The 115,343-nt window shown below is 35.1% G+C and carries 102 protein-coding genes, 1 tRNA gene and 2 pseudogenes (2 of these 105 cut by a window edge); 18 read left to right on the top strand and 87 right to left on the bottom strand.

The features are described 5' to 3' along the window. The 4 genes from LDM92_RS01105 to LDM92_RS01090 all read right to left on the bottom strand — a co-directional run. Nucleotides 1-1,129, bottom strand: partial view of a cation:proton antiporter gene (locus LDM92_RS01105; protein ID WP_223901665.1) — the 5' portion only. It extends 35 nt beyond the left edge of the window; 1,129 of the gene's 1,164 nt are visible here — the first part of the coding sequence; its start codon is at nucleotides 1,127-1,129; its stop codon lies beyond the left edge, outside the window. A 223-nt stretch (nucleotides 1,130-1,352) separates the two neighbouring features. Next, on the bottom strand, nucleotides 1,353-1,679 hold the full coding sequence (locus tag LDM92_RS01100) for an AzlD domain-containing protein (RefSeq protein WP_223901664.1): 327 nt from the start codon (nucleotides 1,677-1,679) through the stop codon (nucleotides 1,353-1,355). After that, nucleotides 1,666-2,373 carry an AzlC family ABC transporter permease gene (locus LDM92_RS01095; protein ID WP_223901663.1) on the bottom strand — a complete coding sequence of 236 codons (708 nt, stop codon included), beginning with the start codon at nucleotides 2,371-2,373 and terminating at the stop codon, nucleotides 1,666-1,668. The genes LDM92_RS01100 and LDM92_RS01095 overlap by 14 nt, the downstream gene beginning before the upstream one ends. 139 nt (nucleotides 2,374-2,512) lie before the next feature. Further along, nucleotides 2,513-2,920 (bottom strand): carboxymuconolactone decarboxylase family protein, encoded by a 408-nt coding sequence (locus tag LDM92_RS01090; protein WP_223901662.1) that lies wholly within the window; start codon nucleotides 2,918-2,920, stop codon nucleotides 2,513-2,515. A gap of 157 nt (nucleotides 2,921-3,077) precedes the next feature. Here LDM92_RS01090 and LDM92_RS01085 point away from each other — a divergent pair, with 157 nt between their 5' ends. The 4 genes from LDM92_RS01085 (at nucleotide 3,078) to LDM92_RS01070 (ending at nucleotide 5,071) form a co-directional block, all read left to right on the top strand. Beyond that, nucleotides 3,078-3,446: a MerR family transcriptional regulator gene (locus LDM92_RS01085; RefSeq protein ID WP_223901661.1), complete on the top strand. Its 369-nt coding sequence runs from the start codon at nucleotides 3,078-3,080 to the stop codon at nucleotides 3,444-3,446. A gap of 143 nt (nucleotides 3,447-3,589) precedes the next feature. Next, nucleotides 3,590-3,679: transfer RNA gene (locus LDM92_RS01080), tRNA-Ser, on the top strand. Nucleotides 3,680-3,976: 297 nt separating this feature from the next. Further along, a complete protein-coding gene (locus tag LDM92_RS01075; RefSeq protein WP_223901660.1) occupies nucleotides 3,977-4,147 on the top strand; it encodes a S24 family peptidase in 171 nt (56 codons plus the stop codon). A gap of 93 nt (nucleotides 4,148-4,240) precedes the next feature. Next, entirely contained in the window at nucleotides 4,241-5,071 is an 831-nt protein-coding gene (locus LDM92_RS01070) for a hypothetical protein (protein ID WP_223901659.1), read from the top strand. A 544-nt stretch (nucleotides 5,072-5,615) separates the two neighbouring features. Here LDM92_RS01070 and LDM92_RS01065 read toward each other — a convergent pair. The 4 genes from LDM92_RS01065 to LDM92_RS01050 form a co-directional block, all read right to left on the bottom strand. Then, the gene (locus LDM92_RS01065; RefSeq protein WP_034979597.1) at nucleotides 5,616-5,939 is read right to left on the bottom strand and encodes an AzlD domain-containing protein; all 324 of its coding nucleotides are present in this window, start codon (nucleotides 5,937-5,939) and stop codon (nucleotides 5,616-5,618) included. After that, entirely contained in the window at nucleotides 5,926-6,633 is a 708-nt protein-coding gene (locus tag LDM92_RS01060; protein ID WP_223901658.1) for an AzlC family ABC transporter permease, read from the bottom strand. Before LDM92_RS01060 ends, LDM92_RS01065 begins: the two co-directional genes overlap by 14 nt. Nucleotides 6,634-7,241: 608 nt before the next feature. Further along, nucleotides 7,242-7,475, bottom strand: a complete 234-nt coding sequence (locus tag LDM92_RS01055; protein ID WP_223901657.1) for a hypothetical protein — start codon at nucleotides 7,473-7,475, stop codon at nucleotides 7,242-7,244. Nucleotides 7,476-7,811: 336 nt separating this feature from the next. After that, nucleotides 7,812-8,732: a hypothetical protein gene (locus tag LDM92_RS01050; RefSeq protein ID WP_223901656.1), complete on the bottom strand. Its 921-nt coding sequence runs from the start codon at nucleotides 8,730-8,732 to the stop codon at nucleotides 7,812-7,814. Nucleotides 8,733-8,978: 246 nt separating this feature from the next. On the opposite strand from LDM92_RS01050, the gene LDM92_RS01045 reads away from it, so the two are divergent. After that, nucleotides 8,979-9,554, top strand: coding sequence for a phosphatase PAP2 family protein (locus LDM92_RS01045; protein WP_373868639.1), 576 nt, complete (start codon nucleotides 8,979-8,981; stop codon nucleotides 9,552-9,554). A gap of 71 nt (nucleotides 9,555-9,625) precedes the next feature. Here LDM92_RS01045 and LDM92_RS01040 read toward each other — a convergent pair whose 3' ends face one another. Then, nucleotides 9,626-11,179, bottom strand: coding sequence for an L-lactate permease (locus LDM92_RS01040; protein ID WP_223901654.1), 1,554 nt, complete (start codon nucleotides 11,177-11,179; stop codon nucleotides 9,626-9,628). Between the two features lie 312 nt (nucleotides 11,180-11,491). Then, nucleotides 11,492-12,322, bottom strand: a complete 831-nt coding sequence (locus LDM92_RS01035) for a DegV family protein (protein ID WP_045928190.1) — start codon at nucleotides 12,320-12,322, stop codon at nucleotides 11,492-11,494. Nucleotides 12,323-12,566: 244 nt separating this feature from the next. Between LDM92_RS01035 and eno the strand changes: the two genes are divergently transcribed. Continuing rightward, nucleotides 12,567-13,853, top strand: coding sequence for a phosphopyruvate hydratase (eno, locus tag LDM92_RS01030; RefSeq protein ID WP_034979575.1), 1,287 nt, complete (start codon nucleotides 12,567-12,569; stop codon nucleotides 13,851-13,853). Nucleotides 13,854-13,910: 57 nt separating this feature from the next. On the opposite strand, the gene LDM92_RS01025 is transcribed toward eno, so the two are convergent. Together LDM92_RS01025 and LDM92_RS01020 are read right to left on the bottom strand one after the other, a co-directional pair. Then, entirely contained in the window at nucleotides 13,911-14,246 is a 336-nt protein-coding gene (locus tag LDM92_RS01025; RefSeq protein ID WP_223901653.1) for a YxeA family protein, read from the bottom strand. Nucleotides 14,247-14,268: 22 nt separating this feature from the next. Beyond that, nucleotides 14,269-14,598: a YxeA family protein gene (locus LDM92_RS01020; protein ID WP_223901652.1), complete on the bottom strand. Its 330-nt coding sequence runs from the start codon at nucleotides 14,596-14,598 to the stop codon at nucleotides 14,269-14,271. 223 nt (nucleotides 14,599-14,821) lie between these two features. On the opposite strand from LDM92_RS01020, the gene LDM92_RS01015 reads away from it, so the two are divergent. Next, entirely contained in the window at nucleotides 14,822-17,095 is a 2,274-nt protein-coding gene (locus LDM92_RS01015; protein WP_223901651.1) for an HAD-IC family P-type ATPase, read from the top strand. Between the two features lie 398 nt (nucleotides 17,096-17,493). On the opposite strand, the gene LDM92_RS01010 is transcribed toward LDM92_RS01015, so the two are convergent. From LDM92_RS01010 to vprA, 27 genes and pseudogenes are all read right to left on the bottom strand, one after another. Beyond that, nucleotides 17,494-18,012 (bottom strand): GNAT family N-acetyltransferase, encoded by a 519-nt coding sequence (locus LDM92_RS01010; RefSeq protein ID WP_223901650.1) that lies wholly within the window; start codon nucleotides 18,010-18,012, stop codon nucleotides 17,494-17,496. A gap of 280 nt (nucleotides 18,013-18,292) precedes the next feature. Next, nucleotides 18,293-18,820: an adenine phosphoribosyltransferase gene (locus tag LDM92_RS01005; RefSeq protein WP_223901649.1), complete on the bottom strand. Its 528-nt coding sequence runs from the start codon at nucleotides 18,818-18,820 to the stop codon at nucleotides 18,293-18,295. 100 nt (nucleotides 18,821-18,920) lie between these two features. Beyond that, complete coding sequence (gene recJ, locus LDM92_RS01000; RefSeq protein WP_223901870.1) at nucleotides 18,921-21,197, bottom strand: single-stranded-DNA-specific exonuclease RecJ; 2,277 nt, start codon at nucleotides 21,195-21,197, stop codon at nucleotides 18,921-18,923. Between the two features lie 34 nt (nucleotides 21,198-21,231). Beyond that, complete coding sequence (gene lepA, locus LDM92_RS00995; RefSeq protein ID WP_223901648.1) at nucleotides 21,232-23,070, bottom strand: translation elongation factor 4; 1,839 nt, start codon at nucleotides 23,068-23,070, stop codon at nucleotides 21,232-21,234. A 173-nt stretch (nucleotides 23,071-23,243) separates the two neighbouring features. Further along, nucleotides 23,244-24,791, bottom strand: a pseudogene (locus tag LDM92_RS00990) (ATP-binding cassette domain-containing protein). Nucleotides 24,792-24,819: 28 nt separating this feature from the next. Further along, a complete protein-coding gene (locus tag LDM92_RS00985; protein WP_223901647.1) occupies nucleotides 24,820-26,421 on the bottom strand; it encodes an ATP-binding cassette domain-containing protein in 1,602 nt (533 codons plus the stop codon). A gap of 573 nt (nucleotides 26,422-26,994) precedes the next feature. Next, complete coding sequence (dnaJ, locus tag LDM92_RS00980; protein WP_223901646.1) at nucleotides 26,995-28,137, bottom strand: molecular chaperone DnaJ; 1,143 nt, start codon at nucleotides 28,135-28,137, stop codon at nucleotides 26,995-26,997. A 78-nt stretch (nucleotides 28,138-28,215) separates the two neighbouring features. After that, a complete protein-coding gene (gene dnaK, locus LDM92_RS00975; RefSeq protein WP_109586389.1) occupies nucleotides 28,216-30,078 on the bottom strand; it encodes a molecular chaperone DnaK in 1,863 nt (620 codons plus the stop codon). An 18-nt stretch (nucleotides 30,079-30,096) separates the two neighbouring features. Beyond that, a complete protein-coding gene (gene grpE, locus LDM92_RS00970; RefSeq protein ID WP_223901645.1) occupies nucleotides 30,097-30,684 on the bottom strand; it encodes a nucleotide exchange factor GrpE in 588 nt (195 codons plus the stop codon). Nucleotides 30,685-30,696: 12 nt separating this feature from the next. Continuing rightward, nucleotides 30,697-31,746 carry a heat-inducible transcriptional repressor HrcA gene (gene hrcA / locus LDM92_RS00965; protein WP_223901644.1) on the bottom strand — a complete coding sequence of 350 codons (1,050 nt, stop codon included), beginning with the start codon at nucleotides 31,744-31,746 and terminating at the stop codon, nucleotides 30,697-30,699. A gap of 133 nt (nucleotides 31,747-31,879) precedes the next feature. Then, nucleotides 31,880-32,812, bottom strand: a complete 933-nt coding sequence (ribF, locus tag LDM92_RS00960; protein WP_223901643.1) for a riboflavin biosynthesis protein RibF — start codon at nucleotides 32,810-32,812, stop codon at nucleotides 31,880-31,882. A gap of 18 nt (nucleotides 32,813-32,830) precedes the next feature. After that, on the bottom strand, nucleotides 32,831-33,724 hold the full coding sequence (gene truB, locus LDM92_RS00955) for a tRNA pseudouridine(55) synthase TruB (protein ID WP_223901642.1): 894 nt from the start codon (nucleotides 33,722-33,724) through the stop codon (nucleotides 32,831-32,833). A 49-nt stretch (nucleotides 33,725-33,773) separates the two neighbouring features. Further along, complete coding sequence (locus LDM92_RS00950) at nucleotides 33,774-34,136, bottom strand: ribosome-binding factor A (RefSeq protein WP_223901641.1); 363 nt, start codon at nucleotides 34,134-34,136, stop codon at nucleotides 33,774-33,776. Between the two features lie 18 nt (nucleotides 34,137-34,154). Beyond that, nucleotides 34,155-36,794: a translation initiation factor IF-2 gene (infB, locus tag LDM92_RS00945; protein ID WP_223901640.1), complete on the bottom strand. Its 2,640-nt coding sequence runs from the start codon at nucleotides 36,792-36,794 to the stop codon at nucleotides 34,155-34,157. Between the two features lie 4 nt (nucleotides 36,795-36,798). Further along, nucleotides 36,799-37,110, bottom strand: a complete 312-nt coding sequence (locus tag LDM92_RS00940) for a L7Ae/L30e/S12e/Gadd45 family ribosomal protein (RefSeq protein WP_223901639.1) — start codon at nucleotides 37,108-37,110, stop codon at nucleotides 36,799-36,801. Nucleotides 37,111-37,112: 2 nt separating this feature from the next. After that, nucleotides 37,113-37,409 carry an RNase P modulator RnpM gene (gene rnpM / locus LDM92_RS00935; RefSeq protein ID WP_141639320.1) on the bottom strand — a complete coding sequence of 99 codons (297 nt, stop codon included), beginning with the start codon at nucleotides 37,407-37,409 and terminating at the stop codon, nucleotides 37,113-37,115. Nucleotides 37,410-37,426: 17 nt separating this feature from the next. After that, nucleotides 37,427-38,686 carry a transcription termination factor NusA gene (gene nusA, locus LDM92_RS00930; protein ID WP_223901638.1) on the bottom strand — a complete coding sequence of 420 codons (1,260 nt, stop codon included), beginning with the start codon at nucleotides 38,684-38,686 and terminating at the stop codon, nucleotides 37,427-37,429. An 18-nt stretch (nucleotides 38,687-38,704) separates the two neighbouring features. After that, complete coding sequence (gene rimP / locus LDM92_RS00925; RefSeq protein WP_223901637.1) at nucleotides 38,705-39,178, bottom strand: ribosome maturation factor RimP; 474 nt, start codon at nucleotides 39,176-39,178, stop codon at nucleotides 38,705-38,707. Between the two features lie 105 nt (nucleotides 39,179-39,283). Then, a complete protein-coding gene (locus LDM92_RS00920; protein ID WP_223901636.1) occupies nucleotides 39,284-43,591 on the bottom strand; it encodes a PolC-type DNA polymerase III in 4,308 nt (1,435 codons plus the stop codon). Nucleotides 43,592-43,596: 5 nt separating this feature from the next. Then, nucleotides 43,597-45,297 carry a proline--tRNA ligase gene (locus LDM92_RS00915; protein WP_223901635.1) on the bottom strand — a complete coding sequence of 567 codons (1,701 nt, stop codon included), beginning with the start codon at nucleotides 45,295-45,297 and terminating at the stop codon, nucleotides 43,597-43,599. Between the two features lie 25 nt (nucleotides 45,298-45,322). Continuing rightward, a complete protein-coding gene (rseP, locus tag LDM92_RS00910) occupies nucleotides 45,323-46,579 on the bottom strand; it encodes an RIP metalloprotease RseP (protein WP_223901634.1) in 1,257 nt (418 codons plus the stop codon). 10 nt (nucleotides 46,580-46,589) lie between these two features. Further along, nucleotides 46,590-47,387 carry a phosphatidate cytidylyltransferase gene (locus LDM92_RS00905; RefSeq protein ID WP_223901633.1) on the bottom strand — a complete coding sequence of 266 codons (798 nt, stop codon included), beginning with the start codon at nucleotides 47,385-47,387 and terminating at the stop codon, nucleotides 46,590-46,592. Between the two features lie 8 nt (nucleotides 47,388-47,395). After that, the gene (uppS, locus tag LDM92_RS00900) at nucleotides 47,396-48,130 is read right to left on the bottom strand and encodes an undecaprenyl pyrophosphate synthase (RefSeq protein ID WP_223901632.1); all 735 of its coding nucleotides are present in this window, start codon (nucleotides 48,128-48,130) and stop codon (nucleotides 47,396-47,398) included. Nucleotides 48,131-48,134: 4 nt separating this feature from the next. Further along, a complete protein-coding gene (gene frr / locus LDM92_RS00895; protein WP_045928214.1) occupies nucleotides 48,135-48,692 on the bottom strand; it encodes a ribosome recycling factor in 558 nt (185 codons plus the stop codon). Next, nucleotides 48,685-49,416 carry a UMP kinase gene (gene pyrH, locus LDM92_RS00890; RefSeq protein WP_045928215.1) on the bottom strand — a complete coding sequence of 244 codons (732 nt, stop codon included), beginning with the start codon at nucleotides 49,414-49,416 and terminating at the stop codon, nucleotides 48,685-48,687. Before pyrH ends, frr begins: the two co-directional genes overlap by 8 nt. Before the next feature lie 159 nt (nucleotides 49,417-49,575). After that, nucleotides 49,576-50,487, bottom strand: a complete 912-nt coding sequence (locus tag LDM92_RS00885) for an ROK family protein (RefSeq protein ID WP_223901631.1) — start codon at nucleotides 50,485-50,487, stop codon at nucleotides 49,576-49,578. A 379-nt stretch (nucleotides 50,488-50,866) separates the two neighbouring features. Next, on the bottom strand, nucleotides 50,867-52,324 hold the full coding sequence (gene vprA / locus LDM92_RS00880) for a vinyl phenol reductase (protein WP_223901630.1): 1,458 nt from the start codon (nucleotides 52,322-52,324) through the stop codon (nucleotides 50,867-50,869). Nucleotides 52,325-52,541: 217 nt separating this feature from the next. Between vprA and LDM92_RS00875 the strand changes: the two genes are divergently transcribed. Continuing rightward, entirely contained in the window at nucleotides 52,542-53,663 is a 1,122-nt protein-coding gene (locus LDM92_RS00875) for an acyltransferase family protein (protein WP_223901629.1), read from the top strand. 49 nt (nucleotides 53,664-53,712) lie between these two features. On the opposite strand, the gene LDM92_RS00870 is transcribed toward LDM92_RS00875, so the two are convergent. Then, entirely contained in the window at nucleotides 53,713-54,450 is a 738-nt protein-coding gene (locus LDM92_RS00870; protein ID WP_223901628.1) for a MurR/RpiR family transcriptional regulator, read from the bottom strand. Nucleotides 54,451-54,597: 147 nt separating this feature from the next. On the opposite strand from LDM92_RS00870, the gene LDM92_RS00865 reads away from it, so the two are divergent. Beyond that, nucleotides 54,598-56,469, top strand: coding sequence for a glucose PTS transporter subunit IIA (locus tag LDM92_RS00865; protein ID WP_223901627.1), 1,872 nt, complete (start codon nucleotides 54,598-54,600; stop codon nucleotides 56,467-56,469). Nucleotides 56,470-56,481: 12 nt separating this feature from the next. Further along, nucleotides 56,482-57,963 (top strand): glycoside hydrolase family 1 protein, encoded by a 1,482-nt coding sequence (locus LDM92_RS00860; protein WP_223901626.1) that lies wholly within the window; start codon nucleotides 56,482-56,484, stop codon nucleotides 57,961-57,963. Nucleotides 57,964-58,134: 171 nt separating this feature from the next. Here LDM92_RS00860 and LDM92_RS00855 read toward each other — a convergent pair whose 3' ends face one another. From LDM92_RS00855 to LDM92_RS00830, 6 genes are all read right to left on the bottom strand, one after another. Beyond that, nucleotides 58,135-58,761, bottom strand: a complete 627-nt coding sequence (locus LDM92_RS00855) for a nucleoside/nucleotide kinase family protein (protein WP_223901625.1) — start codon at nucleotides 58,759-58,761, stop codon at nucleotides 58,135-58,137. A 103-nt stretch (nucleotides 58,762-58,864) separates the two neighbouring features. Next, complete coding sequence (locus LDM92_RS00850) at nucleotides 58,865-59,047, bottom strand: hypothetical protein (RefSeq protein WP_223901624.1); 183 nt, start codon at nucleotides 59,045-59,047, stop codon at nucleotides 58,865-58,867. A 107-nt stretch (nucleotides 59,048-59,154) separates the two neighbouring features. Further along, nucleotides 59,155-60,411: a protein NO VEIN domain-containing protein gene (locus LDM92_RS00845; RefSeq protein WP_223901623.1), complete on the bottom strand. Its 1,257-nt coding sequence runs from the start codon at nucleotides 60,409-60,411 to the stop codon at nucleotides 59,155-59,157. 167 nt (nucleotides 60,412-60,578) lie between these two features. Continuing rightward, entirely contained in the window at nucleotides 60,579-61,454 is an 876-nt protein-coding gene (gene tsf / locus LDM92_RS00840) for a translation elongation factor Ts (protein WP_223901622.1), read from the bottom strand. 39 nt (nucleotides 61,455-61,493) lie between these two features. After that, nucleotides 61,494-62,297, bottom strand: a complete 804-nt coding sequence (gene rpsB, locus LDM92_RS00835; RefSeq protein ID WP_109586409.1) for a 30S ribosomal protein S2 — start codon at nucleotides 62,295-62,297, stop codon at nucleotides 61,494-61,496. 156 nt (nucleotides 62,298-62,453) lie between these two features. Further along, entirely contained in the window at nucleotides 62,454-63,485 is a 1,032-nt protein-coding gene (locus LDM92_RS00830; protein WP_223901621.1) for a GIY-YIG nuclease family protein, read from the bottom strand. 58 nt (nucleotides 63,486-63,543) lie between these two features. On the opposite strand from LDM92_RS00830, the gene LDM92_RS00825 reads away from it, so the two are divergent. Continuing rightward, a complete protein-coding gene (locus LDM92_RS00825) occupies nucleotides 63,544-64,158 on the top strand; it encodes a lysophospholipid acyltransferase family protein (RefSeq protein WP_223901620.1) in 615 nt (204 codons plus the stop codon). A 79-nt stretch (nucleotides 64,159-64,237) separates the two neighbouring features. Beyond that, nucleotides 64,238-65,413 carry an SAM-dependent methyltransferase gene (locus LDM92_RS00820; RefSeq protein ID WP_223901619.1) on the top strand — a complete coding sequence of 392 codons (1,176 nt, stop codon included), beginning with the start codon at nucleotides 64,238-64,240 and terminating at the stop codon, nucleotides 65,411-65,413. A gap of 96 nt (nucleotides 65,414-65,509) precedes the next feature. Here the strand turns inward: LDM92_RS00820 and LDM92_RS00815 are convergent, their stop codons facing one another. The 5 genes from LDM92_RS00815 to LDM92_RS00795 all read right to left on the bottom strand — a co-directional run bounded on the left by LDM92_RS00815 (nucleotide 65,510) and on the right by LDM92_RS00795 (nucleotide 71,187). Further along, on the bottom strand, nucleotides 65,510-66,910 hold the full coding sequence (locus LDM92_RS00815; protein WP_198179029.1) for an FAD-binding oxidoreductase: 1,401 nt from the start codon (nucleotides 66,908-66,910) through the stop codon (nucleotides 65,510-65,512). 124 nt (nucleotides 66,911-67,034) lie between these two features. Further along, the gene (locus tag LDM92_RS00810; protein ID WP_223901618.1) at nucleotides 67,035-68,825 is read right to left on the bottom strand and encodes an ABC transporter ATP-binding protein; all 1,791 of its coding nucleotides are present in this window, start codon (nucleotides 68,823-68,825) and stop codon (nucleotides 67,035-67,037) included. Then, nucleotides 68,818-70,581 (bottom strand): ABC transporter ATP-binding protein, encoded by a 1,764-nt coding sequence (locus LDM92_RS00805; RefSeq protein ID WP_223901617.1) that lies wholly within the window; start codon nucleotides 70,579-70,581, stop codon nucleotides 68,818-68,820. Before LDM92_RS00805 ends, LDM92_RS00810 begins: the two co-directional genes overlap by 8 nt. 72 nt (nucleotides 70,582-70,653) lie before the next feature. After that, nucleotides 70,654-70,869 carry a YneF family protein gene (locus LDM92_RS00800; protein WP_046332244.1) on the bottom strand — a complete coding sequence of 72 codons (216 nt, stop codon included), beginning with the start codon at nucleotides 70,867-70,869 and terminating at the stop codon, nucleotides 70,654-70,656. 69 nt (nucleotides 70,870-70,938) lie between these two features. After that, complete coding sequence (locus LDM92_RS00795) at nucleotides 70,939-71,187, bottom strand: DUF896 domain-containing protein (protein ID WP_046332245.1); 249 nt, start codon at nucleotides 71,185-71,187, stop codon at nucleotides 70,939-70,941. Between the two features lie 143 nt (nucleotides 71,188-71,330). Here LDM92_RS00795 and lexA point away from each other — a divergent pair, with 143 nt between their 5' ends. Beyond that, on the top strand, nucleotides 71,331-71,954 hold the full coding sequence (lexA, locus tag LDM92_RS00790; RefSeq protein ID WP_223901616.1) for a transcriptional repressor LexA: 624 nt from the start codon (nucleotides 71,331-71,333) through the stop codon (nucleotides 71,952-71,954). Between the two features lie 27 nt (nucleotides 71,955-71,981). Here the strand turns inward: lexA and LDM92_RS00785 are convergent, their stop codons facing one another. Next, nucleotides 71,982-72,365 carry a MerR family transcriptional regulator gene (locus LDM92_RS00785; RefSeq protein WP_223901615.1) on the bottom strand — a complete coding sequence of 128 codons (384 nt, stop codon included), beginning with the start codon at nucleotides 72,363-72,365 and terminating at the stop codon, nucleotides 71,982-71,984. A gap of 59 nt (nucleotides 72,366-72,424) precedes the next feature. On the opposite strand from LDM92_RS00785, the gene LDM92_RS00780 reads away from it, so the two are divergent. Further along, nucleotides 72,425-72,724: a hypothetical protein gene (locus LDM92_RS00780; protein WP_223901614.1), complete on the top strand. Its 300-nt coding sequence runs from the start codon at nucleotides 72,425-72,427 to the stop codon at nucleotides 72,722-72,724. A 226-nt stretch (nucleotides 72,725-72,950) separates the two neighbouring features. On the opposite strand, the gene LDM92_RS00775 is transcribed toward LDM92_RS00780, so the two are convergent. From LDM92_RS00775 to ylxM, 7 genes are all read right to left on the bottom strand, one after another. Further along, nucleotides 72,951-73,718: a nucleoside phosphorylase gene (locus tag LDM92_RS00775; protein ID WP_223901869.1), complete on the bottom strand. Its 768-nt coding sequence runs from the start codon at nucleotides 73,716-73,718 to the stop codon at nucleotides 72,951-72,953. Between the two features lie 97 nt (nucleotides 73,719-73,815). Next, nucleotides 73,816-74,163, bottom strand: coding sequence for a 50S ribosomal protein L19 (gene rplS / locus LDM92_RS00770; RefSeq protein ID WP_034981588.1), 348 nt, complete (start codon nucleotides 74,161-74,163; stop codon nucleotides 73,816-73,818). Between the two features lie 117 nt (nucleotides 74,164-74,280). Beyond that, nucleotides 74,281-75,006, bottom strand: a complete 726-nt coding sequence (gene trmD, locus LDM92_RS00765) for a tRNA (guanosine(37)-N1)-methyltransferase TrmD (RefSeq protein WP_223901613.1) — start codon at nucleotides 75,004-75,006, stop codon at nucleotides 74,281-74,283. Beyond that, a complete protein-coding gene (gene rimM / locus LDM92_RS00760; protein WP_223901612.1) occupies nucleotides 74,996-75,511 on the bottom strand; it encodes a ribosome maturation factor RimM in 516 nt (171 codons plus the stop codon). Before rimM ends, trmD begins: the two co-directional genes overlap by 11 nt. Nucleotides 75,512-75,575: 64 nt before the next feature. Next, nucleotides 75,576-75,848, bottom strand: coding sequence for a 30S ribosomal protein S16 (gene rpsP, locus LDM92_RS00755; RefSeq protein WP_038523039.1), 273 nt, complete (start codon nucleotides 75,846-75,848; stop codon nucleotides 75,576-75,578). Between the two features lie 86 nt (nucleotides 75,849-75,934). After that, entirely contained in the window at nucleotides 75,935-77,362 is a 1,428-nt protein-coding gene (gene ffh / locus LDM92_RS00750; protein WP_223901611.1) for a signal recognition particle protein, read from the bottom strand. A gap of 4 nt (nucleotides 77,363-77,366) precedes the next feature. After that, nucleotides 77,367-77,708 carry a YlxM family DNA-binding protein gene (gene ylxM, locus LDM92_RS00745; protein WP_223901610.1) on the bottom strand — a complete coding sequence of 114 codons (342 nt, stop codon included), beginning with the start codon at nucleotides 77,706-77,708 and terminating at the stop codon, nucleotides 77,367-77,369. A gap of 399 nt (nucleotides 77,709-78,107) precedes the next feature. On the opposite strand from ylxM, the gene LDM92_RS00740 reads away from it, so the two are divergent. Beyond that, a complete protein-coding gene (locus LDM92_RS00740; protein ID WP_223901609.1) occupies nucleotides 78,108-79,541 on the top strand; it encodes an APC family permease in 1,434 nt (477 codons plus the stop codon). 59 nt (nucleotides 79,542-79,600) lie between these two features. On the opposite strand, the gene LDM92_RS00735 is transcribed toward LDM92_RS00740, so the two are convergent. The 5 genes from LDM92_RS00735 to LDM92_RS00715 all read right to left on the bottom strand — a co-directional run bounded on the left by LDM92_RS00735 (nucleotide 79,601) and on the right by LDM92_RS00715 (nucleotide 88,386). Beyond that, complete coding sequence (locus tag LDM92_RS00735; protein WP_223901608.1) at nucleotides 79,601-81,025, bottom strand: C69 family dipeptidase; 1,425 nt, start codon at nucleotides 81,023-81,025, stop codon at nucleotides 79,601-79,603. Between the two features lie 34 nt (nucleotides 81,026-81,059). Next, nucleotides 81,060-82,241 (bottom strand): signal recognition particle-docking protein FtsY, encoded by a 1,182-nt coding sequence (gene ftsY, locus LDM92_RS00730; RefSeq protein WP_223901607.1) that lies wholly within the window; start codon nucleotides 82,239-82,241, stop codon nucleotides 81,060-81,062. Between the two features lie 2 nt (nucleotides 82,242-82,243). Beyond that, nucleotides 82,244-85,807, bottom strand: a complete 3,564-nt coding sequence (gene smc / locus LDM92_RS00725; protein WP_223901606.1) for a chromosome segregation protein SMC — start codon at nucleotides 85,805-85,807, stop codon at nucleotides 82,244-82,246. Between the two features lie 12 nt (nucleotides 85,808-85,819). Then, on the bottom strand, nucleotides 85,820-86,506 hold the full coding sequence (gene rnc / locus LDM92_RS00720; protein WP_046332255.1) for a ribonuclease III: 687 nt from the start codon (nucleotides 86,504-86,506) through the stop codon (nucleotides 85,820-85,822). A 107-nt stretch (nucleotides 86,507-86,613) separates the two neighbouring features. Next, entirely contained in the window at nucleotides 86,614-88,386 is a 1,773-nt protein-coding gene (locus tag LDM92_RS00715) for an oligopeptide ABC transporter substrate-binding protein (protein ID WP_223901868.1), read from the bottom strand. Nucleotides 88,387-88,750: 364 nt separating this feature from the next. Between LDM92_RS00715 and LDM92_RS00710 the strand changes: the two are divergent. Further along, a pseudogene (locus LDM92_RS00710) lies at nucleotides 88,751-88,972 on the top strand (transposase); the annotation flags it as partial. 74 nt (nucleotides 88,973-89,046) lie between these two features. Here LDM92_RS00710 and LDM92_RS00705 read toward each other — a convergent pair. The 11 genes from LDM92_RS00705 to LDM92_RS00655 all read right to left on the bottom strand — a co-directional run bounded on the left by LDM92_RS00705 (nucleotide 89,047) and on the right by LDM92_RS00655 (nucleotide 102,491). Then, nucleotides 89,047-90,816 (bottom strand): oligopeptide ABC transporter substrate-binding protein, encoded by a 1,770-nt coding sequence (locus LDM92_RS00705; RefSeq protein ID WP_223901605.1) that lies wholly within the window; start codon nucleotides 90,814-90,816, stop codon nucleotides 89,047-89,049. 254 nt (nucleotides 90,817-91,070) lie between these two features. Continuing rightward, on the bottom strand, nucleotides 91,071-92,834 hold the full coding sequence (locus tag LDM92_RS00700) for an oligopeptide ABC transporter substrate-binding protein (RefSeq protein ID WP_223901604.1): 1,764 nt from the start codon (nucleotides 92,832-92,834) through the stop codon (nucleotides 91,071-91,073). A 299-nt stretch (nucleotides 92,835-93,133) separates the two neighbouring features. Continuing rightward, nucleotides 93,134-94,054 (bottom strand): ABC transporter permease, encoded by a 921-nt coding sequence (locus LDM92_RS00695; protein WP_122052575.1) that lies wholly within the window; start codon nucleotides 94,052-94,054, stop codon nucleotides 93,134-93,136. Nucleotides 94,055-94,067: 13 nt separating this feature from the next. Then, nucleotides 94,068-95,027: an oligopeptide ABC transporter permease gene (opp4B, locus tag LDM92_RS00690; protein WP_045928247.1), complete on the bottom strand. Its 960-nt coding sequence runs from the start codon at nucleotides 95,025-95,027 to the stop codon at nucleotides 94,068-94,070. Nucleotides 95,028-95,029: 2 nt separating this feature from the next. Then, the gene (locus LDM92_RS00685; RefSeq protein ID WP_045928248.1) at nucleotides 95,030-96,007 is read right to left on the bottom strand and encodes an ATP-binding cassette domain-containing protein; all 978 of its coding nucleotides are present in this window, start codon (nucleotides 96,005-96,007) and stop codon (nucleotides 95,030-95,032) included. Nucleotides 96,008-96,010: 3 nt separating this feature from the next. Then, on the bottom strand, nucleotides 96,011-97,021 hold the full coding sequence (locus tag LDM92_RS00680; RefSeq protein ID WP_045928249.1) for an ABC transporter ATP-binding protein: 1,011 nt from the start codon (nucleotides 97,019-97,021) through the stop codon (nucleotides 96,011-96,013). A gap of 119 nt (nucleotides 97,022-97,140) precedes the next feature. After that, complete coding sequence (acpP, locus tag LDM92_RS00675) at nucleotides 97,141-97,383, bottom strand: acyl carrier protein (RefSeq protein ID WP_109586427.1); 243 nt, start codon at nucleotides 97,381-97,383, stop codon at nucleotides 97,141-97,143. Nucleotides 97,384-97,387: 4 nt separating this feature from the next. After that, the gene (plsX, locus tag LDM92_RS00670) at nucleotides 97,388-98,392 is read right to left on the bottom strand and encodes a phosphate acyltransferase PlsX (RefSeq protein ID WP_045928251.1); all 1,005 of its coding nucleotides are present in this window, start codon (nucleotides 98,390-98,392) and stop codon (nucleotides 97,388-97,390) included. 17 nt (nucleotides 98,393-98,409) lie between these two features. Then, nucleotides 98,410-100,446 (bottom strand): ATP-dependent DNA helicase RecG, encoded by a 2,037-nt coding sequence (gene recG / locus LDM92_RS00665; protein ID WP_045928252.1) that lies wholly within the window; start codon nucleotides 100,444-100,446, stop codon nucleotides 98,410-98,412. Nucleotides 100,447-100,448: 2 nt separating this feature from the next. Next, on the bottom strand, nucleotides 100,449-102,107 hold the full coding sequence (gene fakA / locus LDM92_RS00660) for a DAK2 domain-containing protein (protein WP_122052578.1): 1,659 nt from the start codon (nucleotides 102,105-102,107) through the stop codon (nucleotides 100,449-100,451). A 21-nt stretch (nucleotides 102,108-102,128) separates the two neighbouring features. Continuing rightward, on the bottom strand, nucleotides 102,129-102,491 hold the full coding sequence (locus tag LDM92_RS00655; RefSeq protein ID WP_034981534.1) for an Asp23/Gls24 family envelope stress response protein: 363 nt from the start codon (nucleotides 102,489-102,491) through the stop codon (nucleotides 102,129-102,131). A 163-nt stretch (nucleotides 102,492-102,654) separates the two neighbouring features. On the opposite strand from LDM92_RS00655, the gene rpmB reads away from it, so the two are divergent. Continuing rightward, complete coding sequence (gene rpmB / locus LDM92_RS00650; protein WP_034981532.1) at nucleotides 102,655-102,840, top strand: 50S ribosomal protein L28; 186 nt, start codon at nucleotides 102,655-102,657, stop codon at nucleotides 102,838-102,840. A gap of 537 nt (nucleotides 102,841-103,377) precedes the next feature. On the opposite strand, the gene LDM92_RS00645 is transcribed toward rpmB, so the two are convergent. The 10 genes from LDM92_RS00645 to gmk all read right to left on the bottom strand — a co-directional run bounded on the left by LDM92_RS00645 (nucleotide 103,378) and on the right by gmk (nucleotide 113,911). Further along, a complete protein-coding gene (locus LDM92_RS00645) occupies nucleotides 103,378-104,067 on the bottom strand; it encodes a thiamine diphosphokinase (RefSeq protein ID WP_223901603.1) in 690 nt (229 codons plus the stop codon). Beyond that, on the bottom strand, nucleotides 104,064-104,711 hold the full coding sequence (gene rpe, locus LDM92_RS00640; protein WP_223901602.1) for a ribulose-phosphate 3-epimerase: 648 nt from the start codon (nucleotides 104,709-104,711) through the stop codon (nucleotides 104,064-104,066). The genes LDM92_RS00645 and rpe overlap by 4 nt, the downstream gene beginning before the upstream one ends. Before the next feature lie 10 nt (nucleotides 104,712-104,721). Then, the gene (gene rsgA / locus LDM92_RS00635; RefSeq protein ID WP_373868638.1) at nucleotides 104,722-105,612 is read right to left on the bottom strand and encodes a ribosome small subunit-dependent GTPase A; all 891 of its coding nucleotides are present in this window, start codon (nucleotides 105,610-105,612) and stop codon (nucleotides 104,722-104,724) included. Further along, complete coding sequence (gene pknB / locus LDM92_RS00630) at nucleotides 105,608-107,593, bottom strand: Stk1 family PASTA domain-containing Ser/Thr kinase (protein ID WP_223901600.1); 1,986 nt, start codon at nucleotides 107,591-107,593, stop codon at nucleotides 105,608-105,610. Before pknB ends, rsgA begins: the two co-directional genes overlap by 5 nt. Beyond that, the gene (locus tag LDM92_RS00625) at nucleotides 107,590-108,339 is read right to left on the bottom strand and encodes a Stp1/IreP family PP2C-type Ser/Thr phosphatase (RefSeq protein WP_045928960.1); all 750 of its coding nucleotides are present in this window, start codon (nucleotides 108,337-108,339) and stop codon (nucleotides 107,590-107,592) included. The genes pknB and LDM92_RS00625 overlap by 4 nt, the downstream gene beginning before the upstream one ends. A gap of 4 nt (nucleotides 108,340-108,343) precedes the next feature. Further along, nucleotides 108,344-109,669 (bottom strand): 16S rRNA (cytosine(967)-C(5))-methyltransferase RsmB, encoded by a 1,326-nt coding sequence (gene rsmB, locus LDM92_RS00620; RefSeq protein ID WP_223901599.1) that lies wholly within the window; start codon nucleotides 109,667-109,669, stop codon nucleotides 108,344-108,346. Beyond that, nucleotides 109,656-110,600, bottom strand: coding sequence for a methionyl-tRNA formyltransferase (gene fmt / locus LDM92_RS00615; protein WP_223901598.1), 945 nt, complete (start codon nucleotides 110,598-110,600; stop codon nucleotides 109,656-109,658). The genes rsmB and fmt overlap by 14 nt, the downstream gene beginning before the upstream one ends. Nucleotides 110,601-110,614: 14 nt before the next feature. Then, the gene (gene priA / locus LDM92_RS00610; RefSeq protein WP_223901597.1) at nucleotides 110,615-113,014 is read right to left on the bottom strand and encodes a primosomal protein N'; all 2,400 of its coding nucleotides are present in this window, start codon (nucleotides 113,012-113,014) and stop codon (nucleotides 110,615-110,617) included. A gap of 62 nt (nucleotides 113,015-113,076) precedes the next feature. Then, nucleotides 113,077-113,295: a DNA-directed RNA polymerase subunit omega gene (gene rpoZ, locus LDM92_RS00605; RefSeq protein WP_046332276.1), complete on the bottom strand. Its 219-nt coding sequence runs from the start codon at nucleotides 113,293-113,295 to the stop codon at nucleotides 113,077-113,079. Between the two features lies 1 nt (nucleotide 113,296). After that, nucleotides 113,297-113,911 (bottom strand): guanylate kinase, encoded by a 615-nt coding sequence (gene gmk, locus LDM92_RS00600; RefSeq protein WP_046332277.1) that lies wholly within the window; start codon nucleotides 113,909-113,911, stop codon nucleotides 113,297-113,299. 188 nt (nucleotides 113,912-114,099) lie between these two features. Between gmk and LDM92_RS00595 the strand changes: the two genes are divergently transcribed. Further along, nucleotides 114,100-114,375 (top strand): hypothetical protein, encoded by a 276-nt coding sequence (locus LDM92_RS00595; protein ID WP_223901596.1) that lies wholly within the window; start codon nucleotides 114,100-114,102, stop codon nucleotides 114,373-114,375. A gap of 35 nt (nucleotides 114,376-114,410) precedes the next feature. Here LDM92_RS00595 and LDM92_RS00590 read toward each other — a convergent pair whose 3' ends face one another. Beyond that, nucleotides 114,411-115,295 carry a GNAT family N-acetyltransferase gene (locus LDM92_RS00590; RefSeq protein ID WP_223901595.1) on the bottom strand — a complete coding sequence of 295 codons (885 nt, stop codon included), beginning with the start codon at nucleotides 115,293-115,295 and terminating at the stop codon, nucleotides 114,411-114,413. Further along, nucleotides 115,292-115,343: the final stretch of a DNA repair protein RecN gene (gene recN / locus LDM92_RS00585; RefSeq protein ID WP_223901594.1), read on the bottom strand. Its footprint extends 1,637 nt past the window's final position; only the last 52 of its 1,689 coding nucleotides appear in the window; its start codon lies beyond the right edge, outside the window; it ends in the stop codon at nucleotides 115,292-115,294. The genes LDM92_RS00590 and recN overlap by 4 nt, the downstream gene beginning before the upstream one ends.

Below are 115,343 nucleotides of genomic sequence, written 5' to 3'. Positions count from 1 at the left end.
TGAGCAGAAATGGCGAAATCACAGTTGTCATAATGATCGCACCAATGACAGTTGAATATGCCGCTGGCGCAAGTAGATGATTTGTCAAACCTATTTGTGCAACCACTAGCGCCATTTCACCGCGCGAAACCATTCCGGTTCCGACTAACAGTGCACTGGAATTGCTAAAACCCGCAATTTTTGCTCCCAAACTTGCTCCAACCAATTTTGAAATAACACCGCCAATTATCAAAATGATAAATAAGATAAAATCGTGTAGTACTCCCTTAATGCTCATATCTAAACCAATGCTGACAAAAAAGATAGGAATAAAACTGCTGTAACCAATTACTGTAAAATTCTTTTTGAGAATTTTCTTTGCTGAGGTACGATTGAGGGCCAAACCAGCGCAAAAAGCGCCAATCACGTTACTAAGCCCCACCTCTTCGGCACCCCAAGAAGCTAAAACCACAATAATCATTGCCACCAAGGTTTCTGGAACGGGCAAGGTCAGGCGCTGACTTAGGCTGATTAACCGAGGTATAACATAAACGCTAAGAATGACTAATAATATAAGAAATGCTGCCTGAATAAGCAAGTTCAAAGCTAGATCTTTTCCCATATTTGAGCCTGGTTCAGAAACACCTGTCAGTCCACTAACAATGCTCAAAAGCAGTATTGATAGCAGGTCATCTGCTACTGCGGCTCCTAAAATTGTCATGCCTTCTTTTCCATCTAGACGTCCCATCTCCTGCAAAACAGCAACTGAAATCGAAACTGAGGTGGCTGAAAAAGTTAAGCCTAAAAATAAACTTTCGACCTGTGTAAATTTAAAAAGAATACCTGTCATATAAGCAATGATAATTGGTACTATCATACCAAGGGCAGCTACCAGTATACTGGGACGTAAAAGCTTTTTTAGTGTTTTAATATCACTGTCAAGACCAGCCAAAAACATCAAAAAAATCACACCGATGTCTGAGAAAACTTTGATGATTCCGCTATGTTGTACCAAATTAAAAACAGCTGGCCCTATTATTATCCCAGCTAGTAATTCACCGACAACAGCCGGCAATTTTAGTCTTGCGCTAAATTGTCCGCCAATTAGGGTAGCAAACAAAATAACAACTAATATTCCTAAAAATTGCATTTACATTCCCGCTTTCTACAGCAAAAAAGACTTTCAAAACTGCCCAGGCAACCCAAACCTGAGAACAATTCTTGAAAGTCTTTCACTCCAACCAAAATATTTATTTGATTTTTAATAACAAATTTGCTTAATTGTTAAAAATTAACAACTTTTATTAGTATAACTCACAATTTTTTTAATTCAAATTTACAGAAATAGAAAATAATTATTAATTAATCTTTTACTAAATAAATAATCGTAATAAAGCTAAAGAAACTACCCCAACTATAACAATTACTAAAAGTGATTTGCTAGCAATGGCTGCTATAAAAGTTGGCACTGAAGCAACAAGATATTCAAGGTTAGCTTTTGGCAATTGACCTGGTTGAGCGGTGAATAAATTGCAAAACCACATAGTAGACATTATAACTATCGGTACAAAAGATAGAAATTTAACCACTGCTTTAGGTAAAGTGAATTTTTTTAATAAAACAAAGGGAAGTATCCGCGATAGCCAAGTTGCAAGTCCACATCCGATAATAGTCAAAAACAAATAGTTAGAAGAAGACACGTTTTATTACCATCCCCAATGCACATCCAATAAGAGTTACAACAATAATAACCAGACTGGGTGGCAAAATCATTGTCAAAATATAGGTCAACAACATTGTCAGTAAAATTACTATTACTTGTAACAGCTTATTTAAAGACTTATCATCGTTTACTTGCAAATATAACAAACCAATAAACATTGCCACATTTGCAAAATCAAGACCTAATTGTTTTGGATCTTTAATAAAGTTGCCAAGTATGGCACCAATCGCTGTAGCAAATACCCAAGTTTTATATGAAATCATATTTTCAGTATTGAACCAACTGAAATTCATTTTGCCATTTGTAAAATTAAGTTTATTCATTGCTAGAGCAAAGCTTTCATCAGTTAAAAGCGTGCCAATTAAAATACCTTTGCCCAGTTTATCTTTCTTAAAATACGGTGCCACCGTCGTACTCATTAGAATCATCCTTGAATTGACCATAAATGTAGTAAAAATAATTGAAGCAATCGGACTACCTGCTACTAGCATACTAACAGTGGTAAATTGTGCTGATCCAGCATAGATTATGATTGACATCATGATTACTGTAATAGTCGAAAAACCTGTTGAGCGAGCAATCACACCAAAAGCGGACGCAATTCCTAAATAGCCAAAAACTGTTGGAATTGTGTCAGTCACAGCTGCACGCTTAGATAATGAACTTTCCATATTTCACTTCTTTAACACAAAAATTAACTTACAATTAAATTCATGCATGCTTGTTTTATAGTCATAAAAATACGAACTATATCAGCCTCAGATAAAAAAACTAGTTTACTTATAACAGTAACTAGTTTTGGTCATGACTTTATTCACTTTTATTCGATTGCGTGAAATCTATTCCACGATCTTTGAATACCTTTTTAGCAACATTAATCGCGTTTAGCACTTTCGGAAATCCCACGTAAGGAATAGTTTGAATAAATGTCTCGATTACTTCCTTTGGCGTTAAGCCGACATTTAAAGCGCCATTGATATGAACATTCAGTTGCGGTTCAGTGTCTCCTTGTGTAAGCAAAGTCGTAATGGTAATCATTTCCCTTTGCTTTAGATCTAGGACACCACGATCGTATACGTCACCAAATGCAAATTCAATAATGTAGCGCCCTACATCTTCAGATAAACCAGCTAGTGAATCAATAACTGATTTGCCGCCCTTTTGATCAACTTTTTCTAAATTTACTAAACCTTTTTGATAACGTTCATCATTTTTCATAGTTTTTCTCCTTTTTGTTTTGTATACTTTTTTAACATTTTATAGAATAGTTGCTGGAGTATAGTCCATGTCAACTACTATTTCAAAATTTTTTGGTAGTGGTAAAATATGACGATGTATCATTTACTTTGCTGGAATTTTTTAGAAAGGAACTACAATGAAATATTCAATTGGTCAATTTTCGAAACTTAGTGGCTTTTCAATTGACACACTGCGTTATTATGAAAAGCAAAGATTACTTTTCCCAAATCGTGATGAAAATAATCGTCGCATCTATACTGAAAAAGATGTAGCATGGATTAGTTTCATTTCTCGCTTAAAAAAAACTGGCATGAGTATTAAAGAAATGCAAAAATACACCAAATTACGCTATGAGGGTGACCAAACTATACCTGACAGACTTGTTTTACTGTTTAAGCAGCTTGATAATTTACATGAACAGGAAAAGAAAATTGACGATAATATCAAGTTTGTAGAACAAAAAATTAAAACCTATCTCAAGACAATCGGTAATTTAAAAGAATAAAGTTGCTATCTAGTGTGTAGCTGATTTAATTGCTTTTTTCGATATTACATCAAGCAAATACATAACAAACACGCACTCGTTCAATTTAGAAGAAAATGGCAAGTTGAAAAAAATTTCAGTTAAGGTATAATGTTATTCGTTATGGAGAGTTGGCAGAGTGGTAATGCACCGGACTCGAAATCCGGCGAACCAAGTTTTTCCTTGGCGCGCAGGTTCAAATCCTGTACTCTCCTTAAATTATGTTAAAAAGCTTGTAATATCGAATATTACAGGCTTTTATTATGCATTCGCACGGTATAGAACTAATAATGAGCAGTTTTTTAACTGCTCTTATACTTTTTTGAGTTTTGAATTTTACCAGTTTATAATTTTTTGGACTATTTTAGCCGAGCAAAATGTTTTAGGAAATCATGACCTAACTTTTGACCATGTGCCTTCTAATAAGCTGTTTATGCTATATTGCAAAGGCAATTTCATGAAGCTTCTAATTCCATACGGATCATTAATAACGCTTGTAAGAAAATCAACTTTTGAAAGCTGTTTTAATAGATGATGAGGCTACGAATAAACGTGTAAAGCTCGCTGGAAATAAAGTTATCTTAATTCCTGAAAATAATGACTATGATTCGATTTTTTTAAAGAGAGGTAAGCCGGAAATAATTTTAAGAAAAGTTGTTCATGTAGAATACGATATTCAATAGCACTAAAAAATATATGTAAATTTATTCTTTTAAGACATTTATAAAAATGGTAAATTATAAATGTACTGATACAAGTATAATGGGAGAAGGGAAATGAAATTTTTATGGGTAATTGCACTAATAATATTTATTATTTACATGATTATTAGTGAAAGAAAATTAAAAAATAGAAAAGATTATAAAGAAGCACCAACACCAAGTAAAAATCCATCAAATGAGCCATTAGTGAAACGCTGGTGGATATGGGGACTAATTCTAGTTTTAATTTGTGGTTTCTTTGTCTCAACTTCAAATAAAGCCGAGAGTCATGATGAAACATACAAAACTACCGCACCTCAGTCAATAAAACCATCTCCTGTAAAAAAGAGGAAAAAGCTTTCAGACTATGCTTCAAAAAAGGTTTCCAAATTTATACCAGTGAAGAACACAGCTAAAGCAGTTACTTTAGGCGCTGGTAAGTATAAGGTCGGTAGAGATATAAAGCCAGGCAGGTACGTTATTAAAGCTGTTAAGGGCAGTGGGAATTTATCTAACAGCGATTTTACTATTAACGTTATTTTAGGAAACGATGATAAAGGAGATCAGTTAACTTCTTTTACTACCAACTTAGTAAAAAATGACAAAATCAAGTTAGACTGGATAGAGTCTACAAGCTTCACGCCAACACCAGATAAATATACATATAAAACAAAAATAAGTGCTGGAATATGGCTAGTAGGACTTGATATTAAACCCGGAAGGTATGTCATACGGCCAATAAAAGGCAGAGGTAACTTGATATCAGAAGATGGGACTGATAATAATTTAAACGAAATATTAGGCAAAGATACTGAAAAAGGTCAAGTCAGCAAAGTAACGGCTAATTTGACTGCTGGAGAAGTTATATTTTCTACTATAGAATTAATTAGCTTAAGTAAAAAATAAGATTTAAATATTTAAAAACAAAAAACTTTTAAGAGATCACAGTTCGAATTTAGCTTTCTTAGAAGTAACACAAATACAACACTTTTATGACCTTTTGCATTCTCTATCATAGCAGTAAAGTAATTGATTTATATGCCATTTCAAAACGTTTAGGAAACTCACACATGACAATAACTGGAAAAAATTATGCCTACATCCTTGATGAGTATAAAACACGGCAGATGATAATATCGAAAAAATTGTCAATAGCTTATAAAGATGTTCGCCAACTTTAAAATTAATTATTAATTACTAAATTTCATTTTCTATTATTTTTATAAAAATAAGCTGCACCCTTCTTTTATCATTACTATGAAAATAATCTTATATATTTTTTGTTTTACAAGACAATCATACGAGGAAGAGATTCCTTTTTTCAATAGTCATTTACACAAGATTATTTAAACACCCTATTATAAATAAACAACAAAGCTACTTATAAAGCATAAAAATTGTTAACAAGATAAAAGACTTCATTATTTGATTTACAAATAACATTCATTTCTTAAATTAAACGAAGAACTGCTAATGAAATCATACCAACTATCACAATGATTAAGAGAGACTTACTAATAATTGCGGAAATAAAAGTTGGCAGTGAAGCCAAAGCGTACTGCATGTTAAGTTGAGGCAAATGACCTGGTTTTGCTATTAATAAGTTACTAAACCAAAGAGCAGCCATGATCACTATGGGAACAAAAGACAGAAATTCAACTAATTTTGGCGGCAAGGTGAATTTTTTCAACAAGACAAATGGTATCACTCTAGATAACAAGGTGGTGATTCCACAGAAAATGATTGTCGTTAAAATGTATTCAGAAGAAGACATGCTTTATTACCATTCCTAAACTACAACCAATTAAGGTTACGACTATTACCACTAAGTTGGCAGGTAAAATAATTGTCAGTAAATATGTCAGCGCAAAAGAAATCAATATCACAATTATTTGGAGTACTTTATTTAGTTTTTTGTCCCCCATCACCTGCAAATAAAGCAAACCAATAAACATTGCTACAATAGCAAAGTCAAGCCCTAATTTTTTGGGATCAGTTATAAAACTGCCCAATACTGCTCCTAAAAGTGTTCCAACTTGCCATGTTAAGTAAGAAACAATATTTACTGTATTAAACCAGGTAAAATTTAACTTGTCATTTGTATAATTGATTTTATTCATACTTAGAGCAAAACTCTCATCTGTGAGAAATGTTCCTATTAAAATATTCCTTTTTAAATTTTCCTGCTTTAAGTAACCTGCTACAGTCGTGCTCATAAGTATTACTCGGGAGTTGACTAAGAAAGCTGCTAAAACAATTGAAGCTATAGGACTACCGGCAACTAGCATATTAAGTGTGGTTAATTGAACGGATCCGGCATAAATCAGAATAGACATCAAGCAAACTTCCAAAGTAGAAAAACCACTGGCTTTGCCAATAATTCCAAAAGCCGTACTTATGCCAATATAGCCGAAAATTGTTGGAAGTGCTTCTTTAATTGCAGATATCTTTGTTAAATTAGTATCCATTCTTTCACCCTTTTCTATGAACGTTCATTAAATAATGTGGTTAGTTAGACTATGAATAAATATAGTTAAAAATATTTAAATTATTTCGTAGCTTACCATTTGTTTTTAATTTTTACAATATTATATTTTAAATGGAAATAAATTTTATGTTGCGTGCAAAATATATAAGCTATAAAATAATTGTATAAAGTCATCAAAACATAAGCATTATGTTATTGGTATAATATTTGTACACAAATTTTATTTAGAAAAGGAATATCATGGATTTTAGCACATATGATAAAGAAAGACTGACTAATCAGATAGATTGATACGATAAAAAAAGCCAAAAAAAGAGCCAAAAAAAAAGTACTACTGCGCATGTAAAGTGCTCGCACTACTTTTTTCTGCTTCTATACCTGTTCTGGCTTCCTTTGTATTAAAATTTCATTATATTTTAGTTAAATACTATTGTTCTGTCCGATGAAAAACCATCTATCTTGTGTTCTAGTTAATTGTGCAGAATTACTTTTTGCACTACAAAAAATAGAACGCTTTAATAATTGCAAGTTTAGACCCAATAGAAAAATAGTTTAAGTTTAGAATTAGATGGCAAGTTTAATTTCTAGTTATAGATTCTCATCTTCTGGCAAACCGTATTTTTTGTTTGCTGCTTTTATTTGTTCTCTCAATTTTCTGTTGCGCTCATTATCAAAAGCTGATTTAGGAAGGCTCTTAGCAAACTTAATTAGTTCTTCTGTCTGCCTTCTTTCTTCCTCGGTTTCTGGATAATCTCGTCCAGTTACTTTGCCACCGGTAGGTAAGTACCAGCGCAAGTCTGAATATGGCTCTTTCTTAGTCAATTTCATTAGCTCCCAATATTATCTGTTTAAACATGGTATATTCCATATTTAAACTAGAAAACTAACCTTAAAATTTTACACTATTCAGCACACAAATTATTACTGGTAAACCCAGATCTGTTCTTATATCGAAAAAATCATGCCGCGATATCACAATCCATCTAATACCGATTGTAATAATGGCTGTTCCTTTTATTAGCATGATAATTTCAACAAATGTAACACATTTTTTTGGTATTGGTGACAAAAATAGCTACAATTACAGTAATAATAGTAAATCCGACTATCAATATTCTTGCTTTTTATGTGAATCATTTGCCCTCAAACTAGTTTTATTTAAAAAACTCCAACTTTTGCTAAATATCTGTATTGCAAACCCAAACTAACTAGGGCAACAAATGCACCAATAAGATTTATAGCAAGCCAATTAATTGCACTACCCGTGAACAGACACATTGCAACCCATGGTGCAATGGGTATCAAATAGCCGCGCGCAGCCGTCATTAATAAAGTACCCCACTTAAAGCCTTTACTTATATTATTTGTAACAACTTTATTGTGTAAAAACCTTTGAAATAGAACTGTACCCAATACTATTAAAATAGTAATTAAAACAAATTGCCAAGCTTCAAATTTAACTAAGATGAATTCTTTATAAGAAAAATGATTTGCCAAAAGGGCAAAACCACACGCAATATCAAAGAAAAAGCCTTGGTTGACATAACCCTTTTTGCAACTTTTAATACTAAAATCAAAAGCTTTTTTGCAGGTCTTGCTTGGTGATTCCTTTTGCCTGTCAATGACTTGATGATTAGTTAGGTAATGATACTGACAGGTTAATCCAATCAAAGCTACAACTAGACCAACCAGCAAAGAAATGGAGAAGTTAAATTTTCCCTGAGTATGCATACTAAGAGCTAGTAATGGTGCGTTTCCTATTACAAAACACCTCACCCCAGTTGAAATCAAACTAGTATTTACGAAAAACGAAGTCATTTTTTGGGAATTAACCTTGTGTCGCAAGAAGTTTTGATAACGGATTACGCTAATAATTGCAACAACAGCTAACAATACAAACAGCCAGTCAAACCAAATATCAGAAAATAAAAGTGTAAAAAGATAAAGGGTGCCATAAATAACGAGATCACCAAGATGGTTAGTAGAATTATCAGCTAAAGCAAAGTTATGTTCATGGTGAGCAATATCACGTATAGCTTCACCCACAGTCTCTTGCTTAGAAGTGTGATTATTATTCATTTTTTCCTCCTAAATTACGCCCTAACTTGATAAGAATAATTTTAAGTTGGTTTTAATTAAAGTCAAGCTTTATTTTAAAAATAATTACCTTGCTAGAACTTATCTTAGCGAAAGTTATAATTCTGAATCTCCTTTAAATTACAATTCTTAAGTTTTACTCAAGAGTAGATTTTAATTTTTATGCTTTGCCCCGTTGCTGTTAAAATACAAGCGAATATAAACTATAGGTAGGGATGTGTTTTGAATATTAATTTTTGGATATCTTTATTATCTGCTCTAATACTAATACTACTTATCTTTAATGTCAGAAATTCACGACGTTTCAATTTATTTGATCACTGGCTGCACCACAAACTGATTAGAAGGCGTGATGGCATTGGTTGGCAGATCATTGCATTTATAAACGATCCTAAACTATTAGTTGTTTTGGATGTATTTTTAGCAAGTTTTTTAATTAGTAATAATGAAAATTTACTTGCTTTCTGGGCATTATTTACCTTAGGCTTTACAGATTTAATAGGGTTATTTTTAAAAAAATGGATGCGCAGAAAACGTCCAATCCTCCATTCAGATTTAGAAGAAGGCTATAGCTTTCCAAGTGGTCATGTCTTAGGAAGTACTGTTATGGCTTTAATTATCTGGCGACTTTTTGCAGGTCAATTAGGTAATAGACTTTTATGGATTTTACTTGCAATTTGGCTAATGGTTGTCATTTCTCGTATCAGTCTTAAAGCCCACTTTCCATCAGATATTATCGGCGCCACTTCTCTAGCTGTCTTTTGTTTTAGTATTTCTCAACAATTACTTTTAATGGTTATTTAAAAACAAAACAGCCCCAAACTTTTGGTTTGAGGTTGTTTTTTGCTTATCAACAATTATTTTATACAATTAAATTATAGGAAACTAAGCATCTTTCCTAACACAAACACGATCACACACAATAATGCAGTGTACCATGCACAATGCGGCAAAGCTTTCTTAAGAATAACTCCTTCTTTACCCTCAAGACCAGTAGCTCCTGTAGCAATTGCGATGTTCTGTGGTGAAAGCATCTTACCGGCGGTAGCACCAACCATGTTAGCAGCTGCCAGCCAGTATGGACTTACTTTCAGTGCGTGGGCAGCTTGTACTTGCAATTCACCAAAGAGAACGTTAGCTGAAGTATCACTACCAGTGATAAAGATACCTAGAACACCGATGATTGGTGAAATTACTGGGTAAAATGCACCAGTTAAAGTTACGAGGCTAACCGCAATGACATCAATCATTCCGCTGTAACCCATTACTTTGGACAAGCCCACAATAGAACAAACAGTAATAATTGTTTTAACCAATTGCTTGATCGTACTTGTCAAAACGGAAAACATTTCCTTAAATGACAAACCTTGAATAGCACCACCAATGATACTCGACAGTAAAATTAAAGTACCCGGTGATGACAACCAGTCAATGTCAACTGGCTTGGCATTTGCACCATTATAGAAGTGGAAACTAGTTTTAACGCTTGCTAGTGCATTATGAATTGCTGGGAACATTGATGAAGTGAAAATGATAAAGCAAAATACCAAAATAAATGGTACCCAAGCCTTGATTTTATCAGCAGTGGAAATAGGAGCTTTATCGTCCTTTTCAGCACTAGCGGATGCAACTTCATCTTTGCTGCTATATTTCTTAATAATAATTACTAAACATAGTAAACAAACTATTGAACCTACAATTGATGGTAGTTCAGGACCTAAATATTTAGTAATGAAAATTTCTGGAACCGCAAATGTTAAACCAGCTACCAAGGTGCAAACCAAAACACCTTTTCCTTTAAATGACTTAAGTCCCTTACCTTCAGTCATCATGACCAAAACGAATGGAACTATCATCATTAAAACAAATAATTGTATAGCAATTAAATAACCTAACTCAGTAACTCCTAGACCTGTTACTTTAGCCAGAGTTGTTACTGGCAAACCAACGGCACCAAAAGCAGTAGGAGCAGTATTTGCTACCAAACAAACCACAGCTGCTTTAATAGGACTCATGCCCAACATAATTAGAATACTTGCAGGGATCGCTACCGCAGTACCGAAACCGGCAATGGCTTCCAAAAATCCGCCTAATCCCCATGCTAAGATCAATACTAAGAATCTCATATCCTTAGTAATTGAAGTTAACATAGACATTATTGTATCCATTCCCCCTGATTTTCTACTAATATTGTAGATAAACAGAGCGGAAATAATAACATAAATTATTGGCCATAAAGCCATAATTATGCCATCAATTCCGGCAGTAATACTGTTTGAAAACGAAAAGTGGAAACCGACAATACTAAGAATTATTGATAAAGCAAAGCCGATTAAGCACGACAAATCTCCTCGAATGCGAAAAACACCCAAGGAAAGTATCAGCCAAACGATAGGGATGATCGCAAGAACTGTTTTAAGTATATCCATTTTTATTCCTCCGACGAAATCAATTTAACAAGTGCTAAATTAATTTCTCTCACTTTCTAACATAGAACTTGATAAAACTTATTAGACAACACTATATGAGTTTGTGATGTAAGCGCTATCTAATTTCATTATAGCACTATGTAATGCGCTTTTGAAGATGAATTTAACTTCACAATCTTTTATATTTAAGCGCTTTCATTAATTAACAAAAAAATAGTCCTAGCTTTATTAAGCTAGGACTAAATCACCTTTTTTTATATTCTGTTAGATAGAGAACAAGTGTAAAAAAGGAATTTTTTCTTTGCCAAAAAATTACAAATCGTCAAAACCAACCATCAAACTGCCTTCTTCGGCATAAAACGTGCAAAGTCCCCTCATTGAGCGAATTTTGATCTCTGCTTCTGGATAAAGTGCTAAAATTTTTGCTTTTAAACTTTCAGCATCTTTTTCATTTTTACAATGATCAATAATTAAATTACCACCCTTGTATTTCATTTCACTCATTAATTTCAGAACTTCTTTAAAGGCACGCTTTATTCCACGTACTTTTGCTAAAGGCTCTAGCTTACCCTCTTCACTGGCAGTACCTACTACATCAATATTTAAAACTTTAGCGACTTTAGCCACGGCCATATTAACTCGCCCATTGAGTGCTAAATTATGCAGTGATTTTAATACGAACAACAAATGAGTGTGTGTCTTATAATCAGATATTTTTTGTTCCAAATCTACAAAACGAGTTTTGCTATTAACCAATTTCCGAATTTCTTGTAGAATAACTGAAATCTCTGGGCCAGCAGTCCTTGAGTCAATCACAATTACATGGCTATCAGGATGATCTTTTTCATATATTTGCTTAGCTTGAAAAGCAGATGAAAAGCTGCCACTAAGTCCACTAGTAATTGTCATCATTATTGCAAATTCAGATCCTTTTAAGGCCTCAAGCCACTCATTAATGCTGGGACAGGAAGTTTTGCCCTCCTCCGTGTTTTTCTCCATGCTGCTAATGAATTCATTGATATCAAGATTTTCGTCATCGACAAAATCTTTTCCTGCAATTGTCATAGTTAATGGCACAACAGTCAGATTTTCATTTGCTCTGTCATTTGCGCCAGAGTCTATTATTAACTTTACTTTATCCATATTTATGTATCCTTATATAAATAAACTATATATTCAAAAAAATATATAGCTAAATAATAAATCAAATACCAGAAAAAAGCGATAAAAATTTTTTTAATATTTTTTAACATTAGAAATCGGTTACAAATGTTTACATAATCACAAAGTTAAGCTAAAATTTGTGATGTAGATATGGAGCGTGTGCTCCACTAATGTATGTACTTATAAAAATTTGTACAGCATTTATTATTTAGGAGGTTTTTAGATGTTAAAATCAGTCATTGAAAATGTTCATGCACTGGAAATCTATGATTCACGTGGTAATCCAACTGTTGAGGCTTTTGTAACCTTATCAAACGGTGTTGTTGGTAAAGCTGAAGTTCCATCAGGCGCTTCAACTGGTGAAAATGAAGCAGTTGAATTACGTGATGGTGGCAGTCGTGTAGGCGGTAAAGGTGTTTCCAAAGCCGTTGAAAACGTAAATACTAAAATTGCTAAGGCATTAAAAGGTCTGGATCCACATGATCAAGCAAACATTGACCGTGTAATGATCGAATTAGATGGCACCCCTAACAAGGCTGAGCTTGGTGCTAACGCTATTTTAGGCGTATCAATGGCTACTGCAGCTGCTGCAGCAAAAGACAGCCACCAACCTTTATATAGATACCTTGGCGGCACTGATCTTGAAATGCCACAAACTTTCCACAACGTTATTAACGGTGGTGAGCACGCTGACAATGGTATCGACGTGCAAGAATTCATGATCACTCCAGTTAAGAAGACTTCTTTCCGCGATGGTTTTGAAAAGATCGTTAACACTTACCATACTTTGAAGAAAGTTCTTGAAGACATGGGCTACGAAACTGGCCTTGGTGATGAAGGTGGTTTCGCACCTAATATGAAGAACTCTGAAGAAGCTTTGCAAGCTTTACACGACGCTATCGTTAAGGCTGGCTACAAGCCTGGTGAAGATATTGCCATTGCTTGTGACTGTGCTGCTTCCTACTTCTACAACAAAGAAGACGGCAAGTACCACTTTGAAGGTAAAGTATTTAACGATGAAGAATTAGCTCAATATTACGACAAGTTACTTGACGAATTCCCAGAATTAATTTCAATTGAAGACCCATACGATGAAAATGATGTTGACGGCATGATTAAGTTTACTCAAAGCCACAAAGACAGAATTCAAATTGTTTTGGATGACTTCATTTGTACTAACCCTAAGCTTTTGACTAAAGCTATTAAGGAAGGTGCTGGTAACGCTTCATTAATCAAGTTAAACCAAATTGGTACTGTTACTGAAACTTTGGAAACTATTCGTCTTTCACGTAAGAATGGCTACAACACTATGATTTCTCACCGTTCAGGTGAAACTGGTGATACATTCATCGCTGACTTTGCCGTTGCTGTTAACGGTGGTCAATTAAAGACTGGTGCTCCAGCTCGTTCAGAACGTGTTGAAAAGTACAACCGTTTACTTGAAATTGAAGAAGAACTTGGCGAAGGCGAGCGTTTAGCTACCTTCCCAGACAGTGTTGATAAAGATTAATTTATCAATTCAAAAAGTCTGCAATAATTGCAGACTTTTTTTGTGCTATTTTTATGGCTAGTCGTCTTTTTGACTAATTGCTTTTAAGTAAGTACTTTCGGAGATATAGTCAATTTTTCTCACGTACTGTCCCTTGTGGTCGATCTTAATATATTGTCTACTTGGATCAAAACCACCTACTCTTTCAATTTTATATGGTAATTTCTTACCAGTATCAGGATTGTAAGCCTGAACGTTTAGATAATTTTGAGTATTTTTTTTGACTTTAGCATAACTAATTTCTTCCGGAATAGCAGGATCAGCTCTATCAATCCAAGAATTATGATCTAATGGAATTTGGTTAGTTATAATCAGAAAAAAGACATAAACTGGAACCAAAAATTTTTCGAACATGGTATCTCCTTCTATCTAACTTTTAGGAATGAACTTTCTTTTGAAATTCTTTTTTGGAAACATATTTAATTTCTTTCACATACTGGCCTTTATGGTCAATTTTAATATATTGCTTGCTTGGATCATAGCCTCCTACTTTTTTTATTTTGTATGGAAGCTTTCTGCCGGTTTTAGAATCATAGGCTTGAACATTAAAATACTTTTGCGTATTTTTTGGGACCTTAGCATAACTATATGTTTCAGGAATTGCAACGTTGAAATAATCTATAATCTCATTGTGAACAAAGAAGGGTAAGCAAAATAGAGCTGTGAGTGTTAATAGTGCAGTCACAATAAATTTTTTAACTGACATGAATTCCACCTCCTAGATTAAAAGCGAATAAATTCGATTTTTTAAAAAGATATATTTAAATTTAGGTGTACTAATACACTACTATACCTATTTTACACTTTTCTATAATTATTTTAAATACAAAATTAAAACAAACTTGCAAATGATAATATTTAATTTGCTAGCAAAAGTCTTATTTTTATGCTACTTTAAATTAAGTATTTATAACTAAGGAAGTAAAATTATGGCTGAAAAAATTACTGGCTTAAGTCAAGCCGAAGCAGATAAACTTCTGCAGAAAAATGGATTAAACGAGGTTCCTGAACCTCAATTCAACTTTTTTAAAGAATTTTTATCCAAGTTATGGAATTTGTCAGCATGGATTCTTGAAGCTGCTCTACTTTTAGAGTGTATCTTAGGAAAATGGATACAATCATTATTTGTGCTTTTAATGCTCCTTTTTGCTGCTTGGAATGGAGCCTCTAAGAAAAAGCAATCAAGGCGAGTGCTGAATAATATTTCACACAAATTAACTCCTACTATTTCGGTTCAAAGAGATGGGGAGTGGCAGAATATCGATTCAAAATATTTAGTTCCTGGTGACTTAATCAGTATGCAAGCTGGTGATGTTTTGGCCGCCGATGTGAAACTGATTGATGGACAAATTTCTACTGATGAGAGTTCAATTACAGGCGAAGCAAGGACGGTACGGAAAAATCCCCAAGATACAGCCTTTGCTGGTACGACTGTAACAGAAGGCAATGGTTTAGCCGTTGTTACTGCCACAGGTGCTGATTCTCGTTCCGGTAAGACAATCAACTTAATTAATAATTCCGCAGCTCCTGGTCACTTGCAACAACTATTAACTAAAATTATTTACTATTTATGCATTCTTGATGGAATTCTAACTTTAGTAATTGTCATTGCTTCTTTCTTTAAGGGTGGTGACCTGAATAATTTGATTAACATGCTGCCATTTTTAGCAATGATGTTTATTGCTTCAATACCAGTTGCAATGCCCTCAACATTTGCGCTTTCTAACTCCTTTGAAGCTACCCGTTTGAGTAAAGAAGGAGTATTAACTTCTGATTTAACCGGTATTCAAGATGCAGCCAACCTTAATTTGATTTTGCTAGACAAAACAGGAACAATTACCGAAAATAAAACAGCAGTTGGCCAATGGACTAATTTCAGTTCAATGAATAATAATGATGTTCTACAATTAGCGTCAGCTGCTACGGATCAGAGAAACAAAAAACTCATTGATACTGCAATTGATGAATATGTTAAAAAACAAGGATTAAGCATTAAGTCAGCTTCCGACTTCACGCCTTTTACTTCAAGCACTGGCTATTCTATGGCAACCTGTGATGGCCATAATATTAAACTAGGTTCCTTTAAACAACTTTCTTTAATTGATCAAGATGCTAACGAAAAGGCAAAAGAAATTGATTTCAGTGCTGGACGTTCGGTAGCCTTGCTAATTGATGACAAGTTGGCCGGAGTTTTCATTTTGCAAGATATGGTGAGATCAGATTCTAAGGCTGCCCTCGAAGAGCTCAGAAAACGGGGAGTAAAGCCGATTATGCTGACTGGAGATAACCAAAAAACTGCTATTGCTGTCGCAAAGCAGGTTGACTTGCAAGGTGATGTAATTTCTATCCGTGATTTTACTGATCAAACAGATACTAGCAAGCTAGCCGGTATTGCAGACGTTTTACCAGAAGATAAATTGCGCATGGTTAAATTTTTCCAGAAAAAAGGTTATATAGTAGGTATGACTGGAGATGGCGTGAATGATTCCCCTGCTCTAAAGCAAGCTGAAGTTGGTATAGCGGTCTCTAATGCCGCCGATGTAGCTAAACGTTCTGGTAAAATGGTGCTTTTAAATGATGGCTTGTCTTCAATAGTAAAAATACTTGATGCTGGACACAGAGTGTACCAAAGAATGACTACCTGGTCCTTAACAAAGTTAGCCAGAACTGCGCAGTTGACAATGCTTTTAACATTTGGCTACCTTTTCTTTAACTATATTCCAATGGCCTTAAACGCAATGGTTATTTACACAATTATGAATAATATGGTGACAATGATGATTGGTACTGATAGAACCCACATCACCTATAAACCAGAAAACTGGAATATGGCTAAATTAGCTAAAATCGCTTTTTCATTAGCTTTCGGTTGGACAGCTATTGGTATTGCTGCTATTGCCTATCTTAACACGCACGGCTGGGGGCATGGCACTGTTTCAACGATGGTTTATGTTTACCTGGTTTTGAGTGCTATGTTCATAGTTTTAATTACCAGAACCAAGAAATACTTCTGGCAGGATTATCCGTCTAAAGCAGTTGGCTTGACGCAATTAGGAGACGTCCTTCTAACGGTCATCCTAGCACTGTTTGGTATAGCTATGACAAAAATAAACTGGACGAATTTATTGCTTACTTTTGCTATTGCTTTGATAGCCGCAATCGTGATTGATTTATTCTATCAGCCAATAATGAAGAATCGGTAATTTTAAATTCAAATAAAGAAAAACCTGATTGCGGAAATTTTCCGTAATCAGGTTTTTTAAGGTTTACCGATGAGTTCCTGACTTTTCCATCACACCGGTAAAAAGGTTTTGTATATGCTATTTGGTATAATAATTTAGAATAGGAAAAAATAGTTAAATTAATCAGGAAAGTTAATTATTTATTAAGAGGCGAGCCAATAGCAAAGATAGATAGTTATTTTGCTAATTGACCCTTGAATCCCCCCTTTCACTGGTTGTACGTTTATAACAAATGCTTTAAATTACATTCGTTATATTTATATTAATACATAAAATAACCAAAGTAAACAATTTTATCCAACTTTTTTACTTTTAAATCAATATTTTATTATGTTTAAATAACGATTAATCTTTTGATTTTACTTTTTTAATTCATATACATATGATGTTTCGTTTGGACGATAAACACCATGTAAAAGGCCAACTTTTGTAAAACCCATTTTTGCAATCAAATGCTGCATTGCTTTATTGTCTTCGTGAGTATCAATTCGAATTGAATCAATATCATCACGATTAACTTTTATATCATTAATTACAGCTTGTAATAGTTTAGTAGCATAACCTTTACCAGAATGCTGAGAATGAATTGCTACACGATGAATAACAACATATCGATCTGTATTGCTCAGCCATTTACCGTCCAAGTGATCGTAAACATGGTCAGGTCCATCTACTATAGCAATTGCACCAACAGTTTCTTTATCCTCAGAAACTGCTAAAAAGGCCCAACCATTTTCAATGTCTTCTTTAATTTGACCCTTTGAGGGATAGTCACCTTGCCATTGATTGACTCCATGTTCAGCTAATTGATTAGCTCCATCTTTTAAAATAGCGATAATTTGGTCAAAATCGGCCATTGTTGCTCTTCTTAATTGCAAATTACTCTATTCTCCTTTTTTGAAATACTGTATCATTATATATACCTGACCTGAGCTTGTAAAAAATTTAGACTCAAAATTCAAAGTTTTTTTCATATTTTTGCAAGCGCTTTTATTGATTTAAAATATTTGAATTTTGCTAACCAGAACCAATTACCCCTTTTATAGCTGGCAGACAAAAAATGCTCTTAATAGCTGATTTCAAATACAACTACTAAAGAGCACATTTCATGTATATTTATTTTTAAAATTTAATACTTAAAAATCCAGTCAATAAAAATTAAGCACCATGATATTTGACTAGAGAATATACGTCAAGTCCTGGTAATTTTTCTTTTCCCTTTAGATCTGGTAATTCAATATAAAAACAAGAACCTACTAACTCTCCACCTAGGTTTTCAATTAATTGCTTGCAGGCTCTTAGAGTTCCTGCTGTAGCAAGTAAATCATCACAAACCACAACACGCTGACCGGGTTTAATGGCGTCTTTATGAATTTCCAAACTATTTGAACCATATTCCAGGTCATAAGAAGCACGCTCGACCTCCCGCGGCAATTTATGTGGCTTTCTAGCTGGCACAAAACCAATACCTAATTCTGTTGCCACTGGACAACCAACAATAAATCCACGAGCTTCGGGACCGACAATTATATCGGCATTTTTACTTTTAACGTATTCAGCTAACTTGTGTGTAGCTGCTTGAAACAATTTGCCATCCTGTAGCACAGGAGTGATATCCCGAAAGATTATACCTTTGTTCGGAAAATTCTTGACACTTGCAATATGTTTCTCAAAATCGTTTGCCATAAGAAGAAAAACCTCCAAAAACTTAACTTTCTTGCTAAAGCTTATTCGACCTTTATATTCTAACAAATTTTGGGCTTAAAAGCATTAAAAGCAAGAAAAATTAATGTTGCTTTAATTGCCCATTCACGTACATTAGTAATTTTTGACTCGGCATTTGCCGTAATTCGTTTACAAAAGAAATCTGTGACTTGGTAGCTTGAAAATATTTCGAATTTGTTAGTTTATTTTTGACAGGATTATTAACGCCAAATATTTTATTATCTTCTAACCGAATAAAGTTCAGTTCAAAGAATACTCGCAAAATAAAGAGAATGTTATTGTAACTTAGTTTTATAAATTTACCGACCTTGCGGTAATCTTGCAGTGTCAGACCAGGGTGAGAGTATATATATTTTAATAAAATTTCAAAATCAGATTTTAGCGGCAAATGTTGTACTGGCAATTGATCCATAAGAAAGTGTAAATAAAGTTGTTCGTAACTATTGTTCAATGCAAAATTCAATTCTTTTTGATTGTGAGGGACATCTAGAAAGACTGCTACTTCACCTTCATTGTCATAATCATTTACCAATGTAATTTTTGCAGGATCAATATCAAATAAACTAGAAGCAGCGATCTTATTTCTTTTATCAAATAATAAATATCTGTCCGCAAATCCCATCACATATTTTTCATTGCGCAAATCAACAACTGGTTCAGGAACTGCTAATTTTGGTGCAGCAAAAATGATCCCCTTTATAATGCCTTGTAATTTTATTTGATTACGAAAACAATTTTCCTGTAGCTCTATGAATAGCTGATCTATGTAAGGCAAAAGAATTTTTGTAAGGAACTTCTTATTAAATCCTACAACATCAACTTTATTATGGTCTTTACTAATGCTTAATTTGATATGATTTTTCTCTTTACCCATGTAAAAGCAACTGTTAATTTTCGGATGAGTAATACTAAAAATGGGTTTAACATTATCAGTGCCAAAAGGACCGACTTGTTTGATATCAGCTATAATTTTCAAATCCAGATGAGAAAAAGTTAGTTCGCAATCATAATAACGAATGTTTTGATTAAAAGCACCTGTAAAACTGTCTTCAAATGATTTGCGTAACGAGGAAATTTTGCTTTCAGTCATAGACAAGCCACACGCAAAATCGTGACCACCGAATTTAAGAAAAAGTCTATCCTTTAAAGGTTCTAAGGCATTAAAAAGGTTAAAGCCATCTACAGACCTTCCCGAGCCCTTGATAATTCCCTCTTCATTCTTGGTCAGGACTATGGTTGGCTTATGAGTTTTCTCAACTAATTTATTTGCAACTAATCCCAAAACCCCTTCATTGAATTTTGGATTATATAAAACTAAAGTCTTAGCTCTTTGCCAACCATTATTTTTAATCTGATTAATACAAGATTGATAAACTTCAGCCGTTAAATTCTTACGTTCATCGTTTAGACCTTCAATCTTATCTGCTATTTTTTCAGTTTCTTCGTCAGTCTCACATAAAAGTAAGTCAACGGCTAAACTCGCATTAGCAAGTCTACCAACAGCATTTAATCTTGGTGCAATGTTAAAGCCAACATCGGTTTCATCAATGTGCCCCATCTGTAAACCAGCATTTTTTATAAGAGCCCTTAAGCCTGGCCGCTGAGTTTCGTTAAGCATTTTTAAACCGCGTTTAACGATAATATGACCTTCTCCGGAAACCTTAACCATATCTCCAATGGTTCCAATCATTGCCAGTTCCAATAATTCTGGCATAGAATCTTGCATTAGAGCTCGGCAAATAGTATAGGCCACTCCAGCACCACAATAATCATCAAACGGATATTTTTGGCCAGGGTAGTTGCAATGAACTAACGCATAGCTTTCAGGAATTTTATCTTGAAATTTATGGTGATCTGTAATTATTGTATCTACACCTTTACTTTTAGCAAAAGCAACCTCGTCAACTCCAGTAATACCGTTATCTACAGTAATAATCAGCTTAGTCCCATCTGCTACAATTTTCTTGTAGGATTCAAGATTTGGTCCATAACCATCTTTAAAACGATCGGGAATGAAAAAATGAACATCGGCACCTAAAATGCCCAGTGTTTCCACCATAATAGTGGTGGCAGTAATACCATCAGCATCGTAATCACCATAAATGGTAATTTTTTCGCCCGCATCAATTGCCTGGTTAATCCTGTCAACAGCTTTTTTCATATCGTGCATTAAATAGGGATCTGCTAAATCATCTTCAGTGGCATTAAACCAAAATTCAATTTTTGCTGCAGTATTTATTCCGCGCAAAGAAAGCAGCTTAGCCGTAATCGGGCTAAGCTGATACTTTTCAATCAATTCCGGAGCTAATTCTTTACCTTTTCGCTCACGCCATTCAATCATATGTTTAATTCAGCCTTTTTATATTTATTTTCTATTTTGAATTTAAGTCATCATCATTCATTTTTAAAACAGCCATAAAAGCATCTTGGGGAATTTCTACATGACCCACTGCCTTCATCCGTTTTTTACCCCGCTTTTGCTTTTCAAGCAGCTTTGCCCTTCTATCAGGATCACCCGTATGAATTTTCCAAGTAACATCCTTGCGGTATGGCTTAACGGTGGCACGAGAAATAATTTTTGCTCCAATTGCCCCTTGAATATCAACTTCAAAGTTCTGCCGGGGAATAAGTTTCTTGAGCATTGATGTCATTTGTCGTGCTCTATTTTGAGCTTCATCCCGGTGAGCAATGAAACTAAGAGCATCGACTACTTGTTTATTCAACAGGATATCAATTTTAACTAAGTCAGTTGCCCGATAACCCGTAATTTCATAATCAAGTGAGGCATAACCTTTAGTGGAAGATTTTAAATCATCAAAAAAATCATAAATAATTTCGGCTAGCGGCATATTGTAAATCACGTTAACCCGATATTTGTCTAAATAATCCATAGTCACAAACTCACCACGTTTACGCTGGCATAGTTCCATCACTGGACCGACAAAATCATTAGGGACCATCACTTCTGCTTTAACAAAAGGTTCCTGCACTTCCTTATATTCACCTGCAGACGGTAAATCAGAAGGATTATCAATTACTTTGGTTGTGCCGTCATTCATTATGGCATGATAATCTACAGAAGGAGCGGTCATAATTAAGTCCAAATTAAATTCCTGTTCTAGTCTTTCCTGGACCACATCCATATGAAGCAAGCCTAAAAAACCGCAACGAAATCCAAACCCAAGAGCGGTCGAAGTTTCGGGTTCAAACTCTAGAGCAGCATCATTTAGCTGCAGTTTTTGCAAAGCTTCTTTAAGATCATCGTATTTAGAATTATCAACGGGATACATACCTGAATAAACCATCGGTGGTATCTGACGATAACCGGGAAGTGCTTCAGCAGTTGGGTGCTCAGCCGAAGTAATAGTATCACCAACACGAGTTTCACGAACAGATTTGATATTTGCTGTCAGATAGCCAACATCCCCAGCAATCAAAATATCTTTTTTAACTGGATGTGGACTAGAAACCCCAACTTCAGTAACTTCATATTCCTTACCCGTATTCATAATTTTTATTTTATCGCCGGGTTTAACCGTACCTTCTTCAATCCGTACAGATAGGACAACACCGCGATAGTCATCATATTTTGAATCAAAAATCAACGCTTTTAACGGTGCTTGGAGATCTCCATTAGGAGCTGGGATATCTTTAACTATCCGTTCAAGCAACTCCTTAATTCCTTGCCCAGTTTTACCGGAAACTTCAACAGCGTCGGAAGCATCTAATCCCAACATTTCTGTGATTTCCTCTTTAGCCTGCTCCGGATTAGCTGAAGGCAGATCAATTTTATTTATAACAGGCAAAATCTCCAAGTCATCATCAATTGCTAAGTATGTATTTGCCAAAGTTTGGGCTTGCACACCTTGCGAAGCATCGACTACTAAAAGTGCACCTTCACAAGCCGCTAAGGAACGGGAAACCTCATAAGAAAAATCTACGTGTCCTGGGGTATCAATTAGATGAAAAATGTAGTCTCCGCCATCTTGAGCATGATATTTAATTTCTACTGAGTTCATCTTGATGGTGATGCCCCGTTGGCGTTCCAGCGGCATATCGTCTAACATCTGATTTTTTAATTGGCGTTCAGATACCGTATCAGTCAATTCTAAAATGCGATCGGCAATCGTAGATTTACCATGATCAATATGAGCTACAATTGAAAAATTGCGAATATGTTTTTGGTAATCTTGTAATTTTGTTATGTCCATAAATAATTTGCACCCTTTACTCTATCTTTACTATTATAACAAAGTAAATGAAACAGTTAAAAGCAATTAAGTAAAAAGTAGAGGTAGTCAAAACTATTTTATTAATTAGATTTGTTTTTCTATTTGATAAAAAATTTGGGGATTTTTGTACTAATTTTATTTGTAAATTATATTTAAAACCTATCTCCTTTATTTAAATAAATCGTTTTATCAAACTTATTTTGAATTTTCTGTGACAAATTGTGCGCTATCATAAATACCGTAACAGGACTATTAAGAATATTGTTAATTATTACCGCACTATTTTCTTCATCTATTGCCGAAGTACCTTCGTCAATTAACAAAAATTGATTTCCGTGAATCTCTGACCGAGCTAAAACTATTTTTTGCCTTTGTCCCCCAGACACATTCAAATTATTTAAGTTAATAATTGTCTCTTCTTTTGCAGCAAATTTATTAAGGTCCTGATTAAAACAGGTATTTTTAATTACTCGTTTTAGATTTTCTTCTAGATCTTTATTAAACATTGTTATATTGTCCTTGATACTAACGGGAAACAAAACAGGTAATTGAGGAATGTAGCCTAACCTTAAGTTTTACGGATTAAGTTTGTTTTTATTCTGATCAAAAAAATCAACTACACCAGTTGTAGGTTTCAATTCACCTAAAAGCAATTTAAAAAGAGTAGTCTTACCACTACCAGAATCACCAATTAATAAAACTTTTTCGTGTGGTTTAATAGTGATATCTGGAAAAGTTAGTTTTTGACCGTTAGAAAAAATATAGCTTAAGTTGTGGGTCTGCAAACTTATAGGCTCTATACCCTCTGTTACATCAGTCACTGGAACACGATCTTTGGCAATTTTCTGATTTAATTGACCAGCAGAAGAAATTTGTCCAACTTCATTTGTAAGACTCTGTAATGCTTCTAATAAATTTGCACTAAAATTTTCAACGGTAACGATCACGCCAAAAGGAATAATTTTCTGTGTAATTAACAGAGCAGTGCCAATCAATAGAAAGAAATTTAACAAAACTGAACTTGCTTTATTCAAAACTGATAAGAATTGTATAGTCTTTGTGCGGTTAATATTTGCTTTTTCCAGTTTTTTCGAGGCTTTTGCCATTACAATTGAAAGTTTTTTTCCAGCCATAAAATTTTGCAAGTCAGTTAATCCATCCAACCAATTTTCTGCAGTTTTTAAATATGACGCGTTAGCTGAAGATAAATTTCGAACAGCTTTTCGCAAGGGTTTTCGTAAAAGGCGCGGGAGCAACAAATTTAAGCTGCCTAAAAATAATACTATTATTAACAAGCTCCAATGAAATGACCAGAGGGCTAAGATAACAAAAAGAATTTGCGCGGCATAATAGGGAATATCGGTATAAATGCTCAAAGAAGAGGATTTAATTAAGTTAAGATCATTTGTGAGTATGTTTTGTACTTTATTTGGACTGTGGTGAGCGTAATCATTAAAAAAATGGGCAATAATTTCTGCTCTTACTTGATGATTATATTGTTGAATTTGTTTTTCAATTAAATACTGACACAAATTCATGCCTAAATAACTAGCAAAATATAAAAGTAACACGATTAGGCAAAACAAAAGAAACTCATTTATCATTCTTTTGCGAATGAAAGAAAAGATATACGTACTAATATAACTTGTACCAATAACTAAGCCGGAAGTAATAAATTCTAGTAGTAAAATGACTATCATTCTAACTTTATTAGTTGAATACAATCCTTTAAACGTCATAATTAGCTTCACCTCGATTAGGGTCAATATTTATCACTCTATCAAACAATTTTTTAGTATCTTTAGTAAGATTATGAGCAATAACTATAATAGTTTGACCACTATTCAAAAGATTACTAATTATTTTGTTTGTTGCATTCTCATCAATGGCACTAGTAGACTCATCGGCTAAAATTACGGGCTTGTTTTGGATCTCGTTACGTGCTAAAACAATCTTTTGTCTTTGACCACCAGAAAGATTATCTTTGTCAACATCAACCAGCGTTTCTAGGCCAGACGGAAAGCCAGCCAAATTTGACTCCAGTTGAACTGATTTTACATATCTTTCAACAGCTTTATCTAATTTACTATTGAACATGGTAATATTATCTTTGATAGATGCTGGAAATAGAAAATTGTCTTGCGCCAGATAACTTATTTGACTGCGGTCAACTTTAACCTTGTTCCCTTTCTTATCACAAAAATATATTTGTCCACTGGTAGGCTTTAATTCCGCCAAAAGCAGTTTGAATAAAGTTGATTTACCAGAACCACTTCTACCCTGCAATAGAATCTTCTCGCCCTTCTTGATAGTCATGTCAGGATAGGAAATTTCTCTATTATTTGGATATTTATACTTTAAACTTCTAGTTTTTATTACAGAAAAATTTGCTTCATTTGAATATGTGCTTGGAATTTCTCTTTGCAGTTCATTTAGTTGTTGATTTATATTCTTGGTTGACTGCATTCTTGTTAATGCGGTAGTGATAGTCAAAGCTGAATTAAAGATACTAGATGCCAAAGTTCCTGCAGCAATAATAGTACCGAAAGAAACAATTTTAGCGAAAAATAAAATTGTTGCTAGAAATGTCACAGCTACTTGAGAAAAAGAATTTGCACACCCATTAATAAATTGAGCAAGTCCCATGACTTTTTGCCTGTCAACATAAGATTGCTCCAAATCTGTCCCCTTTTTTGTCAAATAATGACTAAAGGCATCAAATGCTAGGTACCTTCTTAATTCTGCCAGACCGTTAAACCACTGAAATATGGTATTTAAATATTTTTTATTTTGTTCAGAAATTTTTTTGGTTGCTTTCGTTAGAGCTTTATGCGTTAGTTTTGGCACTAATAAAGTGATAATGACCAAAGTAACTACTAAAACAGCTATCGACCAATGAAACATGACTAAAGCAATTGTCGAAGTAATCATTACAAAAAGGGAACTAAGTATACGCAAAACTTGATTACCATATTGGTCAGTTAATAGCTGCAAATTATTATTTAAATTATTTACCATTGCTGCTGTAGAAACAGATTTACTGCGGTAATAATGCTTAACGAGATTATCTCTGATCAAGCCAATATATTGTTGCAGCTGTCTACTATAAAGCCACGTTGCCACAGAATTAATTATAAAGGCAACTAATCCTGTAATTAGACTAACCAAAATAAAGTACAAAAATTGAAAGAAATGACTTTTACTCAGGCTATTATAAGCGAACTTAATAACGTATGAGCTGAAGGCAGAACCACAGCCATAAATTAACACTAAAAATACGATCAAAATTGAATTTAAAACATTTGCTTTTATTAAGTTACTTAATTTCATTTTTATTGCCCATATTATTAACAAATTATTAAATATTTATTACATTATAGCGCGTAAAAATTTAAAATCAATTAAATCAGAAAAAACTATTTCTAGACCAAGAAAAAAAGGCATTGAGCTATACTGTGATGTGACCCCCAAATTTGTCCTAAATTTGGGAGTCATATCACTGCTCAGTGTCTTTTCATATACATTTTCTTCTTTGTCTTGGTATTATTTATTCTTTATAACTAGACTTTGGTAATTGATGACACTAAATATTCAATTAGTCCCACAAAAAATCATTTTTCCGAAATTAAAGGACTAATCCCACCAAATTTGAAGAATTAGTCCTTTAGTTAAACTTTCAATTAATACTAATAATATCTTATAATGCCATTTTTATCTGGCTTGCCATTCTCTTTAAAAAGCCTCATATAATCTTTGAATTCTTTTTTGGCCCAACAAGGTGCGTCAGGTTTAATAGTCAAGTCAGATCCATTTTTACACCAGTATTTATAACCTTTTGGGCAACTCAACATCATAATTCTCCATTTTTGCAGACCAACATTCACAGTAATAATAGCATATTTTTTATTGCAATTTTTCCTTTAATCTTTCAAAAAAGCCTTTTTCCTGAGGGGTAATTGAGCCTCCTCCAGCTTTAACAAATTCAACTAAAGCCTGCTTTTGTTTTTCGTTAATTGATTTTGGTATTTGTACCTGAACAGTAGTAATTTGATCGCCATTACCACTGCCACGCAAATATGGAACACCTTCGCCCCGCAAAGTAAATTCTTTATTAGGCTGTGTACCAGCAGGAATTTTTAATTTCTTTTCTCCATGCACGGTTTTAACATTAATTTCATCGCCTAAAGTTGCCTGGGCAAACGAGATTGGAACAGTAGTATAAATAGTAGTACCTTTGCGTTCGAAATCTTTTGATGGCTTAATACGATAACTGATATAAAGGTCTCCATAAGGACCACCATTTTTACCTGCTTCGCCCTGACCTTCATAACGTAATTGCTGTCCATTATCTATTCCGGCTGGAATATTAACTTCAATAGTGTTTTTGCCATCAATTACGCCTTTGCCGTGACAAGTTTGGCAAGGATGCTCGATAATTACGCCTTTGCCATGACATTTATCACAAACTGTCTGCCGACGAATAACTCCCAACATAGATTTTTGGGTTATTGTCATGTAACCAGTACCATTACATTTATCACAGGTTATCGGATGCGTTCCTTTTTCAGCACCATTACCTTTACATGTAGGACATGTTTCACTCCGAGTGTATGAAACCTGAGTCTTCTTGCCCGTGATTGCATCCATAAAATCAATTGACAAAGTATAGTCTAGATCTTCACCACGAGTTGGTGCTGTTGGGTTGGCGCGACGCTGATTTGCTCCTGTTGCACCACCGAAGAAATCATTAAAAATATCACCAAAATCACCAAAGCCGCCAAAATCACTATATCCTTGACCTGCACCGCCAAAGCCTCCCTGACCATTGACTCCGGCCGAACCAAATTGGTCATATTGTGCTCGTTTTTGCTGGTCATGTAAAACTTCATAGGCTTCATTAACCTTCTTATACTTTTCTTCAGCACCCGGTTCATGGTTTAAATCAGGGTGGTATTTTTTGGCAAGTTTACGATAAGCAGAGGTAATTTCCTTATCACTGGCATTGCGATCAACACCCAGAACGCTATAGTAATCTTCTTGTGCCATCTATAAGCTCCTTAACTTTACAAAAGAAAAGAACTACTTTTTGGCAGTTCTTTTCTAATTTATTCAATTATAAACCCTTTACTTATCTGGGTCTACCTTATGAAACTCGCCTTCACCTGCGGAACCACTACCTGAATTGCCATCTTGGGAACCAGGATTTTGTGGTCCAGCTTGAGGTCCAGCCTGTCCTTGTGCACCTTGAGCCCCACCATTAGCTTGGTACAATTTGACTGCTAAGTCTTGGGCAACTTTAGACAATTCATCCTTCTTGGACTTCATCTCATCCAAGTTGTTGTCCTTTTGAGCCTTCTTCAAAGCATCAAGTGCATCTTGAACTTTCTTAGTATCATCATCTGATACCTTGCCTTTGACATCCTTCAAAGTCTTTTCAGTTGAGAAGATTAATTGATCGACTTCATTACGAAGATCAACTTCTTCTTTCTTCTTCTTATCCTCTTCAGCATGTTCTTCAGCTTCTTTTTGCATCTTCTTGATTTCTTCGTCAGATAAACCGGATGAACTCTTGATGGTAATCTTTTGTTCTTTACCGGTTCCCATATCTTTAGCAGAAACATTAACGATGCCGTTTTTGTCAATATCGAATGTAACTTGAATTTGAGGAACACCACGTGGAGCGGCAGGAATGTCTGTTAGTTCAAAACGACCTAATGTTTTATCGTCAGCAGCCATTGGGCGCTCACCTTGCAAAACGTGAACATCAACAGCCGGTTGATTGTCAGCAGCAGTAGAGAAAATTTGACTCTTTGAAGTTGGAATTGTCGTATTCTTTTCAATTAACTTAGTAAATACGCCACCCATGGTCTCAATACCTAAGGAAAGAGGAGTGACATCAAGTAAAACTACGTCCTTAACATCACCAGAAATAACTCCACCTTGAATTGCCGCACCTAAAGCAACAGCTTCATCTGGGTTAATTGAGTGATCAGGCTCTTTACCAGCCCACTTCTTAACTGCATCCTGAACAGCAGGAATACGAGTTGACCCACCATTTAAAATAACTTTATCAATGTCATTAACTGTTAATTCAGCATCTTTCAATGCATTGTCAAATGGAATCTTTGTCTTATCAACTAAATCAGCAGTTAATTCGTCAAATTTCGCTCTAGTTAAATCAGCTTCCAAATGTAATGGTCCAGATTCACCAGCAGAAATAAATGGTAATGAGATATGAGTTGAAGATACGCCAGACAAATCTTTCTTAGCTTTTTCAGCGGCATCCTTTAGCCTTTGTAAAGCCATTTTATCTTTAGAAAGGTCGACTCCATTTTCATCTTTAAAATTCTTGATCAGCCAATCAATAATTTTATTATCGAAGTCATCGCCACCAAGGTGAGTATCACCGTTAGTTGAAAGTACCTGGAAGACTCCGTCACCTAATTGCAAAACAGAAACATCAAAGGTACCACCACCAAGGTCATAAACCAGAACTTTTTCATCTTCAGCATCTTTATCAAGGCCATAAGCAAGTGAAGATGCAGTAGGCTCGTTAATTATTCTCTTAACATCAAGGCCAGCAATTTTACCAGCATCCTTAGTAGCTTGACGCTGAGCATCATTAAAGTATGCAGGAACGGTAATGACTGCTTCGGTAACCTTCTCACCAAGATAATCTTCAGAGAATTTCTTGATATATTGCAAAATCATAGCGGAAATTTCTTGAGGTGTGTATGCTTTATCACCAATCTTGACCTTATAATCAGCTTCACCCATGTGACGCTTAATTGAAGAAATAGTATTAGGATTAGTAATTGCTTGTCTCTTAGCAACTTCTCCGACTTGAATTTCTCCATCTTTGAAAGCGACTACTGATGGAGTAGTACGATTTCCTTCTGGATTGGTAATAATTTTTGGTTCCTTACCCTCAAGAACAGCAACTGCTGAGTTGGTAGTTCCGAGGTCAATTCCGATAACTTTTGACATTGATATGCTTCCTTTCAATTATTGTGCTACAACAACCATCGCTGGTCTTAAAGTACGATCTTTGTATAAGTATCCTTTTTGCAAAACCCGCACAACATGATCTTTTTGATCATCATTTTCAGCTTCAACTGTTTGAACAGCTTGGTGCAAATTGGGATCAAACTTCACACCTTCAGCAGTGATTTCACTGATTCCGTGATCTTTCATGGCTTTAACCAGAGAATCAAGTGTCATTTGCACTCCCTTTTTAAGCTGCTTTGAAGCTTCATCATCAACCTTTGTTGCCAAAGCTCTTTCTAAATTATCCATCGCTGGTAAAACATCTTTAGCTAAAGATTGTGATTCATATTTAATAAGCTGCGCTCTTTCATTATTATACCGATTTTGCATATTTTGCATTTCTGCTTGACTGCGCAAGTACTTATCTTCCAAGTCGTCTTTATCTTTTTGCAACTGAGTCAAATTGTGTTGCAATTTACTTTCTAAAGACTCAGGTTTCTTTTTTGCGTTAGCCTTAGCTTGAGAATCCTTTTTAACTTCTTTTGATTCAGTTGTTTCTTTTTGCTCTTTTTTTGAATTTTTACTATGAATTTCTTCCTTACTCACGGCTAACCTCCTTTATTTGAATCTACCATAATAATCAAGCAACTTTTTAGACAACTCGTTTCTAAAATATTCAAGTAATCCTATAACTTGAGAATACGGCATATTATCAGGGCCAAGTAAAGCAATTATCCCTTTTCCGTGGGTACCAACACTATACTCTGCCGTAAGCAGACTATAATCCTTTAATAGATCATTGGACAGTTCAGATCCTAGGCTAACCCGAACAGGATAGCGGTCACTTTTAGAATTTTGCTCGCGATCCAAAAGACTGGACATCAAATCATTATGCTCAATCATTTCATATAATGATCGCAAATTAGAAACATCGCTTAAAGAAATGTTATTGAGTAAATTAATCTGACCATCGACATACATTTGCTCGCTGGCAGCATCACTAATCACATCTTCAACTAAGTCTATTAATTCAGAAACATGAGCAGCTTTTAGCTTTTTACCTAGGGCCTTTTTGAGAAAACCTGGTGTAACTTGATCTAGCGTTTTTCCAACTAATTCATCGTTAATCATACGTACGGCCCGTTCAATGTCATCACCATGAATATTGTTTGGTAAGTTATAAACTTGGTCATGAACATCACCATCACTAGTACCTAGAATGGCCATAATTTGTCTGCTAAACAAAGGCACAATACGAAAGCCAGTAATAGTTAAATCACTATTCTCAGGCCCTTCCGCGAATGCAGTGTAATTTGTTAAGTCAGACAAAATTTTAACCGCTTCCTGTACGATGTCATTTACTTGATGGAACGGCTGATCAAGCTGATTAATGATTTTCTTGTAAACAGAAGATGAAATTTGCAACGGCTCAACTAAATTGTCAAGATAGTAACGGTAGCCCTCTGTTGAAGGTACTCGACCACTTGACAAATGAGTTTTTTCAATCAAACCCTTATCTTCTAAAATCGCCATTTCATTACGAATAGTTGCACTCGAAACTTTGATAGGCAATTGATTCATCACTGTTTTAGAGCCAACAGGATCATGTGTCTGCGTAAAATCATTGATAATAGTTTTTAAAATTAATTCTTGACGTTCGGTCAACATAAATATCGCCCTCACTTTTAGCACTCAATCCTATCAGGTGCTAACAATTAATATGATACTAGCTTTTAGCAGAATGTCAAGTTGAGTGCTAACTTTTTTACCAAAAACTCTCGTCTCTTTAAAAGCAATCAATCTAATCAATATTTGCAAAATAAGTCTTAATTTCTGACTCGTCAGCGCTCATTTGTTTTTTTAGATCCTTCAAGTTATTAAATTTAATTTCGCCACGAGTATACTTATACCATTTAATTATTATTTCTTCATCATAGGCTTCTTGATCAAATCCAAATAAATTCGATTCAATATATAGCTTTTTACCTTCATTAATCGTGACATTGTAGCCCACACTTGTCATAGACTCATACCACTTGCCTTTAATCTTGGTTTTAGTAGCATATACTCCAATTTTAGGAACAACCTTGTCCTTAGGCCAAACTAGATTTGCAGTAGGAAAACCAAGCTTATGGCCATTACGTAAACCATGGCCAACATAACCGGACATAACATACGGAAAACCTAATAACTTTGCGGCCAATTCCATATCTCCATTGGTGATGGCCCTTTTGATTTCGGTAGAGCCTATTTTTTGGCCATCACACGACTGTTTTGGAACATCAATAATAGCAAATCTTCCCTTAGCAAATTTGGGGAAGTTTTTCATATTGGCAATCTGTTTGGGACCATAAGTATAGTCAAAGCCAGCTACCACTGTATCCGCATGTAGTCTAACAATAATCTTATCTACAAATTCTTGTGCAGTCAGTTTACTAAATGCTTCATTGAAATGCATCACCAGCAAAAAATCAACTTTTAGTTCCTGCATTTTATAAGCTTTTTCAGCTAAAGTATCAATATAGCTAACTTCTTTATTCTGATAAATTTCTTTAGGATGCCGATCAAATGTCATTACTACTAATGGTAAATGCTTTTGAATTGATTTTTCCTTAGCGATTTTGATTAATTCCTGATGACCACGATGAACACCATCAAAGAACCCTAAAGCAAGAATTATTTTATTAGAAATAATATTTTCCTTAAACGGGTAAGTTAAATGGATAACTTCCATAATAAGACCTTCATTCACTTATTCATTTTGTAAAAGCATTAAATAAGGGCGATACATGGTACCATCTTTTTGATAAATTGCCTTAACTCTATTATTGTATCGTAATGCCACTTTTTTTGCATTCGTTTTCAGAGAAATCGTGGCACCATTTTTAACTTTGCCCCACAGATTTGTATCAATGTCTTCATGGGCATAGTTAGAAAAAAAAGAGTCAATTGGTTGAAGCAATTCATTTACCATATTTGGATTTTCTGTAATTTCAGTCAAACTAACAGCTTGATCTATATCAAAACCTGAACTAGAAGTACGGCGCAAATTTTTCATTACTGCTGGCACACCAAGCTTTGTTCCCAAATCATTTACTAAAGAACGAACATAGGTCCCTTTGCTGCATTCAATTTCAAAATCAAAAAGCTCTTGACCATTTACTTTATCAAAAACAGGTTCATTTACAAGATCATAGGAAAAAATTTCAACCTGTCTTTTAGGCCTTTCTACTTTAATACCTGCTCTTGCATATTCATATAAGTGCTTACCCTTCACTCTGACGGCCGAATAAATAGGTGGTACCTGTTCTATATTGCCCACAAACTCTTGCATAGCTTTTTGAACTTGATGCCCTTTAATTTCAGTAGTAATTTTTTTGGATTCTATTTTTGTCCCACTAATATCGTAACTATCAGTGGCAAAGCCAAGAATTCCCTGTCCTACATATTTTTTATTTTCCTTGTGCATCAACTCAATCAATTTTGTGGCCTGACCAATTGCAATTGGTAGGACTCCAGTAACGTCAGGGTCAAGGGTACCTGCATGACCCATTTTTTTAATATGCAGCACTTTGCGTAAATGATAGACAACGTCGGCACTTGTCATGCCCTTATCCTTATCTATCACTAAAATACCATTCAACATTTTATTTAACTAACCTTATCCATGAAAAAAGCGCCTCACAGCGCTTTTCTTAATTATTGCGATTTGCATCCTGCTTTTTTACTTCAGCGATTAACTGATCTATTTTACTACCATATTTAACTGAATTATCTCGTTTAAAAATCAACTCAGGAACTTTATAAACAGTTAGGACCTGTCCTAACAAATGTCTCATCAGTCCCTTAGCTTTATTTAAGCCAGCAGCTGCTTCTTCTTCTTTTTTAGAATCTTCAGAAAGAATGCTGTAGTAAACAGTAGCATATGATAAGTCATTTGTACATTCAACCGCTGTGACTGTAACATCATTAACTCGTGGATCACGAATATTTTTTCGTAAAATTTTCGTTAATTCACGGAGGATTTCTCCTTCAACACGCCCTATTCTGTGTTTCATGCTTTCCTCCCAGTTAATTTATTCAGGCTTAACTTCCTGCTTTTCAACGGCTTCCATTTCGTCACCAATCTTGATGTCATTATAGCCCTCAATTGTTAAACCGCAATCGAATCCTTGCTTAACAATTTTAGCATCATCTTTAAACCGTTTGAGTGACGCAACTTTTCCGGTATAGATCACAACCCCATCACGAATCAAATTGATTTCAGAATCTTTTGATACGTATCCGGAATCAACAAAGGCTCCTGCAATTGTTCCAACTTTAGAAACTTTCCAAGTTTCACGTACAGTTAAGTTGCCAACAACTTTATCTTCATAAGTTGGTTCGAGCATACCTTTCATGGCAGCTTTAACATCATCAATTGCCTTATAAATAATACTATATAGTCGAATATCTACTCCATCTGCTTCAGCTTGAGATTTTGCCGTGGCTGTTGGACGAACATTAAAGCCGATAATAAAGGCATTAGAAGCACCAGCTAAAGTAACATCTGATTCATTTACTGCACCTACACCTGCATGAATAATATTAACACGAACGCCCTCGACTTCTATCTTTTCAAGCGATTGTTGTAAAGCTTCTACTGAACCTTGGACATCTGCTTTCAAGACAACGTCTACTTCTTTCATGTTTTCTTTTTTCATCGTGTCAAACAAGTTATCAAGAGTAACATGTTGGACATTTTCACGAGATTGTTGTAAAGCCTGTTGTGCTCTTTGTTCACCAACGCTTCTTGCAGTCTTTTCATCATCAAAGACAACTATCTTATCGGCTGACTCGGGCACATCATTCAATCCAGTAATTTCAACTGGCATAGATGGAGTCGCTTTTTCTACTTGACGACCGCGGTCATTCGTCATAACACGAACCCTACCAAAGCGATTTCCAACAACAATTGGATCACCGACTTTTAATGTACCCTGTTGAACTAGAAGGTCAGCAACTGGGCCACGGCCACGGGAAAGGCGAGCTTCAATAACGGTGCCAATAGCCTTTTGCGTAGGATCTGCTTGCAGTTCCATGACGTCTGCTTGCAGAAGAATCATTTGTAAAAGTTCATCAACATTTTCACCAGTTTTGGCAGAAATGTTTACAAAAATAGTGTCACCACCATAATTCTCCGGAATCAAATTGTACTTCATTAACTGTTCAGTAACATGCTCAGGGTTTGCACCAGGAACATCCATTTTGTTAATTGCGACAATGATTGGTACCTTAGCACTTTTAGCATGGTCAATTGCTTCAACAGTTTGTGGCATAACCCCATCGTCTGCAGCTACAACCAGTACAACAATGTCAGTGATTTCAGCACCACGTTCACGCATATTAGAAAATGCTGCATGTCCAGGCGTATCTAAAAATGTGATTGGTTTATTATCAACTCTTACCTGATAGGCACCGATTTTCTGCGTAATGCCACCAGCTTCATGAGCAGACACGTGAGTATGACGCAAACGATCAAGTAAAGTAGTCTTACCATGATCAACGTGTCCCATAATCGTAACTACAGGTGGACGTTTGGTCTGGTGTTTGGATTTCTTAGAAGCAGCCATTCTCTTATCATAGAGAGTATCAATGTCAGATATATCTTCATGAACTTTTTCTTTGGCATTGATATTATATTCAGCAGCAACTAACTCAATTGCATCTTTATCAAGTGATTGATTTTGATTAGTCATCACACCTAACATAAAGAGTTTTTTAACTATTTCAGCTGGTTCACGGTGCAGCAACTTGCCCAAATCTTGAGCATTCATACCAACTTCGTACACCAGTGTTTCTGGTAATGGACGTTCTTTTCTCTGAGTTGGTTGTTTCTTTGGTACTTGTTCAAATTGCTTTTTCTTATTCTTACGTTTGCGTTTTTCTTGATGCCTTGAATAATTATTAGCACCAAAAGATTGATTTTTGCCTTTTCTGCCAGGTTTACCAGAATTACGACCATGACCATTACCACGACGTTTTTCTTCTTTCGCAGGTTCAGGTGCAGCATTTGTATCCAAAGCTTTAGGTTTATTAACTGGACTAGCCTTTTGTGTATTCTTCATTCTGGCAGGTGAAGGCTTAATTATTTTAGGTCCAGTTACTTTAGGAGCTGTAGTCTCGACTTTGACAACTTTATTTTCGGATTTAGAAACTACTTTGCTATCCTCAGCAGAAGATTTTTTAGCCTTTGTTTGGTCTTCATTATAAGACTTCTGGACTCTCTCACTTTGACGGTTTAATTTCTTTTCATCCACACGTTGTTTTTGTTTCAACTGTTTTAACAAGTCCTGTGCTACTGGCTTTGAAGACTTTTGGCTTGGGTTAGTACCTTGCTTATTACGATCTTGAGCCTGTCTTGATCTATTGTTAGATCTGTGAAAATTGTTGGTTCTTTTGTTGTTCTTGTTACCTTTATTTTCCTCATGTTTTTTTTCATTTTTGCGAATTGAGGTAACGGAAATTTTGATTTTACTGCTCTTTTTCGCAGGTTTCTCTTGCTTTTGCGCGGGAGCGGAGCTACGAAAACTATCTTTTAATTGATTTACTTGTGAATCTTCAAGTGATGACATATGATTTTTAACATCAAGGCCCAGGTCCTTAGCCTTATTGACCACAATTTTATTATCGATGCCTAATTCTTTTGCCAATTCATAAATTCTTGTTTTAGCCATCAAATCACACTCCTTCATCTATTTTTTGTAACAATGCTTTGCAGAAACCAGTATCAGTAATTCCTAAAACTTTTCGCTTTTTTCCAATCGCTTGGGAAATTTCATTACTATTAAATTCGTTAATAACAAGAACGTTATTTTGTTTCCCAACTTTGAATATTTTTGCAGTAGTATCTGCATGACAATCTTGAGCTAAAATAATTAGTTTTACCTTTTTGGCTTTTGCACCTATCGTAACAATTTCAGAGCCTGAAACTAATTTTCCAGCTTTTTGACTTAGTCCCAACAAATTTAGTGCTTTTTGTCTATTTTGCAAATCTATTTATCACCAAACAATTCTTTTCTCGCCTTTTGATGGTCAACATATGAGTATAGCTCTTGGTAAAATTCTTTAGGCACTTTAGTTCCTAAACTGCGTTCAATTAAGCCTTTCTCTTGAGCATTTTTGATCTGACTTGGATCAAGCGAAACATATGCTCCTCTACCAGGTTTTTTACCAGTAGGGTCAACTGAAATATTCTTTTCTTTGTCGACTACAATACGCACCAATTCTTTTTTAGGCTGCATAGTATTAGTTAACAAATCTTTTCGCATTGGAATCTTTCTTTTCTTCAAAAGTTTCACCTCTTGCTTTAATTTTCAGTAGAATCTACTGTTTCACCATCAGTTACTTTATCTTGTAGCTTATCTTCTGATTCAGTCTCTTCAGAAGTGGTTGACTCTCCATCAGATTCATCGCCCTCAGCAAAGTCACTATTTATTTTTGAAGCAGAATTTGAACTATTTTCGACTGAATCAGTCGTTTCAGCTTGTTCATTCTCTTTTTCAGCCTGTTCACTGCTTTCATCAACAAATTCTACTTCAGATTCTGGTCTAATATCTATCTTATAGCCAGTCAATCTGGCAGCTAAACGAACATTCTGTCCTTTTTTACCAATTGCAAGTGACAGCTGGTAATCTGGAACAATTACTAAAGCACTTTTTTCATTGTCTTCATCTCCAAATTGAACAGCAATTACTTCAGCAGGATTCAAGGCATTAGCAATGTAGTCCGATGGATCTTCCTCGTATTTAACTACATCTATATTTTCACCGTCAAGTTCATTAACTACATTTTGTACCCTGGCTCCTCTTTGACCAACGCATGTACCTACTGGATCAATATTAGGATCATTAGATTTTACAGCAATCTTGGTCCTGTCTCCTGCTTCACGAGCAATTGAGACCACTTCAACAGTTCCATCATATATTTCAGGTACTTCCTGCTCAAATAATCTCTTTACCATATCAGGGGCAGTGCGTGAAACCGTAATTTGAGCACCTTTTGAATCTGAACCAACATGAGTCACTAAAACTCGAATTTGATCTTGTGGATTATAGCTTTCACCTGGCATTTGATCGTTACGTGGCATTACTGCTTCAACATTACCAATTTTAACATAAACGAAACGATTATCACGTCTTTCAACAGTGCCTGTTATTAATTCATCTTCGTACTGAGAATACTCGTCAATGATATGATTTCTCTCTGCCTCACGCAAATGTTGCATAATAACTTGTTTAGCCGTTTGTGCCGCAATTCTACCAAAATTCTTAGGTGCAACTTCGAAACGAATTTTATCACCAAGTTCATATGCCCGATTAATTGTTAAAGCATCCTTTAAACTGATTTCCAACCGTTCATCATGAACTTCTTCGACAACAGTCTTTTCAGTCATCAGCTTAAAGTCGCCTTTACGTTCATCAAATTCAACTATGACATTTGTTGCCTGATTATAATTTTTCTTGTATGCTGCAACCAGCGCTGCTTTTATCGCTTCAACAATTACGTCTTGCTTTATACCCTTTGTCTTTTCTAGAGTAGCAAACGCTTCAAGCATTTCTTTAGACATAAATTTTAATCAACCTTTCTAAAACTCAATTGCGAAACGAATGCTTGCAATTGTTTTACGGGGAAGTGATAAAACTTTTTTCTTAGTTTTTACCTTTATTTCAAGTTCGATTTTGCTATCATTATAAGATTTTAAAGTTCCCTCATATTCTTTTCCGCCTTCAACTTTCTGGTATAACTTTACATGCACATATTCATTTAAAGCTTTTTGCCAATCTGTCTCATTTCTAATTGGCCTTTCAATACCAGGAGAAGAAACTTCCAAAATATAAGGGTTAGGAAACGGGTCAGGTTGTATCTGATCAAGCTTTGCAGATAATAATTCACTTAACCCTGCAATTTCATCCATATCAATACCATTTTTTCGATCAACATATATTCTTAAATAGTTTTGACCCTTTTCTTTAACGTATTCTATATCAACAAACTCATCATTGCGTTCTGCAATAATTGGTTTAATTTCTTTAAGAACAGAATCTTTAACTTTCGCCAAGTACTTTCCTCCGTAATAAAAAGAGTGAGCACAGTTGCTCACTCCGAATCATTTATTCGAACTTCTTTTAAAAGTATATCACATTTATATTAATACTGCAAAATTTTAAAAGAGTGAAAGCTGATTCTGTTCCGGCATTCCAGTTAGAACTTCATTATTTTCTAAATAGTCCATAATTGACTGGGATACTTTACCACGGTTTGCCAAGTCTTCTTTTGACAAAAACTTTTGCTCAGTTCTGGCAGCAACAATTTGTTTGGCTGCATTATTTCCCAGCCCAGGAACTGCGTTAAATGGTGCTAAAATTGTATGCTGATCAATAATTTTAAAATTAGTAGCCTCGGATTGATTGATATCAACCATTTTTATTTTAATACCACGCTCTAAACACTCATTGGCAATTTCTAAGACTGTCAGAAGGCTCTTATCCTTGGCGGAGGCGTCATTACCTTGATTTTGAATATCAGCCATTGCCTTTTTAACGGTGTTTTTTCCATGACTCATCGCTACTAAATCAAACAAATCTGCACGCACCGAGAAATAAGCAGTGTAGTAAATTTCAGGATAATAAACTTTGAACCAGGCAATTCTTAAAGCCATTAATATATAAGCCGTAGCATGAGCTTTCGGAAACATATACTTGATTTTGAGACAAGACGGAATATACCAGTCAGGTATCTTATCGTTTTTCTTTAAAACAGCCATATCGTCATCACTAATTCCGCGGCCATGACGCACAGATTCCATAGTAGAAAAGGCTACTTCAGGTTTAACACCCCAGTGGATCAAGTCCATCATGATATTGTCGCGACAACCAATAACGTCTTTTAGCTTGCAAGTACCGTTGTTAACTAATTCTTCAGCATTTCCTAACCAGACATCAGTACCATGTGACAAACCAGAAATTTGCAATAGTTCAGAAAAAGTAGTTGGCTTGGTTTCTTCTAGCATCCCTCTAACGAATTTTGTACCAAATTCAGGTACTCCCAGTGTTCCCGTTTCAGATTGAATTTGTTCAGGAGTTACACCTAATATTTTAGGACTGGAAAAAAGCGACATCACTCCTGGATCATCGGGTGGAATTGTTAGGGGATCAACGCCCGAAAGATCCTGCAACATCCTAATCATCGTTGGATCATCATGGCCTAAAATATCAAATTTTAAAATATTATCATGAATGGAATGAAAGTCAAAATGAGTTGTCAACCACGCAGCATTTACATCATCTGCAGGATATTGCACCGGCGTAAAGTCATAGATATCCATATCATCAGGAACGACAACAATACCTGCTGGATGCTGCCCGGTAGTTCGTTTAACCCCACTGACACCAGCTGCAAGACGATCAAGTTCAGCACCACGTAAATTTAACTCTTTTTCTTCATCATAATGCTTGGCATAGCCATAAGCTGTCTTATCGGCAACAGTAGCTATTGTACCGGCACGGTAGGAATTATCAGGTCCAAACATTACCCGAATAAAGTTATGAGCCACTGGCTGATAGTCACCAGAGAAATTCAAATCGATATCAGGAACTTTGTCACCGTGAAATCCCAAAAACGTTGCAAAAGGAATATCTTGCCCATCCTTAACCAGTTCAGCTCCACACTTAGGACATTTTTTATCTGGCAAGTCGTATCCAGAACCATATTCACCGTTTTCAAAAAATTGGGAATACTGACATTTTGGACAACGATAATGAGGGGCCAATGGGTTGACTTCAGTTATACCCGACATAGTAGCCACCAGACTAGAGCCAACAGAACCACGTGAACCAACTAAGTAACCATCCTTATTTGACTTAGCCACTAGTCTTTGTGAAATAAGATAAATCACCGCATAACCGTTGGAAATGATTGAATTGAGTTCCATATCAAGTCTATCTTGAACAATCTTCGGCAGTGGATCCCCATATAATTCATGTGCTTTGTCATAAGTCAAACGCTTCATTTCTTCATCAGCATTATCAATGTGAGGTGGATAAAGTCCATCTTTAATAGGTGAAATTTCCTCAATTGTCTCAGCAATTTTATTAGGATTAGTAATTACTATTTCTTTAGCAGCATCTTCACCTAAGAAACTAAATGCATCAAGCATTTCCTGAGTAGTGTAAAAATGCATGTCGGGCTGTTTTTTGTTTCTGTCAGGATTACTTCGTTGAGCCGAAATCAAAATCGTACGATAAATAGCATCATGTTCTTCCAGATAATGCGCATCCCCAGTGGCCACTACTGGTTTATTTAATTCCTTACCCAATTTATAAATATTAGTTAGAATTTCTTCAAGTTCTGCTTCATCAGCAATCAAATGATCTTCGATCATAACTGAGTAATTTGCCGGTGGCTGAATTTCGAGATAATCGTAAAAGCGTGCCTTCTTGCGCGCTTCGTCATAGCCCTTTTGCATCATTGCAACAAAAACATCGCCTTCAGAGCAGCCAGAGCCATATAGCAAACCTTCATGATTCTTAACTAAATTAGATTTAGGTGTGCGGGGAATTCTATAAAAATCTTTGGTACTGGCAATCGAAACTAGTCTATACATGTTTTTAAGACCAGCCTGATTCTTAGCTAGGATAGTCATATGTTGTGGTCGTGCTCTTTTAAATACTTGACCTTGAGCAGCATAATCGTTCATTTTACCTAAATTATCTTCGTGATACTTTTTGGCAAAAGCATCTAAAAGCTTAAACATTAAATAGCCTGTTGCCTCAGCATCTTGGTTAGCCCTATGGTGATGCTCGAGGACAACATTATATTTTTTGGCAAGAGAATCTAAGGTATGTCTGGTTTGTTCTGGATGAAGCAACCGTGATACTTCTAGCGTATCAACTACCGGCTGGGTAATTTCATCTAATTTTGCTCTTCTCAATGCTGCGTTGACAAAACCAACATCAAACTGAACATTATGACCACAAAGGGGACGGTCACCATAAAAATCCTGAAATTGCTTGATAACCACAGCCTCATCATCAGCTGCTCCTACCATTTCATCAGTAATTGACGTCAAATTAATTGTCTTTTCACTTAACGGATGATGGGGATTAATAAATTTATCAAACCTCTCCAAAACTTCCCCATTTTTCATTTTCACAGCACCAATTTCAATAATAGTATCGTAAACGGATGATAACCCTGTCGTTTCAACGTCAAAAATAACAAATTCACGATCTTTATATGTCATTGACGCAGGATTAAGAACTAGTAATGCATGATCGTCAATCATATTTGCTTCAAGGCCATAAATAATTTTGACGCCATTCTGTTTACCAGCATTATATGCTTCTGGGAAGGCTTGAACATCAGCATGGTCAGTAATAGCGATTGCCTTTTGCCCAAACTTTTTGGCAGCTTTGACAAAATCAGTTGCTGTATTAGTAGCATCTAGTTGACTCATATTAGTATGCAAGTGCAACTCTACTCTTTTTTGATCGCCTTGATATTTTTCCGTTCTTCCAATATGCTCTACAATTTCAAAACAAGAAATATTAAAAACAGTATCATGACTCCACTGGTCTTCAGCTGCCGATCCTTGCATCTTGGCCCAAGTCCCCGGTTTAATTTTTGTCATTTTTTCAATTTGCTCTTTATCTGAAACAAATTTCTTAAAGGAAATTGAATCGGTATAATCCGTTATTTCACCAGTAAATATAATTGAACCATTTTTTAATTCGCGACTGGAAATGTTAAAAATATTGCCTTCTATCACAACATTTCTAATTCCATCTATCACTTCTTTAATTTGCGTCACAGGCATATTTTCATCTAGTTTGCGATTGCCATAACGAGTCTTTTTGGTTGGGTAGGTTGTTTGCTTGGGCTTTTCTTGTGGTGGAGCTGCATCATATTCTTCCTGCATATTTTGCTCATGTTGTTCCTGCAGTTCCTGAAGACTAGCTAAATTATTTTTGGAATTTTCATCGTCAATTTCCGTTACGAACTTCAAGTTAAAGAAACCAAAATTTCTCATTTCTTCCGCTAGTTCATCAAGCATTTTTTGCTCGAGCAGTCCGTCAACAACTAAATTATCAACCGGAATTATCCAGCGTCCATTTTCCTTTTTAGGCTTGTGACTAGAAATAAATTCTCGTGCCACTGGTTGCAAGGCCTGAGAATTTTGCACAGCAAACTGCCAATAGTCAGTTAAATATTCATCTGCCCCATCTTGAGAACGAACATACAAATGAGCATTGACAAAAGAAGAAAAACTGGCAGTTATAGCCTTATTCAAAGCGTTAAAGGTTTCAAATTTTAATGGTGTAGTAAAAAGAACATGGATATCCCACCTGTGTTCTTTAGCGTAAACATCCACGTTCTCAATTTCGCCCTTCTGCAACAAATCGTTATCTGCAAATTCTTGCGGAAACTTAATTTGCTGCAATAACCTTAAAAATAGTTTATTTTTATCAGTCACGAAAATTATCCTAACTCTTTATTAACAAAATCATCTAATTCAGACAGTGTCATTTCAGTAACTTTTTCATCAGTAGGTCTTTTAACTTCAACTACTTCTTCACTGGCTTTTTTACCCACAGTCACTCTCACTGGAGCGCCTAGTAAGTCAGCGTCAGCAAATTTAACTCCTGCCCGCTCATTACGATCATCATACAATACATCATACTTAGCGCTGTATTTTTCTTCAAGTTTTTGAGCCAAACTCGTTTGACCATCATCTTTCATTTTCATTTGCACAATGTGCAGGCTAAATGGTGCAATTTCCTTAGGCCACGCCACGCCATTTTTAGTCAAATGCTGTTCAATCACAGCAGATAAAACTCTTGTGACGCCAATACCATATGAACCCATTATAACAGGTTGAGCTTTACCATTTTTATCGAGGAAATTTGCGCCCATAGTTTTTGTATAGTATGTTCCCAGTTTAAAAATATGACCAACCTCTATTGAAGTTGTAAATTTTAGTGGCAAGTGATCAACTGGATCTGGTTCACCCTCGTTAGCCACTCTCACATCTCCGAATTTGTCAGGATTAAAATCACGTCTCAAATTTACATTTTTAAACTGAAAACCTTTTTTGTTAGCGCCGACAAAGAAGTTATAAAGATTGTTTACTGTATTGTCTGCAACTACTTGATCAGCCCAATCAGCATTAATTGGACCAACGCTACCTTTAGTCACCCCAGTTATGTCTGTTAATTCAGCATCAGTAGCCACCCTAAGTGAATCAGCATCTAGTAGGTGCTTCAATTTCACTTCATTTACTTGTTTATCACCCCGAATTAAAACCAATACGTTTTCATTTTCATTAGCAATATAAAGTATACTTTTAACAATTCTTGTAGCTGGAACTTTTAAAAAGTCTACTAGGTCTGATATTGTTTCTTGACCGGGAGTAGCTACTTCTTCAACTTGTTTTAACGGTTCCTCTTCCTGCTTAAACGTATCAATACTGCAAGCCATTTCTAGATTAGCTGAATATGTTCCTGTTTCATTCGTAGCAATGGTATCTTCACCAATGGCAGCTGGAGCTTGAAATTCAGTTGAATTTTTGCCTCCCATAGTTCCTGAATCAGCAATAACTGGTGTAACTTTCAAGCCACAACGTTGGTATGCAGCTGTAAAAGCCTTTTTTTCGTCTTCAAACTGTTGATCAAGCTGTTCTTTCGTTGCTGCAAAACTGTATGCATCAAGCATGATAAATTCACGAGATCGCAGTAAACCGAAACGAGGCCTGTTTTCATCTCTAAACTTTGATTGAATTTGGAAAAGAGCTATCGGCATTTGCTTATAACTTTTTAAATCTTTTGCGACAATATCAGTAAATGTTTCCTCATGAGTTGGTCCTAGCAGACTTTGACGACCATGTCTGTCTTTAAGTTTAAACATTTCCGGACCATATTTTTGCCATCTGCCTGATTCTTCCCATAAAGTTGCTGGTAAAAGATCCGGCATTGCCATTTCTGGCACGTTGATTTTTGCCATTTCTTCACGCATTATCTGTTCAGCTTTACTTAGAACGCGGTACCCTAAAGGCAAATACGCATAAACACCTGCCGTAACCTGACGAACATATCCACCTCGCAGCATCAGTTTATGACTTTCAGCTACAGCATCAGCTGGTGCTTCCTTTAAAGTCGGCATAAATAATTTAGATTGTCGCATTTAAACTCTCTCCCAAATTTATATTTTATTTAATAAAGTAACGGTAAATATCATTTCCCGTTACAGCAATAATTAACACTAACAGTAAGCCGAAACCTATCAATTCCACCATGGCCTCATGATTTTCAGAAATTGGTTTACCACGAACTATTTCAATAAGGTTAAGCAAGAACTTACCACCATCAAGACCAGGTATAGGAATTAGATTAACGATTCCCAAGTTAATTGAGATCATGGCCAAAAAGGCTAAGATGTAGGTAAAACCCATTTGCGAAACCTGTGATGTCTGAGAATAAATCCCAACTGGGCCGGAAAGTTTATTTAAACTAAAATGACGAAATAACCCCCCAACTGCATTGAAAATCATTCCAGTAGTAGAAACAGCTGTATTCCAACCACGTTTAAATTTCGCACTGATGCTCTCATCACTTTTTGCTCTGATTCCGATTTGGTATACTTTTTTGCCTTGAACTTTAACAACTTTCGGTTGAACGCTTACCACTTTTTTTTGCTTATTTTTGATAACAGAAATATTAATTTTTTTACTTTTATTCTGAGCTATTTCTTCCGAAATTTGTTCAAAAGACGTTATTTTGTGACCATTAACAGCCACAATTTTTGAATCTGGTTCAAGTTTTGCAATAGCAGCTGGTGAATTAGGTGTTACTTCAGCTATTTCTGTAGTTGCAGGACCCGGAACAGTAAATGTCCAAATTAAAAAAACAACAAAGCCTAGAATGATATTCATTAGCGGTCCAGCAATGTTAGTAGCTAATTTTTGCCAGACATTGGCTTCTTGAAACTGGGTATCCCGTGGTGCAATAATTAGCTCTGTCTTTGACTGATCAATAACCGTGGCATCATGATTGACTTTGTATGTAACCAGCCGATCTTCTTCACCATTTTCATATCCAGAAATAAAAAGTTGATCTACCAAATCAAATTTCGTGATTTGTAATGGTATTCCTTCAATCGGTATATCAGATTCAGAAGCATCAATTCTTACAACTTCTTTTTGCTGATTAAACTGCAAAACTACTCTCATCCCTGCTGCTAAATCAGTTTCGTCATCTTTACTTGCTAAACGGACATATCCACCTAAGGGAAGCCACCTAATAGTGTAAGTAGTTGGATTGCGTCTAACTTGGAAAAGCTTAGGTCCCATGCCTATAGAAAATTCACGCACTAAAATACCGCACTTTTTTGCAACAATAAAGTGCCCAAATTCATGGACAAAAACCAAGATTCCAAATACTACTAAAAAGATAAGTATACCTTTCACAAGAATCCTCCTAGTGCATGATTCCCATCAAAGCAGCAAAAACAGGTAAAACAAAGAGCATGCTGTCAAAGCGATCTAAGATTCCACCATGTCCTGGCAATATCTTGCCCGAATCTTTCACACCATAGTATCTCTTATAAGCCGATTCAACCAAGTCACCCATTTGTCCAACAATTGATAATACAAAAGCGAAAATGATCATTTCAACTTGCGCATGTTTCAAGTTCACAAAGTAAACATAAATTGCTGCACAAATTACAGCGCAAATTGTGCCACCAATTGAACCTTCCCAGGTTTTATTAGGACTGATTACTGGCCACAACTTATGTTTACCGATTTTACGACCAATCATGTAGGCCCCGGTATCTGTTAACCAGACTACAACAAAAACATAGCAAAGAAGTGCAAGTCCATTGTCAGCATTTCTGATACTTGCCATGTAATGAAAGCCGGTTCCAACATATAATGAGCCTAAGGTATAAACCGCTACATCATCAAAAGTAGTTTTATTTTTAGTTAAAACTGTCCACGTCAACATTAACATTATCAAGGCAAAATAGATGCCATATTTTGTCCAATGAAACGGCATTGACCTGAGAAAACTATCAGGAACTGCCCAAACAATAGTAGCAAGTAAAGCTAGTAGAAAGTTTACTGAAACCAATATTTGTTTTTTCATTAAAAAGAATTCACTGATACCAACGGCCGCAAACAAAACGGTGAGCCAATCCATCCAAAGCCCGCCAGCAATGACGATAGGAATAAATAAAATTAAAGCAATAACTGCTGTGATTACACGTTGTTTCATATATTTACCTAACTATCCGATTCATCGACTTTACCGAAACGTCGATGACGATTTTGAAAATCAATAACAAATTTTTCTAGATCTGCTCTAGTAAAATCAGGCCAGTTTTTCTTACTAAAAGCAAGCTCTGAATATGCTAATTGCCATAGCATGAAATTAGAAATTCTTTGTTCACCAGATGTTCTGATCAATAAGTCTGGATCACTGTATTTACCAAAACTTGCAGTCATCAATCTCTGAGAAATCATTTTTTCAGAAATTTCATCACTTGTAATACTACCCGTTTCAACAAGAGTAGCAATTTCTTTTACTGCCGTAGTAATTTCTCTTCGGGAACCATAATTAAAAGCAAAGTTCAAAATTAAGCCACTATTATTAGCTGTTTCAGCCATTGCTCGCTGCACTACATCATAGGTCTTAGAAGGTAACTCGTTTAAATAGCCCATAATGTTCACTTTGACATTTTCTTTCATTAAGGTGGGCATAAACTTATCAAAAAAGCGTACAGGTAAGTTCATTAGATATGCTACTTCTTCTTTAGGCCTACCCCAATTTTCAGTAGAAAACGCATATAAGGATAAAACTTTGATGCCTAATTGATTAGCTGCCAAAGTTATTCTTTCCACGTTATTCATGCCTTCGTAATGACCAGCAATTCGTGGTTTGCCTTGTTTTTTTGCCCAACGACCATTACCATCCATAATAATAGCTAAATGGTTTAATTGATTTTTTTTATCAGCCATTTAATTAGCCCTGGGTAATCTCTTTACGTTTTTCTTCTGCAATTTGGTCAATCTGTTTGGTAGCATCGTCAGTGACTTTTTGCACTTTCTTTTCCAAATTGCGCTGTTCATCTTCAGTAATTTCATCGTCTTTTTGTTGTTTTTTGAGACTATTCATAGCTTCACGACGAACATTTCTAATTGCAATTTTACTTTCTTCAGCCATTTTATTGACTTCTTTGGCAATTTCTTGACGCCTTTCACCAGTTAATTGTGGAATAACAAGGCGAATGACCTTACCATCATTTGCAGGAGTCAAACCTAAATTGGACGCTAAGAGTGCATGTTCAATATCATCAAGGCTATTTTGATCATAAGGTGTAATTAATAACACGCGTGGCTCAGGAATAGTCACGCTAGACATTTGCGTCAAGGGGGTTGGCGCGCCGTAATAATCAACTTTTACTCCATCTAGTAAAGCTGCGTTAGCAACACCAGCACGAATAGAGCTCAAGTTTTTTTGAAAAACAGTAATTGATTTCTTCATATTATCTTGAGCTTTTTTGATTGCGTCATTATTCATTGTTTTTTCCTCCGATTACTGTTCCAATATTCTCACCCAATACCACTTTTTTAATATTGCCTTCAGTATTAACATTGAATACGATTAGAGGAATGTTGGTATCCATTGAAAGTGAGCTTGCTGTTCTGTCCATGACTTTTAAGTTTTTAGAAATAATATCTAGTTGTGAAAGTTCACTGTATTTTTTGGCATGCGGATCAACTTTTGGATCAGCGGAGTAAACTCCGTCAACTCCATTTTTAGCCATTAGGATCACGTCAGCACCTATTTCCGCAGCTCTTAAAGCAGCAGTCGTATCAGTAGAAAAATATGGATTACCTGTGCCGCCACCCATAATAACTACGCGTCCTTTTTCCATGTGGTGAATAGCCTTTCTCCTAATATATGGTTCAGCTATTTGCCTCATTTCAATTGATGTTTGCAATCTAGTTGGTACACCTACATGTTCCAAGCCATCTTGAAGAGCTAACCCATTCATTATGGTAGCAAGCATTCCCATATAATCAGCTTGTGAGCGTTCCATCCCTAGTTTTGCGCCAGTTTCCCCGCGCCACATATTACCGCCACCACAAACGATACCAATGTCAACTCCCAAATCGTGAACAGATTTAATCTCTTTTGCTAAATGACTAATAACTGTAGGATTTATACCAGTTCCTTCATCACCAGCCAAAGCTTCACCAGAAATTTTCAAAACTATTCGCTTATACTTAACTTTAGTCATGACAACCTCCTCTATTAACTTTAGTTATTCTACCATATAAAGAGGGCAAATGTGGACTTAGAAATAAAAGAGAGAAATTTCTTAAAAAAATTTTTGGGCAAAAAAGTAAATGGAGAAAGCAAAAATCTCAAAGTTATCTACTTCGAGATTTTGCTAAAATTAATATTTATTTTCTTTATTAATTTGAAGTAATAAATTGTAAAGAGATCCATACAAATTTGAATCGTTCCTAAAGTGAGCAGAAATAATTGCCGGTTTAGTCAAAGTATCACCAATAATCGAGTTATAATCATTAACCAGCTTATCATAAGCTTTATTGATACCGCAAATTAAAATTGGTTGTGCACTTATGCCCCCACCGACAGCTATTTTATCTAAATCTACTACTGTTTGAATATTAAGAATTAAAGTTGCCACTTTTAAACAATAGTCATTAAAAATTCTAACGGCTTCTTTTTTACCGGACTTAATGGCATCAAAAGCATATAATCCGTCATTTTCATTTTGATGATTAATTTTACGATTAATTGCTTTAACAAAATTCACGCCTGAACCATTACTACCAACGGCACCTGCCATATTTTTAGGGCGGGATAAATTACTAATCATAAAACTTAATTCACCTGCTTGATAATGTGAGCCTCGCAATAGATGACCGTTAATTATAATACCGCCGCCAACGCCGGTTCCGAGCGTAATTGCAGCACAATTTGACTCACCCTTCAAACTGCCTAGCCAATTTTCTGCTAAAACGCTGGCCTTGCCATCATTTATTACCGCTACCGGAATCCTATACTTTTTACCATAAATTTCGGCAAAATCAATTCCGTCCAAAAAAGGTAATGAACCGCCAAATCTGATTTTAGTGTTTTCAATTTTCCCAGGAGAACAAAAAGCTAAGCCTTTAATATCTGAAATATAACATTTTAAAATTTGATCTATTTTTTTCAAAAACTCAGTTTTATTTTTAACAGTATCAATTTTGTCTTTTTCGATTATATTTCCTGCATAATCTAATTTTGCAAATTTAATTTCAGTTCCGCCGATATCAATACTTAAATAATTTTTCATTACACTCTTTCACACAATTCATATTAACTATTGCAAATAACTTTATTACATTATCTCAAATATTCATCTTAAACAACTATTTGACACGCGAATTAAAAAATTACCTAGCTGTTTAATTGCTAATTTGGTTTCTGAATAGTCAGATGAAATAAAAGTTAAAAAAGAAATTGTAAAAATCGCACTTGTAGAGTAGCACATGCATTTGACGTAGCCAATTCACTGTATCAAATTTATTGTATGCATTACCTAAAAAGTTGAAAAAACAGAAAAGTTAAAATTTATTATTCCCAAAAAAGAGAGATAAAAAACTAATAGACCGATGGCTAATTAGCTTCAAATTTTGCTATTAACACCTACTATTAGTCTTTTTTATTAAATCCTATTTTTGGTTAACAATATTGGCAATTTTATCTACAGCTACTCTTCCTGAGTATATGCAATACCCTGCTTCAGAACCAGGAACATTTACACCATAGGTATCACCCACAAGAACTGCTGAGGCGTCAGATCCAACAGCATATAAGCCAGATATTTGTCGACCATTCTCATCTAAAACTTCATTTTTGCGGTTTACCTTCAAACCACCCATAGTACAGTATGCTCCTACTCCTATTTCAAAAGCATAAAATGGACCCTTTTGAATAGCTTTGAGGTAATTTGCTGGTTTTTCAAAATCTTCATCTTTTTCTATAAGTGCTAACTGGTTATATCGTAGAACCGTGTTTTCTAATTTAGGCAGGTGTAGTTTTTCAGCCAACTCAGCAATAGAATTAGCTTTAGTCAAGAATGACAGGTGGTTTTTTTCGGCTTTAGAAATCATACTTCTCAACTTATCCAGTCTAGTACGATCAGAAAGCGGTTTTAGACTCCTAGGTAATTTTTTATCGGCAAATTCATCTAAGATAGACTGATCGAATATTGCGTATACCTTTTCTTGCCTGATAATTGCATTCCCAGCGTGTGCCCATATTCTAAAAACACTCTCGTCAACGAATCTCTCCCCAACTTCATTAACCCATAGCGGAGCCATTTCGCAACTGGCTATACCAATATCTGTTTTCCAAAATTTATATGAAGGTACAGTATCCTCTTTTATCTGTCCTCCAAACATCATCGCCATCCCCATTCCAAACTTTTTAGCTCCAGCATTCCATGCTAGTTGAAGACCGGAACCATCACTTTTCCCAGAGTTCATAGGAATAATTCTATTTGCATTAGAATTGAAATACTTCAAAAGCATTTTTCTGTTATTTAAGTAACCGCCCGTAGCCAGTATTACTGCTTTAGTCTTAATTTCTTTTTGTTTTTTGGTTTCAAAATCTTCAATGATTACGCCGGTAATATTTCCAATGTTATCTTGTACAAGTTTAACTACTGAAGCTGAGGTGATAAATTCTACACCGTTTTTCTCAGAATACGGCTGCAGGGAATCATGAATGGCGTGGTTACCTAAGCCTTTAAACATATGCCAAGTGTTGAGTCCTGCACCAAGTGTTGCAACACCATCGAATTTTACTCCAATATTATTTAGCCATTCAACATTTTTAGCAGACTGAGCAATGTAATCTTTCCATATCATTGTATCTGCTTCAAAATGAGAAAATTGTTGCTCTTCATGCAAAATCTCTATTTCAGAGAGATTGATTCCTTGTCTTTGCTGCATTTTACTATTTACAGCAAATATTCCTTCCACGTAATTTCCAGATCCACCAGTTGTTCGACCTTTTTCAACCACTAATGTGTTTAAGCCTTTTTCAACAGAGGCAGCAGCCGCTGCTTGACCAGATAATCCCGAGCCAACTATAACTAAGTCATAGTCATTTCTTTTTGATAACATTTTATCTCCTTACTTTTAAACCAAAATAGATACTGTCTGAAATGAGAAAGCTTTCATATTAAATAATATAACTAAATTAATAAGTTTGAAAAGTCTTATTTGAGTTATTGGCAAATTTGCTATCATTTTTTTCAGTTTTATAATAGAAAATATCACTACCAAACCTGAAACTTTTTTAAAATATAACCAGAAAGATAAGGAATTTTTAAATCAGAAAATGGAAAAATATTCATGTGAATCATTCAAGATTGCAGACATAGGTGACTATTTAAAAGTATTTGCCTGTACAGCCGTTATGGCGCAACCAATCATGTCTTTAATTATGGGCGTTGGCCAACCTTTTCATACACAAGATATTTTTGGAATTGCATATAACTTAGTCAAATATACCGCTCCTGCATTTATTTTCGGCATTTTATACTCAACAATTCGAATAAATGATTTAGCTGGTTCTTTTTCTTACAAGCTACATATGCAATCAAGCTGGTCAAATTTATTTGTGCCTACATTTTGGTGGACTTTAATCTACTTGCTGGGAATGCCCTGGTTGCAGCAGATAAGTAAATTTAATAGTTTTGCTTCTTTTTGTTGGCAATTTGTTAATGGTAATGCTGCACCGCATCTTTGGTACAACACCATGATGTTGCAATTTATTATTTTAATGCCTATATTTTGGAAAATTAGCAGTTTTGTTGGCACAAATGTCAAACGAGGTGCTATGGTTGCTCTTATTACAATTGTTCTCTATTTTGCATGGTTGCAGTTTTACGATATTTACGTTTTTCACGGTCCCCATGAAAAAAATTGGTATTTGTTAGATCGAATCTTTACTTCTTTCTTTATTTACGGCATTTATGGTGTATTAGCCTGGCAACTTAGAGGTTATGTTAATTCATTTCTATACCGGTTCTGGTGGCTAATTTTGGTAGCATTTGCCGTTTGTTTTTTCTGGACTAATTTTGAATTACACGGCTTTGGTCATCCAGTTCTCTTGACCAATGCGCCTTATTATAAACCATCAATGATGTTTTACTGTTTGGCTGTGATTGCATTAATAGCTGCTTTATATTTAGCTAATGTTAAACACAACTTGAAAACTTGCTTGAAAGTCTTTCACTTTTTAGCAACTTATGCCTATCGGGCATACTTGTCAAATGTATTTTGGAATCAACTAATTTGGCGCGGACTAAACATGAGCTATCATGCTATGTATCATCCATTCTTTACCTTTTTTGGCACCTGGATCCTGACGTGGATACTTTCCTTTACCTCAGCATATTATCTTCATATTTGGTGGTCAAAGGCAAAATCACTCTTTTACAGGTTAGTAAATAATTAATTTGTAAATAAATTATAAATTGACTTACCTTTTTAAATTAAAATAAAAATTAATTTTGAGCAATGTGTTCGATTACCATTTCAACAAATAAAGAGAAAAGTGACTGTGGGTCTATTGTTGAATTATTGGCAAATGCTTTCCCAGGTAAAACAATACAATTTTTAAAATATTTTCTTAGTTTTGTATCTGGATTAAAAGTAATTAAGTAAGTTTTAGATAATTTGCTTAGAGGTTCTGAAATATATTTTTTTATAAAAGGGTCATTACCACTGACTGAGAATACAACAAATGTATCTTCTTTCTCAATTAATCCCACCCAGTGAGAAGCAGTGACATAGTTATCGGTATAAAAACTGACTTTATTCAAATCTTGCATTCCCATTGCTAATTGTTTTGCTGGAATACTAGAATAGAAAATTCCAATTACGTAAATGTGTTCAGAATTGATTAATGCTTCTGCAAGACTATTTATTTTATGTTCTTCAATATTTTTAAAACTATTAGCAACTTCCAAATAATTAGACAAATAACTTGAATTATTTTTTTTAAAGTCAAGTCTCTGCTGTAAATAATTTTTTAATTGAAATTTGAATTCTTTAAATCCTGTGTATCCTAATTTTTTACAATATCTTTGGACTGAAGCTACTGACGTATGTGCATCAGCAGCTATTTTTTGTATTGTCATTAATTGAACATGAGCAGGATACTTCAGAACTACATTATATATTTTTTTATCTGACTTAGATAAAACAACATTATTAGGTTTTAAAAAGTTACTTAATTGCATTTACATTCCTCGCTTAACAATAATTTTATCACAATTTTTGATATTTTATCATTTTACTATTGTTAACGCTTTCAACTTGTGATACTATTTTTGTAATAAATATCATTATTTTTGATAAATTTATCTTTTGTAAAAATGGAGGTTAAAATGGACTATCATAAACTAGCAAAAATCATAATCGATGATGTTGGTGGAAGTAACAACATCAAAAGTGTAACTCACTGCATGACCCGTTTAAGATTTACTTTGAAAGATGTTTCCAAAGTAAACAAAGAAGATCTAACCAAAGTAAACGAAATACTGGGTACTGTTTACTCTGGAGGTCAATACATGATTATTCTAGGAGCTAATTTAATGCCCACTTATAATGCAGTAGTAAAAGATTTTAATTTAAATACCGAAGCACCTATTAACGAAAATTTGGATGAGCCATTAAAGACAAAATGGACATTTAAAAATTTTGGTGGAAAAATTTTAGATTTTATTCAGGCTTCAGTAACACCAATGATACCTGGATTAATAGCAGGAGGAATGTTCAAAGTTGCTTTAATACTTATAGTTACATTTATTAATCCAAACTTTGCTAAAACTTCTAGCTATTTGCTTTTATCTGCCATAGGAGATGCGCCTTTCTATTTTATGCCGATCATGGTAGCATACGGTGCAGCAACCAAACTGGGAGGAACTCAAGCATATGCTATGATGGCTACTGGAGCTTTATTGTACCCTACGTTTCATGACCTTGTTAGTCAATTAGCAGCTAATCCAAATCTTGCAAGACAGTCACTTTTTGGTTTACAAGTAAAAGTTCTCAACTACGGATCATCATTACTACCTGCTCTATTAATATCGATAGTAGCTTATTTTGCTGAAAAGTATTTGAATAAGATTGTTCCAGGTATTTTTAAATCAATTTTTGTCGGTATGGGAACAATTTTTATTTCAGGGTCACTTGGATTCCTAGTTCTTGGACCTTTAGGAAATTATCTTGGGCAAATTATAGCTTCTATAGTTATGTTTTTAAGTAAGACAGTTGGACCTTTAGCAGTTGGATTGCTGGCATCCATTTTACCATGGTTAGTAATGACCGGAATGCATACGGTTCTATCACCATTTATGCCACAGCTAATTAGTAATCCTGGTTATGACCCGATTCTTCGTCCAGCTTTTCTTCTTCATAATATGTCAGAAGGAGGAGCTAATATAGGTGTTGCCTTAAAAACCAAAAATAAAAAGTTACGCAGTCAAGCTTGGTCATTGGCTGTTGGAGCAATCGTTGCAGGGGTAACTGAGCCATCTTTATACGGTATTAACTTAAAATATAAAAAACCAATGTATGGTGTAATGGCCGGTGGCTTTGCTGGCGGTCTTGTCGCGGGTCTTCTCAATGCAAAAGCATATGTGATGGGATATTCGAATATCCTAGCACTTCCTATCTTTGAAAATACTATTGGAGCAATGATTGCGGGAATAGGTACTTCGATTCTTGTAGCTGCCTCTGTAACATTTTTCTTAGGTACTGATCAAAAAAATAATAATGACGAAAAGTTGCCAAAAATTGATAGCCACAATTATTCAAATAGTTCATACGTAGCTATTTGTGATGGAAATTTAGAGCCTTTGTCACAAGTAAATGATAAAGCATTTTCCTCAGGAGCTTTAGGAAACGGTGTAGCATTCAAACCGACTGGTAATTATGTTTGTTCTCCAGCTAATGGTAGTGTTACGGCTTTATTTCCTACTGGTCATGCATTTGGAATTACAACAAAAACGGGCGAAGAAATTTTAGTTCACATTGGTATTAATACTGTGAATCTTAAAGGACAGGGATTTGATATACTCGTTCATCAAGGAGATGAGGTTAAGGCTGGTCAGCCAATTATCAAAGTCGATCATAATTACATTGAAAATCAAGGTTATGATTTGACAACAATGTTAGTTTTTACCAATACAAACGGTAAAGAAGTACATCTTAAAGATGCTGGAAAAGTTTCAGTAGGAACAATAATAAATTCGTAAGGAGTTAAAAATATGACAAGAGAATTACCATCAGACTTTTTATGGGGAGGAGCAACCTCAGACTTTCAATATGAAGGCGGCTATCGTGAAAATGGACGTGGACTTTCTACACATGACTATGAAACTAATGGCAACCAAATAAATCCTAGACATCATACAATGGTTACATCAAGTGGTAAAAAAATTTTCCCAAAAAGTGCTTTTGTGAATGCTGATGATGTTCCTGAAAATGCCAAGCCTTTAGTTGTAGATAATCAGTATTATCCTAGTCATAATGCAGTTGATTTTTTTCATCATTATAAAGAAGACATTAAACTTATGGCTAATATGGGATTTAACGTTTTTCGTTTTTCAATATCTTGGAGCAGGATATACCCAACAGGTGAAGAAGAAACACCTAATCAAAAAGGAATAGAGTTTTATGATAATGTAATCAGTGAACTAGAAAAATATAACATTCAACCATTAATTACAATATGTCATGACGAATTACCAATTAATTTAGCAGTAAAATATGATGGGTGGAATTCAAGAAAAGTAATAGAATTATACATGAAGTATGTTCGAACTCTTTTTGATAACTTCGGAAAACGTTGTAAGTATTGGTTGACTTTCAATGAAATTAACGCTATACGAGGGTTCGGTCCTACGGGTGTACACAAAGCAAGTGGAATTGATAGATATCAAGCCGCTCATAATATGTTTGTTGCATCAGCTAAAGCAGTCATCTTAGGTCATAAAATGATGCCAAAAAGTCAGTTTGGAGCAATGTATGCAATGAGTGCTTCTTACCCTGCAACTTGCAAGCCTGAAGATATGTTTCACAATCAGTTAGAACAACGTGAAAATTGGTACTTTATCGATACTATGGGACGTGGTTATTATCCTGTATATGCAGATGAAATTTTACAGCATCATGGAATAAAAAGCCTAAAAGAAATAAAGATGGATCCCGATGACAAAGAGGTTTTAAAAAAAGGACAGCTCGATTTTATTTCTTTTAGCTATTATCGTTCAAACATTTCGAAGGATGGAGATGACTGGTTCAATGTTGGTGGTTCTCCTAATCCATATTTGAAAACTACTCCCTGGGGTTGGGGACTAGATCCTTTAGGTTTGAGATATACTATGAATATGATTTATGACAGAATACAAAAGCCTATTTTTATCGTAGAGAATGGCATGGGAGCCATTGATAAGCCAAATCAGGAAGGTTATGTTGAGGATAACTACCGCATTGAATACTTAAGTCAACATCTCTCTGCTATGGCTGATGCAATAAATATTGATAAAATTCCTTGTATCGGCTATACAATGTGGGGGCCAATTGATCTGATTTCTTTATCTACTGGAGAAATGAGAAAACGCTATGGTTTTGTGTATGTCGATATGGATGATTTGGGAAATGGTACGTTAAAGCGTACACCAAAAAAATCTTATTTCTGGATCAAGCATGTAATTGAAACCAATGGCAAAGCTCTTGATGAGAATTAAAATTAATCTTTATCAAAAAGAGTCTGGGAAAAAACTCTAACCTAACTAAAAAGGCTGACAAATCACGTCAATAAAACGTTGATTTGTCAGTCTTTTTAAATTGTGAAATTTTTTAATTTAACTTCAAAGAGCACTTTTTTCCCACACACATTATTAGTCAAAGTAACTTTTTTACTTTTTAATTATTGATGCTAATCCTGCCATAATATTTAAATATTGCTTTTCATTTTCTACAAAAGAGTCATTGTTAACAATAATATCTGCTATATCCTTTACTTTAAGTGCTCCATGCTTGATTTTGAACTGATCCTTCTTTTTGGTTCGCTCAATTATTTGTTCAAAAGTAAAGTTTTTACCGTTATCAATTGTTTGCTTTTTGTATTCTCTTTGAGCGCGAACTTCAAGAGGCGCTTCAATGTAAATGTTCATCATTTTAGAACCTAGTTCTTTTTTAAGGTAGACACCTAATTCTGAACGGTATAAGCTTTCAATTGATGCATAATGAATATTTTCATCTTGCATTTTACCTATTAAACGGTATAAGAACTCTTTAAACACCTTTTCAGTGTCTTTAGCATAAAGATTGGTGAAATCTTGTTCTGATGGATGTCCAGTGAACTGATAATTGCGTTCTATCATCATTTCTTTTTCTACTGCAATAATCTTCATTCGTTTGATACCAATGCTGTCAAAATAAATTCCAGCAGCTGATTTGCCGCTTTCACTTAATCCGCCTAAAGAAAACAAACCTTTGACAAAATTTTTACGATTTTCATAATCTTGCTCAGTAAATTCCATTTTCACGCCTCCATTAAAAACTAAAAATACTGCCCTGTAAATTAACAGCGCAGTTTTAAAGTATACACGGGGTGCTAATTTTTTGCAAGCGATTTCATTAAAATTAGGTAATTTTCATCACAAATTCGGCTCCAGTTGGAGTAGCTATGAAAATAGCACCCACTATCAGTAGGAATCCTGCAACAAAAGCAATTTTCTTTGTTAACTTTGAAAGCTGACCAGCAAAACTAAAATAGATTAGGAATGCTCCAGATATCAAAGCCAAAATCATAACCCAGAAACCCATAAATACCTCCAATTTAATCAATCTAGTAATTGTTTATTTATATTAATTATAAATATATATAAACCAAAATAATCTTTACCAGATTTAAAAAATTAAGTAAAATTTAACTAATTTTTCTTATCTTTAATCTTTACGTGAGCTAAATAAAGAGTCGGCTGTAATTTGCTCTTGTCTTCTTTAAAAGGATCTTTTAACTGTTTTATGACTGGTTGCTTATCAACAGTAAAATAAACTTGATAAATCCAATAATTTTTCAAAGCTTTTGCTTTTTCCAGTTCATTTTGCGAAATAAAAAAACTAAGCTCACCATTATTTTTTCTTTGTTCTGTGGTTTTAACTTCAATATAACGTGGAGTTCCATCTTTTTCATAGGATAATATATCATAACCTAATGAATCATCTACTTCAGATTGCCACTTTACTTTTAAATTTCCTAACTTTTTTAGATTCCTAACCTCGTAATTATAGACAATTCTTTCTCCAACCTTTCCTAATTTAGTATTTTTTTGCTCTTTAACTAAATAATTTGTCTTGCCCTTATTGTATTTTGATCTTGTTTTTTTGGATGGTTTAGAGTAATTCGTGGTTTGAACATCTATTACTATTGGATTATCATATAACTTTTTATACTCATATCTATAAATTTCTGGATTGACTGGGGTTTCAAGAGCGAAATTATTATTTTTTTGTTGATTTGGTTTGTCGGATGTGTTTAACTTTTTTACTTTTGGAAATAAATAGTAAAGATAATTACCATATTCGATGTTGGTCCAGTCCTTAACAATCTTATTGGTATTTTTAATCTCAATTAACTTCTTTTGCATTTCGAATATCGTGCTTTTTTGAAAATTACATTCTGGATAAAATTGAAAAAGAAAGTATGAAAGCGGATTCTTAGAAAAAATGTTTAAATAATTGTTTGGATAATAAACAGACAAAATTTTATATTTAAAAATACTTGTCAATGGAATTGAATCTATTCTTGCAATTGCGTCTTTGCTGTATTTTTTACCTAATTTAATTATCTCAATAATGGCATCCTTTAATTCACTGAACGATTCTTCAATATTGCTTCTTTTCCAAGCTTTTGTTGTGATGTACTTATTTCCTTTTTTACTATAGTAAATACCGAATTTTTTTGAATTTGAACCTCTTATACTGCCCAATTGAGCTAAATTAAATTCAAGTTGATAGCAAAAGCTATTTTTATTTCCCTTGCCAACAACAAAATCGTCTAATTTCATTCGATTTTTAATGTAGCTCAAGGTATATTTATTAACAAAATCGCATCTTAACTGATTAAGATTTATAGAATCCCTGTCAAATGAATCCAGCATGTAGTCAAATTCTTCTAGTTTTCTCATTATTGAAGCCTCATTTCTTGTTAAAATTATTCTCTTTATCAAATGCAGAAAGTTCCTTACTTTAAGGTTATCACTTCTTATCAATGATTTCGCCAAATTTTAGCAAACAAAAAGCTCTCATCCATACAGATAAGAGCTTTCAACTGAATATATAAAAAATATGGTATCTATTTCATTTGTTCTTTTACTTCAGCAGCAAAGTCTTCTTGCTTCTTTTCAATACCTTCGCCAACTTCGTAACGTTTGTAGCCAACAACTTCGCAGCCTTCTGATTTAGCATATTCAGCTACAGTCATATCGCCATCTTTAACGTAAGGCTGGTCTACTAAACAAATCTCACTGAGATACTTGTTTACTCTGCCCTCAACAATCTTAGGTATGATTTTAGCAGGCTTGCCTTCATTTTCAGTTTCCTTAGTGAAAACTTCTTTTTGACGATCAAAATCAGCCTTTGGTACTGAATCCTTGTTCAAGTATTCTGGATTAATTGCGGCAACGTGCATTGCAATGTTCTTAGCTGCTTCCTCACTGTTGCCTTTTAAGGTAACAACTGCAACAATTGCTCCGCCGTTGTGCTTGTAAGCACCAAAGACTTCATCATCATTCTTAATAATTAGATCAAATCGTCTTAAAGTGATTTTTTCACCAATGACAGCAGTAAGATTGGTAATTTCCTCGCCAATTGTGGAATCACCCATTGGTGATTTTAATGCTTCTTCAACGTTAGCAGGTTTAGCCGCTAAAATAGCCTTGGTCACATCATCAACTAATTTGATAAATTTATCATTAGATGAAACAAAATCTGTTTCAGAGTTAATCTCTACTACAACAGCATTATTTCCTTCAAAAGCATATTCGGCCAAACCTTCAGCAGCAATACGACCGCTCTTCTTAGCAGCTTTAGCAACACCATTTTCTCTTAAAATGTCAATTGCCTTTTCAATATCACCATCAGCTTTAACCAAAGCCTTCTTGGAATCCATCATGCCGGCACCAGTACGGTCACGTAATTCTTTTACTTGTTTAGCAGTAATGTTTGCCATTATTTTTCCTTCCAAATAAAAACTTATTAATAATTAAAACTAGTCTTCATCTGAGTCAGAAGTTTCTTCAGCTTCTACTGTTTTTTCTGCATCAGATTCAGTATCTGCTTGTTTTTCTTCTGCACCCTTAGCCATTTCCGCTTCAGCATTGTCATCATCTTGACCTTGCTTACCTTCAATAACAGCATCAGCCATTGCGCCGGAAATCAAACGAATAGCACGAATAGCGTCGTCGTTTGCAGGAATAACTACGTCAACTGGATCTGGATCAGTGTTAGTGTCGACCATAGCCACTACAGGAATTCCTAAAATATTAGCTTCATGAACAGCAATCTTTTCCTTTTTAGGATCGACTACGAATAAAACATCTGGAATTCTAGGCATATCTTCAATACCACCTAAGAATCTTTCCAATTTATCCTTTTCTTTAGTCAAAAGAGAAGCTTCCTTCTTTGGCAATACATCAAATGTGCCATCTTCTGACATTTTCTTTAAATCTTTTAATCTTTGTACTCGGCTCTGGATAGTCTTCCAGTTAGTCAATGTACCACCTAACCAACGTTGGTTAACGTAGTATTGACCAGCACGAGTAGCTTCTTCAGCAATTGAATCTTGAGCTTGTTTCTTAGTACCAACAAAAAGAATAACGCCACCATTTTGAGCAACAGCTCTTACGAATGCATAAGCATCATCTAACATTTTGATGGTTTTTTGCAAATCAATGATATAAATACCATTTCTTTGTGTAAAGATATAAGGAGCCATCTTGGGATCCCATCTTCTAGTTTGGTGACCAAAGTGGACACCGGCTTCAAGCAATTGTTTCATAGAAACTACTGACATATTAACTTCCTCCTATGGTTTTAATCCTCTCAAGCGGTCATTTCAGTATTTCACCATTTGTATGGCACCGAAATACTGATTGCTCTTGATGTTTTTTATACATATGCATAAAGGCATACGTTAAAATAATACTAGATTATTGTTTAAGATGCAAGGTTAAAAGTTAACTTTATGTTCTCTTAAAAATCTTTCCTTCCATAATCTGTTATGGTGCTTAAACCAATATTCCCTTTTAAGCGCCAACTTCTTATCTTTAAACTCTTCGTGGTAAAGCAGTTTAACCGGTCTGCGGGACTTTGTATACTTGGCACCTTTGCCGCTATTATGTGCTTTTAGTCGTTTGGATAAATCATCAGTAAAGCCACCATAGAAGCTATTATCTTTGCATAAGAGTACATAAAAATAATATCTCCTACTCTTTTGCCTTTTTGCTCTATCCGATTCCGTTTCTCTGATTATACGCTGAATTTGAGGAAGATAATTACCGTTTTTATCATGTACCTCAATGGCATCCCTTAATACCAGACCATCGCTACCGGTATGCTTAACTGCTTCAATAATTATTAAATTGCAGTTTTCTCCTCGATGAGAAACATATGGCTGTACAAGCTTAATACTCAAATCATGTTTAAGACAAAAATAGGCAATTTCATTTAAACGCTCTGGTCGATGAACCATAAATAATTTGCCTTTCATTTTAAGCAAGGCACTGGCTACAAAAATTATTTCTTCCAAATTAATTAAGATTTCATGTCGGGCAATAGCCTTTGCTGGATCAGGATTTACCTTATGATTTTGTGCAACTTTAAAGTAAGGTGGATTCACGACAATCACATCATAGGAATCTTTTCGTAAAAAAACTGGAGCATCTTTGACATTTTTTTGAAAAACCTGGATACGATTTTCCATATTGTTTAGCGATATAGAACGTTCAGCTTGTGAAGCCACTTCTTCTTGTATTTCAACCGCATCATATTTAGCACGGTTAAAATAAGCCATATACATTGTTGCTGCACAATTGCCAGCACATAAATCAGCCACTTTGGAATTATCTTTAATTGAATCTTTTGCAGTTGCCGCTAAAAGCAGCGTATCTAATGAAAAGCTGAAAGATGATTTGTTTTGGATTATTTTTAAATCATCACTGTACATATAATCAATGCGTTCATTTTTCAATAATTTTTCCATAAAAATTTGTCCTCTCTCGCAGCTCTGTTATAATATTTTACATCAATTGGAGGAAATTATGTTTTATCATTTTATTCGTCCGGTAGCTCGCTTTATAGTTTGGCTATTAAACGGACATTTACACGTTAATCATAAGGAAAGAATTCCCGAAGGCAACTATATATTAGCAGCACCACATAGAACTTGGTGGGAACCGATTTTATTCGCTTTAGCGGCAAGTCCAAAAGAATTCATGTTTATGGCTAAAATAGAATTGTTTAAAAACCCGATATTGCGGTTCATATTAAAACACGCTCATGCATTTCCAGTAGACCGTAAACATCCCGGACCTTCAGCCTTAAAAACTCCCATTAATGGCTTGAGAAAAGGTAATTATTCTTTAATTATTTTTCCCTCAGGTACTAGGCATTCATCGGAAATGAAAGGCGGCACAATTGCCATTGCTAAGTTAGCAAACAAGCCTATAGTACCAGTAGTCTATCAGGGGCCACTAACTTTCACTGGTTTATTAAAACGCAAACCTTTAGAAGTTTGTTTCGGGGAGCCATTTATGGTTGACCGTAAAATCAAACTCACTCACGAAAACGAAACATTGTTAGACAATAAACTAAAAAAAGCCTGGGATAAAGTTGACTACGAACAAAACCCAAATTTTCATTATCAACCAAAATAAAAAATTACTCTTTAAACATTAGCTCAATGAACAAGTGTTAAAATGAAAATGTAAAAAAGTTAGATGGAGGATTTCAAAATTGTTAGAAAAAAGTTTTTATAGAGCTATGTTAAGTAAGTCTTTTCCTTTCCCAGTCAAAGTAACATATTGGGATGGCAAAAGCGAGGTATACGGAAACGGTACGCCAAATATAGAGATTATTTTTAACGAAAAGATTCCGACAAGTGCTATTTCTAAAAATGCTTCACTGGCTCTTGGTGAAGCATACATGGATAAAAGGATTGAGATTAAGGGCAGTTTGCAAAAACTAATTTGCGGGGCTTATGAAAGCGCCGGAAGTTTTATGCGTTCCAGTAAATTTAGAAAATTTTTACCTAAAGAAAAACACACTGAAGAACAAAGTGAAAAAGATGTTCAAAGTCATTATGATATTGGTAATGACTTTTATAAATTATGGCTTGATCCTACTTTAACATATTCGTGTGCATATTTTGAAAATGAAAATGACGACCTGGAAACAGCACAGTTGGCTAAAATCCATCATATTTTAAATAAATTACATCCTGAAAAAGGAAAGACATTACTTGATATTGGATGTGGCTGGGGTACTCTAATGTTGGTTGCTGCCAAAGAATATGGCTTAAAAGTAACTGGTGTAACTCTGAGTGAAGAGCAGTATAAACTTGTGCAAAAGAAAATATACGACCAAAACTTGCAAGATATTGCAGAAGTTAAGTTAGAAGACTACCGCGAGTTGGGAAATGAACAATGGGATTACATTACCTCTGTAGGAATGTTTGAACACGTCGGTAAAGAAAATTTAGGTCAATACTTTGCCGATGTTTCAAAATATTTAAAGAAAGATGGCGTAGCTCTCATTCATGGCATCACACGTCAACAAGGTGGTGCCAAGAACGCTTGGATTAACAAGTACATTTTCCCAGGTGGTTATGTACCAGGGTTAACCGAAAACATCGGTCATATTGTTGAAAACAACATGCAAATAACAGACTTGGAAATGCTTAGAAGACATTACCAAAAAACACTAGAAATTTGGGATAAAAATTTTAATGCTAAACGAGATCAAATCCAAAAGAATATGGGTGAACGCTTTACCCGCATGTGGGATTTATACTTGCAGGCTTGTGCTGCTTCTTTTGAATCTGGCAACATCGATGTCGTGCAATATCTAATTACTAAAGGCCCATCTGGCAAGAACTTGCCAATGACGAGAAAATATATGTTAGATAAGTAGTATTAATATTTTCATCCATACAAAAAGCTGACAAATTAACTTTGTCAGCTTTTTTAGTAATTAAATTTACATTCACACTATGATTTAGAATTCGGGTTAAGGTTTAAAAATCTTCCCTGGATTAACAATATAATTAGGATCAAATAACTTTTTAACCTTGCGTAGTAAGTCGGTATAATCTTTACCGTAAAAGTCTTCATAGTAATTTGCTCTTGCATAACCAATTCCGTGTTCACCGGACATATTACCATCAAGAGATTTAGCGGTTTTATACAATTCAGAAATAACTTTATCACTGGTTTTAGCATACTCTTCATCAGACATATTGTCAGAGCAAAGATAAATATGTAAGTTGCCGTCTCCAGCATGACCAAAGTTTGGAATCCTAATGTTTAATTCTTTTTCTAATTCCTCAATCCGGTCTAACACAACAGGAATGTGGTTGATTGGAACACAAACATCAATCTCATCCATCTTAGGAGTAGAGTTTTGAATGGCCAGCAATAACTCTTCACGACATTTCCAGATTTTCTTGGCTTCATCAGAATCAGCACTCAGAACGATAGCTTTTTCAGCTTTAAAAGGTTTAACAACTTCTAAAGTTTCGTTAAGTTCTGCTTTCCACTCATCTTCTGTAAAGGCATCAATTCCAATGATAATAAAGCCGTCACCATGCTTAATCGGAAACTCGTCTTTAGCATAAGTTTCCCAGAGTTTAACAACCTTACGTCCCATAAACTCAACAGTAGTTGGTACAACTCCAGATTTAAGAATAGCTGGTACTGATCTAATAGCATCATTCAAAGTTGGAAATGGAATAATGGCATTAATAGATTTGTGAGGCCTTGGGTATAAACGAATTGTAACTTCTGTTACAACACCCAAAGTTCCTTCTGAACCAATGATCAAATCTTTCAATGAATAGCCTGAAGACGATTTAACTGCTTTGGAGCCAAATTTATATAATTTTCCGTTTGTCAAAACTACTTTGATCTCACGAATGTGCTCTCTGGTAACGCCATATTTAATAGCTTTAAGTCCACCGGCATTGGTAGAAACATTACCACCAATAGTTGCCCAGTGCATGGCTGGAGCAGGCATATACATGAAAGGCTTATCAGCCAGATATTCGTCCAAGTCCTTCAATCTCAATCCTGCTTGAACAGTCATGGTCAAACTTTCTGGATCATATTCCAAAACCTTGTTCATTTTGATCATGTCCAGTGAAATTCCGCCATCAACAGCCAAGTTAGCTCCCATTAAACCAGTTGAATTTCCTCTTGGAACCAAAGGTATTGAATGATCACTAGCATATTTAACAACATTCATTACCTCTTCATTACTTGTTGGTTGAATTACCAAATCAGGCATAGCTTTGACTGTGCCAAATTGGTCATGATCCCAGTGTTTAGTAGGTTTAGTAATAAACCTTTCTGGATCTGAAATGAACTTACTTAAATTATCCAGATCAGTTTGATTAATTTTATGATATTCCATTATAATTCCCTTCTTACTAAAATCATAATATAGCTATTGCTAACATGATAAATTTACTCTTTAATGTAAACGCTGTCAATACCAAATATAAAAAAGCACAAAGTTTTTAGCTTTGTGCTTTTTTTCACTTTTGGCTATTTTGTAAGGTATATAAGTTATAATAATAACCTTTTTGTGAAAGAAGTTTTTCGTGATTGCCTCTTTCTACTATTTTGCCATCATTTAAAACGATAATTTGATCTGCATCAACAATAGTTGAAAGCCTGTGTGCTATAGCCAAAGTTGTACGACCTTTGCGCAGTCTTTTTAATCCCTGCTGAATGAGCGTTTCAGTTTCAGTATCAACATTTGCAGTTGCTTCATCCAAAACCAATATCTTGGGATCTGTTACTAAAGTCCTGGCAAATGAAATCAATTGCCTTTGGCCTTGACTAAACTCACTGCCACCTTCACCTACTTTAGCATGGTACTTTCCAGGGAGATTCTCAATAAAACCATCTGCCTGAACAGTTTCTGCAGCCTTTTGTATTTGTTCATCCGTAATGTCCTTGTTGTAAAGGCGAATATTGGAATTAATGTCTCCGTAAAACATGAAGGGTTCTTGCAAAACCAATCCCAGTTTTTTGCGCAATTCTGCTTTAGGGTACTTTTTAATGTCAATGCCATCAATTAGTACTTCACCTTTATAAAATTCATAAAAACGCATCATTACGTTAATAATTGAGCTTTTACCAGAACCCGTATGGCCAACTATGCCTAAAGTTTCTCCAGGGTTAACTGTGAAAGAAATATCATGTAAAATTTCATTTTTGCCGTCATAAGAGAAACTTACATGCTTAAACTCAATCTTTCCTTGCTTAATTGTTAATCCTGCTTCAGCTTTTTGTTGCGGTTCGTAATCAGTATTATCTAATATCCGAAAAATTCTTTTACCTGCCACAATACCATCTTGGAAAAAAGTCATTTGATCCATCATATTGGCAATTGGATTAAAAAACTGAGAAATATATTGTGAGAATGCATAAACAACACCAGCCGGAACGAATGTTTCCCTTAATGGAAAGCCAAAATACATTAAAGTTAATGCTAATGCAAGCGAATATAAAAGACTAGTTAAAGGTGACAGCAAAAAAGAATTAAGATTAATCATATCAAATCTTGTTTTCATTAAAGCTGTGTTTTCATTTTCAAAATGATTAGTCATGCGCTCTTCTTGCTTAAATTGCTGGATTAAAGAAACTCCTTCAATTGATTCATTTAGGTTAGTATTGATGCGACTCAGTCGCTCGCGATAACTACGGTAAAGTTTAGAACTTCTTTTAGAATATTGCCAAATGATCACTAAAAGCAAGGGCAAAAAAGCAAGTACTATTAGTCCGGCCATTACATTTGTAGAAAACATCGCTACCATAGCCGAAATGATTGAGAAAAATGAAATTACCACACTTGATAAAACAGTCAGAAAATTGCTTAAGGTCATAGTATCATTTGTTACTCTTGAGACTATTGAACCAGCTGGAGTTTGGTCAAAGTAGCGCATTCCTAATGTATGCAATTTTTTATAAAGTTCTGACCGCAATCCTTCAAGTGATTTTTCAGATCCTAAAGCAAAAAAGTACTCATAGGTAAATTGTAAAATTCCTTTAACAATAGAACCAAATGCGTAAAGAAAACCGGCAAATAAAATTATTTGTGTTGTAACATCAGTTTTACTCAAAAAGTTATCCAAAAAATATTGTAAACCATATGGTAGCAGAACGTTGATTACACTTACTAAAAAGGCACCTATACCAGCAATAATCATTTCATTTTTAAAATGCATCACAAACCGCAATAAACGTTTAAAAATGCTAAATTGCTCTTTTACTGGAATTTCTTGCGACCAGACTGATTGAAATGAATTTTCATCATCCATTTGAGTCACCTACCTTGTCTTCTAATTCTTGTCTTTGCCACATATCTGCATACCAACCATTTAATTTTAGCAACTGGTCATGGGTCCCTCGTTCAACAATCCGACCATTTTTTAGTACTAAAATTAAATCAGCATTCATCACTGATGTGAGTCTATGCGTAGCAATTAAGGTTGTTTTCCCTTTTCGTTCTTTTTTCAATGAATGTAAAATAGCCATTTCAGTTCTGGCATCAACTGCTGACAATGCATCATCTAAAACTAAAATTTGACTTTGCTTCAGCAAGGCTCTGGCAATAGACATGCGTTGTTTTTGTCCACCGGAAAGTGAAACGCCATTTTCGCCGACCAAAGTATTGTAGCCACCAGGCATTTGTAAAATATCATTATGCAAATCACTTTTCTTGGCCGCAGAAACAATAGCACTTTCATTACTGTCTGCTTTTGAAAAAGCAATATTTTTTTGAATACTTGTTGAAAATAAGTAATTATCTTGAGGCACATATGAGATTTGGCGCAGTAAAACGTTAAGCGGGATCTCCCTGATATCATGTCCATTTAAGGTGATATGACCATCATATTTATCAAATTCCCTTAGTAAAAGCTGTATGATAGTTGTTTTTCCAGCCCCTACTTTACCAACAAGACCCAGAGTTTGCCCCGTCTTTAACGTAAAGTTGATATTATTTAATACTTGGACATTAGGCTCATCTGGATATGCAAAATATTTAACATGATAAATAAGATCTCCAGCAATATCTTTGGCAGATAATTTTTGATCAGCATTTTTGTCAGTGATTTCAGATTTTTCTTCTAATAGTTTTTCAATACGATCGTAACTAGCACTTCCACGCTCTAAAATATTAAAAAGATACCCAATCGCAAACATTGGCCAGACCATATTGCCGATATATGCTATAAATGAGACTAATTGGCCAATAGTGAGAGCTTTGTTAAAAACTAGCATTCCGCCATAAATAATAGTTATTGTATATGTCAAACCAATTAGAAATGTACCTAAAGGATCAAACATGGAATCCCATTTAAAAACTTTTTTATTGATTTTGATAGTATCGTCTATCATTTGATTGAAAGCAGCCGTATCTTCTTTTCCCTGTCCAAAAGTTTTCAAAACTTTTATACCAGAAACAGATTCTTGAGTTTTATTGTTTAATTTGGAAAAGGCTGCCTGAGATTTATCAAAAGCATCATGTAGTCTGTCTCCTAATTTCCATGCCCCCCAAGCCAAAAAAGGCAAAGGCAAAAGAGCTACAAGTGTTAAACGCCAATCAACAAAAGCAATCATGGCCACCATAGTAGATACGCTCATTATGAGTGAATCTACTAAAGTTAAGACACCTTCACCTGCAACTTCCTGAACAGCCGAAACATCATTTGTGGCATGAGCCATCAAATCACCAGTTCTGTGACGTTGATAAAAAGTGCGATCCATAGCCATAAAATGACGAAATAATTTTGATCTTAACTGCAGTTCCAGTTCAGCCGCTCCACCCCAAATCTGACTACGCCAAAAATAGCGGAAGCCATAGAGCAGCAAGGCCGCTAAAACGATAGCCATAATCAGTAGACCGTATTCCTGCCAACTAATATGTCCTTTATCCAATTGATCAGCCATTAGGCCTAAAATCCTCGGTGGCACCAAGTTCACAACTGAAGTTAATGCTAAAAATGTAATACCAATGAGGTAACGCTTTTTCTCACTTTTAAAAAACCAGCCTAATTTAAAAAATATACCCATTATTCACCTAAAAAATTCAGTAAAAAAGCGGAGATACCATTCTCCGCAACACTATTTCAATCTAGTAAGTTTTTACTTTTGGTGCTTCATCATGTTCATCACTTGGTTTACCTTCTTCGCTGAAGGTTTTTGGCCCATTTGAGACATCATGGCAACAATCATATCTTCACTGATTGGCGGATTATCCTTAAAGTATTTTTTCATATATGCTCTGGCACCGTAAAAGCCACCCACTAGACCTAACAATAGTGCTATAACAATTAGAAAGATCGCTAATCCTAAGTTCATAAAATAATCACCTCAATTTGTCCAATAGATATATCTTACCTAAAAATTCAATAAAATTAAAGATCAAAGTTAATCTTTTCTTAAACCTTTTTTTCTCTGAGCTTTCTTAGCTTTTTCAGATGTAATTTCATTACCATTTTTATCAATTATGACTAAATTTTCAACGTCTTGCTTAAAGCCGGCTCTAAAGTTCTTAATAAATTCCCGATGTAATTTTTTTCGTTCCTTTTCCTCAGCTTCTGTTAGTCCAACAGATTCTTTTTTATGATAAAGTTCATTTATTCGACTTATCATTTTTTTCTCAAGATCTTCCTTCATTTTAAGCACCTCTCATTAAAAAAGTCTACATTATTATTAGCAGGAAAAAAAGTTTTTAATTTTTAGAACGTTTGTTTGCACTATACAATTTATTTTGCTAAAATTAAATGTATAAGAAAACGTTTAAAATACTGGAGATAACTATGACTACAAAACAAAATACTAAGCAATTGCAAATTTTACGCTATATATATGAAACGGTTGAAGATAGAGGTTTTCCCCCCACTGTTCGTGAAATTTGTCATGCTGTAGATTTATCTTCTACTTCTACCGTACATGGTCATTTGTCAAGGCTTGAAAATAAGGGGTTATTAATAAAGGATGCTACCAAACCTAGAGCATTGGAAATAACAGATGAAGGAAAAAAGGCAATAGGCATCCAGCCGAAAAAAATTCCTGTAGTCGGCGATGTCACAGCCGGCCAACCAATTCTGGCTGTTGAAGACATTGAGGATTACTTTCCCTTACCTCCTGATTTAGCAAATGATGCTGGAGACCTCTTTATGCTAAGAGTCCACGGTGAAAGTATGATTAACGCCGGTATCCTAAACGGAGACAATGTTATTGTCCGCAAACAATCATCAGCAATTAACGGTGAAATTGTAGTAGCGATGACTGATGAAAATGAAGCAACTGTAAAACGGTTTTACAAGGAAAAGGGTCACTATCGTTTGCAACCTGAAAATGATACGATGGCACCGATCATTTTGTCAAGTGTTCACATTTTGGGTAAGGTAGTTGGTCTATACCGTAATACTATTATTTAAGTGAATAAATCTTTAGCATTATTGGGATTAGTAAAAATTATTTTTACGCGTTTCGATAGTGCTTTTTTTCTGCAAAATTTCTCCTACTTCTTCTAGCACTTTTTTCTGCATTTTTAATTTGTTTATTTTTGCATTTATAACAGCGATTTTCGCCTTAATTAACTTTAAGTTTTGTTTACGCTGCTTTTCAGTACTACACGACTCATCGTGTAGTTTTTTTATGTCCTTTATTTCTTGAAGTGAAAAGCCTAAGCCTTGGAACTCTTTAATTGCTTCAAAAGTATCAGTTTCGTTTTCAATAAACCAATAGTTTTTTCCCTTACGACCAGGATTTAATAATTTTAAATAGATATAATGTCTAACGGTATCAGGTGTAGTATTTTCCTTTTGAATAAATTCTTTCAAATACATAATTATTTCCTTGACGTTGGGTCGACCCCAGATGGTTAAATTTTTGTGGAGGTATTAAAATGTCATATCTTACAATCTTTTTAACTATTATATATGGTGTTCTCATGATTAGCGCCAGCTTTCTATCTTTTACTAGTTTGCCAATTTGGCTAATCATGATCAACGTTTTGTCCGCATTAGGCATTATTGCCGGAAGTTTTCTAAAAAAACCACTTTTAACTTCTATATTTCTAGTAGCAGTTTTACTTACCGCTCTAGCAAATGGAATTTTTCTTTACGGACAAATCACTTGGTCTCACTGGTTTATCAGACTTATTTTGACTATTATTTTGATTTGCTTGAACTTTAAGTATTTTTAGATATTTATCTAGCAAAATTCCTGTTAATAGTCAAGCGTAACTTCTCAAAATACTGCCATGATGGCAAGAAATAGACTTTCCACAACTAATGCTTTACTTAATTTCACAAACTTTTTATTAAAAATATGCTTTAAAAATACTGTAGTTTCAGCTTTTACAATATTTGCTTGTGAATAATAATGCTGTTTCACTATAGTTCCACGTTATCGCTTTTTCACAAAGTTGGTCATATTTCTTTGATAATCTCTGCTGCCAAATTGATGGCTGTCTCATGAGCATCCCTGCCCCAGCCTCTGTCATCATGCTTTTCTAGATTTTTAAGAGAATCGGCCGTAAATAATATTTGTGCAAAATCTGCCTCTCTAAATTGTGCACACGCAGCCATTGCTGCACATTCCATTTCTACACAAGAGGCTCCCAATTCTTTAGCCTGCTTTACTTTCTTGACAGTTTCCCTAAAGAAACCATCTGTTGTCCAGGTAGTTACTTCTTCAACCTTTAAACCTTCTTCTTTCAGCAACTTTTTTGTCTTAGTTAGAAACTCGGACTTTAAGTCAATATATGTTCCTGGTTTCAAATAATGAAAGGATGTGCCCTCGTCTCTAATAGCTTTTATAGGCACTAGAAAATAGTTCTCTGGTAAATCAACTAAACAGCCTGCTGATCCGATTGCTAAAATTTGTTTAACACCGTAACTTATTAACCAATCTAATAGCTCTACAGCAGCTGCAGCACCTAGCTTTGCCTGGCAAAAAGTAATTTTTTGTCCGTTTAAATCAACCTCATAAATTGGAGTTTCTCCTTCGAAGCAGTCAAAGAATCCAAGCTTTTTATGAGGATAACGAGCCAAAAAATCACTGATTACAGCAGGAGTTAAGAATGCAAACAGCAGCTTGGGCTGAAAATGAAAGTTATTAATTTCTTGTTCGTGATCTGGTTCTAAAACAGCCCTCGGATCAGTATCAAAATTTAACAAAAATGGGTCTTTCATAATTCTCCTCTTCAATAAAAATATATTGCTAAAGATTTTAACATAAACAAAAAAGAGAATCATCCCTTTTGGAAATGATTCTCTTTCACTTAAGCGTGAATTAACGACGCTTTTCTGCAATTCTAGCAGACTTGCCGTGACGATCACGTAAGTAGTAAAGTTTAGCACGACGTACACGACCGTGACGCAATACTTCAACTTTAGCAACACGTGGATCGTTTACTGGAAAAGTACGTTCTACGCCGACACCAGATGCCATTTTACGCACTGTGTAGCTGGCACCAATGCCAGTGCCCTTACGCTTAATAACAACGCCTTCAAACATCTGAATACGTTCATGTGAACCTTCGACAACACGCACGTGAACACGAACAGTGTCCCCTGCACGGAAGTCAGGTATATCATCACGTAATTGTTCTTTAGTTAATTCTTGAATTAATGGATCCATTTTTATTTTCTCCTTCTGCGGCATTCATTAGCGTTCTCTACGTCAGCGGAATACCCCTAACTATTAGTGCAAAACAAATTTACACCTCAATCATACTAGCAAAAATAACAGGTAAAATCAAGTTTGATCTTCTTCACGTTTTATTTCCGTCATCATTTTTTCTTCTTCTTTACTTAAAGCATACTGCTCAAGTAAATCTGGTCTGCTTAAATAAGTTGCCCGCAATGCTTCTTTATGACGCCACTGCGCAATTTTTTGGTGATTGCCGGATGTTAAAACTGCAGGAACTTTCATTCCTTGAAAATTTTCCGGTCTGGTGTATTGGGGATATTCCAGCAAGCCATGAGCAAAGCTTTCTTCTACTGGTGAAGCATCATTACCCAAAATTCCGGGAATTAACCTGACTGTAGCGTCTATCATACTCATTGTCGGCAATTCCCCACCCGTTAGGACATAATCACCGATTGAAACAATTTCATCAGCTAAATCATAAACGCGCTGGTCGAAGCCTTCATAGTGACCACAAATAAATGTGAGATTTTCTGCTTGAGACCACTCTTGAGCCATTTTTTGATTAAAAGTTTTACCCTGAGGCGCGGTAATGATTACTTTGCCTTTATTCCTAATTGAGTCGAGTGCCTTTTTGATCGGCATAATTTGCAAGACCATGCCTGCTCCGCCACCATAAGGACTATCATCAACGTGATGGTGAACATCAGTGGTAAAATCACGAAAATTGACTAAGTTGAGCTGCCATTTGCCATCATCCAGTCCACGCCCGAGCATTGAAGTTGTGAGCGGTGTAAACATATCTGGAAAAAGCGTCAATACGTTAATCTTCATTGCGTAATCCTTCCAAAAGTTCTACAAAAATCTTTTTATGTTCAACGTCTATTTTTTTAACTACTTCATCAATATAGGGAATTAAATATTCATTGCCATTTTGTTCGGTAACTTCCCAGACATCGTTTGCACCGGGAGTCTCAATACCAGTTATTTTACCTAAATCATTGCCGGTCTGATTATCTATGACTGCACAACCCAAAATATCGCGGTAATAATATGCGCCATCTGGAAGCTCATGCTGATTGTGCTCGCTGATAACTAACGTTTTTCCTAGCAATTTTTCAGCGCTATCAATATCAGTTATTTCATTAAATTGTACTAGCCAAAATTGCTTAAAAGGACGACCGCTTTTAACAGTTAATTTGGTTTGCGGATTATCCTTTAAAGCAAGTTCTTGGTCTAAGGCAAAGCGTTCTTCAGGAAAATCAGTAATCAGAGCAACTTTTACCTCTCCTTTTAGTCCATGGGTAGACAATATACGCGCAACATCATAAAATTGCATAGTTTCTCCTACTCAAAGAAAAAAGCTTGAAGCAGTTGACTTCAAACTTTTAATAAACGATTCACTATTTATTGAACTTTGAATCATGCAGCTTCTTCATTAAGCCTGCACCAGAAAGTAGTGAACGTACAGTATCTGAAGGTTGTGCACCCTTCTTTAGCCATTCAAAAATTTTATCTTCATCTAATTTCAATTCCTTAGGAACGGAAACTGGATTATAATAGCCAACTTCTTCAATAAAACGACCATCACGTGGCATTCTGGAATCAGCTACAACTATTCTATAAAAAGGCTTTCTCTTGGCACCCATACGGCGCATACGAATTTTTACTGACATAAAATTATTTCCTCCTAAAAGTTACGTTAAATAATATAGCACGTATTTTTAAAGGTGTAAAGTGTTTTTACTTAACAGGTTAAAAATTAAGAATGATATCTCTTGACCTTCATACGCTTTTTCTTATTTTTCTTGAATTTCTTACCCATGTGTCTCATAGCCATCCGCCCCATTGGAGAATTCATTCCGGGCAGGTTATCCATCCCTTTAAAGTTGCCCTTAGTAATTTTGCTCATCATGTCGCGAGCTTGTTTAAACTGTTTAATCATCCTGTTGACTTCAACTACAGGTCGGCCGGATCCCGCAGCAATTCTTCTTCTGCGACTAGGATTAAGCAATTCGGGGTTCTCTCGCTCTTCTTTAGTCATAGATGAAATAATTGCTTTTACATAAACAATTTGTTTTTTATCGAAATTAACATTTTTAAGCTGGGGATTGTTAGCCATTCCCGGAATCATCTTCATCAGTTGATCAAGAGGACCCATTTTTTCAACTTGTTCAATCTGATCGACAAAGTCGTTGAAGTCGAAGGTATTTTCCTTCATCTTTTCAGCAACTTCTTCGGCTTTTTTGGCATCATAATCCTGCTGAGCTTTTTCAATTAAAGTCAGCATGTCACCCATGCCTAAGATTCTTGAAGCCATACGGTCAGGATAAAATTGTTCCAGGTCGGTCAATTTTTCACCTTGACCGGTATAAATAATTGGCTTGCCGGTTACTGCTCTGATTGACAGTGCAGCACCACCACGAGTATCACCATCAAGCTTGGTTAAAATCACTCCAGTAATATCCAAGCGACTGTCAAAGCCTTTGGCCACATCAGTTGCTGCTTGACCAGTCATGGCATCTACTACTAGCAATATATTGTCTGGTTGGGCGACTTCTTTGACGCGCTCAAGTTCTGCCATTAATGGTTCATCAATTTCCAAACGTCCAGCGGTATCAATAATGACATAATCATTTTTATTTTTATCGGCTTGGCGTAGACCGTCTTGCACTATTTGTGCTACATCTTTTTGGTTCTTTTCACTATATACCGGAACTTTTAGCTGGTCACCAATTTGCTCAAGCTGGTCAACAGCAGCTGGACGATAAATATCACCAGCAATTAACAGCGGCCGCGCTTTTTCTTTTTGCATCAACCTGTTTGCTAACTTACCAACTGTGGTGGTTTTACCAGTACCTTGCAAACCGACCATCATAATAATGGTAGGAATATGCTTAGATTTGTTGAGAGAAACGGCGCTTTCTCCCATCATTTTGGTTAACTCATCATTAACAATTTTGATAACCTGTTGTCCGGGATTAAGACTTTCTTGAACTTCTTTTCCTAAAGCTTCCTGCTTAATTTTTTTGATAAAATCTTTGACAACCTTAAAGTTAACATCAGCTTCAAGTAGGGCCAGTCTGATTTCCCTGCTTGCGCTATTAATATCATCTTCAGATATTTTCCCTTTACCGGTTAAATTTCTTAAAGCCTTTTGGATTCTTTCACTTAGATTTTCAAATGCCATGTAATTATTCTCCCCTCAGTTCGTTTATTAATTTAGTAATTAATTGTAAGGCCTGATTTGATTTGCCATTTTTAACAGCAGTAGCTACTTTACTTAATTTAGTTTCTATCATGCTGTAATCTCTTTGCATATGTAAATTATCCTCATAATTTTTGAGCAATTTACGGCAGCGACGCAAATTATCGTAAACTGCCTGACGAGAAACCTGATGATTAAGAGCTATTTCCCCTAAAGATAAGTCATTATAATAATAATCTTCAAAATAACTTTGCTGACTTTTAGTTAAAAGACAACCATAATATGCGTATAAATCGCCTAGGATTTCATTTTTTTCAAGTTCGTCCATTACTTTCACCTGGAAACAGTATAGCAAAAATGTGATAAATTGACGATCTTGAAAACCAAAATTTTACTTAAGGTCTGCCATAATTTCTTGCTTTTTGTAGTCAAAATCTGTATCATTAATTTAATTAATTTTTAGGAATTTTATTATCTCTTACGGAGAACAAAAATTCTTTGAAATTATAAATCTAGGCGGTACACGAATATTTGTGATTTTGTACCGTCTTTTTATTTTAATAACAGCCATTTTTCAAAAGTATTTTAAAACGTTAAATGACACAGATTGTTTAAGCCAATTTACATTAAACAAGTTCGCACTTTAGTCGCTATTCGTGTGAACTTTTTAAATGTAAAAAGTATTTTTAAAATGACTAAAAAATTTATTCTTAAGGAGCAATTCAGAGTGAATTTATGGAAATTGATGAACCGGAAAGAAGATCCTGGAATATATCAGGAAAAAGACGGTCATTTAGTTAGAACTCTTAGGGTTCGTGATTTTTTAGCACTAGGGGTGGGTACCATTGTTTCAACCTCAATCTTCACCTTGCCTGGTGAAGTAGCCGCATTACACACAGGTCCAGCAGTCGCGATATCTTGTGTAGTTGCTTCAATAGTAGCCGGTATGGTGGCATTTGCCTATGCGGAGATGGCAGCGGCAATGCCTTTTGCTGGTTCTGTTTATTCTTGGATCAACGTTATTTTTGGCGAGTTTTGGGGCTGGTTCTCTGGCTGGGCTCTTTTAGCCGAATACTTAATTGGTATGGCTTTTATAAGTTCTGGTCTGTCAGCAAACTTGCGGGCATTAATAGCTCCTTTAGGCTGGAAATTACCAGCGGCTTTAGCTAATCCTTTAGGCGTAAATGGAGGAATGTTTGACTTAGTGGCTCTTTTGGCAATTTTACTAGCAGCTTTTTTAGTTAGTTTTGGAGTTTCAAAAGCTTCACGAGTTGAGAATGTACTAGTGGTGGTCAAAGTAATGGCAATCTTGCTTTTTGTATTTGTTGGCCTGACAGTAGTCAAAAAAGCAAATTTTATTCCTTTTATACCTCACTACCGCCCAACAGCTCACGGACCTTTTGGTGGCTGGCAAGGAATTTATGCTGGGGTATCAATGATCTATATTTCATTTTTAGGCTTTGATACCATTGCTTCCAACTCAGCAGAAGCTATTAATCCGCAAAAGACTATGCCTCGCGGAATTATTGGTTCTTTATTAATTGCAGTTGTGCTATTTGTTGCTGTTAGCTTGGTGCTTGTGGGGATGGTTCCTTACCAACAATATTTAAATTCCGCTGAACCTGTAGGATATGCTTTAAGGAAAACGGGATATGGACATATTGCCACTATAGTTCAATCCGTTGCTATTTTAGGCATGTTTACGGCTTTGATTGGACTTTGTATGGCTAGTTCGCGGTTAGTTTATTCATTTGGTCGCGATGGTATGATTCCTAAAGGACTAGGTAAATTGAATGATGATCATCGTCCTGCAAATTCTCTGTGGACTGTCGCAGTAATTGCAATTATTATATCAGCGTTTATTCCTTTTTCATTCTTAACACAGCTAGTTTCAGCAGGAACTCTAATTGCTTTCATGTTTGTTTCTCTAGGAATTTATCGCTTGCGTCCACGTGAAGGCAAAGACATTGCTGATCCGGCATTTAAAATGCCATGGTATCCCGTGCTGCCTTTATTGGCATTCTTGGGATCCCTTGCTGTATTTTGGGGTTTAGATGTGCAGGCCAAGAAATACATGTTAATTTGGTCTCTAATCGGCATTCTTATTTACTTGCTTTATGGCATTCGTCATTCAGCCATGAATAAAAAATTAACTAACTGACATTAACCACACGATAAAAAAGTCTGGAAATTTTCCAGACTTTTTTAATACAATTAGATTTACAGATTTTCATCCATATTAAAGGTTAATTTAGACATATTGATTGAATCAATCATCATCTGGGCCCAAAGCTTTTCAGAACGCTTTTTAGTATAGGCGACAGTTTCTTGATTGGCACTGGTCAAATATGAGGTCAAGTCTGCACCAGTTTTACCTTGAGCTTGAGCAATAACATCTTCTACACGCCTGCGATAATATTGGTTAAGCTCATTTAAATAGTCAGTATCTAGTTGAACAAACTGTGGGTAATGCGTTTCTACAAGTGCTGCCAAGGATTTGTAGTACCACCAAGCATCATTAAGATTATATTCCATTGATGTGTTATTGTAAGAAGGATCAGTATCATTCATATTAGCAAAGAATGGTACAAAAGGCGTGAAAGTTGGTCCACCAATACAAAGCCACATTATTGCTGCCTTATCAGGGTCAACATCATTTCTAATCTGTAAAATGTGGGAATTTTGCGTTCTATTTAAACCAATTGGACGGAAACGATGCTTCTCTTCATCTGTGCCTTTACCAAAAGGATCATACGGAGTGTTTTGGTAATGACTGCCGAGCACAAATTCAATGTCTTCTCTGGTTATTTTCATAGCTGCACGACGAATGAAAGGCAAGTCCCCATCCGTTGGATCTTGTTCAACTTCAGGATTAAAATATTTTTGACCGTACCACACGCGGTTAGTATTATAAAACCTATCTTGCTGACTATAAGTACCAAAAATATGACGGAAATTCCAACCTTGATGATCAACATTTAAGTGATGATCGGCAACAAATTCCTGAATTCCCTTGCTCCACATAAAGTTTGCTGTGTCAGCAAAATCTACTTGTTCAATGGACACCCGATTTGCAGCAATTGCATAAGCATCATCTGGAATACGTTGCGCTACCCAATGATGACCGGTGACAATTTCCATATACCATATCTCATTTTTGTCGCCAAAAAGAACCGAGTTACCTGCCGGTGAACCATATTTAGCGATCAGTTTGCCTAAATATTCAACTCCATTTCTAGCAGAATGAATATAAGGCAAAACAACTGACTGCATACAATCTTCATCAAGACCATCTTTTACCAATGGATCAAAAGCAAGCGCACGTTCATTACCGTATGTTGATTCGGTACATGACATTGCCACGTTTTCTTGATTAATACCACTTTCATCATAATAACCACGGTTTTTGTAATCAACATTTGGTACAGCCGGAACAGCTTGGGCATTTTCAGGTAAGTCTAATTCAAACTTATTTAACCAAGACTTAATTTTACGACCTGATTCATTTTTGGCAGCGGGTCTGATAATAAACTTTTGCGGTGTAATTGGGCGAAAAGTGTCGTCATTACGAGCAATCATGGTCGAACCATCAACTGAAGCCTTTTTACCTACTAAAATTGTTGTACATGCACTGTATTCTTTCATTAAATATAAATATCTCCCTTTAAAAAATCACTTCTTAAATTAAATCATGAAATAATCCGACAGCATAGTTTGCGGCATCAAAATCAGCCAAATCGCTAGCTTTTTCACCCAAACCAACTAATTTTACCGGCAGTTTCATCTCATTTCTAATTGCCAAAACGACTCCGCCCTTTGATGAGCCATCCAATTTTGTCAATACCAGTCCCGTTAATTTGGTAGTCTTATCAAAATCCTTAGCTTGAAGAAGTGCATTTTGACCAGTTGAGCCGTCTAAAACTAATAGGGTTTCTGTTGGCTCTTTTGGAGCTTGCTTTTTAATTGTCCGTTCAATTTTCTCAAGTTCACTCATTAAATTCTTTTTATTTTGTAAACGACCAGCAGTATCCACTAATAAATAATCATAATTTTCTTTAAGAGCTTTATCAGTCGCATCATAAACAACTGAAGCAGGGTCTGCTTGTTCCTTTCCAGTTACTACTGGAACACCGACTCTTTCGCCCCATTCTGATAATTGTTCAACTGCACCAGCTCTGAAGGTATCTGCTGCCGCTAAAAGAACTGACTTCCCTTCATCTTTAAATCTTTTAGCCAATTTTCCGATTGTTGTAGTTTTGCCCGCACCATTTACTCCTACAAACAGATAGATATTCGGTTTGCCATCGTCATGCGACTTTAATTTTTCATTTTCGGAATTACCGCTCTGGTCGTAAAGATTAACTAATTTTTCAACAATAACTTTTTTCAGATCATCTCGCGACTTGGCTTTCTGCAACTTTGCTTCATCTCGCAGTTCGTCAGTCAATTCTTCGGCAGTCTCATAACCGACATCAGATTCAATAAGCAGTTCTTCCAAGTCATCAAAGAAATCTTCGTCAACAGTCCTGAATTGGGCGAAAAAGCGATTCAGCCGGGCTCCAAAGCCCTGATTAGTTTTTTCTAGACCTTTTTCATATAATTCAGTATCATTCTGCTTTTCATTATTAGGTTCGTCTTCAGGTTCCTTCTTTAAAGATTTTTCCTGCAAAGCTGTCGAATTTTCGTTTTCTGACTCATTCTTTTCTGAAGTTTGTTTTTCTTCAGCGGTTATCTTTTCCTTATTTTCTAGCTCCTCAGAGGATTCTTGTTGCTCTTTTTCTGATTGATTCTGCGAATCATCAGTAACTTTACCATTCTCTTCACCAAATAAAGATTTTTTTATCTTATCAAATAAACCCACTGTTATTTCACCTCATTTTTTAATTCTTTTAGTGATACGGACAACACTTGTGACACCCCTGATTCCTGCATGACAACACCATAAAGTTGGTCTGCTTTTTCCATTGTTCCTCTTCTATGTGTTATTACAATAAATTGTGTATGCATATCATATTCTTCTAAGAAATGTGCAAAGCGTGTGACGTTTGCATCATCAAGTGCTGCTTCTACTTCATCTAGTACACAAAATGGCACTGGTTTGACTTTGAGCATAGCAAACAGCAATGTAATTGCTGTCAGTGCCCTTTCTCCACCTGATAATAAGCTGAGTCTTTGCAACTTTTTACCCGGCGGTTGAGCAATAATTTCAACACCTGTGTTCAATAAGTCTTCAGGATTAGTCAAAACTAATTTGGCATTGCCACCACCAAAAACTACCGGAAACAATTCAGTAAAACTATTGGCGACGTCTGTAAAGGTTTTACTAAAGCGACTACATACTTCTTGATCAAGTTCTGACATCGATTTTTCTAAATTGTCTCGACCCTTTAACAAATCATTTTGTTGTGCATTAAGGAAGTCATAACGTTTTTTGACATTTTCATATTCTTCAATGGACTTTAGATTAACTGGGCCAATATCTGCAATAGACATGCGATGCAATTTCACATTCTTTTGAAGCTGTGTCCTATTGGTCTCGTTATTTTCTGTTTCGGCTTGATTCAATGCGGCCTCATATGTTAGTGAATATTCCGTGTTTAAAGTATCTAGACGTTGATCTATTTGGCTATTCAACTGTGCAATTTTTACAGAAAAATCTTTTTGTTCTGCAGCAGCATCTTTGCGAAGTTCATAATTGCGACTAGCTACCTGATCAAGTTGGTTAATTTTAGCATCATACTGCCCTAATTTAGAACTTAAATTATTAAGTTGTTCCTGCAAATTTTTCTTTTTTGCAATGCCCTCTTTATTTTCGCGATCAAAGTTCATTTTCTTTTCGTCACTGAGCACATCATTTTGATTTAGTTCTTTTAACTTTTGGGACAAAGTATTAATTTGGTTTTGAAACTGCTTTAATTCATTCTTTTTATCAGATTTTTGCTTTGCCACGTTTTCCAACTTATTAGCATAAACGGCTATTTGCGGATCAAGTTCGCTTAACTTTTCTTGAATTTCTTGATTCAGCTCAGAAAAGTTTTTTATGCGTAATTGCAATTCACTAATGTGTTGTTTTTGCTGAAGTATTTTCTCCTGCAGTTCTTCTTTCTTTTTTTCAGCAGACTTAATCTTATTCTTAGTTTCAGCAATTTCCTGGTTGCGTTCTTCCTTTTGATGTTCAAACAAACTATTCGCAGCCTTTAACCTATTTACTTCTTTTTCTTGGTTTTGATATGAAAGAACTGCTTCACCTAATTCTTGTTTAAGATTTTGCAATTTCGATCTCACATCATTTAGCTGCTTAGTTAAAACGTCATTTTTGCTTATAGCTTCACCTAACTGAGACTGCTCATTCTTAATTTTTGCTTGCAAATCATTAATATTTTGTCTTAATTGACTCAGCTCAGCAGTTGTTTGAAGTGGGGAATTACTTTTTTGATTACGCACTCCTCCTGTCATTGAACCACCAGGTGATATAACATCTCCATCAAGAGTCACAATACGATAGCGAGAAACGCGTTGTCTTATCTTCATAGCATTGCTTATCGTATCGACAATGATGGTATTTCCAAGGAGATAATTAATTGCCGGAGCAATGTTTTGATTTGGTAAACTTTTAACTATTTCGCTTGCAATACCTTGAAAACCAGTAAAAGAAGAAATTGTATTAACAGTTGAAGAAGGTATTGTATATTCCCTTAATCCATCAAGTGGCAGGAAAGTAGCACGCCCCGCATGATTTTCTTTTAATTTGTTAATAGCATCCCGAGCATCTAGTTTTGTTTTAGTGACTAAATCTTGAACCCCATTACCCAAAGCTGTTGCCATTGCAGCTTCATATTTGGCAGGAAAAGTAATTAATTCTCCCACTGCTCCAACTACTCCAGGATAAGCGGATATATTATTTAAAACGTTTTTTACTCCGTAAAAATAGCCTTCATGACGTTTGCGTATATTTTCCAAAGCTTCATAACGCGCATTTAATTGACTAAAACGTTGTTTTTTGGTCGTTAACGATTCTTGAAGCGACGTCAAAATTTTTTGGCTTGTTTCTTGCTCCCTAGTAAGATCGGCAATCTTCTGCTTTTCAACCTGACAGTTTTCTTTAAGTGTTTTTCCTTCAGCCTTAAGCCGTTCAAGCTCAGTTGTTTCTTTTTTTAGTTCTTCTACAACATTTTCTGTTTGAAGTTGGCTATTATCCGAAAGTTTTTTCAACTCTGAGTTTAAATAAACTATTTCATTATTGTTAGAAGTTTGATCTTGTAAAAATTGAATATAATCTGCCCTAAGCTGCTCCAAATCTTGGTTTAGCTGTTCAGGATCTTCTTTTAACTGCGCACAGAGTTCAGTTCTTTTATCATTTAGCTTCTGTTGCTCATTTTTTAAATTACTCTCCTTTTCAAGCAGACTAATCTTATCATGTTCACTAGCTGATAATTGTTTTTTTAATTCAATCAACTCAGTTTGGTATTCTTTTTTTGTCGCTGCACTATATTGTTTAGACTGTTCCGCAACTTGCAAATTGGTATTAATTTCAGAAAGCTTTTTGGTTAAAGAAAGTAAATCATTTTGAATGTTATCTCTTTGATTATTTAAAGTTTGATATTCTTTTCTTTTAGTTGCCACAGCTGCTTGAGAATCTCTTACTTCTCGATCAAGCTTTGATAACAGTGCCTGATTCTCGTCAGCTTTCTCCTGTTCTTCGTCCTTTTGGCTATCTAAATCCTGAATTTCAAATGCTAATAAAGTTTTTAGTTCCCGATCCAGGCCTTTTTTCTGAAACTGATATTCTTTAGCTAAAGAACTTTGTTCGTGAAGCGGTTCAATTCTCTGCTCTAACTCTTTTACAAGGTCGTTGATCCGCACTAAATTATCAGTAGTCTGTTCCAACTGAACTTTGGCTTCTTCTTTTTGTCTTTTAAAATGAAGTACACCAGCTGCTTCTTCAAATAGTAAACGTCGTTCTTCCGGACGGGAATTTAGTATTTGATCCACACGTCCTTGAGAAATAATTGCTAAACTGTCTTGCGAAATGCCCGAGTCTAAGAATAGAGCGCGTATATCCTTTTGTCTGACACTTTTTTTATTGATTAAGTACTCATTATCTCCAGATCTTAAAATCCGTCGAGTTACAACAACTTGTTCTTCCTTAAAATTTAGTTCATGCTTTTTATTGTTAAAAATTAGAGAAACTTCTGCATGATTTGCTGGCTGGCGAAATTCACTCCCGGCAAAAATAACATCTTTCATGTTTGAGCCACGCAATGATTTAGCACTGGATTCGCCCATGACCCATCTGATCGCTTCAGTAATATTACTCTTACCACTACCATTGGGGCCAACTATGCCAGTAATACCTGCATCAAATTTAATTTTTGTTTTTTCGGCAAAAGATTTGAAGCCGTCAATTATCAGTTCTGTTAGTGGCACGCACTCATCTCCCTAATTGAGCTTACCAAGAGCACTTTTGGCTGCTTCTTGTTCAGCAGCTTTTTTATTATGGCCCTGTCCCTCGGACAACACTTTTCCATTAACAACTAACTGAACGGTAAAATTAGATGGCAGTTGCTCTTCTTTTAAAACCTCATACTCAATCTTAACCGGTCCATCTTGTTGCAATAATTCTTGTAGGTCTGTTTTATAATCTCTTGATGCATCAAATTTGCCAGCATCAATTAATGGGTATACGGTTAAACTCAAAAAATGCTCAACTGCTTCCATGCCTTGATCAAGAAAAAGCGCTCCATTAAAAGCTTCAAAAACATCTTCTAAAAGAGTTTTGCGAGAACGTGCACCTGCTTTTTCCTCACCATGACCTAGATTAATCTCAGCCGGAAAACCAAATTTCTGGGCAAATTCTGCAAAACCTTCAGTATCAACAATATTTGACCGCATTCTAGTTAATTCACCTTCATTAAGATTTCTAAAATTACGGTAAAGGTAATCAGAAATTGCTAATTCCAGAACTGCATCCCCCAAGAACTCCAATTTTTCATAATCCCGAGTTCCATTTTCAGGATGTTCGTTAGCATAAGAAGAATGAGTAAAAGCCTCTTCTAATAATTTTGGATTGTTAAATCTAATTTTGTATTTTGTATCTAATCGTTTAATGAATTTGGTACTAACCATTTGTTCAACTCCTTAACAATCTAAATTATACCAGTTTTTAACGTTAAAAAAGAAAACTATTGTCCGCAAATGACAATAGTTTTCTAATTTAGCGTATCAATTAACTTTTATTTAGCGTAACCAACTTTGTACCATATTGGATGACCGTTATTTGTTTCAGAAGGTTTTAGTGATAAACCAGTTAATTTATTATTAACCGCCTTAATTTTATATGCATTAAAAATAGGTATGACATAAGCCTGGTCAAACATATACTGTTGCCATTCATGAAATTTCTCAACACGATATTTATGGTTAAATGCTTTAGCAGAGTCAATCTCCTTAATCAATTTATTATTTTCCGGAGTAACAAACCTAGTATAGTTAGCGGGGCCACCTTCACTATACAATCCATTAGGTGATGGTTCCGTGGAAAGACCCCATGCTCCTAGGAACATGTCTACTTGAGGATTATCGTTTTGAACTTTATCATAAAATGAGTTACGTTCTGTCAACCGACCATTTAGAAGACCAACATTTAGCCCAATTTTATGCCACTGTTGCAAGTAATTTTGTATAATTGGTCCTTGTGTAGCATCACCCGACATGGCTAAAAAGTTGATTTTTAAAGGCTTACCATTGGGCTGCACGCGCCATTTGCCTTTTTTCTTATAACCAGCTTTATCTAAAAGTTCATTAGCCTTTTTTAAGTTATAAGTAAAGCCTTTAACATTTTTATTATATACATCACCATATTGCTTTGGTATTAATGTTGGAATCCTGAAACTCAGATTATTATTATAACGTTTATTGACATCCTCCACATTCATGGCATAACCAATAGCTTGCCTTAACGCTTTATTATTCATTTTGCTATGAGGATTCATAACATTTTTACCCTTTTTAGCATCAAACTTGCCGACCTTAAACCCTAGGTATGAATAATATAAAGGAATTTCAGCAATGAACCTCACATCTTTAGTATCTTTTACTTGTTTCCACTGAGCATTAATAACTTGGGCAATATCAAACTTATGTGATTTAATTGCCTGAGAAGTAGAATTAGGAGAAACAACTTGATAAATAATTTTATCCAGTTTTGGTTTGCCTTGCCAATAATATTTGTTTGGTACCCATGTAGCTGACTGTCCACGAACTAGTTTATCTAACTTATAAGGTCCAAAATATATTGGTCTTTTTCTAACTTTATCTGAAGACTCGAGTTTGCTAAAAGGTACATCCTTTAAATAATGATATGGTGAAGCTGATTCCCAATAATAGTCATTACCACTAAAGGCCATTCCTGGTGTCATATAGGAAAAATGTAATATCATTTTGCGACCATTATCACCATCCGGCAATTCAATTCCTGAAATTTTCTTAGCTTTACCCTCATGATATTCTTTCATTCCTTTTAGAACTTCCATTTTAGTAGAATATCTCTGAGCTTTAGTGTATTTATTAGCCAATATTTCATAAGGATATGCCATATCCTTGGCAACTACTTGTTTGCCGTCTGACCACTTAACCCCTTTTTTGATTGTAATAGTTATAGTTTTATTTTTTTGATCCAGCCTCATTGTTGCTGGACCTTTATCATTTATTTTGTAGTTATCATCAGTATAAAACAAAGATTCTTCACCTGGCGAAGCAACATCTGCATCAGTCGCAGTTACGCTTAATTCATCAGTAAATATTCCTGTAAAAGGCGTATCTGTCTCAACGGCAACTCTAACAGTTCCTCCTTGCTTTGTTTCCTTTTTTGGCAAAGCATTTGGAAATTTACTTGCTTCCTTCGAACTGTCCTCATTATTGCTTTTATTTCCTTTATTACAACCAACCAGAGCCATGGCGCATGTGGCTATAATACCGATGGAGCATAAAAAATTTTTTTCTTTCATCATTCTTCTCTCCTTACAAAAGTACAAACACGATTTAAAACCTAAATCAAATAATAACAAAAAAGAGTACAAAAACAAAGGATTTATTAATTATTAATTAAAATTTTATACAAAATACCATTATTTTATTAGCAAAAATAAAAATCAAGTTTAAGAAACTTGATTAGCTCTATAATTTATCCTGACTTATCCATGTGTAAGCTGTTAATTAGTTTTCTGTTGTATTAAAAAGAAGAGCATCGCATAGCATGCGTGCGTAGATCACCAATGTCTACAACATGCTTCAGATGTTTTATGAAGCTTTAGCTACCAAAGATCTGCAGTCAAAAAAGTCATTCATGCTAAAGAAGATATTTGCTGGCAAATGTTCCAAACACTGCTCACTTTTAAGCATAATCTAAGAGCAGTAACTAACAGGATAACATCGAATTATTCCAGCAGTTGCTTAGAAGGCTTTAATCGCAAAGTCAAACAAATTGAGTGTACAGCTTTTGGCTACGCCAATTTTTCCAATCTGCTATCCAGGATTAGATTGGCAGAAAACAAGGTAAAAGAAAAAGAACCAAGCAGTTTATTTGCTGCTTGATTCTCCTCATTTAATCTTTGTTAACAGAATTTGACCAAAAAGCCAGTTTTCTAATCTACTTTGGTAAATATCTTTTATTTAGTGTAAGCAACTTTATACCAAAGTGGGTGTCCGTTGTTTTGCTGTGATGCATTTTGTGAATAGCCAGTAAGCTTACTGTTGACTGCATCAATTTGGTATGCGTTAAATACAGGAACAACAAAAGCTTGATCAAACATATATTTTTGCCATTCGTGGAATTTGTTGACACGGTATTCATGGTTAAATGCCTTTTGAGAGTCCATTTCCTTGATTAACTTCGTGTTTTCAGGTGTTACAAAACGGGAATAATTGGACATTGTACCTTCACCGTACATTTGTTCCTGGGAAGGCTCTGTTGAAAGACCCCAAGCTGCCATGAACATATCAACATCCGGTGAATCGTGTTGCACTTTATCATAAAATGAATTAAATTCAGTCAGTCTTCCACCAACTAATTTAACATTCAGGCCAATCTTATTCCATTGTTCAATATAATTTTGCATTATTGGTTGTTGAATAGAAGTACCAGACATTGCCATGAAGTGAATAGTTAACGGTTTACCATTAGGTTGTACACGCCATTTTCCTTTCTTCTTATAACCAGCTTTATCTAGAATTTGATTTGCTTTCTTAAGGTTGTAAGTATACCCTTTAATGTTTTTATTAAAATAGTCACCAAATTGTGCTGGAATCAAAGTCGGAATCTGGAAACTTAAGCCGTCTGTATAATGCTTGTACACAGCATCAGTATTCATTGCATAAGCCATAGCTTGACGTAATGATTTATTATTCATTTTGGCATGAGGATTCATTACATTCTTTGATTTTTTATTGTCCCACTTACCAACTTTAAATGCCAAATAACTATAATATAAAGGAATCTTAGCGACAAATGTCACATCTTTAGTATCCTTAACTTCTTTCCATTGACTATTAGTAACTCTGGTGATATCAAATTTATGATTCTTAATTGCTTGCGAAGCGGAATTTGGTGAAACCACCTGGTAAACTATTTTGTCTAATTTAGGTTGACCGCGCCAATAATACTTATTCGGTACCCAAGTAACTGATTGACCACGAACAATTTTTTCGAGTTTATAAGGACCAAAGAACAACGGCTTTTTTCTCAATTTATCAGATGATTCTAATTTTGCAAAAGGAATATCTTTTAAATAGTGGTAGGGAGCAGCTGATTCCCAAATGTAGCCATTACCACTATAATACATACCAGGCTTAAGTTCTTTGCAATGTAAAACTACGACTCGTCCATCTGGACCATCAGGCATTTCAATTCCCGAAATGATTTTTGCTTTACCTTCATGATACTCTTTCATACCATTAATAATATTGAACTGGCTTGCATATCTTTGGGAATCTGTTGCTTTATTAGCAATAATTTCATATGCAAACTCAACATCTTTTGCAGTAACTTGTTTACCGTCTGACCATTTAACACCTTTTTTAACAGTAATAGTAGCAGTATTTGCTTTGCGATCAAGTTTGAGAGTAGCAGGACCTTTATCGTTTATTTTATAGTGGTTATCGGTGTCAAACAATGATTCCTGACCTGGACTTGAAACATCTGCGCTTGGTTGATCCATTTGCAATTCTTCATTGAAGACTCCAGTAAATGGTGTATTAGTTACTTCTGCAACTTTAATTGTTCCACCCTTTTTAGCAGTCTTAACTGGGGTTTGAACTGGAAACTTGCTGGCAGTTTTAGCCCCTTCATTACTAGTAGTGTTGTTCTTTCCACAAGCTGCTAAAGCTAATGCAGCTGTTGATACAATACCAACTGAAGCCCAAATTTTTCTTGTTCTCATAATACATGTCTCCTTCATAATACAAAGTTAATAGTATTTTGGAATCAAGTTAACAGATAAATATTAGCATTTATCATTAAAATTGCAAGGCTAAAATTGTCTCTAATACTATATAAACATATAATATTTGAAAAGATAAATAATTTTATCAAAAGAGTATTTTAGTACTATTACAATCAAATTTAACTAAAAATCAAAACAAAAAACTAATTGCATTATTTTCGCAATTAGTTTTTTTTCTAATTAAATATTAACTATTTTTTGTAGCCAACTTCATACCAAAGAGAATTACCATGAGTAGGTTTAAGACTGTATCCAGTTAACTTGTTATTAACTGCTGTGATAGCATAACTATTCTTAGTAGGAATAATGAATGCTTGATCAAACATATATTTTTGCCATTCATGGAATTTCTCTACACGATACTTATGATTGAAAGCCTTTTGAGAGTCAAGTGAATTCAATAATTTGGTTTGTTCTGGAGTCACAAAACGTTGATAGTTGAATGGTGAACCTTCAGCAAACATGTCAGCAGGAGATGGTTCTGATGACATACTCCAGCCAGCCATAAACATGTCGACAGAAGGATCGTCGCTTTTAATCTTATCAAAGAAAGAGTTAGCTTCTGCCAAACGACCACCAACTAATGAAACATTCAAACCAACTTTATGCCACTGTTGGATGTAGTTTTGAATAATTGGTCCTCTAGTAGCATCGCCTCCCGCAGCCAAAAGATGAATTTTAAGGGGCTTACCATTAGGTTGTACACGCCATTTTCCTTTCTTCTTATAACCAGCTTTATCTAACAATTGATTTGCTTTCTTTAGATTGTACGTATAACCTTTTATATCACTGTTATGATAGTCACCAAATTGAGGTGGAATTAATGTCGTTACGTGGAAAGTCAAGCCATTAGTATATTTCTTATATACAGAAGAAATGTTCATGGCATATCCAATAGCTTGTCTAAGTGACTTGTTATTCATCTTAGCGTTTTTATTCATGACATTCTTGCTGTGTTTTGCATCCCATTTACCAACCTTAAAGCCAAGGTAGCTATATCGTAGTGGAATTTTAGCAACAAAATTTACACCTTTAGTGTCTTTAACTTGTTTCCACTGGGTGTTAATAACATCAGCTATATCAAACTTATGACTCTTGATTGCTTGAGAAGTCGAGTTCGAAGAAACAACTTGTGAAACTACTTTATCTAATTTTGGTTTGCCACGCCAGTAGTACTTATTAGGAACCCAAGTTACTGACTGACCTCTTACAACCTTAGAAACTTGATAAGGACCAAAATAAAGAGGCTTCTTTCTGATTTTATCAGATGAATTTAATTTGCTGAAAGGAACATCCTTTAAATAGTGGTAAGGAGCTACTGCTTCCCAAACATAGCCGTTACCACTGTTATACATTCCTGGCTTTAATTCCTTAAAGTGTAAAACGGCCGTTCTGCCATTCTCACCGTCAGGCATTTCAAACCCAGAAATTGTTTTAGATTTTCCTTCATGGTACTCTTCAAGTCCCTTTAAAAATGCAAGTTGGCTCGTATATCTTTGGGATTCAGTAGCCTTGTTAGCAATAATTTCATATGCATACTCATAATCTTTAGCAGTTACCTGCTTACCATCTGACCATTTAACACCCTTTTTAATGGTAACAGTCACTGTCTTGTCCTTTTTATTAATTTTCATTGTGGCAGGACCCTTATCATTAATCTGATAAGTATCATTTACATCAAATAATGATTCGGCACCTGGAGCAGCAACGTCAGCATCAATTTGAGTTGTGGACAACTCTTCAGAGAAAATTCCTGTAAATGGAGAATCATTTTCAATAGCGTATTTAACAGTTCCACCTTGTTTAGCTTCCTTTTTAGGTACTTCAATTGGAAACTTACTTGCTTTTTTAGCTTCATTTGTGTTACCGTTATCTGCACTTTTACCACATGCAACTAACGATAACGCAGCAGCAGTTATGACTCCCACAGAGCCTAATAATTTCTTACTTTTCATAGCCTTTAACTCCTTTATCATAGCAACTTAATGGCTTTTCTCAGAACAAGTTAATAATTTAATACTACCATATTAAATTAAAAAATCAATAGATAAAATTAATTTAAAACTAATTCTTTTCATATATATGAATAGGATTATTTAATCAAAATTTTAGTCCATATAAAGTCAACAAAAACTTTGAAAGCAGTTATATTCCTTTATGTAAATTGTAATAGCATATAAAAGTGGAAAAAAAACCTGAAATGAAAGATTTCATTTCAGGGTCTTACAATTTTAGTTTTACTTTAAAAAGTTTATCAATTTTCTCTTTGTCTTGCATCACCAGCACGTGATAATGCCCTTCCGACATAATTAATACTTAGAGAAATCACTAATAATAAAATTGTGGCAGGAAGCCAAAGCCAAGGTCGACTAACAACATTAACTGGATCATTTGCAAATCCAATTAAAGTACCAAGAGAAGGAATAGTCGGCGGCAATCCGTAGCCAATGTACTCTAGCGTAGTTTCGATTCCGATATTACCTGCAATCATTAGAACTACATCAATAATTACCATGGAAGTAATGTTAGGCAAAACTTCTCGAAACATGATTTTTAAATCTGACGAACCTGACGTTTTTGACGCTAATACATAATCACGCTCTCTTTGAGACAATACAAATGCTCTGAAATACCTTGCTGTACTTGTCCAGCCAAAAAATGAAATTATTAGCACTAAATTCACTGGGGTATAGTGAGGTATAACACTAACTAAAACTATTTCAATAGGCATTGCAGGTAAAACTTGAATAAAGTCAACTATTCTCATTATGATAGCATCAATATAACCACCGTAATATCCTGAAATTAATCCGACCAGAAGTCCGACTGATTCACATATTACAGTAACTCCTAAACCAATGAGAATAGAATTGCGACTACCCATAATAAGAAGATTAACTATATCACGACCACCATCATCAGTTCCAAGGAAATGACCGGCTGTTCCCCAACTGTAATAAGCATCAATTATATTTGTTTCAGAAACTTTATCGGCATTTAAAAACAGTGATCCGCCGAAAGTCAATAATAAGATTAGAACAATTAATATAAAAGCTGTTAACGCAATTTTATCCTTCACAACTTCTCTTACAATCACTCTGAACCCTGAAGTTGGAGAAGAAACTTTCTCTTTTTTAACTTTTTTAGTTAAAGTACTTTTTTTATTCTCAGTCATATGTTTCTCCTCTTTACTTTATTCTAATCCTTGGATCAACGATGCTCATGATAATATCAGACAATAAATTACCAAGCAACGTTAAAAAGCCAAATATCAATATTAAAGCTGTTAAAGTGGTGTAATCACGTTGACCAATTGAATCCAGGAACAGTTTACCCATGCCAGGATAACTGAAAACCGATTCTACGATCATAGATCCACTAAGAAGTCCAGTTATCACAGTACCAAAAGAAGAAGCAATTGGCAAAAGGGAGTTACGTAAAATATGTTTATTGAAAACAACTTTTTCTGGCACGCCCTTACTATGTGCTGTACGAACATAATCCTCAACTTTGTTATCTACAATTCCCGTCCTTAAATATTGCACGACAGATGTTGTAGTAATTAGTGCAACTAGTGTACCTGGTAAAATAATATGATAAATTTCACTACCCAAAGTACCCCAAAAACCGGATGCATTTGGTGAAATTGAACCTGAGATTGGGAACCAGCCCAAAGTAAAACCAAATAACCATATTCCTAGTATATAGAAAACAAAAGGAGGAACAGCCAAGGTAATATAATTAAAAATTTGAACAGCTTGATCTTGCCACTCATCTTGGTGACGACCAGCACTAATACCCATAGGGATGGCAATAGAATAACTGATTATAGTAGAAAATAAAGATAACCAAAAAGTATTCACAGCCCGATCTGCAATTAATGAAGTAACAGGTACATGCTGAATATAGCTTGTACCCAAGTCTCCTTTGAAAAGATTGCCAACCCAACGCGCATACTGCACAGGTACAGGGTCATATAATCCAGCTGCTCTTTTTAACGCCTCAATTTGTTTAGGATCAGTATTTGGGTTAATTTGACCTGAAAATGGATCACCTGGCATCATTTTAGCTAAGAAAAAGACCAAAATACTTAAAATAATCAATTGCGGGATCATAATTAAAATTCGTCTTAAGACCGTTTTCCACATGGTTATGCCCCCTCCTTTTCATTTTTCTTTTCTTCATTTAATTCATTTTTCGGTAAAGCCACTAAATGTTTGCCAGAAACTTGTTGCAATGGGAACACACGACCATCTTTGTCATACCACTTGCCTTGATCATTTTGAAACTCTTGTTCAACTTCTTGACGGTGTTTCTTATGCTCATCGCGATGTTCAACATCAACTTGTGGTATTGCGGAAAGCAGCCTTTTAGTATAAATATGCATTGGATGCTTGTAAATGTCTTCCCTTGAACCAATCTCAACCAAGCGACCACGGTGCATAATCGCAAGATTTTCCGACATATGTTTTACCACACCAAGGTCGTGAGAAATGAAAAGATAGGCAATATTATATTGTTGCTGAATATGCTTCATAAAGTTTAAAACTTGTGCCTGCACAGACAAATCCAAAGCACTAGTAGGCTCATCAGCAACAATTAAACGAGGATTAGTTGCAACCGCACGAGCTACGCCAATTCTTTGTCTCTGTCCCCCAGAAAATTCATGAGGGTATTTGTAAATTGAATCGCTAGGCATACCAACAATATCCAGCAGCTCTTGAACTCGATCACGTTCTTGATCTGTAGTTAAATTTTCAAAATTTCGAATTGGTTCAGCAATAATATCTTCAATTCTTTTTCTCGGATTTAAACTCGACATTGAATCTTGAAAAATCATTTGAACGTCTTTATTGTAGTTGAGTTTATGCCTATTTTTGGCCTTAGTAATATCTACACCCTTATAAATAATGCTGCCACTAGTCACAGGCTCAACACCAACAATGGCCTTACCAGTAGTTGACTTGCCTGATCCAGATTCACCAATTAAACCATAGGTTTCACCTTCATTAATAGTAATACTAATATCGTCAACTGCTCTGACATAGTCAGTAATCCGGTTCCAAAAACCTGTTCGTATGGGATAATGAACTTTTAAGTTTTTTACTTGTATGATTTCTTTAGCCATAAACTACTCCCCACCTACTTCATCTTGAAAGTGGAACGTCTTCCAGCAAGTACATCTTACCCAGTGACCAGGCTCAACTTCATGCATTACTGGGTTCTCTTCATGAGCACTGGCAGGAATCCATGGAATTCTAGCAGCAAATCTGTCGCCTTTTCTAGGCATATTTTGCAATGATGGAACCGTTCCTTGAATAACGTGCAAATCTTCTTCCTCATCTTCAGATTGAGGCATTGAATTTAACAAGGAGCGAGTGTATGGGTGCAGTGGATGCTCAAAGACAGTTTTTACATCGGCTTTTTCTACTATCTGCCCACCATACATAACTGCAACTTGATCAGCAGTTTCAGCAACTACCCCTAAATCGTGAGTAATCAAAATAATACCAGATTGGGATTGCTTTTGAATATCTTCAAGCAGATCCAAAATTTGAGCTTGAATAGTAACATCCAAAGCGGTAGTAGGCTCATCTGCAATGATAATTTCGGGCTTACATGCAATTGCCATAGCAATCACGACCCTTTGTCTTAATCCCCCTGATAGCTCAAAAGGATACATTCGAAAAGTTTCTTCTGGTTTTGGCATACCTACTTGATTGAATAATTCAATCACACGATTATAACGCTCTTTTTCATTCATATCTGTATGATAATAAAGCGTTTCAGCTACCTGATCGCCAACACGCATCAGCGGATTTAAACTAGCCAATGGATCCTGAAAGATCATGCCAATTTTGTCTCCACGTATTTTGTTAAACAAGTTTTCATTTAATCCAACTAAATTCAACTCATTATATAGAATATCCCCAGTTACTTTCGTATTTTTATGGTCGTACAAGCCGATAATACTCGATGCAATTGTACTCTTACCACAACCAGATTCACCTACGATGGACAAAATTTCGTTCCGCTTCAACGTTAAATTAATATCATCTGCAGCATCATAAAACTTTCCATTTAAACGATATGCAGTATGCAAATGCTGGATATCTAGCAAGAGATCACTTTGTTTTTCCAAAGGTCATTTCCCCTCTCAAATCTTCAATGAATTTATTAAAGATATTTAATAAATTTATTTAATTTCTAATTATAACCGTGAAACATTTTGTATGCAAATTAATAATGAATATTTTTTAGTTATTTTTGGTGATCTGCAACATAATTAACTGCATCACCAACTGTTTTAATTTTTTCTGCATCTTCATCAGAAATCTCGGCGCCGAATTCATCTTCTAGTTGTAAAATGAATTCCACTAAGTCAATGGAATCAGCGTCCAAATCACTTTTGAAATTAGTCTCATCAGTTATCTTTTCTTTTTCAACTTCAAAATTATCTGCTAATATATCTCGAATTTTAGTAAAAATTTCTTCTTTACCCATGTTTTTACTCCTTATTTTCAGCTGCAAATTCTGCTTTAAAATTATCAATTATTTTTTCCTGTAATATTCTATCAATTTGTTTAATTGTAAAATAAACAGCACGTTGACCAGAGCGGCCATGTGTTTTAACTACTGGAGCATTAACCCCGAGTAAAACTGCGCCACCGTATTTGTCGACATCAAATTTTGAAACTAATCCTTTTAATGCTTTTTTGATCATTAATGCACCTAATTTAACAAAAGGACCGTTATCAAGCAAGCTTTCCTTCAAAAGATGTATCAAAACCCCTGAAGTTCCTTCAATATTTTTTAGAACCGCATTGCCAGTAAACCCATCTGTTGCAATCACATCAGCTTTACCATCTAATAACTCGTTACCTTCGATATTCCCTATAAAATTAAGTTTGCTTTCCAATAACAGCTGGTAGGCTTTTTGATGAACATCATCACCTTTATCACTTTCAGATCCATTATTAAGCAGACCAACACGCGGATTTTTGACTCCCCGCACTTTTTCTGCATAATACGAAGCCATTTTAGCCCAGGCTAGCAGGTATTCTGGTTTACTTTTAGCATTGGCACCCACATCAATCATATTGAATCCATCATCGGAATTTTTTACAGGCAATGTTGGCATGAATCCCGGTCGAGCCACACCTTTAATTCGTCCTATTATAAATATGCCACAAGCTAAAATAGCTCCGGTATTACCTAATGAAAAAAGTGCATCAGCTTTGCCCTGCTTCACAAATTGTGCTGCCACGACAAGTGACGAATCTTTTTTTGATCTAATTGCCTTAACTGGCTCATCTTCATCTAAAATAATTTCAGAAGTATTGACTACTTGTGTGCGACTGCTATCATTTCCCAATAATTCTTTTATTTTTTTTTGATCGCCAAAAAAAATGAATTTTGTTTCAGGTAAATCCTTTTTGGCCCGTAATACTGCTTTTATAATTGCTTCAGGGGCATTTTCACCGCCCATAGCGTCAATAGCAATAGTTCTCATTATATCCTCAACCTTTACTATGTTCTCTTTTGCTGTAATTGTTTATATTCTATCACTTGTTTTAAAGTTTTATTTTCTGATTTTTGCAAGAGAGGATCAAGTTTAATTAATTTTCTAGCCTCTTTTTGTGCTACTACCATAGTATCGTAGTTATTAACTACATCACCAACTTGAAATTCAGGAAGACCAGATTGAGCTTTACCAAAAATATCTCCTTCTCCCCGCATCTTTAAATCTTCTTCAGCCAATTTAAATCCGTCTGTTGTTGATGCCACTATTTTCATACGAGCTTTACCTGCCTGTGTGTTAGGATCAGCCAAAAAAATGCAATAACTTTGGGTTTTACCTCTCCCTATTCGCCCTCTTAATTGGTGAAGCTGACTAATTCCAAAACGATCAGCATTATAGATAACCATCATATTAGCGTTTGCCACGTCAACACCAACTTCAATCACACTGGTAGCAACTAAAATATTAATTTCTCCAGCTGCAAATTCGGACATAATTTCATCTTTTTTATTACCAGGCATTTGACCGTGAAGTAATACTACTTTTTCATCAGGGAAATCTTTACTGAGTTTATCATAAAGCTGTTCTGCATTTTTTAAATCTAATGCTTCTGATTCTGTGATCAAGGGTGTTACAGCATATACCTGAAATCCCTGCTTTAATTGCTCGCGCATTAGCTGATAAACCTGATCCATTTGGGTACTCGTTTTCCAAGAAGAAATTACTTTTTTTCTTCCTGCGGGGAGATGTCGTATTTCAGATATAGACATGTTGCCATAAACCGTTAATGCCAGAGTTCTGGGAATCGGGGTAGCAGTCATAGAAAGAACATCAGGCAAATTTCCTTTATTAATTAAAGATTGCCGCTGATTAACACCGAACCGGTGCTGTTCATCGATAATTACTAATCCTAATTTTTTAAAAATTACGTTTGATTGAATTAAAGCATGCGTACCTATCACAACATTAATTGTGCCATCGGTCAATTCTGTATAAATTTCTTTTCGTTCCAAAGCTTTCGTAGAACCTGTTAACAGCGCACATCTTACACCTAGAGGCCTTAGCAATTCATCAATCTTTTTAAAATGCTGAGTCGCTAATATCTCTGTAGGAACCATCAGTGCAGCTTGAAAGCCAGCAGTTACAGCCGCAAAAATTGCATATACTGCGACAATAGTCTTTCCTGAACCCACATCGCCTTGTAAAAGACGCTGCATTTGTCTGGATGAAAACAGGTCTGCAAAAATTTCGTTGATAACCTGCTTTTGATCCGTGGATAATTCAAACGGCAAAGATTTAGTCAATTTAGCAACTTCATTCAGGTCATATTTTTTGGGAATCCCTTTGTTTTGTGGATTGACTTCAGTTAACTGAGCTAGTTCAGTTTGAAAAATAAAGAATTCTCTAAAAATAGCACTTCTTTTTGCAATCTGGGACTCATTAAAATTTTGCGGGTGATGCATTTTTTGTACAATATTTTTTTCAGGAAGCAAACGATATTTTCGTCGAATATCCACTGGAACAACGTCATCAACAGCCGGCAAATATTCATCTAAAGCAATATTAATGAAATCAATTAATTTTTTTTGCCTTAAATGCCGATTAACGGAGTAAATTGGAGCCATGCCACTATCATTTTCTTTGGCTGCAATGAATTTAAAACCCGCTAAACTTTGTCTTGAGATATTGTATTTACCATAAACTGCAACTTCTTTACCTACCTCAATTTTTTCTTTCAACCAAGGTTGATTAAAAAAATTGACCATGACTACATCATGGTCAATTCTCAATTTAAAACTAAGTCTGCTCTTTTTGTAGCCAAATCTGCTTACAAAGGCTTCAGTGGCCACAACTCCCTTTAGCATTACCTTTTGACCATCCATGATCTGGTCAAGTGGAATCGTTTGAAGTTCATCATAGCGAAATGGAAAATAATATAACAAATCATAAATGCTATATATTTCTAAGCTTCCAAGTGCTGCAGCAGTTTTGGTTCCAACTCCTTTTAAATCAGTAACAGGTGCAAATAATTCCTTTGCGTACATAATTATTCAACAGAAATCAGAAAATTATATACAGGTTGTCCACCATCATGAAGTTCAAATTCAAGATCATCATGCTTCTCTTTAACAGCATCTATCAGTTTCTGAGCTTCTTTCTTGTTAGAATCTCTTCCAAACATTACAGTAACGATTTCAGAATCTTCATCCAACATTTTTTCAATCATTGAAGAAGCTGCAGTGATTATATCAGTTTTAGCCACTTTAATTTCGCCATCAATAATCCCTAAATAATCGTCTTGATGGATCTCAATCTCATTAATTTTGGTATCACGATTTGCTTTGGTAACTTCCCCAGAAACAACAGTATCAAGAGCGTCAGTCATGTTTGCAACATTGTCATCAAGAGAATCGTCCGGATCAAATGAAAGCATGGCTGTCAAGCCTTGTGAAATGGTTTTAGTAGGGACAATGCCGACTGGGATGTCGCTCACCTCAGCTGCTTGCTTCGCTGCCATAATAATGTTGCCATTATTCGGCATCACAATTGCTTTTTTAGCACCTGATTTTTTGATTGAGTCAATAATATCCTGCGTTGAAGGATTCATAGTTTGACCGCCAGAAATAATGCGGTTAACACCTTCACTTTCAAAAAGTTTGCGAATTCCGTTACCAGAAGCAACAGCTATTACGGCAAAATCAACATTTTCCTGATTTTCTTCACTGTTATTTACTATTGTTTCGTGTTGAATCCGCATATTGTCAATTTTAATTTTTCCCAATTGACCAAATTGGCTGCCGTACGCAAAAATAGCTCCAGGGTGTTCAGTATGAACATGAACTTTTGCCACTTCTTCATCTGAAACTGCCAAAAGTGAATCACCTAACTGAGATAAATGCTCCCTAAATTCATCTAAATTAAAAGTTTTCTTATTAGGAACATCAGCAGTTAAATCAACCATGATTTCGGTACAGTAGCCATTAGCAATATCCTGAGTAGAAAGTTGTGATTGTACAGATTGATGATGCATGGCATTTATCATTTCATCCATTTCACCTTCATCAGGTTGGTACCGGTCAGCAAATTCTTCACCTAAAAGGCCTTCTAAAAAGCCCTCATATATGAAGAGTAAGCCTTGGCCTCCTGAATCAACTACACCAACTTGCTTTAAAACAGGTAATAAGTCAGGAGTTGTCTTTAACGCTTTTTTAGCACCTTCAACAATCGCCTTCATAACTTCTTCAACATCATCGGTTTCATTGGCCTTATTGGCACCTTCTTGTGCACCAATCCGAGCAACAGTCAAAATAGTTCCTTCAACTGGCTTCATTACGGCTTTATAAGCTGTTGCAACCCCATTTGAAAAAGCATTGGCCAACTCTTGTGCATTAAGAGTTTTCATGCCTTGAGTTGCCTTATAAACTCCTCTAAAGAGCTGAGAAGAGATTACCCCACTATTACCACGAGCACCCATCAACATCCCTTTAGCAAGGCTTTCTGTCAAATCACCCACACTATTACTAGTATTTTGGGCAACAGCTTTAGCGCCACTTTCAATAGTCAAATTCATATTTGTTCCAGTGTCTCCATCAGGAACAGGGAAAACGTTCAAAGAGTTAATAAACTCTGCGTTGCGACCAAGTCTATGCGTAGCGACGCGAACCATATCTCTAAATTTTTTACTGTCTATTTCCTTTAAAACCAATATTTCTACCCTCCGCTTGAGTTATTCATCAAGCACTTTAACACTTTGAACGATGACATTAACAGCTTTAGTTTCAATTCCAAGTTGATTTTTCAAATTGAATTTAACACTATCTTGTACGTTGCGACTTACTTCAGATATTTTTAAACCATAGCCGACTATTATATAAACATCAACCGTAATCTTATTATCCTCAGACTTAACAACAACACCGCGCTTATAATTTGCTCGATTCAATATTCCATCGAAGCCATCACGGATAGCATTTTTTGAAGCCATGCCGACAACACCGTAGTTAGATGTAGCTGCGCTACCAACAACAGTTGCAATCACTCCATTTGAAATATCAATCAAACCGTTTTTTGTTTTGATTTTTACAGCCATGTTTACCTCCGTATCATTGTTCTCATATTATGAATCTATTTTATCATAGTAATCAAGTTTAAATGCAAAAATCCCTTCTTAAAAAATACTTTTGCAGTTGCAATGTTCTTAAACTTATGCTATCTTAATTTAGTATGAAAACACAATAAAGGAGGTTTAGCAAATGGCAAAAGATTATATCACTGGCAAAAAGACCACTTTTGGTAATACACGTTCACACGCACTGAATTCATCACGTCGTGCGTGGAAGCCAAACCTTCAAAAAGTTCGTATTCTTGTCGATGGCAAGCCAAAGCGTGTATGGGTTTCAACTAAGACATTAAAATCTGGTAAAGTTACCCGTGCCTAGCGTAAAATAAAAAAGTTTTTAAAGCAGAAGTTTTCTTCTGCTTTTTTATTTCCCAAAATCTGTTTAAAAGTTTATGTTTAAATAGAGATATTCTTATTGCTCTTTCAATTAATTTTCAAGTCAAAAAAAGACAAGTTATAGTCTGTAGTTTTACTTGAAGGTATTGTTTTTAGCTAACCTCATTGGCAAATCTTTCATTTCAATTTTTTATATATTCTGCTATTAATAAAAGATGATGTTGCCGATACACTTCTCATTGCAACAATTTACTTATATAAAATTTGTTAATTTTAAGTTTTATCAAGCATAACAAAGGCAGTATTTCCACCAATGTAAATCTTTTTTTACTCATCAAAAAGGATACAAATCATACCAATCTTTCAATTTTTTTAATTATATAATTTGTTTTGGAGCTTGCCACTATTAGTGGAAATCATAGCAGCAAGATAATTGAGGAGATATACCAAAAATATTTATTAACTTATAACAACTTGTTCCAAGAGATATAAAAAAACAGCAGTGAATCTGCTGTTTTTATTATTTGATATTTTGAAAGCGATCAATGTCCCTAGATTGAATAACTGCAACAGTTCCTTTTTTAAATGATAATTCAAATTGATCTTTATTAGGTAAAAATTCATTCGAACTAAACGAGACAGGATTATTCCCGCTAAAATCTGTTAAATTATATTTAGCTCCCGTAATTTTTAAATTTTGAACAGCTGTTAATGGTATTACTCCAAAATATTTATAAGTTGGTAATTTTTCTATCAAATGTTGTCCGTTATTGTAGAATCTGATTGAATTTTGTTGGTCAATAAGTTCGATGCTTTCAGCAAACTGGTTAAATCCAGGTTTAAGAACCATAAATAAATTAGATAGAAAATGATCTAATCGCCCTCCAGTTGCTCCAAAAAGGCTTAAATGAGAAGCATGATAATCTATAAAAGCACATCTAATAACCATTTCAGCATCCGTCAAGTCTTTTTCTGGAAGAGAATACCTGATATCATTAACATTTTTTTCAATTTCAGCTAATTCATTTTTTTGCAATGAATCAAAATCTCCTTCAGCTAAATCGGCCTTTATACCCATTTCTTCTAAAAGATAAGTCCCACGATCAACTCCGATTATTAAATCGCCGTTTTTTTTGGCTGCTAAAAGCTGCTTTTTAAGATCATTAGGCCATAACTGTTTAGGAGCGCCTAGCAACGCCCATGCTTTCATTCTAATATGCCTTTCAGTTCAGCAATTTGTTGTTCAACACTATTTTGACAAAAAAGGTATGATCCAGCTACAAAAATTTCTGCTCCTGCATCTTTAGCTTTTTTAGCAGTTTGTCCGTTGATTCCTCCATCAACTTCAATAGGAACTTTTCCATTTACTAAATTTGATGCTTCTTTAATTCTAGAAAGAGAATCTGGCATAAATTTTTGTCCGCCAAAGCCAGGAAAAACCGTCATTAGTAAAATTTGATCTATTTTTGAAATAAATTTGGAAAGTACAGATACGGGAGTATCAGGGTTAAGAACCACACCGGCTTTAACTTGATTTTCATTTAAATAATCTAACCAGTAATTTAGTTTCTCTTCAGTCATTGCTTCATAATGAAGCAACATTATTTGAGCACCGGCCTTAGTAAAAGCTGGTACCAAATCATCAGGATTGTTACTCATCAAGTGAATCTCGGCCTCAATAGATGGAAAAGCTTTTTTGAAATCTGAAACAAGTTGTGGACCAAAAGATAAATTAGGTACGAAATGCCCATCCATGATATCAATGTGAAATCGGTTAATGCCTGCATTCACAGTTGTTTGAATGTCTTTTTCTAAATTTAAGTTATTAATATTTAATATTGATGGTGCTATCACTGTATTCTCCTTACTTTAAATATTCTGGTAATTTGCCATTTTCTATTTCTTTGCGCAATAACAAGTAATCATCATAGCGGCTTTTTTTTATTTCGCCTGTTTCAACTAGTTCTTTTACTCTGCACTTGGGTTCATTAAGATGTTGGCAACCACGGAATTTACAGAATTTACTTGCTCTTCTAAACTCAATAAAATAATTGCATAATTCATTTATTTTAATTGGAGTTAAATCAATTGCTGAAAACCCTGGTGTATCCGCAAGGTAACCCTTACCTAAAGAGAAAAGATTTACCGTTCTTGTTGTGTGCTTGCCACGATTTAAGGAATTTGAAATAATCCCAGTTTCTTGGTGCAGGCCACTTTTTAGTGAGTTAATTAAAGTTGATTTGCCCGCACCAGATTGACCTGCTAAAGTCCATATCTGCTGGGAACCAATGTCATTAGGCAAATTACTGGCAACTTCTTTTTTACTAAAATAGACCTTATAGCCTACTTCTTGATAATAATTTAAATTTTTTTGAATTTTATCTAGGTCGGATATACTAACTAAATCTCTTTTCGATAAAAAAATACTTACAGCAATGTTTTTCCAAGAAAAATAAGTCAGAAAGCGATCTAACAATTGCAATGAAAAATCTGGTTGTACAGCAGACATTACGAGTAAAATTTGAGTCACATTGGCTACAGCAGGACGACCAATCAGGTTTTGGCGAGGCAACACGGCAACCAAATAACTTGTGCCCTGATCATCAATTTGAATCTTAACGTGATCACCAACAGCAGGCTTTAGATTATTTTTACGAAAAACCCCTCTGGCACGGGTTCTTATTGTATCAGTGCTCGTCTGAACATCATAAAAGCCAGCAATCAGACCCGTAACAATTCCCTGATCTTCTTTAATCATTTTTGACCTTCTCATTCAAAATTGTCTGACCGTCGCGCACTACTTTCAACTGACCAGGGCCATCCTTAAGCTCAAATGGGATTGAAAAATTCATATCTTTTTTAATGTATAGATCCCGATAAATATTATCAATTGAATGTTTATCATCTGAAACATAAATTTGAACATGATTTCCCCGCTTGTCATCTGAATCATCTTCATCATTATCTTCATAACTAACTGTGAAATTTTTTATAGCTGTTAGATCACGCTCTTTTTTTGCACCTTCAGAAACATTAACTGAAATTGTACTTCCCCTTGGTACTCTGGTACCAACTGCCGGACTCATTGAAATAATCATACCCTTTTTAACTTTATTTGAATACGCAGAACTGACTTGCAGAGTTAAACCATGCTTATGTGCAAATTCTTGTGCTTCCTTCAATGAATAATTAGTTAGATCCGGTAATTTAGTCATATGATCTTTTGGACGATGATTCTTTCCTTCTGACACAGTTAAAGTAATGGTTGTTTGGTCTGGCTTTACCTCCACATCAGCTGCAACACTTTGAGAAATAACATGATCAGGTGGAACGTTAGAAGAAAATTGGTTTTCGCGAATTATTTCAAAGCCCAATTTTTCTAGCTTGTGTACTGCTATTTCATATTCGTCTCCAGTGACATCAGGTACTCTTACCATACCTGCTCCATCTGATATATAAAGATCAATGTATCTGCCTCGTTTTATTTCTACTCCTGCAGTAGGTGAAGTTTCAATTACTTTACCACGATCTATACTGTCAGAACTTCTGTGTCTTATTTTACCTACTTTCAATCCTACGTTCTCCAGTTTGTTTCTTGCTTTTTTTTCACTCATATTGGTGACGTCTGGAATACGTACATCTTTATGATTGTTGCTGTTTAAAACAAAAAACATTAATCCAACGATTAAAACCGCAGCAATTCCAACAAAAAGCCACCACCATTTATGTTTACGCAAAGCCTGTGTAAAACTGGAATGATTTACTTTGGACTTATCGCCTGTCTCATCATTTTGTATTCTGCTTTCTTCAGTTAATCTATTGCTATTTGGATCAGATTTAAAATTAGGTAAAATAATGGTTTCGTCATCATTATTGCCATGAGTTGGCTTAAAAACCGGTTCATTAGCTCTACCTGGCTCTAAACTACTGTCGAGATCATCTTTCATTTCTTTGGCTGAATCATATCTGTCACGTGGATCTTTAGCGGTAGCTCTTAAAACAACATTTTCCAAAGATTGGGGAATGTTTGGGTCTTGTTTTCGTATTGAGGGAATTGGCTCTTGTGCGTGCTTTAAAGCAATTGAAACAGCTGAGTCTCCGTTAAATGGAACATGACCAGTAATTAATTCATATAGAATTATGCCTAAAGAGTAAATATCAGACTGCTTGGTGACGAGTCCTCCCCTCGTTTGCTCAGGAGACATGTAATGGACAGAACCAATCGCTGAGTTAGTTTGGGTAACTGAATTCTGATTAAGAGCCACAGCAATGCCAAAATCGGCAATTTTTATATTTCCATGCTTATCCATTAAAATATTTTGCGGTTTTAGATCTCTGTGAATAACATTATGTTTATGAGCCAAGGACATTGCACTCAGTATTTGATCCATAATGCGGATAATATCTCCTAAATGCAAAGGAGAATTTGCTATAATATAATCTTTTAAATCCGGTCCATCGACATATTCCATTACCATGTATGGCAGTCCATGATCAGTGCCAACATCAAGAACCATTACTATATTAGGATGGCTCAATTCGCTTGTTGCCAGAGCTTCTCTTTGAAAACGAGCCAAAGTTTGCGGTTCTTTTTGCAAATCAAGACGCAAAATTTTAACCGCAACTTTTCGTTGTAAAATTATGTCTTCAGCAAGATAAACATTTGCCATGCCACCTTCACCCAAAGTATCGATTATACGGTAACGATCGCCTAACAAATAGCCCTTATTTATCATTTACCGTCACCGCCTTCGTTTAGAATTAAGCAAGCAGTAATGTTGTCCTCACCACCTAAACGGTTAGCTTCATCAATCAATTTTTGGCACCGACTCTTTAATGATAAATCTTTTGTCGCAAGAATTTGCTGAATCTGTGGGTCACTTAATGAGTTTGTTAACCCATCAGTACAAAGCAAAATAATATCGTTATCATTTAAAGTGACCTGTTTAAACTCTGGATCAATTGTACTTGAAACCCCCAGTGATTGAGTAATAATATTTTTTTGAGGATGATTTCTAGCCTGTTGCTTCGTAATTTGTCCTAATTTTACTAACTCATTAACAAGGGAATGATCTTCAACTAACTGGATGAATTTGCCATCAGAATAACCATATGCTCTTGAATCCCCCAGATGTGCAATTAAAGCTTCGTTGTTAAAAATAGCAGCCAGTACAATAGTAGTACCCATACCATTTAGATCTGGAAAGCGATCTGCAGTTCTTAGTATAGTTTCATTTTCATTACTTAACTGGACGTTGAGCCACTTCCGTGCGCTGTCAGAATCGTAAAAATCAGTAACGCCAAAATTATGACCCAAATGACTTACAGCCATAGTTGAGGCTACATCGCCTCCCTGATGTCCACCCATACCATCACACACTATGGCCAACAAAGCGTTCTTTTTGTTTTTGAAAACCTGGACAGAATCCTGATTACTTTTGCGTATTCGTCCAATACTAGATGCAAATGCTGTTCTAATCAAAACTTTAACCTCGCATTTTAAACTTAGCAATAAAAAAACCGTCACTGCCATAACTATCAGGTAAAATTTTTAACATCCCTTTTGTTGCTTTAAGCTTACCCGCAGTGAAAGGTTGTAATTCAAACTGAGTATGACTTTTTAAAAAAGCCTTAACAACGTCTTCATCTTCTTCTCGTGTAATAGTACAAGTAGAATAAACCAATTCGCCATCCCGACTTAACAAGGTACTCACATGGTCTAAAATATCTAATTGTATTTCTCGTAATTTACTTAAATCGTGTAAAGTTTTAGTATAGCGAATTTCCGGTTTTCTTCTAATAAGACCTAATCCAGAACATGGAGCATCCACCAAGATCTTGTCAAACTGTCCTTTTTTAAATGTTTGATCAGCTTTTCTGGCATCCATCGTTTTAACATTTATTCTTGATGCCACATTCATTCTTTTACCATTTTGCTTAACCAAACCCAATTTATTTTTGTGAATATCAAGAGCAGTAACATGACCTTGTTTTAGCTTTTCAGCAATTTGAACAGTTTTTCCACCTGGTGCACTACAGGCATCAAGAACTTCTTCATTGCCAGTAAAAGTGAAAGCACTTACTGCCAAACTAGCAGCTTCGTCCTGGATTGTCAATTTCCCTTCTTTGAATAAAGAAGTTTTAAAAACTCCACCATGTGTTAAAACCAATTCATCTTCAGCAATTTGAGATTTAGCAGGAGAAAATCCTAATTTAGTTAATTCTTCTTTAACTAAATTGAAATCAGCCAAGCCTGAAATTCTAACAGTATTTTTAGCTGGTTTATTAATACTGGACAAAATCGAGGCCGCTTTGTTTTCACCCCAATTATTAATAAGGTACTGAACAAGCCACTGGGGAGTACTTTCTTTAACACTTAAAAAAAGTACTTTGTCTTCAGCATCGGGTAAAATCTTGCCTCTTCTCAAGAAAGACCGCAAAATACCATTAACAATCTTAAATCCAGCCGAATGCTTTCTACCAAATTCCTTAGCCAAATTATTAGCTTCGTTTAGAACGGCTCGATCTGGTATGCTGTTCATAAATAAAATTTGATAGGCGGACATTAGTAGCAATGGCAAAAGATAATCTTCTTTAAGTTCAGTTTTTAATAAACCTTGAAACTGATATTCCAAATATATTTTTTCCTGAATAGTGCCATACACGATTCGTGTCGCCAAATTTTGGTCAGCCTGAGACAGCTTCGTTTCCTGCAAACTATTGTTAAAACTGATATTTGAATAAGAGCCATCACGAAATACTCGAATCAAGGTTGCAAGTGCTACCGCACGTGCACTTTTATGAACTGACAATCTTATCACCTTTACTGAAGTTTTTACCCTGACCGTTCAAAAAACTTTTAATTACCATTTTTTTCTTTCCAGAAGGCTGAACTTCAAGTAAATTCAAAACGGTATGATTAGCAAAACTAATTGCAAATCGTTTTTTATTATCAACGACAACTCCAGCAGGAAATGCAGTCGTATCGCCAGCAACTTCAGCTTGCCATATTTTAAATCTTTTACCAGCAATGAGCAAATAAGCTCCTGGATCAGGATTAAGACCTCGAATTAAATTATTAGCCTCAGTCGCGGTCATATTTAATTTTATTTGTTCCTGTTTTTTGCTGATATTTGGTGAAAAAACCACTTTATTTTGATCTTGCGCTGTCTTTTTCTGCGGATTAGCAATAATTTGAGGTAAAGTTTGGAGTAACAAGTCACGACCTAAAAGAGATAGTTTTTCAAATAAGGTTCCCGCATTATCCTCTTTTTGAATATCTATTGTTTTTTGAGAGTAAATGTCACCTGCATCCATTTGCTTAACCATTTCCATAATGGTTACTCCGGTTTGTTTATCACCGTTAATAAGAGCATATTGAATAGGAGCACCGCCACGATATTTTGGTAATAGAGAACCATGAACGTTAACAGCAGCAATTTTTGCTGATTGCAAAAACTTACTTGGTAAAAACTGACCATAAGCAGCAGTAATAATTAAATCAGCATGCATTTTTATCAAATCAATCAATTCATCAGACTTTCCCAAATGCTCAGGCTGAAAAACAGGTAAATTCAATTTTTTAGCTAATAGTTTTACCGGCGTTTCAGTGACTTTTTGTTTTCGTCCAACTTTTTTATCAGGTTGAGTAACCACGGCTTTTATTTCATAATCATTCTCTGAAAGAGCCTCTAAAATTGGTACAGCAAATTTAGGTGTTCCTAAAAAAATTATTGATGTCATTAATCATTTCCCCTTTACATTATGCGCTCTGGTTCATTGTCAATATAAACAGACAAACCATATTTTTTAATCTTTTGCGCTGAGTCTTGAATTTGGTGTAATAACTTGTTTAAATTATCTTCTTTTTTATATTTTACCAGTATTTGATAATAATATTGATTTTTTAAACGAGAAATTGCACTAGGAGTTGGACCTAAAATTATTGTTGACTTGTGTAATTTTGGTTGTAACCATTTTTTGATTTTAAAAGCTTCTCTAGCAGCATTTTGTTCTTTTTTTGCCGCAACAGAAATTAACACTGTATAAAAATAAGGCGGATAATTACCGGTATGTCGAACACGCATCTCATATTGATAAAACTGTTCATAATCCTGAGTTTCAGCTAACTTAATGGCATAGTGATCAGGATTAAAAGTTTGGATAATTACCTCACCTTTCTTTTGGGCTCGTCCAGCTCGTCCTGCCACTTGTGTTAACAACTCAAACGTTCTTTCAGAGGCGTTGTAATCTGGTAACCATAATCCGGTATCAGCATTAACAACGCCTACTAGGGTCACATTGGGAAAATCCAGTCCTTTGGCAATCATTTGCGTACCTAGCAGGATATCTGCTTCACGATTGCCAAAAGCATCTAAGATCCTTTTAAATGATCCTTTTCTTCGTGTAGTATCAACATCCATTCGCAAAATACGGCAACCTGGTATTATTTTTTCAAGCTCTGTCATAATTTTTTGTGTGCCGGTACCCAAGAAGCGGATTTTTGTGCTTTGACAATTAGGACATTTTTCAGGAATCGCAGTAGAAAAGCCACAATAATGACACTGCATTTTATTGGTATCTTTATGCATTGTTAAAGATAAGTCGCAATTTGGGCATTTCATAACATAGCCGCATTCACGACATAACATAAAGTTGGCGAAGCCTCTCCTATTTAGCATTAAAATAACTTGTTCTTTTTTGGCAATCCTTTTTTTTATTGCCTCAACCAGTTGAATAGATAGGTCAAATTGCCCACCATTAAAATGAGCCTTTTTTAAGTCTATTAACTTAACTTCTGGCAAACTTTGCTGGTTAGCACGATGTGGTAGTCTCAATAATTGATAAACATCTTTTTGTGCTCGAGCTCTGCTTCCTAATGAGGGTGTTGCGCTGCCTAACACAAGGGGACAGGAGTTATAGTTGCTGCGCCAAACTGCAACATCTCTAGCATGATAACGCGGATTATCTTCTTGTTTATAAGAAGATTCATGCTCTTCGTCTATCACTATTAATCCAATATTCTTTAAAGGAGCAAAGACAGCACTTCGAGCACCAACAACAACGCGTGCTTCGCCTCGGCGTATGCGACGCCATTCATCATACAGTTCTCCTTCTGATAATCCACTGTGTAGAACTGCTACTTGCTGACCAAAACGATTCTTCACTTGGCTTACCATTTGCGGGGTTAAGGATATTTCAGGAACCATCATTAAGGCATTTTTTCCAGCCTTTAAAGTAGTACTTATAGCATTTAAGTAGACTTCTGTCTTACCACTGCCAGTAACACCTTCTAATAAAAAAGTACGTGCTTTTTTCTTGATGATTGCTGGTTCTATTTTAGCTAATGCGTTCTTTTGTTCAGTGTTAAGCTTGATTTTTTTATCTGATTTTTCTTCCTGCTCATAATTTGTTAGTGGATCACGATAAATTTCAGCCGGTTTTTTTCTAAGCCAGCCTCTTTTGACAGCATTCGTTAATGAAACAGTGCTGAGATTTGCATTATTTTCGATCTCTCTCTGCATTTTTGGAAATTTATCGTAATTTTCAATTATATACATAATGAGCTGCTTTTGTTTAACAGCATTTTTTCTTAAAGATTCATATATATTTATATATTCTTTTTTATTATTCGTCAGTGAATACTCATTTTCAGTTTTGACCCGAGCCCGATTTTCAACAACATACTCAATTTTGGCCATATTTTTCCTTAACAATTTGCGAATTTCAGCAATTTGTTTATTATCATTAATCGTATTTAAATCTAACGGCTTTCCTTGAAAAATAGTCATTTTTTTTGCTTTAGAAGATTCCGGTACCAGAATTTTACGATAATTGGCACGCATAACTCTAGGAAGCATTGTTTTAAGAATAGTAATTCGATAAGAATAGACATGATCAGCCAAATCTTTTGATAATTTAATTAATTCAGAGGTTAGAGGGGGCATTTCATCTACCACCAAAAGCAAGTCTTTCAATTTACCTTGATATTGACTTTTGTTACTCAAACCAACTACGAAACCCTGTAATTTGCGTGGACCAAAAGGTACAAAAACCCTGGAGCCAATTTCTACTTCACCTAACTCATCAGGAATATGATATTCAAAAATGCGATCTGTTTGCTTAGCTGCAACATCAACAATAACCTGTGCAATCATTTAATCACCTTTAAAAAATGACCTCCATCTTTCTTAGGATGGAGGTCATAAAACTTTATTAATTACTGATTAACCTCACGATGCTTGGGATCAACGGTAACTTTGCCAGCTTCAATTTCTTCTAAAGCTTTGCCAACTGGTTTTTGTGATTTATAATTTTTCAGAGCTTCAGGTTCGCCGTCCTCAAGTTCGTGTGCTCTTTTTGCAGCAAGAACTGATAAAGAATATCTCGAATCAACCTGGGCCAACAATTTATCTATAGATGGATACGTAACTCTCAATTTAATCCTCCTTAACCATTTTCCGATATGTATCAATGACACGTTTAACACTCACGTGTTCAGCTTCAACAATCGCTTTTATATGATCAACAGCATTTGCTACTGTATCATTAACTACTGCATAATCATAATCCTGCATTACCAGAATTTCTTGACGAGCCTGTTTTATTCGACCCATAATTACATCCTCGGATTCAGTACCCCGATTTTCTAATCTAGTATGCAAAGTATGTAAATCAGGTGGTGTTAAAAAGATGAAGACACCATCAGGCATCTGTTTCCTAACCTTCTTAGCACCATTGACATCAATTTCTAAAAGCACGTCCTTACCTTCATCAAGCATTTTTTTCACTGGTGCCTTAGGAGTGCCATAAAAATTATTTACATATTGATTATACTCCAAAAGTTCATTTTGACTGATAGCCTGCTTAAACCGTTCTTGAGTAACAAAATAATAGTCCTTGCCGTTTATTTCTCCAGGCCTGGGTTTCCTGGTAGTCATTGATACTGAATATTCAAACGGAAAAACTTTATTTTTCACGATTGCACTTTTAACGGTACCCTTACCTACTCCCGAAGGGCCAGAAAGAACAAGTAACAAACCTTTTTCTGCCATGCCATACTCCCTTACAAAAAGCTATTGTATCTAGTTTGCACTAAAATGAAAATATTTTCAAGTTATGATATTTTCAACAAATCAAAATTCTCTTAAAAAAATTTGCTTAAATACTTGTTTTTTGGAACAAATGTTCTTATAATATAATTTGTCAAACAAATGTTCGGTTAACTCTAAGGGGTGGTTTGATGAAAAACTCACTTAAGAAAATTTATCACTATTTTTTCGATTATGATGAAGATAAATTAAGTATTTACAGTCAATACTACTATGAAATATTAGCTGCTCTTAATAGCGCCCTAGTCCATCGCTCCTATGTATTGGTAAGTTATCAAGACGGAACGAGTGAAATCGGACAAATCATAAAACGAGTTTCTGCAGGTCGTTTTATTTTACGTTTAGCAAATAAAAAACTAATAAAAATAATTGATATTGATACTATATTTAGAATTGATTTCGCATAATAAATTTCATTATAAAAACGCATTGCCAAGAATCATTATGATTCTTGGCTTTTTAAATACAATGTTTCGCTTAATATTTTGAAACCAGCTTTTTCATAAATGTGAATTGCCGCTTTATTGTCAACATCAGCATTTAAAGCAAAAACGCTGCTGCCTTCCTTTTGCAAAATTGCAGTCATCTTTTTAATAAAAAAAGTGCCAAAACCTTGTCCACGAAATGGCTTATCAATAAACAATCCGAAGAAATAGTCCTCATTTTCACCATGATCCACAGCGCAATAGCCGACAACTTCATTTACTTTTAATAAAATAAAGCTTTTAGTTTTTTTATCTGCCAGGGAATTCTTGATATATTTAGTAGAAGTTTCAACATCTTCCCCAAATGCACGGCTGTGAGCCTTAGCAACTTGATCAACATAGCTCATTGTTAAAGGCTTAACTGCTAGAACTTGGTTTAATTTGTCAGTCTTTTCAATCATTACTGGTTCTACAGTTCGCATATAATAATCTGAATCTTCTGGAACAACTTTTAAACTCATATTTTTCAAAAAACTTGGATTTTTTTCTAAAAAAACTTTTTCTGTCACAAACACCCATTTGTGATAACCATATTGCACCATAATTCTTTTCGCATGCTCAAACATTCCTGTAGCAATCTGTTGTCTGCGAAATTCCGGAGCAACTTCTAAGTTGACTTCCACCTCTTCTTCAGGACACTCATCTGCATATAGCATGGTTAACCCAACTAACTTATTTTCATCATAAGCCAAAATGAAAGTTGGCATATCTTGAAAATAATTAAATTGATTACTTAAGTAAAAATTTGAATAAGTTTTATCAGCTTTTTTAACTTTTTCAGTTAGTTCATTTGCCTGTCTAATTTCTTTTTCATTCAAAGTTACTTTTTCAACAAGTATCATTTCTTCTTCCTTTTAAAACTTTTCATCAGGTCTTTAGCATTTTGCTTA

Origin of the sequence: Lactobacillus laiwuensis (assembly GCF_019972835.1) — a bacterium.
GTDB lineage: Bacteria > Bacillota > Bacilli > Lactobacillales > Lactobacillaceae > Lactobacillus > Lactobacillus laiwuensis.
The sequence above is the reverse complement of the archived record's forward strand: the minus strand, read 5'-3'. Positions and strand labels throughout refer to the sequence as shown.

What these genes read in the sequence shown, in the direction of transcription:
- LDM92_RS00865 (WP_223901627.1), top strand. Translation starts at nt 54,598, where the DNA reads ATGGACTATCATAAACTAGCAAAAATCATAATCGATGATGTTGGTGGA.
- LDM92_RS01040 (WP_223901654.1), bottom strand. Translation starts at nt 11,179, where the DNA reads ATGGATATACTTAAAACAGTTCTTGCGATCATCCCTATCGTTTGGCTG.
- LDM92_RS00595 (WP_223901596.1), top strand. Translation starts at nt 114,100, where the DNA reads ATGAAAAACTCACTTAAGAAAATTTATCACTATTTTTTCGATTATGAT.
- LDM92_RS00795 (WP_046332245.1), bottom strand. Translation starts at nt 71,187, where the DNA reads ATGAAGGAAGATCTTGAGAAAAAAATGATAAGTCGAATAAATGAACTT.
- ribF (WP_223901643.1), bottom strand. Translation starts at nt 32,812, where the DNA reads ATGGAAGTTATCCATTTAACTTACCCGTTTAAGGAAAATATTATTTCT.
- LDM92_RS01060 (WP_223901658.1), bottom strand. Translation starts at nt 6,633, where the DNA reads ATGGATACTAATTTAACAAAGATATCTGCAATTAAAGAAGCACTTCCA.
- LDM92_RS00810 (WP_223901618.1), bottom strand. Translation starts at nt 68,825, where the DNA reads ATGGATGATGAAAATTCATTTCAATCAGTCTGGTCGCAAGAAATTCCA.
- ffh (WP_223901611.1), bottom strand. Translation starts at nt 77,362, where the DNA reads ATGGCATTTGAAAATCTAAGTGAAAGAATCCAAAAGGCTTTAAGAAAT.
- LDM92_RS00825 (WP_223901620.1), top strand. Translation starts at nt 63,544, where the DNA reads ATGTTTTATCATTTTATTCGTCCGGTAGCTCGCTTTATAGTTTGGCTA.
- LDM92_RS00850 (WP_223901624.1), bottom strand. Translation starts at nt 59,047, where the DNA reads ATGGGTTTCTGGGTTATGATTTTGGCTTTGATATCTGGAGCATTCCTA.
- recG (WP_045928252.1), bottom strand. Translation starts at nt 100,446, where the DNA reads ATGTACGCAAAGGAATTATTTGCACCTGTTACTGATTTAAAAGGAGTT.
- rpsP (WP_038523039.1), bottom strand. Translation starts at nt 75,848, where the DNA reads ATGTCAGTAAAAATTCGTATGCGCCGTATGGGTGCCAAGAGAAAGCCT.
- tsf (WP_223901622.1), bottom strand. Translation starts at nt 61,454, where the DNA reads ATGGCAAACATTACTGCTAAACAAGTAAAAGAATTACGTGACCGTACT.
- trmD (WP_223901613.1), bottom strand. Translation starts at nt 75,006, where the DNA reads ATGAAGATTAACGTATTGACGCTTTTTCCAGATATGTTTACACCGCTC.
- vprA (WP_223901630.1), bottom strand. Translation starts at nt 52,324, where the DNA reads ATGTTATCAAAAAGAAATGACTATGACTTAGTTATAGTTGGCTCGGGA.
- LDM92_RS00815 (WP_198179029.1), bottom strand. Translation starts at nt 66,910, where the DNA reads ATGGAATATCATAAAATTAATCAAACTGATCTGGATAATTTAAGTAAG.
- nusA (WP_223901638.1), bottom strand. Translation starts at nt 38,686, where the DNA reads ATGTCTAAAGAAATGCTTGAAGCGTTTGCTACTCTAGAAAAGACAAAG.
- LDM92_RS00590 (WP_223901595.1), bottom strand. Translation starts at nt 115,295, where the DNA reads ATGATACTTGTTGAAAAAGTAACTTTGAATGAAAAAGAAATTAGACAG.
- acpP (WP_109586427.1), bottom strand. Translation starts at nt 97,383, where the DNA reads ATGGGTAAAGAAGAAATTTTTACTAAAATTCGAGATATATTAGCAGAT.
- LDM92_RS01035 (WP_045928190.1), bottom strand. Translation starts at nt 12,322, where the DNA reads ATGGATAAAGTAAAGTTAATAATAGACTCTGGCGCAAATGACAGAGCA.
- LDM92_RS01085 (WP_223901661.1), top strand. Translation starts at nt 3,078, where the DNA reads ATGAAATATTCAATTGGTCAATTTTCGAAACTTAGTGGCTTTTCAATT.
- LDM92_RS00830 (WP_223901621.1), bottom strand. Translation starts at nt 63,485, where the DNA reads ATGGAAAAATTATTGAAAAATGAACGCATTGATTATATGTACAGTGAT.
- LDM92_RS00805 (WP_223901617.1), bottom strand. Translation starts at nt 70,581, where the DNA reads ATGGGTATATTTTTTAAATTAGGCTGGTTTTTTAAAAGTGAGAAAAAG.
- rnc (WP_046332255.1), bottom strand. Translation starts at nt 86,506, where the DNA reads ATGGTTAGTACCAAATTCATTAAACGATTAGATACAAAATACAAAATT.
- dnaK (WP_109586389.1), bottom strand. Translation starts at nt 30,078, where the DNA reads ATGTCAAAAGTTATCGGAATTGACCTCGGAACTACCAACTCAGCAGTT.
- hrcA (WP_223901644.1), bottom strand. Translation starts at nt 31,746, where the DNA reads ATGTTGACCGAACGTCAAGAATTAATTTTAAAAACTATTATCAATGAT.
- gmk (WP_046332277.1), bottom strand. Translation starts at nt 113,911, where the DNA reads ATGGCAGAAAAAGGTTTGTTACTTGTTCTTTCTGGCCCTTCGGGAGTA.
- LDM92_RS00645 (WP_223901603.1), bottom strand. Translation starts at nt 104,067, where the DNA reads ATGAAAGCATGGGCGTTGCTAGGCGCTCCTAAACAGTTATGGCCTAAT.
- LDM92_RS00885 (WP_223901631.1), bottom strand. Translation starts at nt 50,487, where the DNA reads ATGAAAAATTATTTAAGTATTGATATCGGCGGAACTGAAATTAAATTT.
- LDM92_RS00785 (WP_223901615.1), bottom strand. Translation starts at nt 72,365, where the DNA reads ATGTATTTGAAAGAATTTATTCAAAAGGAAAATACTACACCTGATACC.
- LDM92_RS01090 (WP_223901662.1), bottom strand. Translation starts at nt 2,920, where the DNA reads ATGAAAAATGATGAACGTTATCAAAAAGGTTTAGTAAATTTAGAAAAA.
- LDM92_RS00685 (WP_045928248.1), bottom strand. Translation starts at nt 96,007, where the DNA reads ATGGCTAAAGAAATCATACAAGTAAAAAACTTAAAAGTTCATTATCCC.
- rpsB (WP_109586409.1), bottom strand. Translation starts at nt 62,297, where the DNA reads ATGTCAGTAGTTTCTATGAAACAATTGCTTGAAGCCGGTGTCCACTTT.
- pknB (WP_223901600.1), bottom strand. Translation starts at nt 107,593, where the DNA reads ATGATAAATAAGGGCTATTTGTTAGGCGATCGTTACCGTATAATCGAT.
- LDM92_RS00845 (WP_223901623.1), bottom strand. Translation starts at nt 60,411, where the DNA reads ATGAGAAAACTAGAAGAATTTGACTACATGCTGGATTCATTTGACAGG.
- eno (WP_034979575.1), top strand. Translation starts at nt 12,567, where the DNA reads ATGTTAAAATCAGTCATTGAAAATGTTCATGCACTGGAAATCTATGAT.
- LDM92_RS00950 (WP_223901641.1), bottom strand. Translation starts at nt 34,136, where the DNA reads ATGAAACACAGAATAGGGCGTGTTGAAGGAGAAATCCTCCGTGAATTA.
- LDM92_RS00855 (WP_223901625.1), bottom strand. Translation starts at nt 58,761, where the DNA reads ATGGAATTTACTGAGCAAGATTATGAAAATCGTAAAAATTTTGTCAAA.
- LDM92_RS00735 (WP_223901608.1), bottom strand. Translation starts at nt 81,025, where the DNA reads ATGAAAGAATACAGTGCATGTACAACAATTTTAGTAGGTAAAAAGGCT.
- LDM92_RS01050 (WP_223901656.1), bottom strand. Translation starts at nt 8,732, where the DNA reads ATGAATAATAATCACACTTCTAAGCAAGAGACTGTGGGTGAAGCTATA.
- LDM92_RS00860 (WP_223901626.1), top strand. Translation starts at nt 56,482, where the DNA reads ATGACAAGAGAATTACCATCAGACTTTTTATGGGGAGGAGCAACCTCA.
- LDM92_RS01095 (WP_223901663.1), bottom strand. Translation starts at nt 2,373, where the DNA reads ATGGAAAGTTCATTATCTAAGCGTGCAGCTGTGACTGACACAATTCCA.
- LDM92_RS00715 (WP_223901868.1), bottom strand. Translation starts at nt 88,386, where the DNA reads ATGAAAGAAAAAAATTTTTTATGCTCCATCGGTATTATAGCCACATGC.
- LDM92_RS01015 (WP_223901651.1), top strand. Translation starts at nt 14,822, where the DNA reads ATGGCTGAAAAAATTACTGGCTTAAGTCAAGCCGAAGCAGATAAACTT.
- pyrH (WP_045928215.1), bottom strand. Translation starts at nt 49,416, where the DNA reads ATGACTAAAGTTAAGTATAAGCGAATAGTTTTGAAAATTTCTGGTGAA.
- fmt (WP_223901598.1), bottom strand. Translation starts at nt 110,600, where the DNA reads ATGACATCAATAATTTTTTTAGGAACACCTAAATTTGCTGTACCAATT.
- uppS (WP_223901632.1), bottom strand. Translation starts at nt 48,130, where the DNA reads ATGGCTGATAAAAAAAATCAATTAAACCATTTAGCTATTATTATGGAT.
- LDM92_RS00915 (WP_223901635.1), bottom strand. Translation starts at nt 45,297, where the DNA reads ATGCGACAATCTAAATTATTTATGCCGACTTTAAAGGAAGCACCAGCT.
- ylxM (WP_223901610.1), bottom strand. Translation starts at nt 77,708, where the DNA reads ATGGACGAACTTGAAAAAAATGAAATCCTAGGCGATTTATACGCATAT.
- LDM92_RS00800 (WP_046332244.1), bottom strand. Translation starts at nt 70,869, where the DNA reads ATGAACTTAGGATTAGCGATCTTTCTAATTGTTATAGCACTATTGTTA.
- LDM92_RS01020 (WP_223901652.1), bottom strand. Translation starts at nt 14,598, where the DNA reads ATGTCAGTTAAAAAATTTATTGTGACTGCACTATTAACACTCACAGCT.
- LDM92_RS00695 (WP_122052575.1), bottom strand. Translation starts at nt 94,054, where the DNA reads ATGACTGAGAATAAAAAAAGTACTTTAACTAAAAAAGTTAAAAAAGAG.
- LDM92_RS00875 (WP_223901629.1), top strand. Translation starts at nt 52,542, where the DNA reads ATGGAAAAATATTCATGTGAATCATTCAAGATTGCAGACATAGGTGAC.
- priA (WP_223901597.1), bottom strand. Translation starts at nt 113,014, where the DNA reads ATGATTGCACAGGTTATTGTTGATGTTGCAGCTAAGCAAACAGATCGC.
- LDM92_RS00985 (WP_223901647.1), bottom strand. Translation starts at nt 26,421, where the DNA reads ATGAAATTAAGTAACTTAATAAAAGCAAATGTTTTAAATTCAATTTTG.
- LDM92_RS00655 (WP_034981534.1), bottom strand. Translation starts at nt 102,491, where the DNA reads ATGGCTGTAAAAATCAAAACAAAAAACGGTTTGATTGATATTTCAAAT.
- LDM92_RS00905 (WP_223901633.1), bottom strand. Translation starts at nt 47,387, where the DNA reads ATGAAACAACGTGTAATCACAGCAGTTATTGCTTTAATTTTATTTATT.
- infB (WP_223901640.1), bottom strand. Translation starts at nt 36,794, where the DNA reads ATGGCTAAAACAAGAATTTATGAATTGGCAAAAGAATTAGGCATCGAT.
- LDM92_RS00700 (WP_223901604.1), bottom strand. Translation starts at nt 92,834, where the DNA reads ATGAAAAGTAAGAAATTATTAGGCTCTGTGGGAGTCATAACTGCTGCT.
- lexA (WP_223901616.1), top strand. Translation starts at nt 71,331, where the DNA reads ATGACTACAAAACAAAATACTAAGCAATTGCAAATTTTACGCTATATA.
- LDM92_RS01065 (WP_034979597.1), bottom strand. Translation starts at nt 5,939, where the DNA reads ATGTCTTCTTCTGAATACATTTTAACGACAATCATTTTCTGTGGAATC.
- rimM (WP_223901612.1), bottom strand. Translation starts at nt 75,511, where the DNA reads ATGCAATTTTATGATGTTGCGCGTATATTGTCTACCCATGGACTAAAA.
- truB (WP_223901642.1), bottom strand. Translation starts at nt 33,724, where the DNA reads ATGTTGAATGGTATTTTAGTGATAGATAAGGATAAGGGCATGACAAGT.
- LDM92_RS01005 (WP_223901649.1), bottom strand. Translation starts at nt 18,820, where the DNA reads ATGGCAAACGATTTTGAGAAACATATTGCAAGTGTCAAGAATTTTCCG.
- opp4B (WP_045928247.1), bottom strand. Translation starts at nt 95,027, where the DNA reads ATGTGGAAAACGGTCTTAAGACGAATTTTAATTATGATCCCGCAATTG.
- LDM92_RS00780 (WP_223901614.1), top strand. Translation starts at nt 72,425, where the DNA reads ATGTCATATCTTACAATCTTTTTAACTATTATATATGGTGTTCTCATG.
- dnaJ (WP_223901646.1), bottom strand. Translation starts at nt 28,137, where the DNA reads ATGGCACAAGAAGATTACTATAGCGTTCTGGGTGTTGATCGCAATGCC.
- LDM92_RS01070 (WP_223901659.1), top strand. Translation starts at nt 4,241, where the DNA reads ATGAAATTTTTATGGGTAATTGCACTAATAATATTTATTATTTACATG.
- rplS (WP_034981588.1), bottom strand. Translation starts at nt 74,163, where the DNA reads ATGGATCCATTAATTCAAGAATTAACTAAAGAACAATTACGTGATGAT.
- lepA (WP_223901648.1), bottom strand. Translation starts at nt 23,070, where the DNA reads ATGGACATAACAAAATTACAAGATTACCAAAAACATATTCGCAATTTT.
- LDM92_RS00870 (WP_223901628.1), bottom strand. Translation starts at nt 54,450, where the DNA reads ATGCAATTAAGTAACTTTTTAAAACCTAATAATGTTGTTTTATCTAAG.
- plsX (WP_045928251.1), bottom strand. Translation starts at nt 98,392, where the DNA reads ATGAGAACTATTGCTATTGACGCTATGGGCGGTGAAAATGCCCCTGAA.
- LDM92_RS00705 (WP_223901605.1), bottom strand. Translation starts at nt 90,816, where the DNA reads ATGAGAACAAGAAAAATTTGGGCTTCAGTTGGTATTGTATCAACAGCT.
- rpmB (WP_034981532.1), top strand. Translation starts at nt 102,655, where the DNA reads ATGGCAAAAGATTATATCACTGGCAAAAAGACCACTTTTGGTAATACA.
- frr (WP_045928214.1), bottom strand. Translation starts at nt 48,692, where the DNA reads ATGAATAATGACGCAATCAAAAAAGCTCAAGATAATATGAAGAAATCA.
- LDM92_RS01025 (WP_223901653.1), bottom strand. Translation starts at nt 14,246, where the DNA reads ATGTTCGAAAAATTTTTGGTTCCAGTTTATGTCTTTTTTCTGATTATA.